Genomic DNA, 115343 nt, shown 5'->3' with positions numbered 1-115343 from the left:
TCTTAAAAGGTTAAAAAGTAATTATTAGCTTAAAAATGAGCAAGAAAATAAAAAAAGTGAATAAAAATTAATACCATTAAATGTGGTTTAAGTTGTAATAATAACAACCTTTAGCGTTCGGTTGAGGAGGATAAAGCAAATAATAGAGTCTTTATCAGATTTATCTTTTGCAGTAGTAAAAAGAAAAAATACAAATAAAATACTAAGAGATTGGGTTTTATATTTGCCTTGTAGTTTAGTAGGTATGAAGAATATAAAATGGGAAACATTAGATCGATTAAAAGATAGTTTTGAAGAATTCGAGACAAGGGATCGCTATATCTATATGCCATTTATTAATACGAACTACTATCCTGCTGAGCCTTATCGCTCTAATTATTATGGAATAGGACTATTAGAGTCAGGGGAAATTACCTTCTATATTGATCTGACGGAATACACGATTATGGGACCTGCTATTATTTTTGCAGATACTATTTCGATTAAACGCTGGGATAAGGCTGGTACGAACTATGAGATGAAGACTATACTCTTCTCAGAAGATTTTTTGCAAGACAAATTAGTGGAGAGTAATGTGTTGACTTCATTCTCTGATTTATCAAGTTTAGGGGGATGTGTGACTCAGTTAAACCCTTTAGAGTTTGATCGTTTTGAGACGATGTTTAAGGTGGTTGATCTCAATTATAATTCAACGAGTCCATTTCACGCTGAGGTAATACGTGGTGTAGTGTATAGTATGGTCAATGAGGTGGCTTACCTCTATGAGAAATATGGCAATGCTACTAAGCATCTTCACAACCTTGCTCTTCGTTTTAGAGAAGCTGTTGGCAAACAGTGTAAAGAACAGCGAAGTGTACAGTATTATGCTGATTATCTAAATATACATCCTAAATATCTAAGTCAGGTCATTTCTTCTGAGACAGGACTAACAGCAAGTGAATGGATACAGAACCAAGTTATCTTAGAGGCAAAGATATTGCTTCAAGATAAGAACTTATCTATTGGTGCCATCACAGAGATACTTCACTTCAGTGACCAAAGTACCTTTGGTAAATACTTTAAAAAATATAGTGGAATCAATCCAACTGCTTATCGCCATACCTTATAGATAACACGCTATAAGGTTCTTCTAATGTTATGTTTTTTTGTTCTAAGAAGGCAATAATGAACTATGTATTTAAATGATTATAACTTACTTATTGGCTAAATCTTAAGTATTTAGAATGATTATAGTTAAAGTTTGTGAAACCGACATATTGAACATCTATACCGAGTTATTGGGCTTGTCTGTTCTTCTTGATAAGAGGACTTTTGCAATAGAATGTTATTGGTGAAATACCTATACGTAAGTAGCGTATATATACCTAAACGATATGATTTAGAGCGAGATTATCACGCTATTAGTACTTAAGTAAGAGCCATCTTGATTTCTATAATCTTACCTTTTGACTAAAATTGCTACTTTTTAGCCCTTTCACTTCGAACCTTTAGCGAATACTTTTGCTACGTTAAAAAAAGGTATTATCACTAGTAACGCAATAGTTCAATATTTAATAAATAATTAGAGATGAAAAAAACATCTACTTTTTTAGGTCTTACTGCAATAGCCTTATTATGGGCGTGTCAAGATAAAAAACAAGAGGGAGAATGGGGAGCTGAGGGATCTGCTGAGCAGTATCCTGTCCTGTCTGTGAAAACAGAAAAAGCCAATTTATTTACAGATTACCCAGTAGTACTACAAGGAATCAAAGACGTAGAGATGCGTCCGAAGATTGACGGGTTCGTAGAAGCAATCTATGTAGACGAGGGGCAAACAGTGAAGAAAGGGCAACCCTTATTCAAAATATACGCTCCTCAATATCACGAAGAGAGTATGGTTGCGGTAGCGTCTATTAAGAATGCAGAAGCAGAATTAAACAATGCACGTATGCAGGTAGCGAAAGCGAAGCCGTTAGTGAAAGAGGGAATTATCAGTAATTATGAATTAGAGTCGGCAGAATATGCACTTAGAAGTAAGGAGGCTCAGTTAGCACAAAGCAAAGCAAACTTAAATAACGCACAGGCTAATGTGGGATACACACAAGTAGTAGCTCCTTTTGATGGTGTGATAGGGCTCATTCCTTATAAAGTTGGGGCTTTAGTAAGTAGTGCTTCTGCGGAAGCATTAACTACGGTATCCGAAATCAGTAGCATCAATGCATATTTCTCGATGAACGAGAAAGAGTTTATTGACTTTATGCAAAAGAATGCAGAGCAAACAATGCAACAACGAATAGCAAGCCTTCAGGAGGTAACATTAATCTTAGCAAATGGCAGTGAGTACAATCAAAAAGGAAAGATTAACACCGTGAGTGGACAAGTAGATCCGCAGACGGGTAGTGTGAACTTTAGAGCGATATTCACTAATCCACAAGGACTACTGCGCAGTGGGAACAGTGCTACTATTCGTGTGTATGAAGAAGTAGCAAGTGCTATCCTCGTTCCTCAGAAAGCAACATTCGAAGTACAGGGCAAACGCTTTGTATACGTGGTAGATGCTACAGATGTAGTGAAGAGCACTGAGATCAGTGTGTTAGAGAAAGTTCCAAATAGGCAATATTTCGTAGTCACTAAAGGGCTTAAGTCTGGAGATAAGATCGTAAGTGCTGATATAGGAGGACTGAGAGAAGGAACTAAGATTAAAATGTAAGGGAGAAGAGATATGCTAAGAAGATTTATAGAGAACCCTGTGTTATCTACTGTGATATCTATTATCATCGTGATACTTGGGTTATTAGGATTATATTCATTGCCGATTACACAGTATCCTGAGATAGCGCCACCGACAGTACAGGTGACTGCTAATTATCAAGGGGCAAATGCTGAGGCAGTAATGAAGAGTGTGATTATCCCATTAGAAGAACAGATTAATGGGGTAGAGAATATGGCTTATATGAACTCTAAGGCGAGTAATGATGGGTCGGCTGTAATCACTGTTACGTTTACACAAGGGGCAGATGCTGATATGGCAGCTGTGAATGTGCAGAATCGTGTGAGTCAGGCGATGAGTCAACTGCCAGAGGAGGTGATTAAGCAAGGGGTGACTACGACTAAGCGATTGAGTAGTGAGATATTCAGTTTCTTAATGTATAGTTCAGATAGTAGATATGATCAGGCGTTCTTAGAGAACTACGCTCGTATTAATCTATTGCCTAAGATTAAGCGTATTAACGGAGTAGGAGATGCGGCTATCTATGGAGGCCGTGAGTACAGTATGCGTATTTGGTTAAAACCTAATGCGATGGCATCTTATGGGCTAACACCAAGTGATGTAGTACGTGCCTTACAAGAGCAAAACGTAGAAGCAGCACCAGGTAAGGTGGGTGAGAACAGCAAACAGAGTTTTCAATATGCTCTTAAATATACAGGTCGCCTTGAGACACCTGAAGAATTTGGTGATATTATCATCCGATCTAATGGTACAGGTAAGATACTTCGCCTTAGTGATGTGGCAGAGATAGACTTAGGTGCTTACTCATATGCGATGTCAATGACTACGTTTAAACAGCACGGTACTTATATTGCTGTTAACCAAGTAGCAGGGTCTAATGCTCACGAGATTATTAAACAGTGTGAAGCGCTTTTAGCAGAAGCAGAGAAAGACTTGCCTGCAGGGGCGAAGTTTGAAGTATATGCTAACTCAAATGACTTTTTATTAGCGTCTATTGATAAGTTGATTATGACGTTGATAGAAGCGTTTATATTAGTGTTTATAGTTGTATTAGTATTCTTACAAGATTGGCGTTCTACATTGATACCCGCTATTGCAGTGCCAGTAGCGATTATAGGTACGTTCTTTTTCTTAAACTTGTTTGGATTCTCTATTAACTTGTTGACATTGTTTGCTTTGGTACTATCTATTGGTATTGTAGTGGATGATGCTATTATCGTAGTAGAGGCAGTACACGCTAAGCTTTATGAAGGAGCAGAGAGCGCTAAGAAGGCGACTATTAGTGCGATGAGTGAGTTGAGTACAGCGATTATCTCTATTACCTTAGTGATGTCGGCAGTATTCGTACCTGTGACGTTTATCAACGGATCAGTAGGAGTATTCTATAAAGAGTTTGGTATTACGTTAGCAGTAGCTATTTTGATTTCGGCTATTAATGCCTTGACTTTGAGTCCTGCCTTATGTGCGATAATGCTTAAGCCTGAATCAGGTGTACACCATGAGAAAAGAGGTTTTGTTAACAGATTTAAGACTGCCTTTAATAGTTCTTTTGACAAGATGACTAACCGCTATGTAGGGGTATTAGGCTTCTTAAATAAGAACAAATGGTTGTCATTAGGGAGTATTGTTGTTTTTGGAGCTGTGTTTGTTTTCTTGACAAAAACTACGCCAACGGGATTTGTACCTAATGAGGATAGTGCTTCTATCTATGGTAATATTATTCTTGCTCCCTCTACTTCATTAGAAGAGACAGAGCGTATCTCTAACCAGATAGATAGTATAGCGATGAGTATACCAGAAGTTAAGTTTACCTCTCGATTAGCGGGGATGGATTTCTTCAGTGGTAATGGTAGTTCGTATGCAGTGGAGTTTATTAAATTGAAACATTGGAAAGAACGCCCTAATCCAGAGCAAAATATCCATAAAGTAGTAGAACAATTATTCGCCAAGACTGCACATATTAAAGATGCAAATATCGTATTCTTTGCTGCACCTACCTTACAAGGTTTTGGTAATAGCTCAGGTTTTGAAGTGCAACTACAAGACAAGACAGGTGGGGATTATAAGAAGTTTGAAGAAGCTATCGGTGGATTCTTAGGAGCGTTAAACCAACGTCCTGAGATTATGTATGCGACTTCTTCGTTTAATACCAACTTCCCACAGTATGAAGTATCCGTAAACGTAGCGAAAGCTAAAGAAGCGGGTGTGAGTGTAACGGAGGTATTAACTACGCTACAGGGGTACTTAGGAGGTATTTATGCAACTAACTTTAACCGATTTGGTAAACAATATAAAGTAGTTATACAGGCTGCTCCTGACTTTAGAGAGAATAAAGAAGCAATTGATAGACTGTATGTGAAGAATGACAAAGGCGTAATGTCTCCTATTACAGCGTTCATTGATTTGAAGAAAGTATATAGTCCTGAGTTCTTGACACGTTTTAACTTGTTTAATTCAGCCTTCGTTAATGGAAGTCCTAATGCAGGCTATAGTTCGGGTGATGCTATCCGTGCGATAGAAGAAGTAGCTGCTCAGACCTTGCCAAAGGAATATGGGTTTGAGTATTCAGGATTGTCAAGAGAAGAGAGTGGTAGTGGTAATCAGACAGTGATTATCTTCATCTTATCTATCTTATTTGTGTACTTCTTATTAAGTGCGCAGTTTAAGAGTTACATCTTGCCATTGGCTGTATTGTTCTCCTTGCCGATAGGATTAGCAGGAGCATTCATCTTCGCTAAGATCTTCGGGATAGAAAACAATATCTTCTTACAGATTAGCTTGATTATGTTGATTGGGTTATTAGCCAAGAACGCTATTCTGATTGTAGAGTTTGCTTTACAGCGACGAGAGTCAGGACAGTCTATAGCTGGTGCGGCGATAGAGGGAGCACGTATCCGTCTAAGACCAATCTTGATGACATCCTTTGCATTCATTTTTGGTTTATTGCCTTTGATGATGGCGAGCGGAGCGGGTGCATTGAGTAATAAATCAATTGGTACTGCAGCAGTAGGAGGAATGTTAATCGGTACAATAATCGGGGTATTAGTTATTCCATCTTTATTTATCGTTTTCCAAGCTTTACAAGAGAAGATCAGTGGAGCACCTGTCATAGAAGAGGAAATAGAGTAAGTGAGAGTGTAGGTATGTGAGAGTGTACCTGCACTTTATAAAACATTACTGACTTAAAGAGTTATTAAAGCTTCGCAAGGTTAATTGGTTGAGGTTGACTATTCACTTTGAGAGTTTTAGTTTAATTGGTTTTAGGAAGAATAGAATGTTGTAAAAGCTTTTTCGCTACGCGGTTATTCTTTTACTTTTTTGGCTTGACCCAAAAAAGTAACAAAAAAGGTCAAGGCTGTAACTCCAAAGTGGTCAATTACGATACAAATTCTGAAACAAAATTAACTCGCTGGTACTCAAACAGAATTTTGTTTTGCAGAATTGGCATCTATTGATACTCTTGTCTATGCAACCCCTGGCTTCTTAGCTAAAAACATCTACTAGATGTTTTTAAAAGTTTGACCCTGTTAAGGCCGTTAGAGCTTTGCAAGATTAATTAGTTGAGATAGACTATTCTCTTTATGAGTTTTGGTTTAATTGGCTTTAGGAAGGATAGAGTGTTGTAAAAGTTTTTACTAAACCTTTAGAAGTTTAAAAGAATACGATTTAGGTCAGAATGATAAATCAGAACAATAATGAAATGGACATATAATATATATATAGGTGTATTAGCAGTAGGTATGTTGGCATCGTGTCAATCTACTACTCGTTATCACCAACAAGATACAGCTCCTCAGGAGCTATATCGAGAGGCTAAGGAAGGCGATACGTTGAGTATGGGGATGATGCCTTGGCAATCTCTGTTTAAAGATGCGCAACTACAAGGTCTAATAACAGAAGGAATTGAGAATAACTTAGACTTAAAGATGGGGATAGCGCGTCTGCAAATTGCTGAGTCTATGCTTAAGCAATCTAAGGCTGCTTTCTTACCTGATTTAAGTGTAGGTGGAGGTGTGAAAAGATCTCGTTTAGCATATCCACAGGGCTTTGGCTTTGTAGAGAATGCAACACAGTATGATGTATTTGCTAATACGTCTTGGGAGATAGATATCTGGGGTAAGTTGGCAAGTGGTAAACGTGCCTCTGCTTATCGATTACTACAGTCTGAAGCAGGACAAAAAGCTGTACAGACACAGATAGTGGCTCAGATAACGGAGTATTATTATCAGTTATTAGCGTTAGATCAGCAACAGGCTATTATTGAAAAGACAATAGCCAACCGCAAGATAGATGTACAGACAATGCAAAAGCTTAAGGAATCAAGTGTAGTAACGGGGGCTGCTGTGGTACAGAGCGAGGCGAACTACTATGATGCCGAGGCTACGCTACCAGGGGTTAAACGCAGTATAAGAGAGGTGGAGAATGCCTTAAGTGTATTGTTAGGGAAGTCAGTAGGTACAATAGATAGAGGAGTATTAGGTAATCAAGTTTTGCCTATAGAGCCAAGTATCGGAGTACCAGCAAGCTTATTAAAAAACAGACCAGATGTAATGGCAGCAGAGTATGAATTAGCAGCTTACTTTGAAGATGTGAATGTAGCAAAGAGAGCGTTCTATCCAGCACTTACCATAACAGGTGGAGCAGGATTCTCAAGTTATGAGTTTAAGGATTGGTTTAGTTCAACAGGGTTCTTTGCTAATATCGCAGGTGGATTGTTACAGCCTATATTCAACAAGAGATTAAACAAAACGAGATTAGAGGTAGCGAAAGCGAGTTATCAAGAGAAGGCACATAACTTCCAAAAGACAATGTTAGTGGCAGGGCAAGAGGTATCGGATGCCTTATACGCTTACCAGATGGCTGGAGAACAATTAGCGATGAGACAACAGCAGGTCGATAAGTTGGCTCTAGCAGTTGATTACACCAAGAAGTTATTAGTGTATCACTCGTCTACGAACTATACAGATGTACTAACATCTGAACAGGCTCATCTGTATGCTCAGTTAGCACATAGCAATGACCAGTTATTAGAATGGCAGTCTGTTATTAAGCTTTATAGAGCATTAGGAGGGGGCTGGAGAGAGTAATTTTTTTCTATTTATATAATTGCTAATCGAGTGACTCGAGCATTGAGTTTTGTTTAAGTGTTCATTTTTTCGAGCATTCGATCTAGCTAACTTTAAGTTTTAGAAGCAGCTCATTTTATAGGTAACTTATCAATATGCTAATTTGGGAGTTACTATTACATTACCCATACCAATGTATAGAATCAGATGCTGATAGACTAAAGTGTTTAGGTAAGTAATTACCTATGAATTTTTACTACTTTTTAACCCAGGGCCACATCGAGAGATGTGGCTTTTTTTTGTTTTTAAAAAGATAATTTGATGATTCTATCTAGTTTTTCTTTGTCTATATGAGGGCTAAATTCGTTGTATAACTCGTGTTTTAGTAGGGATACGATAGAGAAGAAATCAGTAGTTAGTACTAAGTAATACTTCTCCACTTTATCTATAGATTGGTTCTCTGCTATTTTGATTTGTTTACTTTCTGTCATAAGATTACCTACGTGTACCAGTATTTTATCGAAGGTCTCTGCTGAAGTATGCATCTGTAAGAACCCAAATTCAAAGATAAGATCGTGTAAGTTATTTACTTCTTTCTCTATCTTCTTTCCATTAGATAATCCAGGACTTAAAGACTCGCGTTGAAGGATAGTGTTTAGTTGAGTTAAGAACTGAAAGAAGACTTCCTGTTTCTTCTCAAATACAAGTAAGTGGCGCTCTCTTGACTCCTCACTTTTAGTTTGTCCTTGAAGTAATAATACCGTGATAATAGCTGTAATCACTACCCCTAGTAAGGTACCAAAGAATTGACCTGGTAGGGATGCAAGCTCAAATATTTCAAAAGTTATGGCTACAATAAAGAAGATAATTGTACTTGTTACTATTCCTATTCTTTGCCAATTGATTTTGTTTTTCATAATTTATTTTGATTGTGATAAATTGTAATTGTTTGATAAGTAAGTTTATATAATATAAACTGCTTACAATGATAGGTTGTTTTATTAGAAATGAAAGTACAACTATTTGTGATATAAAAAACACTAGATTTTCTTATGTGTTTTTCTAAAAGCAGACATACTCAGTGTTTCGTGCTTTTTAAAGAACTTGTTTGCGTGACTTTCATCAGTGAAAGTAAACTCAGATGCTATCTCTCCGATTCTATTATCACTAAATAATAGACGATGCTTAATCAGTTTAAGACGATAGGCAGTAATGTACTGCTGCATAGTCTCTCCACATTGATTTAAAAAGTAAACACCGATATAGGATGGCGCAAGTCCAAACTTATCTCCGATGACCTGAGCAGTGAGTAGCTTTAGATCATAGATGTTGTGTTGGATATATGCGATGATATCTAATATACGCTGATCCTTAGTTTCTAAATTTTGAGGAGTATAATGTATTAGGTTACGTGTGGCGATAATCATAATAGCATTAATATACTGTCTTTGAAGATCACAGTTATACGTCTTCGGGTTAAGAATACTTTGGATTAAACTCTGTGCTATTTGATGGATTACTTCTTTATCTTCTTCATCTGTTATGATAGATGTAGAGAGGTGTGAAGCGTAGTAAAGTACAGACTCTAGATGGTTAATAGTGACAGCGCTAGACTGCTTTAGATACTCATCATTAATACGGATTACTAAGAATTCTGACTGACTAGTAATATCAAAAGAATGTCTGTCCTCTGGCGTGATTAGATATAAGTCTCCTTTTGTAAGATTGTTCTTATTGTCATTCACTAAGTGATATCCCTCTCCTGAAATTACAAATACAAACTCAAAGAAGTTGAATAGTCTGTTTTGTAGAGGACAAGAATCAATCTTCTCGTAGAAGACTTCAAAAGGTTGATAGATATTTTCTCTTGCCATAAATGTACTGTTTTGTGATTAAAATATACCTATTTAGGTTTGTCTAGTCAGTTTATTTTTGTGTAAAAGTAATTATTATATGAAAGCAATCGTGTTAAAAGAGTTTGGAGGGGTAGAGAATCTTCAGTTGGTAGATGTAGAGATACCAGATGTAGGAGAACAAGAGGTATTGGTAAAAGTAAAAGCCATAAGTGTAAATCCTGTAGATGTACTCACTAGAGCAGGTACAGTGGGGATGTCTACTCTCTTAGAGCAGTATGATCCTATTATATTAGGGTGGGACTTTTCAGGAGTTATAGAGTCTGTTGGGGAGAATGTCAAGGAGTATCAAGTAGGAGATGCTGTTTTCGGGATGGTGAACTTCCCAGGGCACGGTAGAGCTTATGCAGAGTACATCACTGTCTCAGTAGATCAAATAGCGTTAAAGCCTAGTAATATAACGCACCAAGCGGCAGCAGCTAGTATGCTAGCAGCATTAACAGCTTGGCAAGCGTTTACGAGTTATGGCAAATTAAGATCGAATGACAGAGTGCTAATACACGCCGCATCAGGTGGTGTAGGGCATTATGCTGTACAGATGGCTAAGTATCTAGGCGCATATGTGATAGGGATTTCCTCTACTAAGAATAAGGAGTTTGTAATACAGCTAGGTGCAGATGAACATATCGATTATAGAAGTGTAAAGTTTGAAGAAGAGGTGTCAGATATAGACTTCGTTTTAGAAGCCATAGGAGGGGATAACTTCCAGAAGTCTGTTAAGGTGCTTAAAGAGTTTGGGACTATGGTCGTTCTACCCTCAGGATATACAGAAGAAGATGAGGTAGCTGCTAAGGCAAAACAGCTACACGGAAGTCACTTTATGTGTGTGTATTCTAGTGCTAGAGATATGAAAATCATAGCAGATCTGTTAGAGAAGGGAATTATAAGAGCTCATATTAGTCATGTTTTTGACTTTAAAGAGATGGATAAAGCACATTTACAGCTAGAAAATAGAAATACAGTTGGTAAGGTAGTTGTGTGTATTTCTTAGAGTATGTATAATATTCAAACAATATAAAGTATTATAATATTTGATTATAGTGTCTTTTTTGTGTTATGTGTACTAATATGTTTTGTGTTAATTAAGGTTTTTATGAGTGTATTCTTTGTTTTTTATATTTATTGTTGAATATTTCTTTATTTTTTATATTTTAGTTAGCTAAAAGAGTGTGTTTTGTAATTTAAATAATCAAATAACAATACAGTATAAAATGAAAAGAATTTCCTTACTAATAATATTTGGAGCATTATCATTTTCGTGTAGTAATGACAATGGTGATGGTAAAAAAGAAAAGCCTATAGAGAAGCCAGACTATCAGCCTAAAGTTTTAATTCCCTTTGAAGAAAGAGGGTTATGGGGATTTAGAGATCCACAGGAAAATGTAGTAGTAGTGGTACCTCAGTATGAAGCTGTAAAAGACTTTGATGAGCACAAGATTGCTAGAGTAAAGAAGAGCAAATTATGGGGGCTTATAGATATGTTAGGTAAGTCGATTATCTTGCCTACTTATAATGATATAGAGAATTTTAGTGGACAAGGATATGCTACGGTAGTGAAGCTAGAGAAAAGTGGAGTGATAAATACAAAAGGAGAAGAAAAGGTAGAGCCTGTCTATGATAAAGTCTTTGGATATTATGACAAGCAGTATGTGAGGGTTCAAGCAGATAATAAATTTGGTATCATAGATAAGGACTGGAAACTAATAATAAAACCTACTTATACGAAGATTCGCGAGTTCGGAACGGATGGTGTAAATGCAAATCATATTATTGTAGAACAAACTAAAAAGCGAGGGCTAATCAATAAGGAGTGGAAAACAATAGCAGAGGCAAAATACGATAGTATTACTAAGTTTGATACTAAAGGAATCGCTTTTTTAATTGATTCTTTAAAGGTGGGGATGGTCAATGCTGAAGGAAGACTATTAGAACCAAAATACAATATAATAAAAGAGTCTAATGATGAGAAAGAAGTTACTTATAAAGTAGTATTAGCTGAGAAATGGGGACTGCTAAATAAAGATTGGAAAGAGATCATATCACCTCGTTTTGAAGCGGATTTTAAGATATTTGAGTTTGATAAATCGGGATACGCTAGATTACACGTAGGGGATAAATGGGGATTTATAGATAGTAATCACAAGGTGTTATTAGAACCTATCTATGATGAGATAACAGAGTTCGATATACAGGGATTTGCTAGAATTAAAGTAGGAGAGAAATGGGGAGTCATAAATAGAAGTTTCAAAGTACTGTTAGAGCCTATCTATGATGATATTACAGGGTTTAATGCTGAGGGATATGCCCGTGTGATTAAGGATAAAAAACTTGGAGTGATTAATAAAGATTGGAAGATAGTATTGCCGATAGAGTATGATAATATAGGAGATGTCTTGCCTTATGGGATGACTAGACTTACGCAAAATGGCAAGTTAGGTCTTGCAGATAAGACATGGAACGTGGTCTTGCCTGTGATGTATAAAGATGTTAAGATGACAGATGATAATGGATTTGTTCAGATTAATAATGATGTGATAGCAATGGAAAATGCTGTTGGGTTATTTGATGTAAAAACACATAAAGTATTAGAGCCAGCATATAAAACTATAGGAAGCTTTGATCAAAATGGACATGTTTTGGTTCAGAGTATCGATAGTAGGTTTAATCTGTTAAATAAATCTTTAGTAGAAGGCCTTGCGGAAAGCTTTGATAATATAGAATTTTTAAAAGACGATAATACCTATAGGGTGACAAAGGGAATTTATGTGGGTGTTTACAGTAATTCGTTAATGGAATTAGTTAAAGCTGATCGTTATATGAAGATATTTAGCTTTGAGAAAGATAATAAAGCGATAGTAGAATCAGGATTAGGGAGAAGAGGATTAATAGACAGGCAATGGAAGGAAGTATTAGCAACCAGATATTATCAAGTGCAAGCTCCTGATGGTAAAATGAATAGGATATTAGATAATCGTGATAAAGTAGGTGATTCACCACTTTATAACTTCTATACAGGTGAAGGGAAAACGCTAGAATCAGATTATAAAGAAATTAAGATCGATTATAATAATGGTGTAATATTATTAAGTGGATTAAGTGGGAAGTATGGGTTTGCTACAGAGAACTTAAATGTAGTGGTAGATGCTGAGTATGGACATCCATTTGTCTTTACCAATGCGCAAGTATCTGCTTTTGAGCAAAATGGGCTATGGGGAATAATGAATAAACAAGGTGTAAAGGTTATTTCTGCTACTTATGATCGTATAACTGGATTCAGTGAAGAGGGATATGCTAATGTAATTAAAGGTGGACTTTATGGTTTTGTCAACGCTTCAGGGTTGTTAACTGTAGAAGCAAAGTACGAAATGGTAGATCAGAAACTCATCAGAGATAATTTATCTAAAGTAAGGCTAAATGGTTATGCAATGATTATTAATTATATTAATGGCACTGAGTTATTTAAACCAGGTAGTGTAAGTGATGTAGATAATCTTTTCAATGGTTATGCTTCATTTGAAATAGGCGGTAAATGGGGAATAAAAAGTAAGGGAGGGAATGAAGTCTCGAAAGTGAAATATGATAAGATAGACCGCTTTAATAGCAATGATAACACAGTGAGAATGTACGCAGGAAGATATGTAGGGGTAATGAATAGTAAAGGAGTGATTATAATAGAAGCAAATACTTATGAGTCTATAGGGTTATTTAGTGAAGGGAAAGCTACTGCTAGCAGAAATGGAATTATGGTGACTGTAGGTTTAGATGGAAAAGAAATATAGGTAAACCCCAGAATCAAAGCTAGTCAAATATTACAAAAGCACTTCTAAGGGAGTGCTTTTTTTGTGATTGTGTTGATGATTGTAGGTATAAGGAGTACTTATACGAATGAGATATATACTATATATAGAAATTGAAGTATTATGTCAATATGTTTTTTGTTAAGATGTTGGTATTTATGGTTTTAATTTAGATAAAACTACCTTGGTAATTTGTTTGGTTCAATGATTATGTTTAAATTTAGTACAGATAAAGTAGGTAATATAAAGTGACTTTATTGAATAGTTGATGTCTAACTAAAATCAGTTTGTTATGCGACAAGATGTACCAGTAGCCGAGATCATGACCAAAGAGTTAATAACTCTCACTCTAACAGATAATCTCTATGATGCAGAAAGATTGTTTAAAAAGCATAAAATCAGGCATATTCCTATTGTAAAAGAAGATAAGTTGATAGGAGTCTTAAGTTATTCTGATTTATTGAAGATAAGCTATGCTGATGTTTTAGATGATGCTGATGAATTAATGGATGTACCTTCAGTAGTTTATGATATGTACTCTATAGGTCAAGTTATGGCAAAGGTAGTGGTAAGTTCTTTTCCGACTACTACTATAAAAAAAGTGACAGAAATATTAGCTAAACAAAGCTTTCATTCAATCCCAATAGTAAATGAAAATAATGTTTTAAAAGGGATTGTGACAACTACGGATTTACTCAAGTATTTTTTAAATCAATATAATAACGAAAATATCTATTATCAATAAGATATAATCAAGATAAAAGCAGGGTTAATCGGTCGAAATTTTTTCCAAGCTCACAAATGAATTTCGTTTCAGATGTTATAAATCATATCTGTTACTGAAGTTCATTTTTTTTGTTATATACTCATTAAGTCTTTTAGTAGCTCTGTAAGCAACCTATGACAAGCATACTTCACAATTCTGATTTATCAGGTATAATTATTTGTCATTTAACTGGTTTATTGTGCATTCTTAAGGTTAATATTTTTTATAAAAAACTAAGTCTTAATGATAAAATGTTAATTACTGTGTGTATTGTTTTTTAAAACTTAAGTATTTAAGCTATTAAAAGATATTTAGTGCATAAATGTTTTAAAAATATATTAAATATGTATTTAATTTTGTGTTTTGTTGATATATGTGTTATGTTTGATAGGTGATACAATAGTACTACAGATATGAAAAAAAAGACAATGTTTGACTTTGCAAGGACTATACTAGAAAGTGTTAGTTTTGACCCAAAGTTATTTTATAAGGAATTGCAAAAAGCTATTCAGAATTTATTACCATATGACTTAGAACAGTTGACCAAGTGGGTTAATGGATATGTAAAAGAGAAGCCAGAGCTTAGTGAATCGTTAGAATTAATTAGGATTTAAAGTACAAAAGACACCTTATATAGAGGTGTTTTTTTGATTTTATACAATTTTAATATGACGATTAAAAGCGTGTCTATTTATTAAAGTAAATAAATTATTAGTCCATTTTGTTTCATAAAATACATTGATTATTGATGTTTTATGAGAATGTAACATTAATTGCTAAAATTGTATTAAAGTCTGAAGTATAAATGTGAATTACATTTATTATTAAGTATGTTTACTATGTAGTAAGATAAAAAGTTACCAATATGAAAACACGTTTAATGTTTGATTTTGCAAAAACGATATTAGAGAATGTAAGCTTTGATCCTAAACTATTTTACAAAGAACTACACAAAGCAATTAATCAATTATTGCCTTATGATGTAGAGCAATTAGGAAAGTGGGTTAGTGGTTATGTTCAAGGAAAACCAGAACTTCAAGAATCTTTAAATTTAATTAACGGTTAAATATAATCAGGAGCACTTCGAAAGAAGTGCTTTTTTTGTATAACTCTTTCATTCTCTCTTATTCAAGAGTAAATTCACTTTCTCTAATGAATATGTAAGAAAGAGATATACTTAAATTCAGAATTTTTTATTCTGTTTTAACTTACATAATAATAAAAAAGCTCCTAGTAATATTTCTTTTACAGGAGCTTTTCTATTTTGATAATTACTTTTTGTGTAAAGGTTTAAGTAACTATGTAATTTTTGTTAGGAGTGATTAGTTCAGGGAGATCCATATCAGAGACTTCACATAAAGAGTAGGCTATATTTGCACACATCTGATCTAATGCCAAGTCATTTTCTTCTTCTCCGAAAGGCTCTGCTATCTCTGCTACTACAGCATCTAAGGCAATAAATGTATACGCCACGAAGGTTACGAAAAAAGGCATTGCCCAAACAATCAAATCTATAAGACCAAATGGAAGGATAAAACAATAAACATACACTGTCCTGTGTAGAATAACAAAATAGACAAAAGGAATCTTAGTGTGAACAATGCGTTCACAAGCCCCTAGTACAATAGATAGTTCATCTATATTCTTGTCTATTCTAGCTTGTGTGATTGTATCTAATCTTCCTGCACGTTGCTGAGTAGCTATCCACTTTGTTAGTTCATTTAGTATAAATGAAGGCTTAAATTTTTTAGTTAGCATCACTTCATACACATCTTCTTTAAGATAAGGACCTATAGTATCATAGTCTATCTTAGTTCTCAGTTGTTTATTTAGTAGATAACAAAAAGCAATAATCAGATTGATTCCTTCTTCTTTATCTTTTTTAGTAAATTGATTGTTTTCTTCAATGTAGTTTTGAATTTGAAAAGCCAGGGACCTAGAATGGATGACTAAGCTACCCCATTGTTTGCGTCCTTCCCAAAAGCGATCATAAGCAGCATTATTACAGAAGCCTAAGAAAATGGCCAATGAAATACCGACTAAGGCAAAAGCACCTACATTTAGTGGAATAATCACATCTGGAAATAAATAATGTGCAAAGTATACTATCCAAGAGAATATAAAAATAGCAATTAGCGTAGGGAATATTTTTTTAAGAACTGAACCTTTCCAGATAAAAAGCATCTGTATAATATGCTTTTTGTTTCTAACGATCATAAGTATTGTTTTTTTAGAATGGCAAAGTTAAACCCAGATTAGGTATTAGCCAAATACTACAAAGTAATTCTACTTTATAGCTCTTTGATTAGCTCTATAACTATACTATGTTTTTATCAATTCAGACCTATTTTGTATAGTTACCTTAAATCAGCAACTACCATTTACTGCAAATTAATTCTACTTTACATAGCGTCAATTAACTCCAAAATCACATTACAGTGTGCTTTAAGTACTAATTTTGCTCTGTTTGGTACAATTTATTCTCGTTTAAATGTTATCTTGGGATTTAAGGTAATTACTTTTCGTTTATAAGTCTATCATATAATCTAGGTTAAAGTGAAAACAAAAAAAGCTACTTATTTATAGATAAGTAGCTTTAAATGATGTCCTCTAAAAACATCAAAACAACAATATTTTATATCTTAATGATTTACTTATCTTAAAAGATTGCGCATTAAGAATACGTATAAATTTATTTATATGTATGTAGTAAATATATAGAATAGTTTCGTTTTTAACAATTTTTTTTATCCTTTAATGGAGGAAATATCTAATTATTTTCATAATAAACTATAAATCAGTTAGGTAAAATAGAGTTTGTCTGTAATAAAAATACAATAAATGATATTTTGTAAGTAGGTTAGTTGTAAAATAGCTATTTTCGCATCAAAAAATAAATTAATATATAAATAGATGAGTAGTAATCAAGGCAAAAAGGAAAAACCAATAACATTATTTCAATCGTTAATACCTGTCATAATATTAGTGACTCTATTAGCTATTAATGTATATGTGTTCCGGGATGATGCATTGTCAGGGACGAATCAATTTATATTACTTATAGGTGGGGCTATAGCTACTGTTGTAGGAGTCTTTAATAGGGTTAGTTATGATAAGATATTGACACAAATCATAAATAATGTAAGAGATACTTCTAATGCTGTTTTTATCTTATTACTTGTAGGAGCTCTATCAGGAACTTGGTTGTTGAGTGGTATTATTCCTAGTATGATTTATTATGGATTACAGATATTACATCCAGCTATTTACTTACCAGCGTGTTTAGTAATTACTTCTATAATTTCTATTGCAACTGGAAGCTCATGGACTACTTCAGCTACAGTAGGGATAGCTTTAGTAGGTATAGGTAATGCTTTAGGTATGCCTATAGGTATGATAGGTGGGGCAGTGATATCAGGAGCTTATTTTGGGGATAAGTTGTCTCCATTATCAGATACAACTAATTTAGCACCTGTAATGGCTGGTACTGATTTGTTTACGCACATTAGATACATGTTATATACTACAGTTCCTACTTATGTAGTTACATTAATCCTTTTTATAATATTAGGATTAATTTATGGAACAGGAGGGGATGTAGATACATCAGCTACCTTAAAAGCAATATCAGAGACATTTAATGTAACACCAGTATTATTTATTGTGCCAACTTTCGTTGTATTTTTAATAGTTAAAAAAGTACAACCAATTGCAGCTTTATTAATTGGGACTTTATTAGGAGCTGTATTTGCTTTAATTTTTCAGCAAAATATTGTAGTCGAAGTTTCTGGTGGTGATGCATTTGATTTTTATAACGCATATAAAGGTGTAATGTTAGCATTGACTACTGATATTAGAATCTTATCTCCATTAGAAAGTTTAAATGGATTATTTGAAGCTGGTGGGATGGCTAGTATGCTAAATACAGTTTGGTTGATTTTGTGTGCAATGTTTTTTGGTGGTGCAATGGAAGCAATCGGAGCGTTACAAAAAATTTCGATGGCTTTATTAAATATAGCTAATAACGTATTTGGATTATTTGCAAGTACAGTAGCAAGTTGTTTGGCAATTAATATAATGACTTCGGATCAATACTTATCTATTGTAGTACCCGGAAAGATGTTTTCAGAGGCTTATAAAACTAAAGGATTAGCACCTGAGAATTTGAGTCGTACACTAGAAGATTCAGGTACGGTTACTTCTGTATTAATTCCTTGGAATACGTGTGGAGCATATCACTCAGGCGTATTAGGTATTCCTACAATGACGTACCTACCATATGCATTTTTTAATTATCTAAGTCCGTTTGTAACATTGTTATATGCGGCATTTGATATTAAAATAAGACGAATATTAAAGAAAGAATAAGATTACATATAATTGATATACTTTAAGTTTTCAACGAGCATTTTCTGCAAATCAATTCTACTGTAGATTTGACATCAATTAATTATGTTTTAAGCGTTATTTGCAGATTTGAGCAGATAAAAAAAGCAATGAACATCACTACTAGTGATGTTCATTGCTTTTTTTGTTAATTAATATATTTATAACAATAGATACTTCTTGAATTTATATAAAAACACTATCTTTAGAGATATCTAAAAAAAGGTAATTAGATTTGCTAGGTATAGATTTTACTTATGTAAGAATAAGAAACAATAATCATAATTAATAGATTTAGTGTTTAAGTCGACTTACATTTGTAAAAGAAATCAAGAGAGTATTAATAACTTTAAAAATAAATATTATGTCTTTAGTAGGTAAAAAATTTCCAAACATCACAGTTGACGCAATGTCTGAAATGGGAGATGATTTAAAAATCAACATCTTCGAAGAAGCAACAAAAAACAATAAAAAAGTATTATTATTCTGGTATCCAAAAGACTTTACATTCGTATGTCCTACAGAATTACACGCTTTCCAAGCTGCATTACCAGAATTTGAAAAAAGAAATACTATTGTAGTTGGAGCTTCATGTGATACTAACGAAGTACATTTCGCTTGGTTAAACACAGCAAAAGACAATGGAGGAATTGAAGGAGTTACTTACCCTATCATCGCAGATACTCAAAGAAACCTATCTTCAGTGTTAGGTATCTTAGATATCGAGAATGAAGTATACAATGAAGAATTAGATTCAGTTCAAATCGAAGGATCTAATGTTACATATAGAGCTACTTATTTAGTAGATGAGTCAGGAAAAATCTTCCATGAATCAGTAAATGATATGCCATTAGGAAGAAATGTAAATGAGTACTTAAGATTAATCGATGCTTACACTCACGTACAAACTCATGGTGAAGTATGTCCTGCTAACTGGGAAGAAGGAAAAGATGCAATGAATGCAAATAGAGGTGGAGTAGCTGATTACTTAAGCAAACACTAAGAATAAGTTTATAGAGTCTGTTTATAATTCAATATTCTAAACAGACTCTTATATTACTAACACAAAAAAATAAAAAAATGCTTTTAGAACTAGATAAAGATAATTTACAAGAGATTGTAAATTCAAATGAAAAAGTGGTTGTTCAATATGCTGCATCTTGGTGTGGTAATTGTAGAATTATGAAGCCTAAATTTAAAAAATTGGCTACAGAGAAAGAGAATATGACATTTGTAATTGCAGATGCTGAGAACTTTCCTGAGTCAAGAAAATTAGCAGATGTAAGTAACTTACCAACTTTCGCTACATTCGTTAATGGTAAACTAGTAAACCAAACTCAAACAAATAAGACTGAGGTTTTACACGAATTAGTAAACGAGATTGTATAATTTCATAAATATTATAAGCAATGAAATTACCAGTTATTAAACATTTGACTCAATTTGTAGAGCAAAATGATCAAGATTATATTATCGAAGCTATTGAGGTATTAGAAAACCTGACAGAAGTTCCTTCTCTTAAAGATGAGGAATTAGATGTCATCGGTGAACTTATTTCAAATATGTATGGAGCTCTTGAGGTACAAAAATTAATGAAGGATGGTGCTACTCAAAAAGAAGCATTAAATACTTTTATGCAGAGAGTTTTAGGGTCAATAGACAAATAAGATGACCTGTAATAACAAAAAAGACCACACCTTAGGTGTGGTCTTTTTTGTTGGATTTAATTAATAATTCTCCAAAAGAGATGAAGCTTTATTGGTTTGTTTTTAACTTCTATGTGAAATATTAATTAGATAGGATGATAATTATGTGGTGCTATTTAGGAAATTGCTAATATAACTATCAGTAATAATCAGTAAATTCTATTGAATTTTACCTATTTTTGTGTAACCTAAAAAAAAATAAAACAATATGGCGACTGTAACATTAAAAGGGAATCCTATACAAACGATAGGAACTTTACCAGGATTAAATACTAAAGCTCCTGAATTTACATTAGTGGGAGGAAATTTAGCTGAGAAAACATTAGGAGAATACAAAGGGAAAAAAGTTGTATTAAATATTTTTCCTAGTGTAGATACAGCTACATGTGCTACATCAGTAAGACATTTTAATCAAGATGCCTCTAAATTAGAAAATACTATTGTATTGTGTATTTCAAGAGATTTGCCTTTTGCTCAAGGTCGTTTTTGTGGAGCTGAAGGTATTTCTAATGTAGAAATGCTATCAGATTTTAGAGAAGGACAATTTGGAAAGGATTATGGAGTTTTATTTACAGATGGACCTTTAAAAGGACTGTTATCTAGATCTATAGTTGTAATCAATGAAGAGGGAACTGTAATTTATACAGAACAAGTAGTAGAAACAGCTGATGAGCCAAATTATGAAAAAGCTATTGCTGCTTTAAAATAATTGTTTAATGCATAGACTAGTGTGAGTTGTTGTCTTATATTAGTCTATGCTATTAGTTTAGGCAGAACAATATAGCCATATTGCCAATAATAAATAAAATGGAGAAAGAGAATACTACAAAAAAGAAAACCGCCCAATCAAATAATACATCAAAAAAATTCGATACTACTATTCATATTAATAGTAGATTTTTAATTACTATACTTCTAATTATTAGTGGTATTGCGTTGACATTGAGTTTTATCTCATATTTGATAACAGGAATAGAAGATCAAAGCAATTTAGAATTATTAGGAAATAGACAGGTAGAAGTATCTAACTGGCTGGGTAAACTTGGGGCGTATTTAGCTCATGTGTTTGTTTATCAGGGATTTGGTTTGGCTTCTTTTTTCTTTTCTAAGATGTTGGTACATACAGGTATATATGCTTTTTTTAGTATTCCTGCTAGAAGAATTAAAAAGGTGATTTTTTGGGATCTATTTTCCATGTTGTTATTATCAGTTTTTTTGGGGTTCTTTTGGAGTAGTAATCCATTGCTAGGAGGTGTGGTAGGTTATGATTTAAACTTGTATTTTGTTGATTATTTAGGAACTGCTGGAACTGTATTATTATTGTTTTTCTTTGCTATTGTTTTTTCATTGTTTAGATTTAAACTTTCTCCTGCATCAATACGACAAGGATTAGAGAATTTACCTTTACATTTTAAGAAGTTTAAAAAGAAGCATATAGAAGTACCTGTTGATTTTGATCAACAAAAAGAGGCTTCACATCCGATAGATAAGGATGTTTGTGATACTAATAATAGTACTCAAAATATTGAAAATAAAAATACACCTATTAAAGAGGAGGATTTTAGTATCTATGAGGAACCAGAATTGATTACACCAAAATCTACTATAGTAGAACAAAAAGATATAAAACCTACAATACAAAATAGTTCTGAACTAATATTAGATCATAACTCTGTAAAGCAGTCAGAAAGCAAAATTTCCAAACCAATAGCATCATCAACAAACGATTTTGTGATTGAAGAAATAAAAGAAGAGGGGAGTTTAGAAGAGAATTTGGCTGCTAAATTGGTTCAAGATTTTGGAGAGTTTGATCCTACTTTAGAATTGTCAAATTATCAATTTCCTTCTATTGAACTTTTAAAAGAATACAGTGGTTCTGGAATTACAATTAATCAAGAGGAATTAGAAGAGAATAAAAACAGAATTGTCGATACTCTGCGCAACTATAAAATAGAGATAGCACAAATAAAGGCAACTGTTGGTCCGACAGTTACTTTGTATGAGATTGTTCCAGAAGCAGGTATTAGAATTTCGAAAATTAAAAATTTAGAAGATGATATTGCACTGTCACTTTCAGCCTTAGGTATTCGTATTATCGCTCCTATTCCTGGCAAAGGGACTATAGGTATAGAAGTACCTAATAATAGTCCATCTATGGTATCTATGAGAAGTGTTATTGCTTCTCCTAAGTTTCAAAGTGCCGAGATGGAGTTGCCAGTAGCATTAGGAAAGACTATTTCTAATGAGACATTTGTTGTTGACTTAGCAAAAATGCCTCACCTGTTAATGGCAGGAGCAACTGGACAAGGTAAATCAGTAGGTCTAAATGCATTATTGACATCATTGCTTTATAAAAAACACCCAGCAGAAGTTAAATTTGTTTTGGTTGATCCTAAGAAAGTAGAATTAACGTTATTTAATAAAATTGAAAGACATTATTTAGCTAAATTGCCTAATTCAGAGGAAGCTATTATTACTGATAATACTAAAGTTATTAATACATTGAATTCACTTTGTATTGAGATGGACAATCGCTATAGTTTGTTAAAAGATGCTATGGTGAGAAACATAAAGGAGTATAATGAGAAGTTTAAGCAGCGTAAGTTAAATCCTGAACTAGGACACCGTTTTCTACCATATATTGTGTTAGTAGTAGATGAGTTTGCGGATTTGATTATGACAGCAGGTAAAGAAGTAGAGACTCCTATCGCGCGTTTAGCACAATTAGCACGTGCTATCGGTATACATTTAATTATAGCAACGCAGAGACCATCTGTTAACGTTATTACAGGTATTATTAAAGCAAACTTTCCTGCCCGTGTAGCATTTAGAGTAACTTCTAAAATTGACTCGCGAACTATTCTAGATCAACAAGGAGCGGATCAGTTGATCGGTAGAGGGGATATGTTGTATACACAAGGAAATGAATTAGTACGTGTACAGTGTGCTTTTGTAGATACTCCAGAAGTAGAAAAACTAACAGAGTATATAGGATCGCAGAAAGCTTATCCCGAGGCATATATCTTACCAGAGTATGTAGGAGAAGAAGGAAGTACTAATTTAGATATTGATATAAGTGAAAGAGATTCATTGTTTAAAGAAGCAGCATCTATTATTGTAACTGCGCAACAAGGTTCTGCATCACTATTACAAAGAAAATTAAAGCTTGGATATAATCGCGCAGGAAGATTAATAGATCAGTTAGAGGCAGCAGGTATAGTAGGACCGTTTGAAGGAAGTAAAGCGCGTTCTGTAAATATTCCTGACTTGGTAGCCTTAGATCAGTTTTTTGATAATGAAGAAAATAACAATTAATAAAAAATGATGAAGAAGATTATTGCATTTATAGGAGTTGCTCTATTTGCTATAGCAGCGAATGCACAGAGTAGTCAACGAGCAAAAAATTACTTAACAGAAGTAACTAATAAAATTAATGGTTATGATAATATTTCTATAAACTTCTCTTTTACCCAGAAGAATGATAAGAATACCAAACAGGACTTTGAAGGTAAAGGAACGTTAGATATTAAGAAGGATTTATATAATCTGTCTTTTATGGGAATTCAAAAGATTTATGATGGAAAAAAGATTTATACGATATCAAAAGAAGATGAAGAGGTGACAGTATCAAAATTTGATTCAAAATCACCTGATGGGATATTGCCATCTCAGATGCTTACTTTTTTTAACCAAGGATATAGCTTTCAATGGGATATCTTGCAAAATGTAAATGGGCGAAAAATACAATATATTAAACTGATACCAACTGATAAAAAATCAGTTATAAAAGAAGTTTTTTTAGGGATAGACTCTAGTAGCAAAGAAATATATAATAAAATTCAGGTGAATAAAGATGGGGGTAAATCTACATTGACGGTTAATTCTTTCAAAACAAATCAGACAATGTCGAAAAATCACTTTACCTTTACACAGTCGTTGTACCCTAACTATTACATCAACAATATAGACTAGAATATTTTAAGTGAAAATACTTGACCGTTACATTTTAAAAAGCTTTATATCAACACTGTTAACAGTGTTTGCTATTTTATACTTTATATTTATCCTACAAGGAGTTTGGCTATTTATTTCAGAATTAGCAGGAAAGGATCTTGATTTGATAGTCATTGTCCAGTTTTTACTATTCTATTCTCCTAAGATGGTACCGCTAGTGTTGCCTCTTTCTGTTTTATTAGCCTCTATTATGACTTTTGGAAGTTTTGCTGAAAACTACGAGTTCGCAGCGATGAAAGCCTCAGGTATTTCTTTGAAAAGAGCTATGCGTCCACTGTCTATTTTTATATTTGGATTAGCAGGGGTATCATTTTGGTTTGCTAATGATGTTATTCCTAAGGCTGAGTATAAGTTTTTAAATCTTCGCAAGGAGATTATTCAGACTAAACCAGCGATGGCTATAGCTGCTGGGCAGTTTAATGATTTAGGTCAAGTCAATATCAAAGTTGACCAAAAAACGGGAGATAAAGGACAATATCTTGATAATGTAACGATGCATGTGAAGTCTAATTCAGGTTATGAAAATAAAACTGTTATTAGATCTATCAATGGTGAGCTGGAAACTGAGGAAAGTTCTAATATTTTGAAACTTCATTTGTTTGATGGTAATTATTATGATGATGTTACAGCAAAGAATTATGAAGAGGCAAAGAAATATCCTTTTGTAAAAACACATTTTAAAAAATACACAATGAATATTGATTTGAGTAGTTTTCAAAATGAAGGTAAAGATGATGAGAAAATCACCAATACTTATGGTATGCTTAATATAAGTGAGCTTAGCTATACTATTGATTCTCTTCAAAAAGCAATGATAACAGAGAAAGCATCAAATGCTGATAATCTTACCCAAAGATTAGGGAATGTTTTAACTGTGAATACAGTTAATGTCGATAGCCTTGGTAAAAAAGACAAAAAGATAGCTGAAATAGGTGAAAATGTTTTAAAAGGGTTTACTTATGACAATCAAAGTAGAATATTACAATCTGCTATAGATTATACTAATAATATTAGTTTCAACACTGAGAGTAATGATCTTTCTATTTTAAACCAAGTAAAGAGGATTAATGATCACTGGCTTGCATTATATGAGAAATTTGTAATTGCTTTTTCTTGTTTCCTTATGTTTTACATTGGGGCGCCGTTAGGAGCTATTATTAGAAAAGGAGGTATTGGATTACCAATTGTATTTGCAGTAGGTATTTTTATTACTTATCATTTCATTAATACTTTTGGTAAGAAAATGGCTCAAGAGGATGGTATTATTCCCTTCTTAGGTGGTTGGATAGGCTCATTGGCACTTACGCCTCTAGCTATTTATTTAACGTATAAAGCAACTAAGGATAACGGGGATGTCAGCTTTAGCTTGTCTTTAGATACAATAAAAGATTTATTTGTTTCAGCAAAAATGCGATTCAAAGCAAATAAAGAAGAGATTAAATCAACAGAGAACAACAAAAACAACTAAAATAATGTCACATAATCACATTCAATTAAACACTATCGAGGAAGCAATCGCAGATATCAAAGCGGGAAAAGTAATCATAGTGGTAGATGATGAGGATCGTGAAAACGAAGGTGATTTTATCGCCGCTGCAGAGATGGTAACTCCTGAGATGATTAACTTTATGGCTACTCATGGAAGAGGACTTATCTGTGCTCCCCTTACAAAGGAAAGATGTCAAGAATTAGACTTGCATCCAATGGTAAATAATAATACAGTACTTCATCAAACAGCATTTACTGTTTCGATTGATTTAAAAGGACATGGATGTACTACTGGTATATCAGTATACGATCGTGCCAAAACAATAGAGTCTTTAGTAAAACAAGAGACTACAGGAGATGATTTAGGACGTCCTGGTCATATATTTCCTTTAATAGCTAAGGAAGGTGGAGTGCTTAGGAGAACTGGTCATACGGAGGCTGCAGTTGACTTAGCCAGATTGGCTGGTTTTAAGCCTGCAGGAATATTAGTAGAAATATTAAATGAAGATGGTTCTATGGCTCGTTTACCTCAGTTAATGGAGGTAGCAAAGAAGTGGGATTTGAAGATTATTTCTATAGAAGCTCTTGTGGCATATCGAATGAAACACGATAGCCTTATAGAAAAGAAAGAAGATTTTGAGATAGATACTAAATATGGTAGTTTCAGATTAAGAGCTTACCAACAAAACACAAATGGCCAAGTACATATCGCTTTGACTAAAGGAGATTGGAACGGGCAAGAAGCAGTTCTTACTCGTATCAACTCTACAATAGGTAATAACGATATCCTTGATGCTTTAAGTGGAAAGTTAAGTATCCGTATGGAGAATACTTTTGCCAAGATTAATGAAGCAGATAAAGGAGCAATCTTATTTATCACCCAAGAAGATTATAGTGCTAGTCTTTTAAATAGACTTGCTATGCTAAAAAACACTGGAGCGAAGTTAGATCTTGATACTCCTAAGTTATCAGGAGATGAGAAAGACTTCGGAATTGGAGCTCAAATACTTCACGATTTGAATATTTCGAAAATTAAATTACTATCAAATTCAGCTCAAGGAAAAAGAGTAGGAATGACAGGATATGGTCTAGAGATAACAGAATATATACAGTACTAGAAATTTCATGTGGTACAGGAAAATCTAGAGGTCTTAGTAAGTTTTATACTTATTAAGACCTTTTTTAGTCAGTATAAATATTTACTATAGAGTAGGTTAGTTTTAGTAGGCAAAAAAAGTGTGTTTTTTAGTGTATATTTTTTTGCATTTCTAAATGAAGTGCCTATATTTGCACTCGCAATACACAAGTAGTGTAGACCAAAGGAGAAATGGCAGAGTGGTCGATTGCGGCAGTCTTGAAAACTGTTGACTGTAACAGGTCCGGGGGTTCGAATCCCTCTTTCTCCGCAATAAACACTGATACTTAATCAGTTAAAGCATAAACACCCAATTTTACACCCAAAAATGTAAAGTTGGGTTTTTTAATTTAGGTTACAAAAAATCTAATGGACTTGGTGTCGATTTCTTATCTACATCTGTAATATGAGTGTAAATCATGGTTGTTCTAATATCACTATGCCCTAATAATTCTTGTACAACCCGAATGTCAATTCCGCTTTTTATTAAATGTGTGGCGTATGAATGACGCAAAGTATGCACACTGCCTTTTGTTACAATATTGGCTTTTTTCATTGACTTTTTCAAAACTAACTGAACACTTCTTTCGCTGTATTGCTCATCATTAGTTCCTTCAAATAAAAATATTTTGGGTTTATATTCAATATAATATTCTCGCAACAAACTTAATAACTTATCAGGTAAAGCTACTAGCCTATCTTTATTCCCTTTGCTTTGTTGTATTAATAGTAAATTACTGTCGGATTTTACATCGGTTAGTTTAAGATTTATTAACTCACTTAAGCGTAATCCACAACTGTAAATAGTGGTAAGAATTGCTTTATGCTTTAAATTTTCTGTAGCATTTAATATTTTTCTCACTTCTTCTTGAGAAAAGAAAGTAGGCAGTTGGGTTGATTTTCGTTTAGGATATAAATAATTTAACTCTATCGATTGATTATTGACCAACTCATAAATCTTCTTAATTGCCCCAACTAAAGAGCGTTGATAAGATGCACTAATATTGTCTTGAAATACTTTTTCATTAATAAAACCCTCTATTTCAGCAATAGGTATTTCGTTGAGCGTACGATATTTATTCATATACTCTAAGAATATTTGTGCATAACCACAATACGATTTTATGGTATTATTGGCGTAGCGTTGCACTTGCAATCGGTCGTGTAAGGTTTTTAATATTGTTTCGCTATCCATACTTAAATAAATCTAATTTAACCTATTTTGTTTCGCTATCCACAAAAAATAACTTACTAAGTATCTAATTTACAAAAAAAGTAATTATATTAGCAACAGATTTTACGAAATGCGCATATAGGTGTTATTTTACGAAACTACACCGTGTTTTATTTCGTGAAATAACAATGTTATGTGCCATTTTTGAATGACAATGCGAATAGATACAGACAAACAAATGAATTTACTTAGTGATAAGAACGTTGCAATAATTGGTGGTGGACCCGTTGGACTGACTATGGCAAAATTATTACAGCAAAACGGCATAGACGTTTCAGTTTACGAAAGAGACAACGACCGAGAGGCAAGAATTTTTGGTGGAACCCTTGACCTACACAAAGGTTCAGGTCAGGAAGCAATGAAAAAAGCGGGATTGTTACAAACTTATTATGACTTAGCCTTACCAATGGGTGTAAATATTGCTGATGAAAAAGGCAATATTTTATCCACAAAAAATGTAAAGCCCGAAAATCGATTTGACAATCCTGAAATAAACAGAAATGACTTAAGGGCTATCTTGTTGAATAGTTTAGAAAACGACACGGTTATTTGGGATAGAAAACTTGTTATGCTTGAACCTGGTAAGAAGAAGTGGACACTAACTTTTGAGAATAAACCGAGTGAAACAGCAGATTTGGTTATTCTTGCCAATGGCGGGATGTCCAAGGTAAGAAAATTTGTTACCGACACGGAAGTTGAAGAAACAGGTACTTTCAATATACAAGCCGATATTCATCAACCAGAGATAAACTGTCCTGGATTTTTTCAGCTATGCAATGGAAACCGGCTAATGGCATCTCACCAAGGTAATTTATTATTTGCTAACCCCAATAATAATGGTGCATTGCATTTTGGAATAAGTTTTAAAACACCTGATGAATGGAAAAACCAAACGCAGGTAGATTTTCAAAACAGAAATAGTGTCGTTGATTTTCTTCTGAAAGAATTTTCCGATTGGGACGAACGCTACAAAGAATTGATTCATACGACGTTGTCATTTGTAGGATTGGCTACACGGATATTTCCTTTAGAAAAGCCTTGGAAAAGCAAGCGCCCATTACCCATAACAATGATTGGGGATGCCGCACATTTGATGCCGCCTTTTGCAGGGCAGGGAGTAAATAGTGGGTTGGTGGATGCCTTGATATTGTCTGATAATCTAGCCGATGGAAAATTTAATAGCATTGAAGAGGCTGTTAAAAATTATGAACAGCAAATGTTTATCTATGGCAAAGAAGCACAAGAAGAATCAACTCAAAACGAAATTGAAATGTTTAAACCCGACTTTACGTTTCAGCAATTGTTAAATGTATAAAATGGAATAAAACGGCACATAACAAACAAATTGGCAATAGAGCCGGTGAAGTACTTCTATTGAACTTTTGTGCAATGTTGAAGATTAGTAATTCTATTCAACATTTGTGCTAAAAGTCGGCTCCATCGCCAATTTGCCAAACGTTAGCGGGCATTGTGAAAGATACCAGCATAACAGTTAAACATTGATAAATGAAAAAAAAACTACTTTGGATATTAATTTTAGGACTGATAATAATCAGTTGCAAACAAAGGAAAACAGAAATGAAAGAGAAAATAATTAAAACAAACGGCATTGAACTCTGTACGGAAAGTTTTGGAAATAAGAAAAATCCAGCAATCCTTTTGGTAGCAGGTGCAACCGTATCAATGCTGTATTGGGACACTGAATTTTGCCAACAATTATCTGAAAAAGGATTTTTTGTTATTCGTTACGACAACAGAGATGTAGGAAAATCCACTAATTATGAACCAGGTTCTACTCCATACGATATTGTTGACTTAACTAATGACGCTATTTCAATATTGGATGGCTACAAGATTGACAAAGCACATTTTGTGGGGATTTCTTTGGGCGGACTAATTTCTCAAATAGCATCAATAAAGTTTGCCGACAGAGTTAACTCCTTAACTCTTATGTCATCAGGCCCTTGGGGAGACTCAGACCCAACTATACCTGAAATGGACACGAGTATTTTAGATTTCCATAGTAAAGCAGGTACAGTCAATTGGACAAATGAAGACAGTGTGGTAAACTATTTAATTCAGGGTGCAGAATTAATGAGTGGCAAGAAACAATTTGACAAACAAAGAAGTGAAAAACTGATAAGAGCTGAGTTCAATAGAGCCAACAATTATATAAGTATGTTCAATCACGCTGCATCGCAAGGTGGTGGTGGTGAAGAATATTGGAACAGATTAAACGAAATCAAACAACCCACCTTAATTATCCACGGAACAGACGACAAAATTTGGCATTATAAGAATGCAGGTTTTTTACTAGAAAAAATAAAAGGTTCAAATCTAATCACCCTTGAAGGTACAGGACACGAATTACACGTTGATGATTGGAAATCAATTATTGATGGAATAGAAAAACACATAAATGACTGATAAACAAAAACAACGCCCCGCGTGGGCCTATACGCTGCCGGCAGCACTGCTGCTGATGGCTCCTTTCGACATCCTCGCTTCACTGGCGATGGATATTTATCTCCCTGTCGTTCCAGCGATGCCCGGCATCCTGAACACGACGCCCGCTATGATCCAACTCACGTTGAGCCTCTATATGGTGATGCTCGGCGTGGGCCAGGTGATTTTTGGTCCGCTCTCAGACAGAATCGGGCGACGGCCAATTCTACTTGCGGGCGCAACGGCTTTCGTCATTGCGTCTCTGGGAGCAGCTTGGTCTTCAACTGCACCGGCCTTTGTCGCTTTCCGTCTACTTCAAGCAGTGGGCGCGTCGGCCATGCTGGTGGCGACGTTCGCGACGGTTCGCGACGTTTATGCCAACCGTCCTGAGGGTGTCGTCATCTACGGCCTTTTCAGTTCGATGCTGGCGTTCGTGCCTGCGCTCGGCCCTATCGCCGGAGTATTGATCGGCGAGTTCTTGGGATGGCAGGCGATATTCATTACTTTGGCTATACTGGCGATGCTCGCACTCCTAAATGCGGGTTTCAGGTGGCACGAAACCCGCCCTCTGGATCAAGTCAAGACGCGCCGATCTGTCTTGCCGATCTTCGCGAGTCCGGCTTTTTGGGTTTACACTGTCGGCTTTAGCGCCGGTATGGGCACCTACTTCGTCTTCTTCTCGACGGCTCCCCGTGTGCTCATAGGCCAAGCGGAATATTCCGAGATCGGATTCAGCTTTGCCTTCGCCACTGTCGCGCTTGTAATGATCGTGACAACCCGTTTCGCGAAGTCCTTTGTCGCCAGATGGGGCATCGCAGGATGCGTGGCGCGTGGGATGGCGTTGCTTGTTTGCGGAGCGGTCCTGTTGGGGATCGGCGAACTTTACGGCTCGCCGTCATTCCTCACCTTCATCCTACCGATGTGGGTTGTCGCGGTCGGTATTGTCTTCACGGTGTCCGTTACCGCGAACGGCGCTTTGGCAGAGTTCGACGACATCGCGGGATCAGCGGTCGCGTTCTACTTCTGCGTTCAAAGCCTGATAGTCAGCATTGTCGGGACATTGGCGGTGGCACTTTTAAACGGTGACACAGCGTGGCCCGTGATCTGTTACGCCACGGCGATGGCGGTACTGGTTTCGTTGGGGCTGGTGCTCCTTCGGCTCCGTGGGGCTGCCACCGAGAAGTCGCCAGTCGTCTAACCGACGACTGGTAGCAGGCCCGCTCCGATGCGGCGCACTAACCATCGAAACCTCGTGAATGTCGGTATCCTGTCTGGCAGGATACCGCTCATTTCCCTTGTTCAGTTCAACATCGCATTGGCAAAATGGCGGGTTAAGTTCAAAATTCAACTTTTGTGCTTTTTATTCCGCCGAATGTGTCCCACATTCAGCTTTTTTTTAATAATTTAGCTTCTGTGGAAACACATCGGCTACGTCACTGCTAAATTGAACTTTCGGTTCAATTTATCCGCCACTTCGCCAATGCGTTTCCCGTTATGCGGCAGCTTAAAAGACGACACCAAACCAAAAAAATCATCTTGACAACCACCCGACTTTGAACTACGAAGGATGAAATTTTTCAGGGACAACTTCCAGCATTTCCAAAAAACAGTTTACCCATTGACTTGGAGACAAACAAACAATTTGAGCATTAAGGTTTAAACCGAATTTTTCCGAAATTGACCTGACCTGACTTTTCCTGAAAATCGACTTTAAAGCTGTTTTTACAGATAAATCAGGTTTCTCTAACAGACAGGAAATAAATGCTAAGTATTTGGCTTTAAACTTAAAATCAAAAAATAAGTGTTTTCTTTTAATGTTTAACAGGGCTGATTTGACAGTTGGCGGTGGCAAGAAACTTTCAGGACCTACCTCATAGACAAGTTTCAAATCAAAAAAAGTATGATAGAAAACGGTATATGGATTGTAAAGCTTCCTCGAAAATAACTTTTGTGTAGGTTCTAACTGAAGGATAATGGAACCTCCCAGAAAATTTCCAAGACTCTCAAACATCAGGATTTTGAAAATATCGGAAGTAATGCCATAAGGAATATTTGACACCACTTTGAAAGGAAATTTCGGAACTGCAAAATTCCTAAAATCACAACCGACAACTTGAACATTTCGGGCATCAGAAAATAATTTTCGTAAATGTTCAACCAAAGCTGTGTCGTTTTCAATAGCAACAACATTGTTGGCGATTTTTAATAAATGAACAGTAAAAAACCCCTTGCCTGCCCCAATATCTAAAACCGTATCCTGATTACTTATATTTGCTTGTCTTATTGCATCTTTTATTAGCACTTTATCAATAGTAAAGTGCTGACCCGTAAAACGAACGGGCAATTTCTTTTTTGTCATTACTGCAAATTTAGTAACTTTGCTTGACAAATTAACGAGAAAGAAGAGAAAATGAAAGCCGACCGCATAACATCACCTATACGCAAGCAGGGGGTTCGTGCTTCGTAAGACAGGAAAGTGGTAAATTTGAAGTTCAGTTCTTCGTAGGAAGTTCAGTGGTTAAAATCCCTGCCTGCGTATAGCTGAGAACCGTTATGTGAAAGAATAAAACGGCACCTCCAAAAAGAAAGTGCCGTTTCGAAATTAAATTTATAAATTCTCAATCCACTACTTCTGAAACAGTTGATTTTTCTATTAGAAAAATTCCGTCAAAAGCTTCTTCTATTTCAGTTTTTAGGCACATCGAATCAAATCGAATCTTATTACAATTTTTTAATTCCGTACTTCTGTTCATTAGTAAACAGCATTCTTTTCCTCCAAATTCTTGCATAATAAATTCAACAGAATCCGACTCTGGAAAATCAAGTGGAAATTTATCAACCCTAAAGCCAAATTGATAATCATTATCAGGATACAATGCCGCAGTTTCTCCACGTAGATTAGTTATTGCAAATGCTTTATATTTTTCTCCAAAAGTCATCGAAAGTCTTTGCCCCATTGGATAACAACTAATAAATCCATCAAAATCTACCGGAGTTTTTTGAATGTGAGCATTGTGGGCAACCAAAATAATCTTTTTACCAAGTGAATTTTTCAAAAACCAATCAATGCTTTCTGCCATATACTGGTCTTTTGCTCCCATATCTCCTTCAATTCCCCTTTCAGTAATGAAACTTTCCATAGCATCAGCATTATAATTCATATAAATCAAGCCTTTAACTTGATGAACTATCGATTGAAATTCTAAACTTTCTAATTTTGGTTGAAGAGTAATCAAACGAATGTAAACTTTTAATAGCAATGCTTTTAATTCATTATGTTCAGCTTCATCAAAAAGCGATAAATTTAACGCAAGCTGAGAAGTCGAATAGAAATCAAATTTCTCAGCAAGATTTAAAATCTTCTGTAAGACATCAGAAGAAACGATTGAAAGTCTTTGCAAATAATCAGATACAATACGAAAGTTTGGAAAATAAGAACCTCCATTTTTAGGAATATCCACACCTAAAAAGGTAATTTGATTATTATTGTCTTGATTATACCGACGAAGCCATAGCAAAGTATCTTTAAACTCATTTGGATAATAAAAGTGTGACAGTAACTTATCCAAATCGTCGAATGGAATTTGTGATTTTATCCACTTATCAACTTCTAATCCTTCAGAAAAACCAAACTCAAATGCCAAGGTGTCAAAATCACATTCAGTTACTAAAAACTCAATAACTTGATGCCTGAATGTAAAAAACTCTTTTATGAAATGTGCGTTTTCGCCTAAACCAACAATTGTAGAAGAATCAAAATATTCTCGAAATCGAAAAAGACTTTGTTTTATGGATGTATTATTTTCCGAATTAAACGGAAAAGTTAAGGGTTTTATATTTTTCATTATTACCTTATTTTAAATTAAAAATTAACGTACCAAATAGCAACCGTCTCAAAAAGACGATTTAATAATTTACTTTAATTTTTAATTACCAAGGCTTGCTGAAATACATAAAATGTGAATTATTTGAATACAAAGATACTAAAAATTCCTTCACATAACATCGCATTGGCAAAATGGCAGGTTAAGTGCTAAATTGAAAGTTTCTGCATTTTATTCCGCCGAATGTGTTCCACATTCGCTTTTTATTTGTAAGTTAGCTCTGTGGAAACACATCGGCTACGTTCTCGCTAAATTGAACTTTTTGTCCAATTTATCCGCCACTTCGCCAATGCGTTTCCCGTTGTGCGTCATAGAAAAACTCACTCAAAATTAGAAAAATATAAAAATGACAAATGAAATAATAACTCACGAGAACAAAGAATTTAAAAATGTTGATTATTCTGGAAAAACATTAAGAAATAGAGAATTTTTTAAATGTAAGTTTATATCGTGCATTTTCGTAAAAAGTGACTTGAGAGGAAATAGTTTTGAAGAATGCACTTTTCAGGACTGTAACTTTTCAATGACAGAAATAGAAGGAACGGGTTTTAGAAACGCAAGCTTTATAGGAAGCAAAATTCTTGGAATTGATTTTACAAGATGCAACAATTTTGCATTTTCTTTCAGATTTGAGAATTGTATTATGGATTATTGTACATTTTTTGGGACAAAGTTAAAGAATACGCACTTTGTAAAATGTTCTCTTAAAGAAGCAGATTTTACTGAATCGGATTTATCTTCAGCAGTTTTTAATGACACAGACCTTACAGGAACGAGGTTTTTAAATACTATACTTGAAAAGGCGGACTTTAGAAATGCAAAAAACTTCGCTATTGACCCTGAATTTAACAAACTTAAAAAAGCAAAATTTTCTGCATTTCAACTAGAAGGATTGCTATATAAATATCAATTGATTATTTCTTGAACAAAAAAAAATAATTACGAACGCACAACACCGTATATAAGCTATGGCTCGTTCTGTGCCTATTTGGAAAATCCTGCGGTTTGCCAAAGTTAGTTTATATTTGGAGAGGTTCGTGCCGAGACACGCCACAGCTCATATACATAACGTTACCGGCAAGCCGAAAACAAAAACTGCACAAAATAAAAGATGATTGAAACATTGATAAAAATATTGCAAGAAAAATATCTTGTCAAAACAAACATAATTTCTAAACAGCAAGGTGGTTGGGCGTCTTTGGCTTACAAAATAGAAGACAAAAACGGACATTTTTACTTTTTGAAAGTTTATGAGAAAAGTAGAAAATCAACATCTTATTTAACGAAACACATAGATATTTATCTTCCAATTGCGGACTGGCTTGATGACCAAACTTCACTTAAAGGAAAAATAATTCGATTGATTAAAACGCAATCTGAAAATTTTAAGTGTGAGGATGAAAATTATGTGTGCATTTTGTTTGATTACATTGATGGAGAAACGGTTGGAGAACAAAATTTAACAGAAGAACAAGTAATACAATTAGCCGAAACTGTTGCTCAATTACATAATTTAGAAGATTTTCCTTTTGACATCAAGCAGATTTCTGAAACATTCCATCTTCCGTTCATTTCCACATTAAGTGAATGGATAGAGAAAAACTTTGACCACTTAAAAGTTGACATCAAAGAGGTATTGAAACCTAATATTTCAACTATCAAAAGTCAAATCAACGAATGGAACAACTTGTCTAAAGTATTAAAAGAACAGCATTTGAAATTCTGTTTATGCCATACAGACATTCATCATTGGAATATTATTACAAATAAACAGCACTTATATCTTTTAGATTGGGAAGGAATAAAATTTGCACCACCCGAAGCTGATATTTTTAGCATTTATCAACAACCTTATTTCAATTCGTTCATGAAAAAATATTGTGAACTCAATCCCGATTATCAAATAAACGATACTGTTTTACGGTATTATCAAATAAGCCGAAAACTTCAGGATATTTTTGAATTCATAGAACAATTACAATTTGACGAACTTAATCAAGAAGAATACAAAATCAATTTAAACTACCTGAAAAAAGAAGTTGATACGATAACAGGCTAAAATAGCAATATACAAACCTAAAAACACAGCCAGCAGGTAACAAGGGTTTTGCAAGAGAGCGGGTTAAGTGCTTCGTATGAAACTTTTTGCTAAATTTGTAGTTCGGTTCTTCGATTGAGCGTTTGTGCATAAAATCCGCTCCCTCGCAAAGCCCCGAACCGTTGGCGGTAATTTGAAGAAACAATTAACAACGAAAAACATTCAAGAAAATGAAGCTATAAGTAACTGTAAGATAGAATAAGAATTGAAATATCCTTTAATACGCAAAGTAGAAAGGGCGATTGTTAATATTAAAAAATTAGAAAATGACACAGTTACAAATGATTGACAAAACAAAGTCAATAGCTCAAAATGATAAAAATATTTCTGCCGTATTTATGTACGGGTCATTTACCAAAAATGAAGGGGACAAATATTCAGATATTGAATTCTACATCTTCTTGAAGGATAAAGAAAATTTTTCCGCTGAAAATTGGGTAAGCCAAATTCATCCTTTGGCATTATATTTTACCAACGAGTATGGAAGTGAAGTTGCCATTTTTGAAAATATGATAAGGGGGGAGTTTCATTTTTTGACAAACGACCAAATGGAAGTTATCAAATCGTGGGACGGTTTGGTAGAGTTTAGCGACTTTGACAAGATGATTTTAGTAGATAAAGAAGATTTATTGACTAACACGCTCAAAGAAATAAAAACTAAAGTACCTGATCGAACAACAAATGAAAATATCCTGTGGTTGAGCCAATCATTGTTGAATGTTTTACTTACAACAAGCAACTTAATTAAACGACAGGAATTTGCTCACGCTTACCAAAGCTTATCAAATGTTCAAAAATATTTACTTTGGTTAATAAGAATTGAAACATACCAAACCAAACATTGGGAAAGTCCAACAAAAAGCTTGGAAAAAGACATAGACCCAGATTGGTATTCGTTATTTCAGGAGACAACATCAGAATTAGATCCGACAGATATTAAAACAGCTTTCAAGAAGACATTAACATTGACTGAAAAACTTTTTGATAATCTTGGAGTTGAAGCAAAATTAAAGGGGGTATTAAGGAGAATTGAATAAAAAAAACTACCGCCAACATTGTATAAGCGTAATGCGGGCTGAACTGCTAAATTTGAGCATTTTTGCTCCTAAGAAACTTTGTGGTGGGCGGACAGTGAATTGCTCCGAAATCCCGCACTACGCTTATACTTGACCGTTGTACGACATAGTAAAACCGAACCAAACAAAATGAAAGTCAGAGAAGAAAAGTTAAGAACAATTATAGAATGGTCGGAGAAAAACGAAGATGTAAGAGTTCTTCTTCTGACAAGTTCACTTGTAAATCCTTTAGCACTTGTTGACGAATTTAGTGATTTAGACATTGAATTTGTTTTTGAGGATAATACAAATTACATTTCAGACAAAAGCTGGACGCTTAAATTCGGAAATCCAATTGCTATGATTGAAGAAGACGAAAGTTGTTTTAACCATAAACACGCAATGAAAATGCTACTTTATGAAGACGGTGTGAAAGTAGATTTTAAACTTTACAGCAAATCAAAATTTATAAAGGAAACGCAAGAGAAAGAATTACCAGAAGATTGGGATATTGGTTATAAAATTTTAATTGATAAAGATGGTATTACAAAGCAAATGCTGAAACCAACTTATCAAATTTCCATTATCAAAAAACCGTCTGAAAAAGAGTTTCAAAATCTAATAAACGATTTTTGGTGGGACACAACTTACGTGGCAAAGTGTCTTGTGAGAGATGAAATATTCTATGCGAAATTTATGTCGGAAACCGTTATTCGCACAGAATATTTAATTCCTTTAATTGAATGGCACATTGCAAGTGAACACAATTGGAACATAACGACCAATAAATATGGACGACTTTTCAAAAAGTATCTTAACCAGGAAATGTGGGCTAAAACAGAACAAACATTTTCAGGGAGCAATATAAAGGAAAATTGGACTGCTCTATTTTCAATGACTGATTTAGTTTCAGAAATAGGAACTGAATTGTCAAAAAAATTAGAGTACAAATACCCGGATAAATTAGAAAATGACATACGAAAATATTTAGCTGGACTAAAACCCAAAACATAACTACGTCGTACAACATCGTATTGGCAATAGGCGGGCTGAACGGCTTCGTATCAACGGAAGTGCAAAATTCAATTTCTGTTCTTCGATTAAAGTTCAGTGCTAAAAATCCCGCCCATCGCCAATACGCGGCACGTCGTTAGTAAATCTTTTAAAATATTGTGAACCTATTCCAACAAAGTTATTCCATAAAATTTTGAGCCTTCAAAGCTCTAAAAATTTTACGGAAATAACTTTGATAAACACTTTTCAATTATTGCTTTTGACTCCACTCTTTGAAAGATTTAGCTGTCCTTGGATTTTTGTTAAAAAACTGATTTACATTTTCTAATTGATTTATTAATTGCCCCTTTTCTTTTTCTAAACGCTCATACTCCGATTTCTCAATAGTATTCTTAACAGCTAAATACATTGAAAAACCTGTTGTTAAAAGTAAAAAGATGTTCAATACAATCAAGTAGAATAACCTCTTTGAGCTAACAGCCTTGTGAACCTTCAAAAGCTCCTCATTATTTTTTGTTATCTCTCGATGAAATTGATCGAAGTCATTCTGTAAGCGTTGTCTTTGTTCTTTTTCTATCTGTCGAAGTTCAGCAACATTTACTGTTACTTTGATGTTACTTAATTCTTTGATGGTATCTAAATGAGTTTTTTTACTTTGTTTTATCGTGTGTTCTAATTGTATGACTTGCTGAAGTAATAGTTCTGTCATATCAGTGAGTTTAGGTTGGTTCTTTGCCATTGTTTATCTTTTTAGTGCTCTTCGTTTACGTTTTTTTTGTTCATCATCTTCATCGTTACCACTAAGTTGAAAAGCAGATAACAAACTAAATAAAACAGACACATCTGTTTTCCAATTCTGCATTTGTGGTTCGATTGCTTCTTGCTTAGTTAATAGTTTTTCTACTTCATTCTTTGACTCTGTGCTTGCTGTATTTTTAAATAAATCATTCAACTTCATATTTCGGTCAACTTCACTTGCTTTTAGGTTTGTATTAGTTGGTAAATGAATAAAGCGATATCCTTGAATATTCCCCTGTTTATTAATAGTTGGTTTAACCTCAATATCTTTTTCAAGCATTAATCGAATGTATTGTTGTAAATCTTTTGGTTCCTGTCTTAAAACTTCCCTATGAGCTGTTTTGATAGTGTTTTTAGCTATTAAGTTTGTGTTGTTAGCTCTTTGTTTCTTATTCTCGTTTTCTTGTCTTATAGACGTCCAACCGTATTTAAGTGCTATTTCGTGAGCAACTCTTTGAGCTTCAAAACCAATGTAATTATCTTTTAGAGCTTTGCCATTTTCATCTATGCGATTGGCGATGATATGAATATGTTTATGCTCTTTTTCTGTATGAACAAAAGCAATGAATTGAGCTTTGGTAGGATCGATTTGTAAACCAAGTAAAAACTCAACGGCTAATGCTCGTAAATCTCTATCGCTCATCTTTTGACTATCTACAATAGTTGGAGATATAACAGCCGATATTGTGTTGTTTTTACATCTGCTGTTTTGATTTTGTAGTATCTGCATCGTTTGAAACATATCTTTCGGAGTATCCCCCGAAAGATTGTTTCTTAATAGCTCATATCCCTTTTTATCATCAATTACGTAATTGAATAATGCTGTGCCACCAACACAAGATTTTGCTTTAGCTATCATAATTACAGTAGTTTTTGTAAGTGAGTCCGAATTAGATTAGCTGTTTCAATAGTGTGTTCTTTAACTCCTGTTGTATCACCAAGCTTAAAAAGGTTGCTTATTCGCCTAAAATTATCAGCGTATTTGTTCAGTAATTTATAAACTTCAATTTCTTCAGGAGTTAATTTATACGCTAAAGAATATTCAAGTGCGGTGTTTCGGATGTATTCTGAAACGCTACAACCCACTTTTTCTGCTTTGTTTTTTATGATTAGAGCTTCTGTAAGGGTAACTCTAAATTCTATCTTCTTTGTTTTTTTCATCGTCTTACCCATTTTGCGACCTTCGGGAGAAAAACGAGTGGTCTTTGGCTGTCAAATCTCCAATTTGTAAGGACAAAGACACATCTCGATAATTCTCACGTCAAATCATTGCGGTTAATAGTTAGTAAATAATCATTCAAATCTTTGTGATTCTCGTACAGTTTTCGTCCATCAACAACGTTTGTATAGGTCTGAGCTACTTTTTGAAAGGCACTTTCTCCAGCTTTATCATTGTCGAAACAACAAATAATACTTTCATACTTTAATTCTTTGTACAAAGTATTATTGATACTTTTATCCATTTGTACATTGATACATTTATACAATTCCCCATTTGTACATTTGTACAAATAATTATTTGGTGTTTTAATTATTGTATTATTCAACATTGATACGGAATTAAGAATCAAATAATCATATTGCTTTTCTGCATTTGGATAAAGGGTTAAAAAGCTGATGTAATCACTCCAAGATTCAAACAAGACAATATGTTTACTTTTGTTATCAAAGTAGGTTACTGCCTTTTTTCCAAGACACATTTTTATATACACGTTTCTTAGTTCGAAACCATTTATGGTGGTATTGGGAAAACCAACAGCGTAATATGATTTGTTGTTTAGAGTATAGTGTACTTCCTTACAATAAGTTTGAGCCATTTTAAGGCTAAGATTACGCTCAGTGATATATTGTATCAAGTTTGGATGTGTTAATGGCTTAATCGCTTGAATTGTATATGTTGGTTCTTGAATAATGTTAGAACTCACAATAATTGGCTGATGAAAAGAAAAAGAATCGTTTTTGAGCAATTCTAAAGCTGATTTAATATCGCAATTATTGTACTTCATCACAAAATCAAGTGTTGTTCCACCAAAACCAGCAGAATGGTCATAAAACACGTTTTTATCAATATTCACTTTAAATGATGCTGTTTTTTCAGTTCTAAATGGACTGAGATACCACCAATCAACTCTCATTATTTTGGTTGGGGTATGACCTAACTTTTTAAGTAAGTCTGTTAGGCTAATTTGTTTAGCTGATTCACAATTCATACGTTTTGAAATAGTCGGGTTAAAAATCTGTTTTTTTTGATGCAATGATGCAGAAAGGTGTTAATCAATTGTATTTCAATAAAATACTCTGCATCACTCTTGCATCACTGCATCAAACTCATTTTGTTTCTTGCATCACTCTTGCATCAAACTTGACGTGTTTTTAGTTTGATGCAAACTTTGATGCAGTATAACTTGTTAGTAAACAATGGTTTAATCTATTCTTGCATCATTGCATCAAATATTTTATAGAATAAATCTTTTTTAATGATGTAGTAACGTCCTCTACGTTCTATTTTAACAAATTCTCCATGAGATAAAAGCTCTATTCCTTGATAAGATTTTGTGTTGTTTTGTGGTTCAAAATCCCATTTCTTTAAAATCTTTCTTATTTCACTAGCAGATATAATTAGTTTTGGGTTTGTCTTGCGTAATAACAAGAGTAAATCATTGGGAGCTACGCAAATTTCATCCTCGTCAACCTTTTCGAAGCACAGGTTTAAAAGTTCTAAAACTGAAATCTCTATTTTGTTTTTACTAATTAGCTTTAAAAGAGAAGCTGTAAGTATCTGTTTAGGTGTAAACCACATTCGGGTTTGTTGCGTGGTGTAATAAGGTCGTAGAAGTAAGTATTTGATAAAATAAGGAACTTCACTTGTTAGCTTCTTGATAAAGTGAACGTCTTCTGATTCAATAGGTTTAATCTTTCGAATCCAAAAACGTATTTCTTCTTCGTCTATTTGAATGAAATCATCCTCATTGTTAGAGCAAAGAATAAACTTGGCGAAAAACTCTATTTCCTGTCTGTCTTTTCCCTTTGCTTCAACTTTGTCTTTGTCAGTAGTAGAAAGGTACTTTAAACGCTCTGTAATCTCTTTCTTATCAAAGAATACTTCATCTATGGCAACTAATAGCATACTTGCCCAATCAGCGTTAAATTGAGAACCAAAAGAATCTCCTTTAATATAAGTCATATTAAGTCCAAAGATATTTTTAAGCCATTTGATAAAAGAGCTTTTTCCTGTTGCACGTTCTTTACTAACAAGACACAATATTGGTAAGGTTTGCGTTGGCTTCTCATACAATAGCTTTAGATAGTCTAAACCATATTCGTATTGTTCACTTCCAAATATGTGTTTTATAAAGTGTAGTGAGTTTGGAATCAATTGTTCTAATTCTTTTAAGTTAAAATCTTCTTCTATTGGTTTCATATTTAATTCATTATAGGTATTAAAAAAGTTTTCTACGATTGGTTGATAGTTAAGATGGTCTGGAATACAGCAAAAGCCATCTAATTTTAAGACGTTTTCTAAGTAGGACTTTCCGTGATCTGATACAATCGTTTCACGAGTCCAACGCACCATTACTTTAACTTTATCGCCAGATATCAAAGGTTTTTCGATGATTTTAAAGTAAGCAGTTCCTACTCGGATATAGGGTATATCTAAGCTCATATTTACTTGTGTTTTAATAATCCTTATCTTTACACGATAAGAATTCAGTTATACTTTAATTGGATATTAAGGGACGATTTGCGGAAGTTGTCCCTTTTATTTTTTAGCGAATAGTTCTAATGCCAAGTCAGCATCGACTATAATTTTTCTACCTCTTTGGATAATCGCTTTTTTAATATGACCTTCTTTCTTGATTTTATTAGCAGTGGTAATACTGCACCCAAGTAGGTCTGCTATACCACGTATTCCGTAAACATAACGCTTTGTAGATTGTTGCGTTTCTTGCGAAGTATTGAGTTCTTTAAAATCCTTTATAGATACTGTTTGTAATAACTGTAATAGTTCTTCTCCTGTCATTTGCCAAACTGGCTTTTCTTTTAATTCGCTTATATACATAGTTTTAGTTTTTAAATTATACGATTTTGTGATGTTCGAACAATTCAAAACTATCTGTAAATTTCTGTGGAAATGTGTGGAATTTGATAAAAAAACAAAATGCATATAATTAATAATGAATTAGTTATATGCGTTTGGTTATTTATTTTTGAGGAAATCAAAAATAAAAGACTTTAAAAACTCTTTAATGAACTTAAAAGGATTAAAACAATAATTAAATTTCTTCTGAAGGTTTATAAAAGCGTTTCGAAATTGTCAATGCAGACTTTAGTTTTAATTTCAACACAATGAAGTCAATCACTTTATCTCTAACATCTTTTTCTATATCCTTCATCATTTCATATAGTGGTGGTTGAGCAAATTTTGTTATGTATTTAAACGTTGAATCAAATCGAGCTTTAGGCTCTCTTAAATTAAATATTAAATAAAAATCTTCAAATGCTAAATCATCTTCCTTAAAACATTTTAATTCTAAAGCAGAGTTATAAAGTTTAAGTACATCTTTGATCTCAAATAAATCAGATTCTAAACGAAGTCTATCTTCAGGGTAATACACATAAATATCTTCTTTAACTATTAAAAGGTAATCTCGTATTTTGTGATAATAGTTTTGAATTAGATGCACATTATCCTGTGTATAGGTATCTCTTTCTGCTAAAACCCTATAAAGTTCTTTCTCCCAATACTTTTTATCTTCATCAAATTCACATTGTGATACCCAGATAGGTTTTTCTTTTTCCTTTATTTCTTTTAAATCCTGTCGCGCAATTAAGATTTTGTTCTCAAACATTTTAGGAAGTAGTACTTTATCATATAAATGAATAAAATCAAAATGAGTTATTAACTCGTCTTTATCATCAATAAGCTTATTAATAACTTCAATCTGCTTTAGTATATTCAGAAATACTTTTTTAGATAAACTCTCTGCTTGTCCTGTTATTAAAAGAGCATCAATATCAAGTTTTGTTAAATCGCTAAATGCTTTAGCATAACTCTCCTGTCGAATACATTGATATGTGTTCTGTTGTAAGGAATCAGTATCTAATAAATTTGATAGTTCTTTTAGTATTTTTAAATACTCATTTAAGTGTTTCAAAAGAGGATTATCTAAACTCATATCATATCAAATTTAGTCATTGCATTCGCTTTAATTGTATCAGCTACATCAATATAAGGTTTCATTGATTTGTAGTCTGAATGTCCTGTCCATTTCATTACAACCTGTACAGGTATCCCCAATGATAAGGCGGTACAGATAAATGTTCTTCGTCCTACGTGCGTGCTTAAATGTTCGTATTTAGGTTTTACTTCATCTACTCTTTCATTGCCTACATAATACGTTTCTCGGATTGGTTCGTCAATCTCTGCTAACTCTCCAAGTTCTTTTATGTAGTCATTCATCTTTTGGTTAGAAATAACAGGTAGAGCCTTTCCTTTTTCAAAAGGTACATCTTTGTATTTCTCTAATATTGCTCTACTGTGTTTGTTTAATTCAACTCTCAGCATATCATTTGTCTTTTTGGTAACAAACTCAATCGCATCATTTTTAATGTCGTGTCTTGTTAGGCTAAAAGCATCTGAATAGCGAAGTCCTGTGTAACAACAGAAAAGCAATACATCACGTACTCGTTCTAAGTATGATTTTGTACCTAAATCTGTTGATTTAATCTGTTCGATTTCCTCTTGGGTTAAGAAGATTATCTTTTTAGAGGTTTCTTTTAACTTTGGTTTAAACTCTTCAAAATTATAAGTAATTGTATAATTGTTGTTTTTACACCACTTCAAAAACCACTTTACAAAACTAATTTGCTTTTCAATGGTACTGTTACGCATCTGTTTTTCAATGCGTAGAAATGAAACGTAGTCTAATAAAGTCTTTTCGTTAATATCAGTAAACTGAAAATTGCTTTTGAAAGAAAAAAGATGTGAACGAACAGTATTAAACTTGGTGTAAGTAGCAGTTGTCCAATCATTGCGTTTACCACTACTTTTTACAAACTCATCAAAAGCAGTAAAGAGATTCTTTTCTATTGCTGATATGGTTTGTTTATCTGAGTAACGTTTTATTTCATCTTTTAAGAGTTCAAATGAAGGTACTTCGTTTTTCAATTCATACTCTTTAAAGATTCTATCTATTGTAGTAGATAGCTCCTGTATTGCTGTATTGATTTCGGAAGAACTTTGTTTTAGCTTATTGGTACACCCATTACGTACCTTTTCTTTTGCTTCATCCCATTTAGAAGCATCAATGCGGTAGCCTGTAAAGAGTTCTACACGACCACCATTATATACCACTCTTGCACGAATTGGAACGTTCTCTGTGATTAATACACCATCCTTTTTTCTCTTTTCAATAGCAATAGTTATCTTTCTTTTTATAGTCATAGTTATTTGTAATAGCACCCAAATATACACCCAATTTTAATACTATCATATACTATTTTATGGTATTCAACCGACTTAATAAAAACATAACTATCAATAAATCAAAATAATAGTATTTTATGATACTCTATTTATGTGTAGGTTATATTCCCTCTTTCTCCGCAAAATTATAAATAGTAACTTTTCAAAAGTTAGTAAAAAAGCACAAAACCTATGATTCACAATGAGTTATAGGTTTTTTCTTTTTTAGGGGTATCACATTATTTTTAAAAGTGCACCCAAAAAAGTTACAGATTCGGTGCACAAAAAAAATTCCTAGTGATGCGCACCTTTGAACTTAACGAACCCTTACGCCAAAAGGCGCCAGAGAGTTTTAAACTGTGATTTTGGAACGTTTTAATTCGACATTTATTAATATTTAAAAACAGTTGAATTATGTTAGAAAAACAGTTATCAATTAATTTCTTTCTCAAACCAAGTAGGAAGAAAAGTGATTTAAGAGGTGTTTACCTTCGAATCACAGTAGATGGTATTCGCAAAGAGACTTCACTTAGTCATAGATGGGATATCAAAAGATGGAACCAAAAAGCAGGTCGTGCTAATGGCACTAAAGAAGACGCTAAAACCTTAAACTACCTATTAGATACAATTGTATCTAAAATTACTAAGTACAAATTAGAGCTCTTAAGTAATGAACTACCTATTACTGCTTCAATTCTTATGGATCATATACAAGGTAAAGGGACTAGTAGGATTAAAGTTTTAGAAGAATTCCAAAAGCACAATGATGAAGTTTTTAAACTTGTACCTAAAGAATATGCTATTGGAACTCATGAAAGATACGTAACAGCTAGATCGCATGTTGGAGAATATATCCGTTATGTATATGGTAAAGAAGACATAGAGTTTAGAGAACTTAACTATGAGTTTGTAATTGGTTATGAACACTATTTAAAGACTGTTAGAGCGTGTTCTAACAATACGGCTATAAAGTATATCTCAAACTTCAAAAAGATTGTTTTACGAGCAGTTGCTAAGGGAATAATATCTTCTAATCCTTTTGTACAATACAAACCTAAAAAGACAAAGCTCAATAAGAAACCTTTAAGTAAACAAGAACTATCTATTTTAGAAAATAAAGAGTTTCAAAATGATAGAGTAAGTACTGTAAGAGATGTATTTGTATTTCAGTGTTATACTGGCCTTGCTTATATCGATGTATATCAGTTAAAGAAAAGTGATATTACAAAAGATGAAGAGGGCAATCTGTGGATAAGAACTAACAGACAAAAGACAGATGCGAATATTACTATCCCTCTACTTCCAAAAGCAATAGAGATAATGGAAAAGTATAAAAATCATCCTGACTGTATTGGTAAAGATATCGTTCTTCCCGTTCGCTCTAATCAAAAGATGAATGAGTACTTAAAAGAGATTGCCTCACTATGTGAGATAAGTGAGTTAAACACCCATAAAGCAAGAAGAACTTTTGGAAGTACCGTTACTCTTGGTAATGGTGTACCTATTCACGTAGTAAAAGAAATGTTAGGACATCACTCTGTTAAACAAACAGAGGAATACGCTTTAACTGAAGAAGAAGCTATTAAAAGTGAAATGCAGATTTTAAAAGGTAAACTTGAAGGGAAATCAAATAAGCAAACGAATAATTATACTGACTTACTTGAGAGTTTAAAAAATCTAAATCCTGATAAATTAACTCAACTAACTAATTTTATTAATCAGTTAAATGGATAATAGGAACTCCCTTAAATTCTCTACACTTTCTAACAATTCAATTGTAGTTTTGCAAACAAGAAATTTAAGGGAGTCAATTTCCAACCTTTTTAATGAGTAAAAGTAAACTTCTACTCATTAAAAAGGTTCATAATATCTTTTCTGTTGTAGTAATACGAACCAAGTATTTTGCGATACTGCAATTTACCACTAATGCGTAGTGTTTGTAGTGAAGCTGGCGAGATACTGAGTAATTGTCTTGCTACTTTAGCCTTTACCCATTCAAGAGAAGTTTCTTTGTTTTGCTTGACTAATAGATCTTTTAACTCTCCAATGATTGTTTGAGCAAACAATCTCAAATCGTCTTTTGTAATTTGACTTTCCATGATAGTTATTTTTTTGGTTAAACAACTAAACTACAATCAAAACAGATGATACTCTGTTTTTGGCAGTTTCAAGGTCTATTTTGCTATGAATTTCCTATTAAACAACTATAATATTCTCATATTGGGATATCTTACCGATTATTTTATAACTTTACAATTCAATCTTTTTAAATCATTGGCTTTATCTTTGAGCCTTCTTAACTCAGCTATTAATTATGGAACATAAAATACACCAAGGAAGAAATGTAAAGCGTTTTAGAGAAATGCTTGGAATCAAGCAAGAGGTTCTTGCTTTTGATTTAGGAGAGGATTGGAATCAAAAGAAGATATCTTTACTTGAACAAAAAGAAGTCATTGATAATTCACTGTTGCAACAGATTTCAAAGGTGCTTAAAATACCTGTAGAAGCAATTGAGAATTTTGATGAAGAGCAAGCTATTAATATAATATCAAGTACATTTCATGGCACACAAGGCTTGATAAATTATAGTCCAGTTTTTAATAACAACCCTATTGATAAAATTGTTCAACTTCACGAAGAAAAGATTGCCTTGTACGAACGTATGCTAAAAGAAAAAGATGAAATGATGGTTCGTTTAGAGAAGTTGATTCAAACGAAGTAAATAGATTATTAATAAATATATGAAAGCTTAACCTATGGTTAGGCTTTTTTTTGTGACTTATAAAGACAAATAGAACCTCATTAAGCCAATACATAATATAGGAGGTTTTCAGGAATACTTTTCTGAAAATTTTTTAATTATGTTATATAAACAAACCGTTATTAATGAGCTTTGGGAATTACTTCAAAGGCTTATGAAAGATGAAAAGTTACAAGATTTTATTCTTGTAGGAGGAACAGCATTAAGCCTGCAAATAGGTCATCGAATTAGTATTGATATAGACCTATTTTCGACCAAAGATTTTGATTATAAATCGATATCACAACATTTAAAACAAAAGCTTAATGCTAATATAAAGGAAATGTTTAATAATACTATTTTAATGGATATCAATCGAGTTAAAGTAGATATTATTGCACATAAATATCCTTTGCAAAAAGAAGTATTGAATATAGACAATGTACGATTAGCTTCTTTAGAAGATATTGGAGCAATGAAACTTCATGCTATTTTTCAAAGCGGAACACGTATCAAAGACTTTGTTGATATGTATTTTCTTTTAGAGCACAATCCTTTGCAAACCTATTTAGATGCTTATAAAAACAAGTATAATGGTAATACAGCATTAGCATCCTATGCATTAACTTTTTATGAGAATATCTATCGAGATTTTGAGGTTATCTTGATGCATGGAAAAGAAAGTAATTGGGATAGAATGAAAGAACGTTTAGAAAAAGCTGTTGCAAATCCCTCTTTTAAATTCGATTTAGAACCCGATAAAAAAATAGACCAACATGTTAGAAAAAGAGGAATACGCAGATAAACAGTTGCTTAACCTTCATGAAATCACTATATTTATAATATGAAAAAAGAACAAAAACTAACTGATATTTCAACTTTAGGAACTCAATTATTTTGGGACACTGACATTAATAAGCTTGATTATCAGAAAGCATATATTCCCATTATAGTACGTGTAATTGAACGTGGCGATCAGAGTGAAATAGATGAAATCGTTCGGTTGTATAGCAAAGAAAAAGTGCTTCTTACAATATGTAAGGAGATTAAGTTCTTACCTAATTACGCTATTGAAAGAGCCATTAGATTTTTTCCAGAACTTAGAAAAGAAGATATGCTTTGTTATCAAAACAGAAAAGATAAATCCTATCATTGGATATAAGAAAAAGCTAGAGTACATGTAATTTTGTACTCTAGCTTTTTTGCTTTATTTGGGTAATTAATACTCCTTTCTCTTTACCAATTTTGCGACCTTCGGGAGAAAAACAAGTGGTCTTTGATACTGGAAAATTTTCAATTTGTAAGGACAAAGACACATCTCGATAATTTAAACGTCATTTCGTTGTGGATAATAGCTCCTCAGAATCTTTAAGATAACCTCGTTTATGGATTAACCAACAAGCATCAAGTAGCTTATATAAATAGATAGGAGGAATTTGGTAATATACTTCAAAAATTTGCTTTTCTTTTAAAGCATCTTGTATATAATCAGCTGAAAAATAATCTAAATCTTCTAGGCTAACCATTGTAAAAATATTCTTGAAGGTCATATAAGGATTTAAGTACTCTTCTAATGTGAGAGAGCCTAAGTAGAAATCATTAAAATTATCTGTTTTAGGGACAGTTAATTTTCGTTTTTCAAATCCTTTAGGCTTTTTAAAAATAGTATAACATGCTCTAAACATAGAATGGAGTATGAAAAATCTATATACCATATCCCCAGCAGTTCCTTTATACCGTTTTTTTATTTCTAATACATAATATGAATACTCATTTAAAAATGTCTTATAGCTTTCTAAGCTGTAGGAAGAAAACATCTCTTTAATAATTTTATAAGGGCATTTGATGCCTCTTTTAGTCCACAAATGTGATTCTAAGGGGATTTTGATTGCTTTCATAATTCAAGTTTTTTAAGGTTTATATAAAAGTACCTTCTTACATATTGGTAAACTATTCTATATCAGGGATAAAATATGCATTTAATCAGCCTGAGTATTATCTTGATCAGTATTTAGTTCAACAATGCAAGTCATTAAATCGATGAATATGCGTATCATCCCAAATCAAATAATACTTTCTTTATAATTTTTTAGATTCATAAAAATGAACTTTTTGTAGAAGATATACTATTCACATCACAAACTATAATATCTTTTAATTGAATAGATTACCTTAAATCAAGGTAGGAAATTGCAGTTGTTAACCTTAAATACGGTAATTATGAAATCAATCATTAACAAGCTTGAAAGCTTAAAATTATCAAGCGAACTAAAACATGAACTTGAAGAATTAATCAAAAAAAAATTAGTGGGATTTATTTTTTATTCACAGAATAACTTGCTCAATCATCCTATTATTACCCTTTGTTTTTACGATATTGATGAACTAAATTATATTCGTAAAAGCAAATGGATTACTAAAGGGATTAATCACTACCAAGTAAATATTTATTGCTTATGTATCAAAGATTTTTATCAATCTGATTCTTTTCAGAATATAATGTATTCAATATTAAATTTCCAAAAAGAAAATCTCACTTATGGTTCTTTACTTGATGCCGAACCTTTGTTTAGTTTGCATCAATCCAAACAGAAAGAAAATGATTTTGAAAAATATATTTCTAAATGGTTTGCTAAGCATTACAAAAGAAATACTAAGTTTTTAAAGTCCTTAAAAAAGGAGTTGAAAACTAATCTTATAAATGAACAATCTGCTATGCTTGGTATAAAACAAGTAATACAAGATACAAAAGAAAGAGTTCAACCTATACTATCAGGGAGTATTCAGTATAGTAATGCTTCTTTTCTAAATTTTGTGTTTACTCATTGCTATCCTGTTCAAGATGTTTTTGAAGAAGACTTTGACTTTTATGTAGAAGATATGGTTTCATTATTTAGAGAAGAGCTAAAACCAAAGAAAATTACTGAACAGACAGAACCCAAAAAACAACTAACAATAGGATATTTCCTTAACATAGCACAGTATTTTTTAGAAGCTATGTACATAGAAATACCACATCGAATACTAAGTAAGTATAGATACATAGTAAACAAACAAAAATTACTATCATTAGATAGCCCAGAACAAATAACGGAAATACAAGAGGCTCTTGAGGAAAGAGCAAGAAAGGCTTTAGAGAAATATAAAAAGGTGAAGTCATTTTATCTAATAAAAAGAAGAGCTAATGAGCAGGTACTCTTAAGTTCTGAGCCCCCAACTCCCTATAAACTACATCTACTATTAATAGCAAGTGTTGAGACGTTGCACATCAATGAAGAGGGAAATATAAGACAATACGTTTCTTTTCATACTGAAGATTTAGTTGATGTAACCACAATCTTAATAAAAAAATCAAATTGGCATTTACATATACCTGTATACCATTCTTTCTTTAGAACAAATCTAACAGAGGATAAACTGTGGATTGGAGCACCACTAATAGCTGAGGATCCAGATTTAGAAACGTTCCCATTAAGTGAACTTAAACTAAAATTTTGGACAGAATGTAAAGCAATGGTTAAACCTATTGTAAAAAGGCTCAGTTACCAAATAGAGGACTGTCAGAGCGATGCAGATGTGATTTTATATAAGTATACCTTACAGCAACTTGCAATGGCTATACTTTTTGCTAAAATGGATTATATGCCACAAGTACACACTATAAGTTATCTATGGCGCTTAATTCAATGGTATGCCCCAGAATTAAATCTTGTTATTGACTGTGATAAGGAGATAAGAGAAATACTATTTGATAATTATACAAGTCTTAGAAATTATCCTAATATCAAATTCCCAACTGTTAAATACACAGAAGAACAGTGGAACAGAGTTTATTATTTCATTTGTAAGATTTATGAGCTTGCTAAAGAGTGTTATCTACAATATGAAAAAGGCATATTTGATTTTGAGTGTAATAAAGGATTAAACAATATAGAAGAGGTTTATACACAAAATTAATTAATAAAAAGGAACTGACTCTATTTGGCTAAATATGTCTTGCAATATTCTGAATCACATTGATTTACTTTGCCTTAAGAAATATTAAAAGAGTAGTATATCACTACTCTTTTCTTTTACGGTAATATATGGTTTTGAAAAAAGCAAGCGGGACTTGGGCAGAGCCCTAGTCGCTTGCCTTTTTACTGACGTTGCAAAGGGTTTGAGTATACTGAAGGTATACTCTGGGGCTTTCAGCCTTTATAAAGATGGGATTTGGGTATACTTAAGAGTATACTCTTTTAAGATTAATGAATTTAAAAAGGAATTTGTATGAAACAATTAGACACAAGTAGTATTCGCTTTTCAAAACCAGTCAATTAAAAGCTTGAAAAGCTCGCTTTAGGATTTAAGCGAAGCAAGAAAGAGTTATTTACTCAGATGGTGGATTACTTCTATAGAAGTAAAAAAGATCCATCGGACTTTGGAGATGAAGTTTTAAAAAGGGAATTATCCTCGGGAATCGGTCGGATAATCTCTTTTATAAAACAACAAGAGAAAGATTTTTTATTGCCAAGCTTTACAGATGTAGGACTTTTAAAAGTTGCTATGGTTCAAAGTAATGATAAGCTTAGTAAGATTGATAATCATTTAGCTAGAGAAAGTGAGATAAGTACTGCCCTAGTCAAGAATACTAAAAGCATAATAGGTGGAATAAGAGTACTAATAAATCATCAAAGGCAAAAAGATGAGCTCAAAGAGCAGTTTAGCAAGCTTTTAGAGTATTACATCCATTCACGTGAAGAAATGGGTTGGGCAACAGCTAATGCAAAGAAAGAACAGTTAATAGAGCATGTAAGACAATCCTTAAATAATATGTAATTATGTTTATAAATATTACTGATTCAGAAACTGGAAGCAATAAAGGTAGTTCTGCAAGACTTGTTGCCTACTTAGAAAAAGAAAACAAACTAAAGGCTAATGATGAAAAGAAGGAACTTTGGTTTACTAATGGTAGATATGATGTGTCACATCAAGAAGTAAGAGTTAAGCTTGATAATAACGTAGCTAAGCTTTGCAAAACGGATGATAAGTTTTTCTTAGTTAATATAAGTCCAAGTGAGAAAGAGATTCTCTTTTTAAAACAGAAGTACGGAGAAGAATTGCTACAGCAGAAACTAAAAGAATATGCTACCGCTGTTATGGATGCTTATGCACTCAACTTTAGAAAAGAGAGTATAATAAGTAGCAAAGACCTTCTTTGGTTTGGAAAACTTGAACATTTTCGGTATTACTCTAATATTGATGAAAAAGCAAAAAGCGGAGAAGTAAGCGTTGGTGAAATTAAAGAGGGTGAGCAAATGCACTTACAAATTATAGTTAGTCGCAAGGATATAACTAACAAGATAAAGCTAAGTCCTAAGAATAATTCAAGAGGTAAAAAATACTGAGCAATCCGCTAAGTTTGGACAGTTTGACAATCTTGCTTTTAAAGTAAATAGCGAAAGGCTTTTTGATGATATGTTTGATTATCAGAGAGAACTCAAAGAAAAGCTTGTGTATTCTGTTACTATGGATAAGGGAAGCATTGAAGAAAAGCAGTCTTTAAATTTATTGGAACAGGTCGAAAACAGTTTAAATAGAGAAGATTATTATAAATATATTCAAGATATTTCATTAGATAATATTATTGATTTTAAGAGATTAACAGAGTTGTTTAGTATTGAAAGCTTGAGTTTTTTCAACTTTTTATCCATACCTATTCAATATGAGGAGCAGTTGAATTTTAAGTTAGAAGCTAGCATCAAAAAAAGATTAAAAAGAAGTAGATAAGAATCAAATCGCCTTTTATACACTGATTTATAGCTGTGTTATTTATTAAAATAATAATATAATGTCTTTTATAGTGTGTGTTTGTTTTGTTGTTTGTTGTATTAAATATAAAAGTATCGTTTTTTGATATATTTTTTTACACTTGTAATCTATAGTTAATATTATATTAATTTTAACATAATTAAATTAATTCTAAACGATGAAAAAACAACTACTCTATCCTTTATTTTTCTGTTTGTCCCTAAACTGTTATTCGCAAAAGATTTTGTGGGAACAAACCTTAGGAGGTAATAACTCTGAATACTTATTAGATATGATTCCCACAGCAGATAACGGTTTTTTGTTAGCTGGTGCAACTCAATCTTTTAAAAGCGGAGATCTTACAAAAGAGCGCAGTAGTAACTATGATGCCTGGCTGTGGAAAATGAGAGCTAGTGGTAAGAAAGAGTGGGACTTGCGTATAGGAGGCAATGGAGACAATTTTCTAAACAGTGTTGCTCATACCTTAAAAGATGGAGGCTTTATTTTAGGTCTTAGCTCAAGTAGTGATAGGGATAATTACAAAACAGAAAGTTTAATAGGAAAGAGTGACGCTTGGATTATAAAGCTCGATGCAGCGCGTAATGTGCTATGGCAAAAAGCCTATGGAGGATTAGAAAAAGAAGAACTTGTTAAAGTACTTCCTTTAATAGGAGGAGATTATATTCTTTTGATCAATAGCAACTCATCTAGTGGAGGAAATAAGGCTGTACCTTATTATGGAGGACAGGATATTTGGGTGATAAGAATTAACTCTGAAGGAGTAATAAAATGGCAGAGAAGTTTCGGGGGAGAATACGACGATATCGGATCAGATATTATAGCTACAAGTGATAAGGGATTTTTAATAGGAGGTTATAGCAATTCATCAGTAAGTGGAAATAAAACAAGTGATTCTTTTGGCAACAATGATTATTGGGTAATTAAGATAAATGCTGATGGTAAGGAACTTTGGCAAAAGACGTATGGTTCAGAGGGCAATGATGAGTTAAAGCAAATACAGGAAGTCTCAAAGGATGGTTATAGACTATATGGGATATCGGATTCAGAAGTGGGGACTGCTAAAAACAGTGGATTGCAATCCGAGGTAGATTATTGGTCACTAGATATTGATAATCAGGGAGAGGTAAAACAAGAACTTTCCTATGGTTATGGCTCAAGAAACTTTTTAAGTAATGGTCTAGTTAAAGATAATGGTACAATCCTACTTGGTGGTACAACTCTAGAGAAGACAAAACAAGGAACTAAGGTAAGTTTTCTAGGCACACTACTTAACAAAGAAGGAGATGTGCTATGGGAAAAGAGTATCTCTGGCAAGGGAGAAAATGTTCTTTCTAAACTGATAGAAACTAGAGATGGAGCGTATGTATTTGCAGGAACCTCAGACTCTAAACCAGATAGAGATAAAAGTAGTCAAAAGGGGATGAATGATTTTTGGCTTGTTAAAGTAAAGGGGAAAGCATCTGATAAGAACAATCAAACCCAAGAAGAGACAGATAATGATACAAGTAAAGAAAAACTAAAAATAGAGGCTATCCCCAATCCTGTAGTTACTTATACCAATATCATTATACCTGTGGAATATAAAGCTGGCTTACTTAAGCTCTATGATATCACAGGTAGAATATTATATCAACAAGTAATCAAAAATCAAACTGAACCACTGAATCTAAGCGGATATTCTAGAGGAACCTATATTATATCAGTTAAGACAGATGTTATAGAGGCAAGTGTAAATGTTGTAAAAGAATAAGTTATGAAAAGAGAAATATCAATCTTATTTTTTATTTTAATTCAGGTTTGTCTCTATGGGCAAGCAGGAAATATTCAACAGACTAAATTTAACCGATTGGATAACCTACCTCCAGAGGTAAGAAAGTATGTTGAATATGGAGACTATTCACTAAATTATACTAGGGCTACACCTAATATATCTTTACCAATTTATACTATTTCCACTAAAACAGGGTTAGAATTACCCATCAGCCTAGATTATGTTTCAAAGGGAATTAAAGTAAACGAATTAGCCTCAAATGTTGGGCTTGGTTGGCTTTTAAATGCTTATGGCGTAATTACAGTAGATCACTCTTTAGAGTATGATCTTGGTGTAAATATGAAGACTAAATTAAAAGCCTATGACACAGGAGAAGTGCATAATACAAATAGTGCAGCTCAGGACTTATATAGTTATTTAGATGTACTTAATGGAGGTGCTATACAAGGAAAAACACCTGTTTATTCCTATAATTTTTTAGGACATAATGGCAAATTCGTTTTTGATTCTACAGGAAAGTCTTTTGGTGTTCCATATACTGATATGGAAATCTCGCTTTCTACAGATAAGAAAACAATTACAACTAAGTACACGACAAAAAACAAAATACATTGATATTTAGTTGATTAACTTTAGAATGAAATAGTCTAGCCAAGTAATCAAGGCCTAATTTTACTACACTAATACTTCTATTACTATGTTTTTTGAAGGATATAGGTTTAATGTATGTATCGATATAATCTCCAATTTTATAGCACCAAACAAGTGCAAGCATTACTAGCATAATGAGCTGTTCAAGTTTTTTAATACACTTTAAATGCGTGTCTTCAATATTAAAACCACTTGACTTCATTGCTCTAAATAATGTTTCTATTTGCCATCTTTCTTTATATTTTTCAGAAGCATTTTCGGGTTTATTAAAACTTACAATTATACAATAATCAGTTTTGCCATCTGTCATTATCTTTGTGGCTGACAGATAACATAGTTGTCCATGTAGATACACAATTTTTTCATAAGCTCTAAACTCTCCAACTTTTAAATTGTAAAACAGATGATATGCATATTTATCTTCTTGCTTATGAGGTAGATAAACTTTAAAATTGTTTCGAATACGTATATAATACCTAATTCTTTCGTTATTCAAATATTCTATCCAACGTTCTCCAATAAACTCTCTGTCAGCTAATAAGCACTCTATACAATCTTTTCCAAACCATTCTATAAAATCATTAATGAGTTCTTTTCTCTCATTGGTATTTGAGTTTCCTTTTTTATCTAACATCTTAAATATTAAAGGGAAAGCAACATTTTTGTAACAAACACCAAGCATCAGTATGTTGATGTTTTGATTTCCAAACTTCCAGTTTGTACGATCTATAACAAGGGTATATTTATCTTGTTTAGGAAGAATAGCAAAGATGAACTTAGCTACAAGTTCAGATGTTAACTTAGCATCATAAACAAAACGTTGAATACGCCTACAGTTACTTTCTGCTTTAACTGAGTTGTCAAATGCTATAGATATATTTGTAAAATTGACTGACTTTACTTTGCATAGAGCCACGATAAATAAGGAAATAAAACTGATCCTAGCTAAATTGAGTTTATCCTTAAAACCTCCTTTTAATATCGTTAAAAGTTCTGTACTTTTGTAATCTAGGCTGTTGTTCGTTTCTAAAGGCATTACGTGAGAATTTTTCCTTTAAGATACTGAATATCAGCCTTTTTTACAAATATATGTCTCGCCTATTTTGTTGTAAATCAGATATTTAACATTTTTGTCGGGTACTAAGCAATTACAATTAAAGATATGAAGGCCAATATCTATTATTTCACAAAACACTCTTATAGCATTACTAGTGACTATTATCCTCAAGATTTTACAAGTTATAATGTTTTCTATGTTTTAAGTAAGATAAAACTATCCAATAGTGAAGAGATAGATTTTAGTTATTACAATGAAGACACAGGTTTAGCCTTCTTATACCACTATCAAATACAATATGATTTTGATAATGATTTTGATTTAGAACAATCTGCCATGAAAGGGGAACTTGGTGGGGTAGATCACAGTTTAAGGTGTAATAGAAATCTTTGGCCTGTTAATAAAAAAGTTAAAATAAGTGGAGCTAGTCCTAATTTGAATATTAAAGAGATAAAATATGGCAATACTAAAGTAAGTTTTAAATATTCCTCTCAAGAGGGACTACTTATAGATAATACGATGTACCGAAAAGATGTAGGTACAACAGCAAAGGCGCTTAAGAAAATAGAAATAAGTTATAACAATCAATTGGTTAATCAATTTATGTTTAATTATGAATATTTTGTAAGTGACGACAATAGTCCTAATAGATCTGAAAAGTACAGATTAAAACTATTGTCTTTGACCAATAACCAAAATGAAGTACATTATTTTGAATACAATGAAGATGTAAAGTTACCTCCTAGAGATTCTTTTGCCTTAGATCGTTGGGGCAACTATAATGGCAAAGTATGGAATCAAGATTTACTTCCTAGTCTTAGTTTTAGTCTTAATGGTTCTGCAGGAAAAACTGATAATAAATATTTTAATGGATCAAATAGAGACGACGCACATTATTCAGAATTACAAGCTTATCTATTAAAAAAGATTACCTATCCAAGCAAAGGATACACAGAATTTATTTATAGTCAACCAACAAGTATTGTTAAGACAGTTAAAACAAAGACAATTTCTTTTGGAAAAAGTGTAGAACTTAAAAGAGATAATACTGAGGGATTTAAAAATGAAACATTTAGTTTAAGAGAAATAGGTTATATACCTAATAGTGGAGATAGATTGTTTTTTCATATAGTAAATAGTTGTGATAATGCATATCTTTCAGGAGGTGATCAGTTTGTTGCTCATGGGTCTAATGGGTCTGTATCTTTTAATGTTCCTGATGGATTTACAAGGAATCCTTATCTTACTGTTCTCTATAATTTCTCAAGTACTAAAAATATAACACTAGGTCCTTTATACCCAAAAGGAGATAAAATAAATATAGATTTAACAAAAGATGGAGACTGCCTTGTACGAGGGAGAATTCGTGTCGAAAGGGAAGTTCCTGATACAATAACAAGTTATCAAACAGCTCCATTAATATATTTATATGGTTATAGAAGTTATAATCACAATAATGTAGTGGAAAAAGAGGTAACATATGACTATAAGCAAGATATACAAAGTCAACATGCTCAAATAGCTTATAATTTACCAATATTGCATGGAGTGTCTGAGAAAACAATGGGAGCTGTTTCCTCTGCCAATTCTAGAACATGTAGAGCGATTGTTCGAACCTCTAGTGCTATGAATTATGTGGAGGAACCTTATTTTCCTTATGTACATGAGACTATAAAAGAAGTTGGTAGAACCTATTATGAATTTAGTGGAGGGGCAAGTAATGCTGTTAGTGGAGTTTTAATTGATACTTATCCTAGTTACAACTATGACTTTAATTACTCAATAAAAAATGATTTTAAACAAGGAATTTTACTTCACAAAAGTGTTTATGGATTAGATAATAAGCTAAAGTATAGTTTGATAAACACTTATGAATATGATAAAAACTTTACTACTCTTTCTAGCAATAGCATAGGTACTGGTAGTGTGAGTTATAATATTCTTTTAAAAGGGAAGTTCTCAACAAATCTAAATAATATTACTGGTAGTAATAATTATTTTACATATCAGTTATTACCAATAGAGAGCGCTTGGGTTAGAAAAACAAGTGAAACAGAAAGGAACTATTTTGAAAATGATTTTATAGAGACTAAAAAAACATATCTCTATGGCAATGCTATAGAATCGCCAGTTCAGATAAATACAGTTTTAAAAAACAAAAATAGAATTGAGAAGTTTACCTATCCATCAAGTGGAGATCTTTTGTATCTAAACAATAAAAAAGCAGAGGTTATTAAATATGAGCTTTCTGAGAATTCAGAAAAATTACAAACTATTGAAAACACGTATAAGAATTGGGGAAATAGTATAATTGATAAACAAGAGATAAAGATCAGTAAAGGCACTGCTGCATTAGAAAGTAATCAAAAAATACTTCACAGAGATAGTAGAAATGGAAATATAATTGAATTAGAGACAGGTGGTGTTAAAGAAACTTATCTCTATGGATACAATAGTGATTTATTAATAGCAAAGATAGAGAATGCATCTAAAGAGCAGGTAGCAAGTGCACTAGGCGTATCTGTAGCTAATCTTTATACAATGGATGAGAGTAAACTAGCTCAGATCAATAATCTTAGAACTAATGCTAGTTTAAAAGAGGCACTGATTACCACTTATGAACACAAACCACTTGTGGGAGTGACTAAGCTCACAGACCCTAAAGGTGTATATATAACTTATGAGTATGATGGGGCTAATCGTCTAAAGGCGATAAAAGATAAAGACGGTAATATTCTAAATGAATATGAGTACAACTATAAGAACAACTAAAAAACTAAGCAGAGATGAAAACATATCTATATATACTACTATTTAGTATTTGTTGTTTACATGCAATAGTAGCTCAAACGAAGTCTCAAAATTATATTAAGACTACTCAATATACACAGCCTGTCAAACAAGCAAGTACTACTTTAGCTCAGAAAACACAGGTAGTGTATTACGATGGTTTGGGACGACCTATACAAGAAGTGGCAGTAGGTGCTAGCCCAACTAAAAAAAGTGTTGTAAAGTACACGGAATATGATTTAAATATAGGTCAAACCAAAGATTTTTTAAGTTATCCAGTTGCTAATGGAAGTTCTGAGTATGTAGCTAACGCTAAAACTGGTACACTTAATTATTACAATACGGATAAGTACCAAAAAACTACTAATCCTTATAGTGAGACATTGTATGAAAAATCACCTCTTAAAAGAGTATTAAAGACAGGTTCTCCTGGAGAGGATTGGAAAATTAGTGGTAACAATACAATCGATTTTTCGTATCGATTCAATACAGCAAATGAGGTTAAGTATAGACAGGCAAAAGCAACTTTAGCTTCAGCTACAGGAATTTATAATGTAACTATTGTAGAGAAAGGAACATATCCTGTAAATTCACTTTATGTAACTTCTGTATCAGATGAAAATGGTAATGTGACACAAGAGTTTAAAGATCAAGAAGGAAAAGTAGTATTAAAAAGAGTCTATAACAATCTTCAAGGGGTGCCTACTTTATTTAGTACAGTTTCTAATGCACCTATGTCAAGCCCTATGCCTAGTGCAAGTAATATAATTGGTGATGAACTTAAAGGAAAGTCAGTACAGGATGTCATTGATAATTTTGACAAGATCGTAGAAAATCTAGAAAAAAATGTAGACAACCAGATAGATAATACCACAAAAGAAGTAGAGCAGTTGCCTAATAACCCTTTAAGAAGCTCTGGAGTGATTACAGGTACTGGAGAAACATTAGATACTTATTATATCTATGATCAATATGGAAATCTATCTATAGTAACTTCTCCACTATTAAATGGTGATGTTACCTTGGCTAATGTAGACAAGCTAGGTTATCAATATAAATACGATACCAAAAACCGACTAGTTGCTAAAAAGCTACCAGGTAAGACTTGGGAATATATGGTCTATGATAAATCAGATAGACTAGTAGCTATAGGACCTGTATATAATCCTTTTGGCACTGAGGCTAAAGGATGGATGGTAACTAAGTACGATGCTCATTCTAGAGTGATTTACAGTGGGTTTTACAGTGGATTAACAGTTAGTGAGACTACGCGTAAGACTTTTCAGGATAATGTAAATGCTAATGCTATATCTTTTGAGAAAAGAGCCTTATCAACAAACATCGGAGGAGCACCTGTAACTTACACTAATACTGTTTTTCCAAAAGATAACCTTACTGTACTAAGTGTTAACTATTATGACGACTATACCTATCCTGGAGCAGCAACTAACTTTACAGCAATAGAAGGTCAAACAGTTATACAAAATGCAAAAGGATTACTCACAGGAAATTGGACAAGAGTATTAACTACTTCTAGTGAGAATAAAGCAAATATTACTTTTATGTTGTATGATTATAACAGTCGTGTTCTTAGAAGTTATACTAAGAATTATTTACAAGGATATACACAAGTAGATACAAAGTATACTTTTACAGGACTTCCATTAAAAGTAACCACTAAACACAAAAGAGATAACGTTGCAGTGCAAAGTATTGTTGAAGAAAACTTTGTTTATGATCACGCAGAAAGATTGTTACATCAAACTCATAAGGTTAATAATTTAGCAGAAGTTGTGCTTTTTGAAAACGTATATGATGAACTAGGGGCTTTAGAGAAAAAACGCGTTGGTGGAAAGCGCTCAGGTAGTGCGACAACTACTAATACATTCTTACAAGAATTACAGTATAAATATAATGTCAGAGGATGGCTTACAGAGATTAACAATACAAATAACATAGGACAATTAAACAATGGCAAGCGCTCATTATTTGCCCTTAAATTAAACTACAATAAGCCTGAACAAAGTATTAGTGGTATAAATGCCCTTTACAACGGTAATATCTCAGAACAAATTTGGGTTAGTGGTATAGATAATAAAAAGCGCAGTTATGGTTATGTGTACGATGGAGCTAATAGATTAGTATTAGGTTCTTTTAAATCTCCTGATTTAAATTCAGCTTCAACAGCTAATCTATATGATGAAAAACTAGCCTATGACAAAAATGGAAATATTTTAAAACTTGATAGAAATGGAGCTTCTGTAGGGGGAGTAACAACAGTAATTGATAAGCTTACTTATGGTTATGAATCAGGAAGTAATAGGTTATCTACTGTAAGAGATGCCACAGGAAATCAAGAAGGTTTTAAACAAGTAAATACTGCAGGTGCTGATTACATCTATGATGAGTTTGGTAATCTCACTAGTGATAAACACAAAAAAATAACTAAGATTAAGCATAATCACTTAAATTTACCTGTAGAGATTAACTTCGGAACTGATAAAATAGAGTATCTTTATACAGCTAGTGGAGAGAAGATACAGAAGAAAGTCACAGAGAAAGGCGTAGTTACGCTAACGGATTATCTAGGAGGGTTTCAGTATGTAAAGGGTAAGCTTAGTTTCTTACCTACAGCAGAAGGCTTTTTTAATGCTGAAACAAATTCTTATGTATATCAATTTAAAGATCATCTAGGCAATGTAAGACTGTCTTATAGTGATAAGAGTAAAAACAACATAATTGAAGCAAATGAGGTTATAGAAGAAACAAACTATTACCCTTTTGGGTTAGCACATAAGGGCTATAATCAGAAGAATGATGCTTTAATGAAAGATTATAAGTATCAATACAATGGCAAAGAGAAACAGGAGGAATTAGGGCTTAACTATTACGATTATGGTGCTCGTAACTATGATGCAGCTATTGGCAGATGGATGAATGTGGATCCATTGGCGGAGAAGTATCCCTCTTGGACACCATACCATTATGTACACAATAATCCGATTAATTTGATTGATCCTACGGGGATGAGTGCTATCCCACCTGAAAAAGGTAATTTTCAAAATGGAGATGTTCATACAGATAGTGATGGTAGTTGGACTTATAACAATGGGATATGGAATGATAACTCAGGAGGAGAAAATAATTTTATTCCTGAAATAAATATTATAGCGCAAAAGAAAGAATCAAATAGTTTCTGGAATTTTTTAGCTGATTTTACAGGAGGAAGCCAAGCTGTTCAAATAGATGCTGATGCGCAAAAATTATCTGCAAATTCTGATGGAAGTACAGATTGGAGAGGATATTCAGGATATTCACTGATGATGGAGAAGGCTACTAATCCAGGAAATTTGGAGATTGGAAGAAATTTATTTGGTAGATCTTTAGAAGTAGGAAAAGTAGAAACTACTACTACAAAAATGAGTGGTAGATTAGGAAATATGGCAACAAGGAATCAAATAAATGAGATATCTTCACACCTGGAAAGTAGAGGTTATACTATAACAGGTGGTGGTGGTAGAACAGCAGAGGAATATTTGAGACCGTTGGGAGGTGGAAGAAAAGGTGGTTCATATCTTGATATAACAGCTACTCATCCAAGTTATCCAACTTTGAGAATAAACACTGTTGATGTTCTCAAAGATGGTATTACACCAACTACTAGAGAACTAAGAAATGCCGCGAGAATTAGAACTCAAATTGGAAAAGGAGAACATTTAATCTTAATACCTAAACAATAAAATGAAAAGTAAACAAATAATGTTTTTTGCAATTTTGGAGGATATTAAACCATTATTTCAGGAAATAGAACATTCAATAAATATTTCGTATTATTTAGCTGGATTACATGATCAATCAAAAGTATTTGTTACTAATACTATTTTGGAGATACCTAATTTAGGTTTTGTTTCATTTGGTGATTGGAATAAAATAGATAGGTATTTAATTTTAACAGAAGAAGAAAATTTAAACTTTAGAGAGGTTGTGCAAAGAGAAGGTACGACGAAGTTTGCAATTGATCAAATGAATAATCCTAAATCGATTGAGCTAAAAGTAGGAGGTATTTATTTAAATAAAGAAAATGTTATTGTTGCAGGGAGAATTTCGACTATTTCAAATGATAATGATTCTGAAAAGTTATTTAAATTGTTTTCATCTAAAATTAAAAGATATTTTAAAAAAGTAGATACATTTTATGTAGGACCAATGGCTGAATTAAAATTAAAAGAAGGTTGGCGATTGGTTACAAATGAAAGTTCTCCTAGGGATTATGATTTGGTACTGAAATGAGTAATATTAAAAGTTAAATACGGAGTTTTCTTAGTTACCTTTACATAAAATAAAAGTAAAAATCCCAGCCGTTAGGTTGGGATTTATGTTTTATAAAATAGAGTGAATTTTTCTTTTTGCTATAAAGGCATCAATGACGGAGAAGATGTGATTGCGATCTGTTTCTTCAAATTCAGATACTTACAGAATGCAAATGCTGGTGTCTTTATCAATTAGAACTTCTTCTTTCACTGTGAGGTAGTCTAAAAATACTTCTAATTTTACATAAAATAGTGTTATAGCTACCGCAGGAGCTATAACACTATTTTATGTAAAAGATTTTTAATGGAACTATTTTTATTTCAATTGAAAAAGAAAGATGAGAGAAAAAAAGTATATTTGATAAAAGGAAGAGTATAAGTTACCTGTAAGATTGAATGACGTGCGAGCGGAAAATTGAGTAGATATGGCTAAGTGTGGATCCGTTGGCGGAGAAGTATATGAGTTTTACTCCTTATGCCTATGTGGGGAATAGACCTTTAATAGCTGTTGATCCAGATGGAAAAAGAATATACTTTGTAGCAGGAGCAAATAATGATTCAGATGGGTGGAATTATGTTAATAGGTTTGCTAATATTTTTAATAGAAATAGAATTCGTGATTTTTATAGAGTTAATGCTTCTGGAGGAAAAACAAAAGATATAGCCTTTACTTCTTCGTATAGAAGTTATTCTAATGTAGGAAAGGGAATAAATGGAAAAATAAAGAGAAGAGATCATAAACAAATCGAAAAAGCTGTAGATGGTATTAAGAAAACTCTTAAAGAAAAACCTTTAAAGGAAGGTGAACAGTTAAATTTAGCAGGCTATAGTTATGGTAGTGTTTTACAAGCACATGTTGCTTTACGTCTTGCTGATGAAGGAATTAAGGTTGATAACTTGGTTTTAATAGGGAGCCCTATTTCAGATAAGTCAGAATTATATAATGCATTACTTGATAATGAAAATATTGGTAAAGTAATTAGAGAAGATATAGTTAATGATAAACTAAGTAACCCTCAATCATTAGAAGAGTTTATTGAAGGAGGAAAACAAAATAGTTCTGATAAAGGGCCACACTTTAATTTGGCTAGACCAGGTGATGAAGAGGATAAAAATATTGATAAACTTGCTAAAAAATTAGTTAATGAAGGAGTTAAATAAATATTGTTTTTTAGAAATACTAATAGTGTTTTTAATTATTTATCTATTGTTGATATTAGTTCTATTTTGGTCTACGCCTTTTATGGTTAGTTTTGGAGAAAAACACTCTTTATTAATGCAACTAGTAATTTTTTTGCAAGATAATCCAATAACATTAACAGATTTTAAAGGTAATATAAATAATAAAGTCATTTATTTTAATGCTTTTGTATGGAGTTTGTTTTTTTGTTTAATATATAGTATTGTTAAAAGATTTTTAAAAAGTAATAGATAGATAGGTTTTATTTGAATTAACCACTATGAATTAGAATTTTATAGTGGTTTTACTTTGTTAGTATTCAATAAAATATGTCAATGGCGAATAGTCACAGTTCTTATAACTATATGTTTAATAATCCGATTCGGTTTGTTGGGCCGGATGGGATGAGTACGGATAGTTGGTATGAAGATTGTAGCTACGATTTTGCGTTTACCTAGCCAAAGCATTGATTGTTTTGACAAATAACTAGAGATACAAATAAACAATAGATAAAAAGGTATTTAGGTGGTGTATTTGGCGTTAACTAATATGCTTATGACTAGCTTTTACATTACAAAAAACATATTCTAAATAAGTTACTGCAAAAGTAACAGCAAGTTATGTTTTGAGGCACTCGAAATTAAGATTCGAGCTTTCAAAACGACTTGCTCTTGCAGAGGGCTGGAAAACTACTCCGAAGTCGCTATGTTTGTCAAATGTTGATGATAAAAGACGTAAGTAATTATATGGTTTTATAAATTTGAAATAAAATATTAACTACCAGGCAAACAGCAACTTATGAAGTACAAAATAGCTAAAACTATTGAAAGTAAACAAAAACTTTTTGTTGGAATAGATGTACATCTAATAAGTTGGACAGTGACAATCTTGATAGAAAATATTGTTCATAAGACTTTTACCCAGCCTGCTGTAGCTTCTGTTTTAGCAGACTATCTAATTAAAAATTTTCCTGATTGTGAATATCATTCTGCATATGAAGCGGGATTCAGTGGATTTAGATCCCATTACGAATTGCTTGATTTAGGAATAAACAATATCGTGATTAATGCATCGGACATTCCCACTACACAAAAAGAGATGTTCCAAAAGAATGATCCTGTGGACAGTCGAAAAATTGCAAGGGCCCTAAGGGCAGGACAGCTTCAACCTATCCACGTTCTGAAAATACAAACTTTAGAAGATCGTTCTCTTGTCAGAACACGTGACATGTTGGTGAAAGACTTGGTTAGGCTGAAGTGCAGGGTTAAGGCTTTTCTTCACTTTTATGGGATAGACATACCAATACAATTCAATTCAAGAGTCCTTATGCACACTGGATTAAACGCTTTATAAAATGGTTAAGGAAAGATTTTCAGTTAAGTTCTTCTTTTGCGTTATTATCTTCGTTTGAAACTTTTTATCTAATACTCAAAAAACAAAAAAATGTTTTTGCTGAATTTTGGTTACTTTTATTTTGCGAATGTTAAAGTGTTCATTATATTTGAATGTTCATTGTCATTGAACGGTTATAAATATTGAACACATGTATAGAGATAATGATTACATCTACGATGCCATCACAGCATTACAAGAAACATCTAAATTAGTTATAGAAATCTATAGTAATAGAGGTGAATATGATGGTATAGTAGATATTGAGGGAGAGCAATTTTATATGTTTGCAAAAAAAGATGCAAGATTAATTCATGCAAATCTTATTGTAAATGAAATAGTAAATCATCAATCTTTTAAGAAAGAAAAAAATTACATAGTAATTGCAGATTATATAGCAAACGAATCAAAAGAAGTATTTAAAAATAATAACGTAAATTATTTAGATACCTCAGGTAATGCCTATATATATACTAAAAAATTAAGGATATATATTGATGGTAGAAAGAAGAGTAAAAATGAAACGAATAGTTCAGGCTCTAAAATATTTCAAGATGCTGGAATTAAACTTCTTTATGTATTATTAAGTAATAAAGATGCTATTAATTATTCTTTAAGAGAATTATCAGCTAATGCGGCTATTGCATTAGGCTCTGTAAGTAATATAATGAAAGAATTACAAGAAGAAAACTTCATTATTAAATCATCTAAAGGCCGTCATTTAAAAAACAGAGAAGTACTACTTCAAAAGTGGGTAGCAGCCTATAATGAAGTATTAAAACCAAAATTATTTCGTAAATCATACCTAATTAAAGATGGTTTTGAATTATCTAATAACAATGATGTTTTATCTTACCAAATTGGCGGAGAATTAGCTGCCTCAAAACTGACGAATTACTTAATTCCAAAAGATTATGAAATTTATTATTCAGAAGATTTAATTGATATAGCTAAACAATTTAAATTAATTCCTGACAATAATGGAAATTTAAAAATTTACAATAAATTTTGGATTGACAATAACGAATCTTATAATCAGACATTAGCTTCAAATCTAATAATTTATGCAGATTTAATAGGAACTAATAATGATCGTAACCGCGAAACTGCGCAAATTATTTTAGAAAATGGATTATAAAATTGAAAGTAAGAGAATAAACCATCCTCTAATAAAACCTATACTTGAATATTTAATTCCTTTTTTCCAAAAAAAAGAAATTAAGTTTTATATCATCGGTGCTACAGCTCGAGATATTATTTTGGAATTACATAATGAACAATCTGGTAGAGCTACACGTGATTTGGATATTGCTATTGCAATAGAAGATTGGGATAAATATGCCGAAATTGAAAACGACTTAGTTCAATTACCAAACTTTAAAAAAGATACACATCAAAAACAACGATTCATTTACCTTGATAGTTACGAAATTGATTTAGTTCCCTATGGAGAAATAATGCAACAAGACGATAAAATCTATTGGCCCCCAGATGAGGAAACAGCAATGAATGTTCTAGGATTTAAAGAGGCAGAAAAGCATCTCGTTAATGTCAGTATAGATAATCAGATTGAAGTAAGCATTGTTAATCTTGCTTCTATTTTTTTATTAAAATCAGTCGCTTGGAGTGACCGAAACATTACCAGCTCAAAAGATGCAGATGATATAGGATTTATTCTAACCAATTACCTATCCATTAATCAGCAAAGAGCAATTGATGAATTTTATGATGATATATATACAATCGATCCTTTTGATACTATTGTAGCTGCAGGAACCTTAATGGGAATTGATCTAAACAATATGATTAAAGAAAATTCTGCAACGCAAGAATTTTTGTCTAATGTAATCGATCAAGAAATCAAACTAGGTGTCGAAAGCCGATTATTCAATCAAATCATAGAAACCAACAAAACGATAAGCTTTGATCAAATTTATCAAGCTTTCATTCAAATTAAAAAAAATATAACACAATAATTATCCAATGCAAACGCAAGATATCATATTAGAAGACAACCAATTGATTTGTATTCTAACAGAAAATATTAAGAAGGCTTCTTCTCAAGAAAAAAATATTCAATCCATCATTCGTATGCTTAACGAAGAATATGGATTCGATATGGCAGATTTGGCTCGTGATTTTAATATCACATTTGTAGATCCAGATACCGGAAAAAATAAAAAACAAAAATTAGAAGTAGTCGTATTCGAAAAAGAGACCGATCATACCCAAGACAATATCATTCGTATTGCCGTAGTTCAAGACGAAAAAATTAAAGAAAACGATAAGAAAAAAGGAGTTACTCCTACACTAGAAAATGCAGTAGCAGCAGTAGAAAATTGTGAATTTGGTTTGTGGACAAATGGACAAGACATCAAATATTTGCAACGCGAATACGATGTATTTGATAATGAAAACTTTATCGACTTAGCCGATTTCCCTGGACAAGGAGAAACAATAGAAGACATAGATCGTGCCGATCGTTCACACGCACGTAAACCTGCCAACGATTCTTTAATCAAAGTATTCAAACGTTCACACGATTACATCTATGGTAACGAAGGCCGCAAAAAAGATGCGTTCTGGCAATTGCTGTACCTTATTTTCTGTAAATTATACGACGAAAAACGTCGTTTCTTAGCATACGAATCGGGTGAATCTTACCGTCGTAAATTCTGGGTTGGTGTCAAGGAACAAAATACAGAAGATGGCCGTAAACAAGTTGCAGAAAGAATTAAAAAGATTTTTGAAGAATTAAAAAAATCCCAAACATTCTCAGATGTATTTGATGGAAATGAGGCAATTGATTTAACAGATAAAGGTGTCGCTTTTATTGCGGGTGAATTAGCCAAGTACAACTTCTTAGATGCCACAGTCGATGTAAAAGGAATGGCGTACGAAACCATTGTAAGTAACACCTTAAAACAAGAAGCCGGACAATTCTTTACACCTCGTAATATTGTAAAAGCAATGGTAGAAATGCTTGATCCTAACGAAAATACACGTGTATTAGACCCTGCGTGTGGTTCTGGTGGATTCTTAGTAATGGTATTAGACCACGTTCGAAAAAAAATTGCTAAAGACTTATATCCGGAGTTAGATGGCGTATTATTGGCAGATAAATTTAATACTTACGAAGTCAACGAACGAGTAAGAGAATACGCAGAGACAAATATTTTCGGATTCGATTTTGATCCTGATCTTAAGAAAGCGGCGCGTATGAATATGGTGATGGCAGGTGACGGTCACGCGAATATTTTCCACGTCAACTCATTAGCGTATCCACAATGGGAGCATCCAGAAGAAATTGCTAAAATTAAATCAGCGATCGATACCAGTGTCGAACGTATGCAAGACATCATCGAGAATTACACGTCAGATGCGCGTGGCAAGTTCGATATGATTTTTACCAATCCTCCATTCGGAGCCAAAGTAAAAGTAGATACAGAGATTGCTGAAAAATACTTCTTATCCAAATATTCAGATGCACCAGAGGTATTATTTATCGAAGCCTGCTACAACCTATTAAAACCAGGCGGTAAAATGGCAATTGTATTGCCTGATGGTATTTTAGGGAATCCTAATACGTTGCCTGTACGCGAGTGGATTTTAGAAAACTTTAAAATCTTAGCCTCTGTCGATTTAGCCGTAGAAGCCTTCTTACCACAAGTTGGGGTACAAGCGTCTTTATTATTTTTAGAAAAGAAAACCGATTTACAACGCAACATTGCCAACGAAGGTAGCGAAGACTACGACGTATTTATGGCAATTGCCGAAAAATTAGGAAAAGACCGCCGTGGAAACCCAATTTATGTGCGCGACGAAGATGGAGCCGAAATCTTATTTCCAACCACGACCGAATATGTGGTGAAGGACAAAGAAGAAAACGCTATCGTAAAAGCACGTACCGAAAAATTAAGAAAGTTAGATGACAATTTACCGATGATTGTGGAAGCCTATTATGAATTTTTAAATAAGTAGAAATGAAATTTACAGAAATAAAATCTAATTCTATTTTATCAAATAATTTCATTTTGAAACCAAATTATCATATGAATTATGGTAAAAAAAGAATTGAAAGTTCAGCTTATAAAGGTTTGCAATTTGATACATTAAATAATGTAACTGCATCTATATTTACTGGAGGTATTTTTAAAAGAGTATTTGTAGAGGATAAAGAATATGGATATCCATATATTTCTGCAACTCATATGATGAATACAAATCCACTTGATGTAGCAAAGTTAATTTCAAAAAAATATACACCAAGATTAGAAGAAATGACTTTAAAAACTAATCAAATTTTGGTTAGTTGTGCAGGTACAATTGGAAATGTTAGACTAATTACGAGTGATTTATCACATGTAGTAGGGTCTCAAGATATAATTAGAGTTGATTCAGATAATACTAAAATGCCATATGGTTATATTTATGCATATTTAGCATCTAAGACAGCTTATAATTTTATGCAGTCTTATATCTATGGATCAGTAGTTCCAAGGATAGAGCCGAAAACTTTAGGTAATTTACCAGTCCCAATCCTATCCGAAGAAAAACAACAACAAATCCATCAATTAATTGTGGACAGTGCCAACCTTCGTGTAGAGGCTAATAAGTTGTTGAAAGAGGCGGTGGAGGTTTTTAAGTTTTTAGATACTACTTATAAAGCAGGAACATATAATGTTAAAAATATTTCATCTAATACGATAAATAATTTTAAAAAGAGATTTGACGCTAATTATAACATAATTAATAATTATGTAGATAATATAAAATCTAATCAAAAAATAGAATTTATTAAAATAAATGAGTTAACGGAAAATATTTTTATTGGACCACGAAGTAAACGTAATTATATATCAAATGGGATTCCATTCCTATCAACATCAGAAATGCAGAAAGCTAATCCTACAAAAACTGAAAAATTTGTTAATCAAAATGTAGGAAAGGATTTTCAAGTTAAAGAAGGATGGTTGCTAACAACTCGTAGTGGTACTTTAGGAGATACTATTTACACTCTTCCTTGTATTAATGATTTTGCAGTATCAGAAGATGCAATTAGAATTCAGTTTAAACAACATTCGATACTTTCTAATAAATATGTTTATGCATTTCTAAAATCTAATTTAGGTAGAAATTCATTATTAGCTGGGTCTTATGGCTCTGTAATATTACATTTAAATGAAGATTATGTAGGGAATGTTGAAGTACCTATTTTAGAAAAAAATATCATCAAGGAAATTGAAGAAAAAATTGATCTCCATTTATTTAATTTAAATGAGGCAATTTTAAAAGAAAACCAAGCAATTAATCTAATTGAAAACGAAATTGATGCATGGCAATAACTAAACAACCAACATACTTCAACCAGCAAGTAAATGCAGGGGAAGAAAAACTACTAAAATTCTTAGAAATCAATTTACCAGATGATTTTTATCTAATTCCAAACATCGAATTGGTCTCTACCAATCCGCATAACAACCAAACACAGTATTGGGAGTACGACTTAGTAGTCGTGGCTCCTCATGCCGTGTTCAATATAGAAAATAAAGATTGGCGTGGCCGCATCGAAGGCGACGAAACCAACTGGTATCTAAACGATCATCCACGTAAAAATCCTTTACGTACCAATCGTCAGAAAACTGCAATTCTACACAGTAAATTTAAAGAAATAGATCCGTATTGGGGGCAAGTAAGAGTAATCAATATGCTTACATTGTCTTACGACAATGTATTAGACCGTTACTTAACCCCAGAAGACGAAAAATTAACATTCGATTTAGATAAAAGACTAATTAATTTTCTTACGGATGCATCAGAAGTCAACAAAGCAGAAGATGCTATTGCAGATATTCAGCACAAAATTGTTGACTACTTAACGGGGCAACAAAATAAAAAGCGTGTAGAAGAAAAAACACAAATATTTGAATACGAAATTGTAAAGATTTTAGATCAAACCAATTTCTATACAGAGTATTTAATCAAATATCCTGGGGCTTCTTCTACCTTTCGTGTAGCCAAAGAATTTGCATTACAAGTAGCTGGTCTATCACCTATGGATTTAAAAAATCGCGAAGATAAAATCCGTAACCAATACAATGCATTAAAGAATTTGAATGGTAAACCATTTATTTTAAATGTAGATTTCCGTTTCGATCCAGAAAACCATTTGTTCTACGAAATCTCCGATTTCTTAGCCGATCGTTCCTTACGTGCAGAAGCAAGAATCAAAACCTTTACCTTCAACGAAAAGGTACAGTTTCTTAAAAACATTATGGTAGCTTTACGTTCAGCGCACGAACAGAACATCTATCACCGCGACATTAGCCCAGATAACATTTATTTAAATTCTGGTTTTGCTTATTTAGCCAACTTTGGAAAATCCTATTTCTTTGAGCACGAAGAAGAAGGTTATACCGTAATGCCAAGTATTACCGAGCAAAATGTTACGCCTTACCAACCTCTTGAATTAACAGTGGGCGATGTATCGGCAGTTACAGACATTTATGCTTTAGGGGTATTAGCGTACTGGATGTTTTTAGAAAAAGAACCATTCAAATCACCATACGAGTTAAATCAATTAGGAGGTCATCTACCAAAGCATTTAATGCCTACAACGATCAATCCGCATTTACCACAATGGATTGATGAGTTCATTAATAAAACCATTCAGACCAATGAAATGGATCGTGAAGCACAAATCGAAAAATTATATGAATTTATCGAAGAAGCCACGAATCTACATACCAAAGGATTTAACGGGCATCAAGAACCTGCAACGATGCCAATGGCTGTTCCTTTCGACGAGCTAAAAGAAGGGGACGACATAGGCGATTATACCATTTACAAAACTTTAGGTAAAGGCGGATATTCGCGTGTATTTAAAGTGAAACACAAATTACAAGGCGAGTATTATACCTTAAAGATGTTTAACGAAAGTGTAAATGTCAATTCGGTAATCGATGAATTTAAAGCCTTAGAACAAGTTTATCATCCAAATATTGTAAAGTTCAAGTGGAATGGAACGACTTTTTCTGGTCAATTCTATACCTTAATGGAATATTTGGAAGGAGATAATTTAGGCGTGTATTCACGTACAGAAGCCAAATTACCAATCCATCAAGTATTTAATGTAGCCAAAGATATCTTGTCGGCTTTAGTGGAAATGCAAAAAGTAAATCCACCAATTATTCACCGTGACATCAAACCACAAAACATCATTTGGGACAAAGGAGAACGTTTTGTATTAATCGATTTTAATGTGGCTACTGCCATCGATAACAACCAAGATTATGTAGGTACTAACCCATATTTAGCACAGGATTTAATTTACGATGGATACAAAGTAAAGTGGGACTTAACAGCCGATTTATTTTCGTTAGGGGTAACATTATACGAGCTATTGACGAAAAAATACCCATGGACACCAAGTAAGTTACCATTGATTCATGCGCAACCAAAAGATCCAAAAGAATTTGAACCAAATGTTTCAAGAGCTTTTGCAGATTTTATCTTAAAAGCAATTAAAACAAATAAAGAAACACGTTTCCATAATGCAGAGGAAATGTTAGAAGAGTTATTGCGTATCGAAAATGATATTTTAGAATTATCGGAAGATACAGGTGAAATGAGCAATCGTGCGCATTTATACCACATACAAATTTCGATTCGTCAAGAAATAAATGGTTTTGATGTCAAACTTTATAACAGAAATAATACATATGTAGATTTACATGAATCTATTCATAATGTATTAAGTCGTTTCAAAGAAAACTTAACCAAATATAAATCGTCACTTGATTTAGGGAAACCAATCAAGTTGGTCGTAAAAGTAGACGATGAATATATTATAAACGAAGTATTTTGGCAAGGGGGTGCTAAATCATTTACTGATGGAAATGTAGAGCGTATTTACCAAGATTTAACAGAACTTTTTGATAAAAACAAAGAGGAGCTAAAAGTTAAGAAGATAAATACAGAAGGAGTAAATATGGTCGATTACCTAAACTCCTTATACTCGCAATCCAAATACGGAAATTTCGGTACGCGTGTCAATCTTAATGGAAATACATTAGATAACGATACCTATACGTCTACAAAATTAGATCGTAAATTAATTCCAGCCATTGTAGATGGAAAATACAAATTAGTCATCATCACAGGGAATGCTGGAGATGGAAAAACTGCATTTGTCAAAAAGATTGAACAAAACGCCAATGTCAAAGAGTTAACTCATTTCGAGCACAACAACGGCGCACAGTTTAAAATCAATGGCGTAAAATACGAAAGTAATTATGATGGTTCTCAAGATGAAAAAGGGTTTGAAAACAATGATGTATTAGATAAGTTCTTTAGTCCTTTCGAAAATTTACAGAACTATAACAAAGCTTCGGAAGGAAGGATTATAGCCATCAACGAAGGGCGTTTAGTGGAGTTCTTAACTACTTCAGAAAAGCACAAAGGTTTGGCCTATGCGATCGAGAATTATTTCTACGAAGAAGGCTATTCGCAATTACCAGAGGGGGTATTAGTCATCAATCTAAACTTGCGTTCGGTGGTAGCACAAGACGAAAACGAAGAATCCTTATTCAAAAAACAAATTCGTGCCTTAACCCACAAACAATTATGGACGAAGTGTGAAGGTTGTGAATTTGCTCATCACTGTTTTATCAAGTACAATGTAGATTCATTCAATGATTCTGCCGCTGGTCCAGAGATTATCAATCGTTTAGAATGGTTAATCAGAACAGTTAGTCTAAAAAGAGAGTTGCACATCACCATGCGTGATTTAAGATCTTTCATTGCATTCATCATCACCCGTGATTATGCTTGCGAAGACTTAAAATCAATTCCTCGTCTAACAGAAGAAGATATTGTAAATTATTGGAATTTATATTATTTCAATATTTCGAATCCTAAAATTCAAGACTCTGGAAATAGCGATCGTTTAATCAAAATAATTCGTGAAACAGATATTGGTGAAGTGGCTATTCCTAAATTAGACCGTCAATTATTTTTTAGTCCACATAGGCCAAAAGATTATCTAATCTTTGGAGAAAGAGAGAACAATCTATTGGATGAATTTAATGAACAAAAAGCATTAAGCCCAGTGCATCAACAAAATGCAGAAACAATTGCTTTAACTAAAGAGAAACATAAAACATTTGTACGCCATCAGTATTTTGAAGGAAACATCAATTTTGATGAAATAAAACAGAAGGAACAAATTCAGCTAAAACCAACATTTCTAAATAGAATTCCATATCAATCTATTTTTGAATTTGTACAAAGCATTAAGGCTTCCGATAATTTAGAGGAATTGAAAGTTTCGCTTTCTAAAGCCATTTCTATAAACGAAGGTGCGAACAATAACAAGATTGCTGAAAAGTATTTGATTTTATCATCCAATGATATAAAAGATCCATACGGTAAAGCATTTAAATTATTGCCATTAGAAGATTTTGAGTTAATAGTATACGATACAAGTCATTTAACAAAATACCTAGAATACGAAACAGATGCATTGATATTTAGACATAAGAAAATGCCGAATATTGCTCTAACCATTTCATTAGATTTATATGAAATGTTATACTTTATTCACAAAGGTTTTAGTCCTTCATTAAATGATATGAAAGGGAAATTCATTGAATTGATCGTATTTAAAAACTTATTAGAAAATCTGAATTACAATGAAGTGGTAGTTACCGCTAATAATAAAGATTTTTTCAAAATAAGTAAATCAGTTGAGAATAAAATTGAAATCAATCCTTTAGTAGTATAGATATGGCAATTAAATTAAGTAAAAACGAAGGTGTTTTCAGAAATGAATTGATTTTAACATCTGATGCAAAAGGAAATAATATCGACAGTACTTTGGTGAATCTTTTTATGCTATTAAAACATAACGGGATTCGTCCGAAGCAAAGAGCTTCTAAAGGTCAATCATTAGAAGTCGATATAGAAAAGATAATTCATTATTTTAAAGCTTTAGAGGAACAAGGCCATTTTCATGGGATTACTGAAAATAAACAAGCGGTAGAAATTTGGATTAGGCAAAACTTAGCAAATTTTGTAAATAGAGGAAATTTAGAAAAAGAAAAAATAACTTCCTTAAAACCTATTCATTTAGAAAGTTACAGAATTAGAAATGCTAAAGTTTTGAGAGATTACTTTAGTGCAGACCAGGTGTATTTAATGCTTGGACAAAAGCCTGCGATCAAAGAAGAATTAAAAAAATATTTAGTGCAAGGATGGGATCCGCAAACCAACGAGTTTCTTCAAGGGAATAGTTTAGATGTGGATAGTTTAGGGATACTTCATATAATCAAAAATATAAAACCTGGATTTATTGATAGTAATAGTGCTTTGAACCAAATAAATCCTTTACTACCAAAACAAGCCGAATTATTTTGTGATGATATTCATCGTCTGTTGGTGTACAAAGAAATCATTCCACGTTCGGTATTAATTGAATACATCAAAACCATAACATCATTTCATTTAGCACTATATAGTTTTAAAGTAATTAATTATTTACCTAAAATGATAGAAAACAATTCAATTGAGGTTAATGATGATTGGAAAGTAGTGGTTGATGTGACGGATAATTTTGAAAGCAAAATTTCGCAATTTGCAATAAAAGATGCAGAAATTAATTACAATGCAATTTATAATTATTTAAAAGCTGGTTTCCAAATTAATGCTATATTAACTGTTTTTGATTTAGATAAAAACAATTCAAATAATTTAATTACTGCTATTAATAAATTAAATAGTGATAGTAATGAATTGGATTTTACTTTTAATGCATATTGGATTCATTTTAGAAATGATCAATCAGACGAAGAAAAAGAATTGATTGATGAAATGGTAAAATATGAAAACACTTCATTTGATAAATATGTAGAGATGTTAATGAAGGTAAAAGGAGGATATCAACTTAAGTATTATCCTACTTTTTTAGATAGTATTTCTCAAAAGAACAATGACCGCGGTTTTTTAGCACAAGGGCGAAGCAAGAAACATCCAAGACGTTTTGTGTTAGGTACACGTTTGTTAGAAGCTTTAGTACAAATTCAGGTACTTCATTTAGAGGAAGGTAAATTTATTACCAAAAATGTATCGATTGAAGATTTAATGGAAAATCTAAAAAATCGTTACGGTTTAGTAATTAACGGATTAAATGAAGAGGAATACCGCAATGCAGATGTAAACACAAACTTAGCATTCAAAGAAAATGTAGACGCCTTTAAATCTAAATTGAGACAAATAGGATTTTACAACGACATGAGTGATGCCTACATTTTACAAAAGGTTAGACCTAGATACGAACTAAAATAACCAACAACAATGACAACGACTCAAAACTATACATATTATGATTTCATTGTAGACATTATTCTACAACAGTTTCAACATGAATTTGCCGAAGCGAAACCTGGACATTGTATGAAAATTACAGGCTTGGCAGATGAGCAATTATTTATTTTGCTAGATAAAATAAGAACCCACTATCCTAAGATGGATAGCTTTATTATTAATGATGCCGAAGTGGGGGATAAATACATTTCTGCAACTAAATTAATTGAGTTAAGAAACAATCAATCCAAGCCAATTTTAATTTTAATTCCTTCAAATTCAAGAACAGCTGCGGAAGATTCTTATGGTAATGCAACCTTCAAAGATTTACAATTAGAAAATATAGATCGTATTCTAGTAGATCAATTATTCAAAAAAATACCAGAAGAAAAGAAGAGAAGCATACAAACCATTGTTGAAATATTCAATATCAATAAAAATAATAATCCTGCTTTAGCCAAATATTTAATCTTACTTGAAGAGAATAATTATGATGATAAAGCAATTGGAGAGTATTTATTTTTAATTGGTGGATTACCAGACCATAAATTATTAGAAGATCCTTCAGTTGCGCGTGCAAGATTGATTTTAAACCAAAAGAGTCTTAATATTTTAGCTTCTTTTAATAAATCAATATACGAACGTGTGGATAGTTTAGAAATCGAAAAAGATTCCATTCAAAAAGAGTTAATCCAATTCTTTAGAGAAGAAAAAAATATTGCTAATAAGTCAGATATTGTTGAAACCATTTTCAATAAATATCAAAATTTATGCTTTGGAAATTGGAAAATTCCTAATCTAAATTTTGACAATCTTAATCTAGAAGTAACAAATATCTCATCTCCTAATTTTGTAATGGAAGATGGCGTAAAGGTTTTAAAAGCCAATGAAGGGACAAATGTCAAAGTAAAAGTACAATTTACAACTACGCCTCCTCCAAACCAAGTGGAAAGTTTACATGGTTTTAGAATCGTGTTAATGGAAGCAGATGGTGGGGCTGGTCAAGAAATTACAACGTTAAGAAAATTAAAAAACTCGAAAGCAGCATCTATTTTTCGTTCGGCAGACATCGAAATTAATTCCAATACAACAGAAGAAATGACATATTTCTTCAAAGTATATGCGGAAGATGAACACGGAAATATTCTAAATGCTAACGACGATTTTGCAAGTGATGCCATACAAAAAGCTTGGGAAGAACAAGGGAAAACCCCAGAGGCAAAAGCTGATCTAAACTTTAAATTAAAGTCTGATTCAGAAGATTTTTATTTTGCAATTGACGAAGCTGAAGAGGATTTAAAAAATATCCGTAAGGATAAATTAAATAACGTTACGCAAGCGCATTTTAAATTCAATTTAGATAATTTAAAAAATGGAATTGAAGCCGATTTTCCTATTCCTGCAGAAAGTGCTAATAGCTGGTTAAACGATGAAAAACCAAAATTAAATTCAACTTTTTATATCAATTATGGTGTAAAGTTCAATTACCAAATCATTATATCTTCTAAGTTAAGATATTTAGAAAATGAATTGTTAAAACAAGAAGGTAATTTTGGACATTTATACGCAAAATTGAATCCTAATTTCAGTGCGCTTAATTTCGATGGATGTGAGTTTAGATTATCGCCTTTAAATGAAGTCGTGCCTAAAAAAGTTAAAGAGGCACGTAGTAAGTTGTTTAAAGCGATAAAAGAATCAAACGAAACAGAAAATGGTATTGTTGAAACAGTAAATTTAGTCGAATTAAAAGAAGAGATCAAAACATACTTAGAGGCTTACAATAAATGGATCAAAGATTTAAATCACAAAATTAATAAATCGGTTGAACATGAAGATAAGGAACAATTAAAGTCCTTATATGCGGATATTCAATTTTTAGATTTAATAAAAGTAAAAACGCTATTACCAACAAAAGAATCTATTGAAATTCTTTTATTATCGCCATTACATCCGTTAAGATTAAGTTGGATGTTAGAGTTAATCGAGCGCTTTGAATTTTGGTACAAAGAAACACTGATCTATAAAGATCATGACAAAGAATGGTCTGCGTTGCAAAATTTGTTCTTAGGCGATTTAATCCCTTCGAATAATCCCTTCGTTTTTGCTGATCCTAAATCATTTGACAATTACGAATATCTAGGTGAAATTGCTTTTGGATGGGGAATTTATGTCAACGAAGCAAATAAAGGAAAAAACGATTCATTAGCGCCTAAAACATACCAAATCAAACAGTATGTAGCGAATTTGTTGAACATTCCAAATGGGAATGAAGTAGATACAAACGTAAGTAAAAGTTTAATCATTAAACACCTTAAAAATTACTTACAACAGCATCCTTATGTTGATAAATTAGTGTTAAACTTATTTAATGTGGGGGATGCAAATAAGTTTGCAGAAGCGTTTATTGATATTATCAAGATTAAAGAATACGTTGATATAAAATTTGAGGTCAGATTATTCGTAGCGAAAAATAATATCATTGAACCTGGTGATGCGTTAAAGGATTTGATTAACCCTGAAAGAAACGTATCTGAAGAGGCTGAAGCTTTCTCACAAGCATCAATCAATCGTTTGTTTCCTAAACTTAGATTTTCAATCAATAACATTGAAGATTTCTTAGCCAATCCAAGTGTCTTTAATGCACATGTAAGTTTTATTGTAAATCCTTTTTCTCCTAAAATTACGCTTACTAAACCTGTATTTAAAACTAAAAATGAGTTTTTAAATGGGTTGATTTTTCAATCGAATACCGATGGTAGTTTCGATGAAATAACGAATGGGTTCAAATGGGTAAACTATCAAAACATAGCCAAAGAAAAAGAGAAAGTAATCAATACTACATTTGCGAATATTCAAGAGAATATTGCAGCTACTTTAGCAGCGCATCAAACCGATGCCATTCCTGCTATTGAATTAAATCTTTCCAATAGAGACAATGTGCTTTTAAGCAATTTGCATGAATTTTCGGATTGGGTTATTACATTTGATAAGTTCTTAGGTCCTCAAATTTTTGATCAACCGTCAGAAGATAACAAGATCCCTTTCTTACTTGATTATATTCCTGGGGAAGAAATTTCGGGTATTTCGTCTTATCTGACAACAAAACCGAATGAAGAAATTTATAGTTTAATCGCACCTCATTTTGAAAAATTTAATGTAGATATTGAAAGGGAAGAAGATAAAATTTCTATACAAAATATCCTTGAAGATGTTCGTGCGTTAAGCAGCTCTTTAATTTTACAATTGAATTCGTCTAAGAATAGAGCATTTGAAGTAATCGGGTCTGCATTCTCTAAACGTGTCTTAGATAAAAAGCATTTGTTGAAAAACGCATTTATTATTCCTATTGATTTACACCAAAACCTATTCAATGAATTAGAGACTAATTCTAAAAGTAGAGCGGATAATTTATTCATTAGAATAGATCCAAAATCAAGAGAAATTAATTGTTCGGTTTTAGAAATCAAGTGCCGTACTTATTTAAATGTACAAGAAAGAGAGGATTTAAAACTGAAAATGTTGGAGCAAATTGACAATACAATTTTTGCTTTAAAATCACATTTTGACCCAAATAATTTTAAAACAAAAGATCGTTTAGATCGTGAGATAAAAAACAAAGAATTTAAAAATCTTCTAGAGTTTTACATCCAAAGAGCTTTTCGATACAATTCCTTAGAAGAAAATTCATACAGGGCTTATTTAGATTTTATTCAAACGCTTGATAATGGATTTACAATTAAATTCAATAGGCTTGGGTTTATTTTCGATTTTTCTTTTGATCAAAAGCATTTAAAACAAGTTTTTGATGATAATACTACCATTTTTACCTTTGGTGAAGGGTTAATTAAAGATATTTTAGATCCTAATTCTGATTTGAATACATTAAGATTAGAAGACTCTAAATTAAAAGAAGAATTAATTAAATCGTTAGATTATAACGATAAATTAAAACAATTTGTTGGGAAATACAAGGCGAAACTTAAGGCGAAAGAAAACGATACGCAAGAAGAGGTAGAGGTTGAGCAGGAAGGTAAAGATGACAAAGAAATAGATATTCCTACAACTACAGAAACTCCTACTAGCTCAAATCCTGAACCAATTGTTCAGATAGAAACTACTGAGAAAGAATTGGTTGACGAGGGAGCTGCTACAGCAGCACAAAATGTAGCTGAGGAACAAGTTGAATATGCTATTCCTAAATACGATATTTTAATTGGAAAATCATCAGATTCTTCTCAATATGGTATGTTAGGGACTTCTATTCATAATAAAAAAATTGCTATTGATTTATCTGAAACTAATACCATCAGTTTATTTGGAGTGCAAGGTGGTGGTAAAAGTTATACCATCGGAACATTATCTGAAATGATATTAAAACAAGTAAATAATATCAATAAATTAAGTCATCCATTAGCTGGAGTAATTTTCCATTACAGTGAAAGCATGGATTATGAGCCTGAGTTTACTTCAATGATTTATCCTAATGATGTAGAACGTGAAACAGCGATTTTAAAAGAAAGATATGGAGCTGAACCTAATAATATTGAAGATGTTATTCTTTTAACGCCATTTGATAAAGTGGAAGAACGTAGAACTCAATTTCCTTCAATAGAAGTAAGACCAATTGGATTTAATTCGAAAGAACTAAATGTACAAGATTGGATGTTTTTATTAGGGGCAATAGGAAATGAATCTTCTTACATCAAGCAGTTAAAAGCGATTATGAAAGAAATGCGTCGTAACATTACGCTTGAAGGACTAAAGCAAAGTGTTGAGGATTCGTTATTATTATCAAACGCTCAGAAAGCTTTAGCAAGACAACGTCTATCTTTTGCACAAGAATACATTAACGATGAGTTTTTCTTAAAAGATGCGATTAAACCAGGTCGTTTGGTAATTGTAGATCTTAGAGATGAATTTATTGAAAAGGATGAAGCTTTAGGTTTATTCGTCATCATGTTAAATATTTTCTCTGGTGTAAAAGAAATTGATGGGCATTCATTTAATAAGTTCATTGTTTTTGATGAAGCGCATAAGTACATGGACAATAAAGATTTAACGAATAACATTGTAACTGCTATTCGTGAAATGCGTCATAAAGGAGTAAGTATTATGATTGCGAGTCAGGATCCACCAAGTTTACCTAATGAAATTATTGAGTTAAGTTCGGTTGTCTTAGTACATAAATTCAATTCACCGCAGTGGTTAAAACATATTCAAAAATCGATTACACAATTAAGTGCATTGACGCCTAATGATATGAGTATGCTAAAACCTGGGGAAGGTTTCTTATGGGCTTCAAAAGCTACAGAAAATGCAATAACAAATCAGCCTCAAAAAATTAGTACGCGACCAAGGTTTTCTAAACACGGTGGGGCTACATTAAAAGCAGATAGATAAATGGAACATATCACCTATTCACACATAGGAAAAAGAAAAAGTAATGAAGATGCAGTTTTTGTAAAAGAGCTGCATCCAAATTCCTTATTCGCTATAATTGCGGATGGCATGGGTGGTTATGAATATGGAGAACAAGCGGCAGAACTGATAATTGAAAACTTACTCACATATTTTAGTTCATTAAATAATAATTCGTATTCTAAAAATGATATTGAGAATGCAATTAAAAAAGCAAATTTAGCAGTAAAACATTTCAATGATAAAATGGCTGTTAAATCTGGTGCAACAATGGCAGGTGCAATCATAAACAATGAAATAACACAAATATTTTGGATAGGAGATGTTCAAGTTGATTTATTTAAAGGGAATGATTTAGTTTATAAGACAGATCCTCATACTTTAATACAAGATTTGAAAAAACAATTAGAAGTAGTCCCTATTGAAATGATTCAAAAATATAATCATATCGTAACGAGAAGTATTTCAGGTAAACGTGAGATTATTGATTACGGATATCAAGAATTTAAAAATACTGATTTTGATACGTTAATTATTTCAAGTGATGGGGTACATAATTGCATCAACACTTCTCAATTATTAGAATTTGAACTGGCAAGCATAAATAATTACTTATCATTAAATGCGTCGGATAATAATTCATATATCAGAATAAATTTATAATTTTGATATAGAATCAAACGATTCCAATCATAGCTTTAAAACGTTCGTAATAAGGTGCACACATCAATTAAAAAAAGTGAATACCCCCTATTTATAAAGCATACGAAGTAAAAGAGGCTAACCCTCTTTCTCCGCTGATTTATAAAAGATAACTTTTCAAAAGTCATCAAAAAAGTACAAAAACCTATGATTCATAATGAGTTATAGGTTTTTTCTTTTTTAGGGGTATCGCATTCTTTCTAAAAGTGCACCTAAAAATATTGGATCATAGTCAAAAGTTGGGGACTAGGCAAAAAGTCTAGTTAATCTAAAGAGGAAAAACTTCTTATCCCTAACGCCTCTATACATCATACGGAAGTATTTGATTTTCGCATTAAAAGATTCTGCAGATGCATTAGTACTTCTGTTATTAAAGTAATTGATGATTTCGTTGTAGTGTACGTTAAAAGTCTTTAATACAGTATTAAAGTGTTTAAGTGAAGCTTTTTGAATATCATTAAACCAATGAGCCAGCTTAGTTGTAGGCTTCCCTAAAAATCGGACTGTTGTTAATTCGAAATTATTAACTTTAAACAAAACTGTCAAGTATGAAAACAAGTAATAATTTTAGTGAGAGCCAAATCATTAAAGCTCTCAAAGAAAATGAACAGGGAAGATCCGTAAGTGAAATCTCTCGAGAATTAGGTATTGATAAGAGCACGTTTTACTATTGGAGAAAGAAGTATGGTGGAATGGAAAAACAAGAGTTGAAACGTTTAAAAGAACTTGAAGAAGAAAATCGCAAGCTTAAACAGATGTATGCAGATGTTAGTTTAGACAATAAAATGCTCAAAGATATTCTGTCAAAAAAGTTCTAAGCTCAGCAGATAAAATAGAAAGAGCAAAGTATCTGTTAGAGCAATATAAGTTATCCATTGTTCATATTTGTTCATTAGTTGGACTATGCCGATCAATGTGGTATTATCAAACTAAAAAAGATGATACAGAGGTCATTGATAAACTAAGTGAATTAGCAGAACAGTACCCTACTCGCGGCTTTGATGAGTGCTACCATAAGATACGCAGAGAAGGACTTATATGGAACAGAAAAAGAGTTCTACGCGTTTATCGCTTAATGAAACTCAGTCTAAGAAGAAAACATAAGAAACGTTTAATAACAAGAGTTAAACAGCCTTTAGAAACGCCAAAAGTACTCAACGAGTGTTGGAGTATGGACTTTATGAGTGACTTACTTACAGATGGCAGAAAAGTAAGAGTTTTTAATGTATTAGACGACTGTAATAGAGAAGCAATAGCTATCGAAGCTGGATTAAGTTATCCTGCAAGGGCGGTAATAGAAACATTAGAAAACCTAAAACAAGAAGTAGGTACTCCAAAGTACATTAGATGTGATAACGGTCCTGAATTTATCTCTAAAACCTTTGTAAACTGGTGTGAGAAGAATTTCATAGAAATTAAATATACTCAGCCTGGCAAACCAATGCAAAATGGATATATAGAACGTTTTAATCGATTTTTTAGAGAAGATATATTAGATGCTTTTTACTTCAATGATATCTACCAGTTACAAAGATTGGCTGATAAATGGAGAGAGGATTACAATTTTAACCATCCTCACAAAGCATTAGGGAATAAATCGCCCAAAGAATATAAGCCCAGATTTGATGAAGAATTTTATGTATGTCCGTTATTTGTCATAATCTGTAATATTGGCAATAATAAGCCTATCAAAGAGCTTTTCACCAAAGTATCTTCTATTAAGTTTATAAACGAATTCATCTAAGTAAGCTTGAAGGTATTTTCGTTTAATTTTATGGTAATTTCCCAGTAGATTTCTTTTAGCATTACTGATAGCTATATGTACCCATTTTAGAGTCTCTTTTGTTGTTTGTTCTGATGATTTTTCAGTAATATGTATCTGAACAAAATCTGAAATATCTACATAAGAAGTACTCTTATCAGTTAAGACAATGCTACTTTCTTCAATATTTTTCCTGATCATTTCATTAACACTTTCAGCTTTATGATCTTCTAAAACAACAGCTTTAAAAAAGCGTACATGATTTTGTTTTTCACCTGTTTCTATGTTCTCTAAAACTGTACTTTCAGCCATACTAGCAACATTTTGAACACCTGTAGATCCTCGACCACTTTTAGTTTTAGATTTCTCTATTTCAGATGTTTCTACTTTAAAATATCCCTCATCCATCTCTAACATTCCCTCTAAAGTATACTTGCTATCTCTATTACCCATTGCCTTGCGAAGCTTATGTACCATTGCCCATACTGGCTCATATCTTTTTAGTCCTAATTGCTTTTGAATTTCTAAAGTTGAAAAGCCTTTTTTAGTCGCTGTCATTAAGAACATTGTCTTATACCATATCAAAAAAGATAGTTTTGAATGCTCCATAATTGTACCACTTTTTAAAGTTATACGAGAACGACATTTTTTACATTCATAACTCCATCTACTTTGAATCCAATAGTGGGCATCATGACCACATCTTTGACAAGTAACTCCTAACTTATCACGTTGCTCTTTAAAATGTAAACGGCAAGCTTCTTCACTTGTAAATTCAGCCGAAAAGGTAAAAAGGTTTAGCATGACTTTCTTATGTTTTAGACTACAAATATAGCATTATGTCGTTAAACGGAGATACATAAAGAATCATTAGTGTCCGATGAAACTTATTATCAAGAGATTATTTTATCATAATCTCTTGATAGTGAGTTTTATATTGTTTTTATTTCATAGTTATCCTAAAAATAGGCTGTCAAAATAAAGAGAGTTGTTTTATCTCTTGATCTTCAATAATCCAATCTTGCTCTGGGTTTTCTAAGAAATGTAATAGTTTAATGTAGTTAAATAGGTGAATCTTACAAAAACTCACCAAGTTTGAGAAAGCCCAACTTCGTGTAAGCTTTTTCTTAATCACAGATATGAGTAAATTCACTATTAAAACACAGTATATCTGTATTTTAATAGCATTTTCATTATCACCTAAAAAGTACTTTAAAGGGAAATTCTGTTTAAGTTGTTTAAAGACAAGTTCTATTTGCCATCTCAGTTTATATAAAGCAGTTATCATATCTGCTCTCAATTCGAAGAGGTTAGTAATAAACTCAAAAACTCTCTTATTTTCTCTATCATAAAACTTCACTTTGCGCAGTTTAAGTTTGGCTAAAATATTATTTTCTTTAATATTAACTTCAATGATTTGGTCTTGTAATACACCACTATGTAGGTGTTCAGGGATTTGATTAGTTTCTATTATATCATAACTTGCATTGTCTTTTATCCTTGTTACAAAGCCAGTTTGGTGCTCTGAAAAATGTTTAAATGCCTTGTAATCATTGTATCCTTTATCAAAAACATAAATAGTATTATCATCACATTTAAGTTTCTTTAAAAAATTATGATCATGTGTTGCTGCTGAACTAAACCATACCATATTGGGAACCTTTTCATCAGCATTAATTACTGAGTGAACTTTTATACCTCCTTTAGATTTTCCATCTTTGGATTTACGACCTACACAACTTAATATATCCTTAAATAGGCTTATAGTACTACTATCAACAAGCTTTACTTGCTTTTTGATAACATCTTTTTGAGTTATTGGTTTAGTTTCCGTTAATCATATTTAAGGTAGTTGGTTTCGCTTTAACCATCTTTACAATTGTGTTATGAAAAATAGTTCCCTTAAATAAGGATCTATTTAATCTATATACGAATTCATTAAAGTAAGCTTGGATGTATTTCTTATTGATATGTGAAGGTACAGTCCTAATCCAGGATTTAAGTTGGTGAATTACTACGTGTAATTCTTTAAAATTAGCCCCTTTATCACTTTCTTTTTGAGTGATGTTATACTTTTTTTTCAAAGGATTATACCCTCTCCATTTATCCGTAATTACATTAGCATCTTCTGAAATATGTTGTTCAAATATAGTAGTTAATGATTTAGCAGAATAATCGTCAATACACTTAACATATGCTCTTTTTACTTTGCTATCAGTAGTTAACTCAACAGCTATCACTGCTTTAGTTTTTTTGGTATCATAACTTCTCCCTGGTTTTCCTTGTTCATATCCCCCCACAACGAACTCATCTACATGGACTGTCTCAGTCATAGGATATTGTTCACTACTTTGCATAGCTAGGCGAACCTTGTGCATAAAGCCCCATGCTGTTGGCTGGCTTATACCATAACGTTTACCCATTTGAATGCTAGAGATGCTTTTGGTAGAAGTTGTCATCTCAAACACAATCATAAATGCTTTATGTAAACCAAACTTAACTTTATGAAATAAAGTATTAGCAGTTGAACTCTCAACATGTTCACAGTTATAACAATAGTAAGAATGATTAGTTTTTAAGCAACCTTTTTTATGACCACATTTTACACAAGTAAAACCGTTTGACCACTTAATTTTACTTAAATAAGCTTTACATGCTTCGTCATCTGGTAGTTCTTTTACTAAGTTCAGAATGTTTTGACCCTTAAATATTTCCATACTATTGATTTTAAGATACTAATATACGGATGTTAAATTAATAACTCAAACATCTTTAATTCGGCTGTCCGATAACTTATTCGTGTATTTACTAAGAAGTTGATTATAGACATCTTCAAAAAATTTCACTTCTCTATTTTTATTAGCATCTGACAAGGTACTGCGTTTTGGGATATGATCTAATTGGAAGCCTTTAGTTTTTCCTGATAAGCCAAGCATTGCACCAGATACTTCACGAAGTGAATTACATTTGGCAAAACAACAAAAAAGCATACTTATCAGATGATCTTTGGATTTGAATTTCTTTACATAATAATCAGAGTTAGCTTTTACTACTGCTGATTTAATAAGTTCGTCATCTATTAAAGAAATCAGCTGTCCGAATACGGATTTACTTGAAAAATATGTACTTTTACTCATCGTGTTTATGGTTTTGCAAGACTAAACTACGATAACTTTTTAGAAGCCAGCATGCTGGCTTCTTTTTTTATGCAATATTTTTATCGGACAACAATGATAAAGAATTTAAATTCTTCATCAAATCTGAACATAATAAGAATTATTTATCGAATTTAGAGGTGTCCTAAAATGGGGAAGTCTACAGGAGAATATAATTGTTTAAAAACTTTTATCTAAAAAACAGAATCTAAAAATCAACTAGAAAGGTTTAGGTACAACTTGAAAAATAGTGTATTTAGACCTTTTGTTTTTATATTTGTAAACTATGACTTCATTAAATCAATTAGGCAATCGAATTTGTATTATTGGCAATAGTTCCGCAGGTAAATCTACATTAGCAGAGACACTTGCGAAAAGATTAAATATTCAGATACTTCATTTGGATCAAATAGCACATATTCCTAATACAAATTGGACTCCACGTGATAGAGATTTATTAGCAGTAGACCATCAACAGTTCTTAGATTTATATACAGATTGGGTAATAGAAGGTAACTATAGTTTCCTTATGCCTTCCCGATTTAAGAAAGCAACTTGTATTATATGGTTAGATTTTTCTGCAATTGGTTCGGTATGTCGATATATTAAACGAAGTCTTACTCATAAGGATAGTAGAGCTGGTAACCTAGATGGTGCAACAAGTCAATTTAATATGAAGATGGTAAAATATATATTACTCGAAGCGCCAAAAAAGAAGTATAAATATGTTGAACTCATACAGAATAGCAATGCTTTTTTTATACACATTAGAAGTTTTAAAGAGCTCATGAAGTGGTATAAGGTGTGGAATATTTGATCAAAATCATCTTAATTTCTGATACTTAAAATACAATTTCGTAATCCTTTGTATGAAATAATCATTATCTATTTTAGTCTATTATAGCTTTATAGAAATAAGTTCTCTTTTTAAGTAAGGCAGTAGTTTCGTAATAACATCTTCCATATTTAGTTTTAAATAGTTGGTTGTTGTGCCATCACTACATCCATAGAATTGCATTTCTAAAACTTGCTGATCAAAGATTAATTGTATGTCATTAGCAGAATCCTCTAGTAATCCAAAGATAGTAGCTGCTCCAATTTTTGTTTTCATTTTCTCATAAAGAGATTCAGGTGGAGCAAATGAAACTCTTGAAATATTGAGCATATCACTAAATACTTTACTATTAAATGCTTTATTACCCAAGGTGATGTACAAGTAAAATGTTGTTTTTTGTCTATTACATAAGAATAAAGTTTTAACCATCTTCATCTGTAGTTTCTCATCTATGTGAAGACAATCTTCCATAGTTATCACTTCACTAGTTTGAACCCTTTGCCATAGTATAGCGAGTGTTTCTAATACAGTGTAGGTTTGTTCTTGTAAAGAGGATAAGTAATGAGTTGGTCTTTTTGTTGATATTTCACTTATTTGTATCATATTAGATTGTCTTTGAAAATTGATTTGAACTTTATTTACAAAAGTCAAGACAACTTCAGTAATAAAAAAGAGAATAAAATTAAAAAATATTTTGGTCAAGATACTGAAATTAAGTTACGCTTTAATTTGGGGTTATAAAAGACACACAGAGCATTATTTAGGGTGACTATACCAATTAATTTAAAAAAAGACATTTATACTCAGTAATTAAAATTCTTGTTTTTTGTTAAAAAAACATAGAACATTGCATTTTGTGTAAATGATTAGCATTGTTTTTTGTGTATTTATTGTTAAATTATATTTATTTAGATATAATAGTTATTAATTGTTTTAGCTAGTATTATTTAACTTAATTTTAAGTTAAATAATACTAGCTTCTTTTTTATGAAAAAACAACTACTTTACTATCTATTGTTTTGTCTATCAATAAATTGTTATTCTCAAAAGATTCTATGGGAACAGACCTTAGGGGGCAATAACTCAGAATATCTCCTTGATATGATTCCCACGGCCGATAATGGTTTTCTTTTAGCCGGAGCCACGCAGTCTTATAAAGGAGCAGATCTAACCACAGAGCGAAGCAGCAACTACGACGCTTGGCTATGGAAGATGAAAGCCAGTGGGAAAAAAGAATGGGATATGCGCATTGGAGGCAATGGTGATAATTTTCTAAACAGTATTGCTCATACTTTAAAAGATGGCGGTTTTATACTAGGACTTACCTCTAGTAGTGATAAGGATCACTACAAAACAGAAGAATTAATCGGAAAGAGCGATGCTTGGATTATAAAACTTGACGCAGCTCGTAATGTGCTATGGCAAAAGAGTTTTGGAGGGTTAGAAAAAGAGGACCTTGTCAAGATACTTCCCATAACTGGGGGTGATTATCTAGTTTTAATAAATTCCAATTCATCAACGGCGGCAAATAAGACCGTTTCTTATTATGGAGGCGAGGATATCTGGGTTATAAGAATTAATTCACAAGGGATTATAAAATGGCAAAAAAGCTTCGGGGGAGAGTATGATGATATCGGATCAGATGTAATAGCGACAAGTGATAAGGGATTCTTAATAGGGGGGTATAGCAATTCAGGGGTAAGTGGAAACAAGACAAGTGAGTCTTATGGCAATAATGATTATTGGGTTATAAAGATTAACGCACAAGGGGATACTGAATGGCAGAGATCATATGGAGCAGAAAAAAATGATCAGCTCAAACAAATACAAGAAGTCTCAAAGGATAGCTATAGACTCTATGGTATATCGGATTCAGATACAGGGATGGCTAAAAACAGCGTATTGCAATCAGAGGTAGATTACTGGTCACTTGATATTGATAATCTGGGACAGGTCAAACAAGAGCTTGCCTATGGTTATGGTACTCGAAACTTTTTAAGCAATGGTCTTGTAAAAGACAACGGAACAATCCTACTTGGAGGCACAACTCTAGAGAAAACAAAACAAGGAAGTAAGGTAAACTTTTTAGGAACACTGCTTAACAAACAAGGAGATGTGCTATGGCAGAAGAGTATCTCTGGCAAAGGTGAGAATGTACTTTCTAAATTAATAGAAACAAGAGATGGAGCTTATGTATTTGCAGAGACCTCAGACTCTAAACCCAATAGAGACAAAAGTAGTCAAAAGGGGATGAATGATTTTTGGCTTGTTAAGGTAAAGGGGTACACTTTTGATGAAAATCAAGATTCACAAACAACAGAAGAAGATACAAACCAAGAAAAGCTAAAAATAGAAGCTATTCCCAATCCTGTGGTTACTTATACCAATATCATTATACCTGTGGAATATAAAGCAGGTGTTTTAAAGCTATATGATATAACAGGCAGGTTACTATTTCATAAAACAATCAAAAATCAAACAGAGCCGCTTAATTTAAGTGGTTATCCAAGGGGAACCTATATCATCTCTGTCAAGACAGATGTAATAGAGGGTAGTGTTAATGTTGTAAAAGAGTAAGATATGAAAAGAGAACTAACAATATTGTTTTTCATTTTAATCAAGGTTTGTCTATATGGGCAAACAGAAAGTGTTCAACAAACAAAGTTTAACTCCTTGGAGAATTTACCTCCCGAGGTTAGAAAGTATGTTGAGTATGGAGATTACTCTTTAAATTATACAAGAGCAGTACCTAATATATCTTTACCTATTTATACCATTTCTACAAAGACAGGATTGGAAATACCCATCAGTTTAGATTATGTTTCAAAGGGAATAAAGGTAAATGAGTTAGCTTCTAATGTTGGGCTTGGTTGGCTTTTAAATGCTTATGGAGTAATAACTGTGGATCACTCTTTAGAGTATGACCTAGGCGTAAATATGAAGACTAAATTAAAAGCCTATGACACAGGAAAAGTATATAATACCGATAGCGCTGTTCAGGATTTATATAGTTATTTGGATGTGCTTAATTCAGGGGTTGTACAAGGAAAGTCACCAGTGTATTCCTACAACTTTTTAGGGCGTAATGGTCAGTTTATTTTTGACTCTACAGGTAAGTATTTTGGTATACCGTACTCAGACATGGAAATATCTCTATCGCTAGATAAAAACACAATCACTATAAAGGATACTCAAGCTAATATTTATTACTTTTCAAAACATTCATATAGAATTACCAGTGATCAATACCCTCAAGAATTTACAAGTAACAATATTTTTTATGTTTTAAGTAAGATAAAACTATCCAATAGCGAAGAGATCGAGTTTAGTTATTACAATGAAAACACCGGTTTAGCCTTTTTATATCATTATCAGATACAATATGATTTTGACAACGACTTTGATTTAGAACAATCAGCTATGAAAGGAGAACTTGGTGGAGTAGATCACAATTTAAGATGTAATAGAACTCTTTGGCCTGAAAATAGGAAGGTTAAAATAAGTGGGGCTAGTCCTAATTTGAATATCAAAGAGATAAAGTATGGAAATACTAAAATAAGTTTTAAATATTCCTCTCAAGAAGGTTTGTTAATAGACAATACTATGTATCGAAAAGATGTAGGCACAACTGCAAAGGCGCTTAAGAAAATAGAAATAAGCTATAACAATCAATTGGTTAATCAGTTTATGTTTAATTACGGATATTTTGTAAGTGATGACAACAGTACTAATAGACCTGAAAAATACAGATTAAAGTTGTTATCAGTAACTAATAATCAAAATGAAGTACATCGTTTTGAATACAATGAAGATGTAAAGTTACCACCTAGAGATTCTTTTGCCTTAGATCGTTGGGGCAATTATAATGCTAGAATTGGAAATCAAGATTTACTTCCTAGTCTTAGTTTTAAGCTTCAAGGTTCTGCAGGAAAAACAGATAATAAATATTTTAATGGATCAAATAGAAATGACGCATATTTTTCAGAATTACAAGCTTATCTATTAAAAAAGATTACTTATCCAACCAAAGGATACACGGAATTTTTTTACAGTCAACCAACAAGTGTTATTAAAACAGTTAAAGAAAAGACGATTTCTTTTGGTGATGGAATAACATTAAATATTTATGATACAGGTTCGCGTAAAACGGCTACTTATAGCTTGCGAGATATGGGATACTCTGAAAGTAATAAAGATGTCTTATATCTTAATTATACCAATAGTTGTGATAATGCTTATCCATCTGATAATTCTGGATTAGATCAATTTGTAGGAGAAGGTACTAATGGTACAATTAGTATTAATTTGCCAAGTGGTTATACGCTTCCTCCTTATCATAGATCTATTCTTTATAGAGCAGGAGGTACTAAGAATGGCGTTATAGGTCCTATAAAATCGTTAGGAGATAAAATAGACATTACTTTAATAAGGCAAGGTAGTTGTTTTTTATCAGGAGGAATTCGTATAGAAAGAACAGTTCCCGATACAATAACAAGTTATCAAACGGCTCCAATAATACATTTAAGTAGCTATAGAAGTTATAATCACAATAACGTATTGGAAAAGGAGGTAAGATATGACTATAAGCAAGATATAAAAAGCCCACATACTCAAGCAGCTTATAACTTACCAGTACTACATGGTGTGTCAGAGAGAACAATGGGAGCTGTTTCCTCTGCTAATTCTAGAACATGTAGAGCTATTGTGAGAGCATCCAGTGCTATGAATCACGTCAAGGAAGCTTATTTCCCTTATGTACACGAGACAATAATAGATGTTGGTAGAACGTATTATGAATTTAGCGCAGGAGCCAATAATGCTGTTAGTGGGGTATTAATAGAGCCTTATCCTAGTTATGAATATGATTTTAATTATTCTGTAAAAGATGATTTTAAACAAGGGATTCTACTTCACAAAAGTGTCTTTGGATTAGATAGCAAGCTAAAGCATAGTTTGACAAATACTTATGAATTTAATGAAAGCTTCACTACTCTATCTAATAATAGCATAGGAACTGGTAGTGTGAGTTATAATGTTCTTTTAAAAGGGAAGTTCTCAACAAATTTAAATAGTATTACAGGAGCTACAGGTAGTAATAATTATTTCTCCTATCAATTACTTCCAATAAAGAGTGCTTGGATTAGAAAGACAAGTGAAACAGAGAGAAGCTATTTTGAAAATGACTTTATAGAGACAAAAAAAACATATCTCTATGGCAACACTATAGAATCGCCAGTTCAGATAAATACCGTTTTAAAAAACAAAAATAGAATTGAGAAGTTTACCTATCCATCAAGTGGAGATCTTTTGTATGCAAATAATAAAAAAGCAGAGGTTATTAAATATGAGCTTTCTGAGAATTCAGAAAAACTACAAACCATAGAAAACACCTATAAGAATTGGGGAAATAATATAATAGATAAACAAGAGATAAAGATTAGTAAAGGAACTTCTGCTTTAGAGAGTAATCAAAAAATACTTCACAGAGATAGTCGAAATGGAAATATAATTGAATTAGAGACAGATGGAGTTAAACAGACTTATATCTATGGTTACAGCAGTGGTCTATTAATCGCTAAGATTGAAAATGCGTCAAAAGAAGAGGTAGCAAGTGCCTTAGGTGTGAGCCTAGCAAATCTTCACACCATAGATGAGAGTAAATTTACTCAGATAAACAACTTAAGAGGTAATGCTTCATTAAAAGAAGCATTAATAACAACCTATGAACACAAGCCTTTAGTTGGAGTAACTAAAATCACAGACGCCAAGGGAGAAGTTCTATTGTATGAGTATGATGGTTTTAATAGACTAACGTTAATAAAAGATTCCAAAGGAAATAAATTAAAAGAGTATCAGTACAACTATAAAAACAACTAAATAGCACCTATTATGAAGATAATTAAGTATATCGCTTTATTTAGTATTTGTGGTTTAAATGCTATTGTAGCTCAGAGTGGGTCACAAAACTATATAAAAAGCACTCAATACACCCAGCCTACTACCTCTAGTGGCACTGCTGCTAGTCAAATAGTACAGGTTGTTTATTACGATGGATTGGGACGTCCTATACAAGAAGTGGCAGTAGGAGTTAGTCCAAATAAGAAAAGTGTAGTAAAACATACGGAGTATGATTTAAATATTGGTCAAACTAAAAATTTCTTAAGTTACCCCACAGCTAATGGAAGTTCTGAGTATGTAAGTGAAGCTAAAGTTGGTACGCTTACGCATTACAACACGGATAAATACCAAAATACAACTAATCCCTATAGTGAAACGCTATATGAGAAATCACCACTAAAACGAGTTATAAAAACAGGATCTGCAGGAGAGGATTGGAAAATAAGTGGTAACAACACAGTAGATTTTAAGTATCGATTCAATACAGTTAACGAAGTAAAATATCGACAAGCTAACGCAGCTCTAACGCCAGCCACTGGAATTTATAATGTAACTGTTGTAGATAAAGGAAATTATCCTGTAAATTCTCTTTATGTGAGCTCTGTGTCAGACGAGAATGGAAACGTCACTGAAGAGTTTAAAGATCAAGAAGGTAAAGTAGTATTAAAAAGAGTATACAATAATACCCAGGGAGTACCTCAATTATTTAGCGGCTCTTCTAATGCTCCAACATCTAGTTCTATGCCAAGTGCAAGTAATATACTAGGTGAAGAACTTAAAGGAAAGTCAGTACAAGATGTTATAGACAATTTTGGAACTATAGTAGATAATTTAGAGAAAAATGCAAATAAAGAGATAGACAAAACCACAAATACTGTAGAAAATCTACCAAATAACACCCTTAGAGCATCTGGTGTAACCACAGGCACTGGAGAAACTCTAGATACCTACTATATCTACGATCAGTTTGGAAATCTATCTATAATTACTTCACCTCTTTTAAATGGCGATGTTACCTTAGCTAATGTAGACAAGCTAGGCTATCAGTATAAATATGATACTAAAAACCGACTGGTTGCTAAAAAGCTACCAGGTAAATCTTGGGAATACATGGTGTATGATAAAGGAGATAGGCTAGTGGCTGTAGGTCCTGTATACGACCCATTTGGAACAGAAGCTAAAGGATGGATGGTAACTAAGTATGATGCTCTATCTAGAGTAATCTATAGCGCTTTTTACTCAGCTACATCAGTAACGGAAGTAGATAGGAAAACATTTCAAGATAATGTAAATGCTAGGGCTGTATCTTTTGAGAAAAGAGCTTCAGCCGTAAGCGGTTCACCACTAACTTATACCAATACTGTTTTCCCTAAAGACAATCTTACAATACTAAGTGTTAATTATTATGATGATTATACCTACCCAGGAGCAGCAACTAACTTTACAGCCATAGAAGGTCAAGCAGTTATACAAAATGTAAAAGGGCTACTTACTGGGAATTGGACAAGAGTACTTACTACAAGTAATGAGAGTAAAGCAAATATCTCTTTTATGTTATATGATTATAACAGTCGTATACTTAGAAGTTATACAAAGAATTATCTAGAGGGATATACCCAGGTGGATACAAAGTATACTTTTACAGGTCTTCCCTTAAAAGTAACCACTAAACACAAAAGAGATAATCTTGTTACAGATGTACAACAAATAGAAGAAAACTTTGTTTATGATCACGCAGAAAGACTGTTACACCAAACCCATAAGGTTAATAGTTTAGCCGAGGTTGTTCTTTTTGAAAATGTGTATGATGAGCTGGGAGCTTTAGAGAAAAAACGCGTTGGGGGCAAAAGGCCAAATACAACTCCTATAGCAAATACATTCCTACAAGAATTACAGTATAAATACAATATAAGAGGATGGTTAACAGATATTAATAATACAAGTAACATAAGTCAGTTAAACAATGGAAAGAGTACTTTGTTTGCCCTTAAATTAAACTACAATAAACCTGAACAAAAAAGTGCAGGAGTTAAAGGACTTTATAACGGTAATATCACTGAACAAATATGGAAAAGCGCCTTAGATAATAAAAGGCGTAGTTATGGCTATGTATATGATGGAGCAAATAGATTAGTGTTAGGTTCTTTTAATGCTCCTGATTTAAACTCAGCCTCAACGGCTAATCTGTATGACGAGAAATTAGGGTATGACAAAAATGGAAACATCACTAGACTTGATAGAAATGGAGCATCACTCGCTGGAGTAGTAACTACTATCGATAAGCTAACATACGGTTATGAACCAGGAAGCAATAGATTATCTACAGTTAGAGACGCCTCTGGTAATCAAGAAGGGTTTAAACAAGTTAATACCAGTGGAGCAGACTACAGCTATGATGAGTTCGGTAATCTAACTAATGATAAACACAAGAAAATCAGTAAGATTAAGTATAATCACTTAAACTTACCTGTTGAGATAAACTTTGGAACTGATAAAATAGAGTATATTTATACCTCTTCTGGAGAGAAAGTACAGAAGAAAGTAACAGATAAAGGTATTGTTACTCTAACGGATTATCTAGGAGGATTTCAGTATGTGAAAGGCAAACTTAGTTTTTTCCCTACAGCGGAAGGATTCTTTAACGCAGAGACAAATGTTTATGTTTACCAGTTTAAAGATCATCTAGGTAATGTAAGATTATCTTATAGTGACAAGAGTAATAATAACACGATTGAGGCTAGTGAGATCATAGAAGAATCGAATTATTATCCTTTTGGATTAGCTCATAAGGGCTATAACCAAAAGAATGATGCTCTGATGAAAGATTACAAGTATCAATATAATGGAAAAGAGAAGCAAGAAGAGTTAGGACTTAATTTATATGATTATGGAGCGCGTAACTATGATGCTGCGATTGGTAGATGGATGAATGTGGATCCGTTGGCAGAACAGATGCGTCGTCACAGCCCTTATAACTATGCGTTTAATAATCCTATTAGGTTTATTGATCCGGATGGGATGATTCCATATCCGATAACAATTCGGTCATTTCACCCAAGCCCTTCTTTTGGTAAAGGAAATTGGTTAACGGGACTAACTACTCTTTACAAGGATTATGGAGGGGATAATAGGCCTTTTAGTTTAGCAGAAGGAGCATCTTCACGCATTCATCATAGAGTTGTAGCTGATCCACAAGAAGGTACTGTTACCTATGCAGGTAGAGGAAAAGATGGCACATATTCTGATGTGTCTCATCATCCGATATGGGGAACATCTACTGATACACCAAATGGATATGTAGGAAGAATTAGGTCAGGAGAAAATAATGTTTCTTTTGAAACAGGATATTATGGAACAAATCCATTAGCTCCAGGCCCTACTCCAGATATTGATATAGATGCAAAGGTTAATTTAACTCAAACAGGAGATGTATTAAATATTAGAGCACAGATTGCAGGGGATAATTTTCCTAATACAGAAGCGTTTATTACAGATCCAAGCGGAAATAAATTATTTATTGGTGTTGATGTGAGAGCATCAGGACAGGATAAAAACCCAACTATTTTATTTGGCCCAGCAACCGAGATAATAATGGACGTTAATATGAATATCCGTACAGATGCTAATGGTAACTTTATGCAGGTGCAAAATGGCCATAAATGGATAAATAGAAATGAATGGAATAAACCATATTTAGATAAAAACCCAAATCCATAAAGTATGAAAAAAATATTTAAAGTTATTGGTTATATTATTTTGGGGATTCTAGTGTTTTTGGCCTGTGTGTTTATCTTTTGGAAATGGAAAAACACATCTGAAAACGAAGTTTTTATTTTACCTGATGATTTTGAAGGAGCTGTTATTGTTTTGTACAATAAACAAAATGGAGAGCCTAAAAAATATGACAAAGAAGGAAACCGGATTTATACCATTCCTGAAAGTGGAATATTAAAGACAAAATTTAAATTCCAAAAAGGTTGGCGTGATATTAGATACACTCGTAAAAATGGTACAGAGTTAAGATATTTACTTCCTTCAGACAATATTTGGAACGATACAATAACAAAAAAAAGGAACGATAATATTTATGTATTTAATGCTTCGTACTCTGATGATTTTTGGTTTCTTGTTGGTAAAATAAGAGATATTAACTCTTTAGGAAAGAAAATGGATGAAAAATGGGAACAATTTTCAAATCCTGTTATTTTAAAAGATGGAGACAGTATTGGAAACGTAAGACACAATAAAATTTTTGATAAATAACAAAATTATGTCTATTAGAGACAGTAAAATACCAAAATAATTCGATATTTTGTTGTTTTATGGCACAGCTATATTTTTATTAAGAGAATTTATTATAAGTAATGACTCCACAGTCATCCGAAAGTTAAAAAAAAGAAATGCCTGAGAATCCCGTATTTTTGATTTTGCGAAACAAATAATACATAATGGGACTATTCAGGCGAAACAAAAATATACAAAAACCAGTAATCCGTCAAATAATTGATTTGGTACCTAACTGGTTATTTAGATCATGTGTTCAAAAACACAGCTCAGACAAGGGTTGTAGTAGATACAAGACTTATGATCAATTTGTTGCATTAACTTACGGACAGCTAAATAAGTGTTATTCGTTGAATGATATTTCAACAGGTATTGGTGTTAGCGAGGTGTTTGTTAAAGATTTGGGATTAACCCAAAGTCCTGCACGCACAACAATGAGCGATGACAATAAGCAACGTACATGGAAAGTGTTTGAAACCTTATATTATGAACTCCTTAAACACTACAAAACTGTTTTAGGAGATAGGTCACAAGGTCATATTATAAAAGAAATTAAAGACCGAAATATAAAACTAGTCGATAGCACTACTATTAGCTTGTGTTTAAACATGTTTGACTGGGCAAAGTTTCGGACAGCAAAAGGAGGTGTAAAAATACACACTTGTTGGGATGATAATTTACAGATCCCAGATTTAGTTAATATAACAGAAGCCAAGACACATGATCGTTATGGCTTAGGACAAATGATTTTTCCTAAAGGAACGATTAAAGTAGAAGACAGAGCTTATTTTGATTTTTCGTTGATAGCACAGCGTATCGAAGCTCAAAACGTATTCGTTACAAGGATTAAAACTAATACTCTATATAAATCAATTCAAGAGATTGAATTATCCGAAACCGAAGATCAAGATATATTAAAGGATGAGATAATTCTTCTAAATGGTCCTAAAGCATTAGAGAAAGGTATTGATCAACAGAAATTTAGATTAGTCCATGTATATAAACCAGATGAAAATAAAGTTATTGAAATTATTACCAACAACTTAGATTGGTCTGCGAGAACCATAGCTGATTTATATAAGAAAAGATGGGATATTGAGTTGTTTTTTAAAGCAATGAAACAAAATCTACAAATTAAAACGTTTTTAGGAACGAGTGAAAATGCTGTTAAGTCACAGATATATGTGGCTTTAATTAGCTACTTACTAATTGAACTAATAAAAAGAACAATATCTAAAAAGACCAAGTCATTTACGTCTCTTGTAGAAAAGATAAGAATATGTTTAGTATTCTATCTAAGTTTAGACTATATCTGTAATCAAGTAGGTAATGGTGCCAAGAAAATAAGAGAAGAGTCTAAACTAGATCTTAAAAATGACTTATTTTCAGGCTAAGGAATTAAGTCACAATGTATTCATTGGCTTCACAGATCATTTATTAGGTTTTTTCAAAACTTTCGGACAGCTGTGTAATGACTCTTTAATCTAAAGAATTCCCCGAGACTTGCCTTGGGGTTTAGAGGAAAAGTTTGAAAAACGGATGGTTTTACAATACACTTTGAAAAAGTGTATTGTAAAGAATACTACATCGTACTCCGAAATACCTCGTGGGCTTGCCCCGAGGTGTTTTACTTCCTTTATAAATATTAGGTTTTTAAAGAGGAATAGCTATTAAAATGAAGGTACGGAAGATTGTTACGGATAAAGGGGTAGTAACCAAGACAGACTACCTAGGAGAATTTCAGTATGTAAAGGGTAAACTTAGTTTTTTTCCTACATCAGAGGGATTCTTTAACGCAGAGACAAATGTTTATGTTTACCAGTTTAAAGATCATTTAGGTAATGTAAGACTGTCTTATAGTGATAAGAGTAAAAACAACACAATTGAAGCAAGTGAGATCATAGAAGAAACAAACTATTATCCTTTTGGACTAGCTCATAAGGGCTATAATCAGAAGAATGATGCTTTAATGAAAGATTATAAGTATCAGTATAATGGAAAAGAGAAGCAAGAAGAGTTAGGACTTAACTATTATGACTATGGAGCACGTAACTATGATGCAGCTATAGGTAGATGGATGAATGTTGACCCGTTGGCGGAGAAGTATATGAGTTTTACTCCTTATGCTTATGTAGGTAATAATCCTTTAAATGCCATTGATCCTGATGGAATGAGGATTAATCCTATTTATGGAGAGGAAGGTGAATTTTTAGGAACAGACGACAAAGGTTTACAGGGAGCGGCCATAATAATGAATACAAATAATTTTAAACAAGGAATGTCCAATGAAGAGGCTTTAAGTAATAGTTTAGGTTCAGAAGGTTTAAAAGATGAAAAAGCAGTGGAAAGAATGAACAATCATTATAAAGGACTTAAAAACAGACCAGATTATGATGGTGTTTTAACATTGAGTGAAGCTAATGATTGGTATCGAAATGGAGAAGGAAAACCTTTGTATGTAGATTCTGCTAAAATAAGCTTATTGCCTCAGGTTAAAGAAAATTTTAAAGTAGGTGAATCTAAATATGTGAATTTCGCATCTCCTAGTAACGCAAATTTAGAAACAGGATTAGTTTATGGTACAATAAAATTAACATTGTTAGATAGTAATGGTACAACTAAATTGGGGGGGAATGGAAATAAATTAGATACCTATGATTTTGACTATAAAAAAGGGCGAACAGGTCGAAATATAGCTACTTTTCTTGGAGAAGCAGTAGCTGGAAAAGGGAAAGGATTTGATATTTATACTTATGGTAAAGCTAGATTACAGAGTAAACCAATTAAAGCACCTGCCAAAAATAAGTTTGAGAGAGGACCAAAATTTTAGATTTATGAAGTATAATTATATTTTTTTAAGTTTTTTATTACTTTGCTGTATATCGTGTGATAGTAAAGTGTATGAAAAGGATATTAATAGAATTTTTAACTTAAAAAAAAATGAGTTAAGATTTATTAGCAACTATCTTAGTACCCGACAAAAATGTTAAATATCTGATTTACAACAAAATAGGCGAGACATATATTTGTAAAAAAGGCTGATATTCAGTATCTTAAAGGAAAAATTCTCACGTAATGCCTTTAGAAACGAACAACAGCCTAGATTACAAAAGTACAGAACTTTTAACGATATTAAAAGGAGGTTTTAAGGATAAACTCAATTTAGCTAGGGTCAGTTTTATTTCCTTATTTATCGTGGCTCTATGCAAAGTAAAGTCAGTCAATTTTACAAATATATCTATAGCATTTGACAACTCAGTTAAAGCAGAAAGTAACTGTAGGCGTATTCAACGTTTTGTTTATGATGCTAAGTTAACATCTGAACTTGTAGCTAAGTTCATCTTTGCTATTCTTCCTAAACAAGATAAATATACCCTTGTTATAGATCGTACAAACTGGAAGTTTGGAAATCAAAACATCAACATACTGATGCTTGGTGTTTGTTACAAAAATGTTGCTTTCCCTTTAATATTTAAGATGTTAGATAAAAAAGGAAACTCAAATACCAATGAGAGAAAAGAACTCATTAATGATTTTATAGAATGGTTTGGAAAAGATTGTATAGAGTGCTTATTAGCTGATAGAGAGTTTATTGGAGAACGTTGGATAGAATATTTGAATAACGAAAGAATTAGGTATTATATACGTATTCGAAACAATTTTAAAGTTTATCTACCTCATAAGCAAGAAGATAAATATGCATGTCATCTGTTTTACAATTTAAAAGTTGGAGAGTTTAGAGCTTATGAAAAAATTGTGTATCTACATGGACAACTATGTTATCTGTCAGCCACAAAGATAATGACAGATGGCAAAACTGATTATTGTATAATTGTAAGTTTTAATAAACCCGAAAATGCTTCTGAAAAATATAAAGAAAGATGGCAAATAGAAACATTATTTAGAGCAATGAAGTCAAGTGGTTTTAATATTGAAGACACGCATTTAAAGTGTATTAAAAAACTTGAACAGCTCATTATGCTAGTAATGCTTGCACTTGTTTGGTGCTATAAAATTGGAGATTATATCGATACATACATTAAACCTATATCCTTCAAAAAACATAGTAATAGAAGTATTAGTGTAGTAAAATTAGGCCTTGATTACTTGGCTAGACTATTTCATTCTAAAGTTAATCAACTAAATATCAATGTATTTTGTTTTTTGTCGTGTACTTAGAGCAACTATAGTCAATTCGGAGGGTTTAATGAAGGTTTCATATTAGAGGAGTATGAGATTTCTAAAGAATCAATTACTTCCTTTTTAGAAGAAAAGACCAAGAGCCTCCCTCAAATAAGTATATCTAATCAGGAATGGAATAAAATTGATTGGAACTCTGTTTCGTTAGAAGATGAGTCAATTAAAGAACTTATAATAATGAGTCTAAACTATTCTGATGGTAATGATAAATTAGAAAATAAATTAAAGGATTTAAAAAAAATATTACATAGTCAATATATATATATTATGCGTTTTATTATAGACCATCTATTGAAGATTTGAAGGATGTGATTATGTTGATCTTAGATGTAGAAAAAAACAGGATTTATATTATTGAAAATAATACATAATTTGGTAGAATTTTTAATCAAAAGAATTCCTCAAGGCTCTGCCTCGTAGTTCATTATTTTACCAGTGACATCCTAGAGTATATTTTTCCATTTTACTAGGTTGAGTAGTATTATTAAATAAACGTGAAAAGAATCTTCTGATAGTGTTTGGGAAGTGTTGCTTTACCGATTGTAAAGTATTACTTAACCATAATTCGGATAGAGATTAACTTTGGAACTGATAAAATAGAGTATCTTTATACTGCTTCAGGAGAGAAAGTACAGAAGAAAGTAACAGATAAAGGAGTTGTTACTTTAACGGATTACTTAGGAGAATTTCAGTATGTGAAAGGCAAACTTAGTTTTTTCCCTACAGCGGAAGGGTTTTTTAACGCAGAGACAAATGTTTATGTTTACCAGTTTAAAGATCATTTAGGTAATGTAAGACTGTCTTATAGTGATAAGAGTAAAAACAACACAATTGAAGCAAGTGAGATCATAGAAGAAACAAACTATTATCCTTTTGGACTAGCTCATAAGGGCTATAATCAGAAGAATGATGCTTTAATGAAAGATTATAAGTATCAGTATAATGGAAAAGAGAAGCAAGAAGAATTAGGGCTTAATTTCTATGATTATGGAGCGCGTAACTATGATGCTGCTATTGGTAGATGGATGAATGTGGATCCGTTGGCGGAGTCTATGACTAGACAGAGTCCTTATAATTATGCGTTTAATAATCCTGTTAGATTTATTGATCCTGATGGGATGGCAGGAGAAGATATAGTTTATATTAATAGATTCGGTACTGAAATACACAGGGTTTTGAGTAATAAAGAGTTTAAAACTTATATACAGAACACTAATTCTGCATCAAGTAATCCTGCTATTAATACTTCTGGATGGTCAGAAGTTCCGATGCCAAATATAATTCAAGAAAGAACACAGTCAAGTGAAACTACTTCAGGACCAAAATATCAAGAAAATGATTATCTAATTGCAGCACGTACAGGTTATTTTAACCAATCAAGTAAAGTAGGAGAAATTAACCTGTTTACAGATGGTGGAGTATCAATTCCTCAAGAAGCTATAGTATCGATTCCTAATTTAGACCCCACACTTATCAAAGCAATAACTATTCAGGAATCTAATGCTGGAACAACTGGAGTTAGTGATGTAATGCAATCAAACGTTAAAGGAGATTGGTCAGATGTAAAGTCTAATTATGGTATTAAAAAAGGAGAAAGTACAGGTGTTTCTAATTCTCTTTATGCAGGAATCAGAATTCTTGCCTCAAAAGGTTTTAAAGGAGGTGTAACATATGATAAAAAAACAGGAGAATCAACATTTACTTTTAAAGGATGGGAAAGTGCTGTTAAAGCTTATAATGGAGGTGGAACAAAAGATTATGATAAGAATGTACGTACCATGATTAATAATTCAAAAAAGCCAACAAAAAATGATTATTAAAAGAATTTTATTAATAGTACCTTTTTTATTCATAAGTTGCTTAAATAAAAAAGAAGAAAAAAGAAAAAACATATCTACATTTGATGAAAAATGTAGATTATTGGTTTTAAATCAGAATGAAAAAAAGAAAGAGTTTGTATTTGAAATTAAAGACAGTATAACAACTAAATTAAATATTGAATATTTAGGAAACATTATTACTTCAAAAGGAGATACAATAAAAGTAATCAACTCGACTTCATTTTCAGGAGAGTTAAAAGATTCAAATAAAGCCAATGCAAATGTTTTTTTGTACTCTAATATGAATAAAAACGTAGGTTATTACTATGTTGGAAGTATAAATAGCTTACCCAATGAAGTCGAAAATAATTTTTTGGTATTTAAATATAATGATGAGATTTGTGATAAAAAAACATTAATATCTCTGAAAGATAGTATTCCTGCTAAGATTTTTGTATTATGTAAAGAAGATCAAGGAGATATTTATTTATTTAAAAATTGTGATGAAAAGTGAGTATATTTGTTTTTGAATCAAACGATTCCTATCATAGTTTTACGACTCTGCTAATTAGGTGCACACAATAATTTAAAAATGTGTAACCCTCTAATTATAAAGCATACGAAGCATAGGTGACGAACCTCTTTCTCTGCTGAAAGCCCAATAACACTAGTTTTTGTTTTTTTTAAAATATGTATCTAATATGCATCCCATTATATGAATTAATATCAAAAAATACTGCTAATAGTTGTACTGATCTAAAGTATAAATACTACCCTTGTTCTTGTTATAAAAATTATAAGAACAAGTGAAAGTAACATTATTAAAACTACCTTTGCAGTATGAATAAAGCAGAAATACTTCAAAACTTAAACATAGAAGCGTTAAACCAAATGCAAACAAAAGCATTAAACGCTGCTCAGAAGAACCCTAATATCATTCTTTTATCTCCTACAGGATCGGGAAAGACTCTTGCATTTTTAATGCCATTGATAGAGCGTCTAGATCCTAATGTAAGGGGAGTACAGGCTGTTATTCTAGTTCCTACTAGAGAGCTTGCCCTACAGATAGAGACTGTGTTTAAGAAGATGGGGACAGCATTTAAGATTAATGCTTGTTATGGAGGACATGCAACTAAGACAGAATTAAAGAATTTTAGTTCGCCACCTGCTATATTAGTAGGAACACCTGGTAGAGTTGCATTCCACGTAGAAGAATTCTCTTTTAATGCAGAGACAGTAACTAGCTATGTTATTGATGAGTTTGATAAAGCATTAGAGATGGGCTTTCAAAGTGATATGGATTATATAATTAATTCGTTTGATAATATCTCATTTAGAATGCTTACTTCAGCTACTGCTTTAAAGAAGATTCCTGAATTTACAGGTATAGTAGATCCTGAGCGTATACATTTTTTGAATAAACAAGAGGTTATGCCTGACCTTACTTTTAGCCAAGTTGTTTCTACCTCAGAAGAGAAATTAGAAACAGTAATTAAGTTGATAGGTAAGATTGGCAAGGATACTATTCTTATTTTTTGTAACCACCGTGATGCAGTATCTCGTATTAGTGAGACATTGACAAAGAAAGGAGTTGCAAATAGTGCTTTCCACGGAGGGTTATTGCAAGAAGACCGTGAGCGTGCTATTATGAAGTTTAGAAATAAAAGTGCACATATTCTTATTGCAACTGACCTAGCAGCGAGAGGACTTGATATTCCTGAGATAGGACACGTGATTCATTATCAGATTCCTGAGAAGGAAGATGCTTTTATCCATCGTAATGGGCGTACAGCACGTATGAAAGCTTCAGGTAAAGCTTATGTGATGATTACAAATGATGAACTTGTTGAGTTTATTAATCCTGATATGCCGGTAGAAGATTTAAGCGGAGTGTATAATATTGACAACAAAACGGACTTTAAGACTATCTACATCAGCGCAGGTAAGAAGGATAAAGTTAATAAAGGTGATATCGTTGGTTATTTGATTAAAACAGGTAAGTTGACCAAGGAAGATATCGGAGTGATTGATGTTAGAGATACACAAGCATTCGTAGCAGTGAATACAAAAAAAGTAAAAGCACTATTAACTGAGCTTGTTGATACTCGGCTGAAAAATAAGAAAGTAAAAATAGAGATAGCGAAAGATTAGTTTTCTTTATTTAACTAACACTTATTCTGTGTTTAAGATATATTAAAAAGCCCTGGTACATCTCTTGTATCAAGGCTTTTCTTTTGTAAATTTCATTCGATGTCTTGGTAGATTAATCTCAGCAGCCATAGGGTACGGTTTGCGATGAGTGAGACTGAGATCTTCCTTGATTCTGTTTTGTGTTGTTTGACTATCTTTATCATCATAGTGATATCGGGGATCTGTCATAAACGGCAATCGAGCCATTTTAATGACTTGTATATTAGGGAAGTGATATTCTAGCTCTACTGTTCCCAATAGTAGATAACACCCTCCACCAGCAAATGGATATTCTTCTAACGTATTTGGGAAGTGGATTGTGTCAAAATATTGCCCATTAGCATCTATCCAAGTACCAAAATACATTGTCCCTTTAGAAGTAGGCACATGCTTACGAGCGATGAGATATCCTATCATTCTAATGGTCTTTTTGTGATGATGTTGTAAATCTTTAACCATCACATCTCCTCTAAATTGAGTCTTAAGTAGGTCAAATGGCATACACGAAATCGCATAGCCAAGTAGTTCTATTTCATCAAATGCATCTTCATATACAGAGCGTTTTAGAGTAGGGAAGCTATACTCCTGTATAGGTTCTTGTAACAAGGTTAGTGTAGGAGCAGTTTGTTTTTTACTTAATAATAACTTTGCCTGTATTAGTAGCTCGTTTTTTTGTTTGTTTAGTGATTCAAAAGCACCAATGAATATTAACTTTTGCAAAGTCTCCATAGCAATAGGGATGCGTTGGGTGAAATCAAACAGTGATTCATATTTGCCATTTCTTTCTCTTTCTTTTAAAATAGCATTTAGTAAATCAATGTTTATACCCTCGATTAGCTTTAATCCTAAGAATAGGTCTTTATCAATTAGTGTTGTTTTTAAATTGCTATAATTTATACAGGGCGGGAGTACATTGGCACCAGACATAGCCGCTTCGTGTATATATACTTCCGTGCGATAAAACCCTCCCTCGTTGTTAATCACAGCGGTGATAAACTCTAAAGGATAATACGTCTTGAGATACAAGCTTTGATAGCTCTCTATGGCGTAAGAAGCAGAATGAGCTTTACAGAATGAATAACCAGCAAATGACTCTATTTGTCTGTAGATTTCTTCACTTAATAGTCTAGGATGCCCTTTAGCATCACAGTGTTCGAAAAAGCGATTTTTAACAGCTAATAAACCCTCTTTAGAACGACTCTTACCACTCATTGCCCTGCGTAGAATATCTCCATCAGTAGCAGGCAATCCTCCATAGTGTAACGCTATTTTTATCACATCTTCTTGATAGACCATAATACCGTATGTTTCGCCTAACTGTTCTTCAAATACAGGATGAAAGTACTCAAACTTTGAGGGGTTATTATGCCTAAAGATATACTCTTGCATCATACCACTTTGTGCCACACCAGGACGGATAATAGAAGATGCAGCAACAAGTATTTTGTAATTATCGCAGTTTAGTCTTCTTAATAGACCTCTCATAGCGGGGCTTTCAATGTAAAAACAACCTATTGTATTGCCAATTGCCAATTGTTTATTACAATTTTCTTCATCTTTTGACAAAGCAATATTTCGAATATCAACAACAATATTTTGGTTTTGTAAGATGAGTTCCACAGCTTCATCAATGTGGCCAATACCTCGTTGACTTAGAATATCAAATTTATCAAAGCCAATATCTTCTGCAGTATGCATATCAAACTGCACCACAGCAAACCCCTTTGGAGGATAGTCTAACGCAGTGTAATTAGTAATGGGCTCTTCTGAAATAAGTATTCCACAGGCATGCATAGTACGTTGATTTGGAAACCCCTCTAGTAACTGTCCATATCTATGGATAAGAAGTATAATACTGTTGTTTTCGTGTTGTTCTGTTGGGTTGCGAGTAAGAGTATCCAGCTCATTTTTAGACAAACCAAATACCTTACCTATTTCTCGTATGATAGAGCGATACTTAAACGTAGATACAGCTCCACAGAAAGCCACGTGATCTTGGCCATATCTTGAGAAAATATAGTCAAGTATATCATCCCTTTGATTCCAAGACCAGTCAATGTCAAAGTCAGGTGGGGACTTTCTATTCTCATTTAAAAAACGCTCGAAGTACAAGTCTAATTCTAACGGGCAGACATTTGTAATCCCTAGGCAATATCCTACAATGCTATTGGCTCCACTACCTCGTCCAATATGCATAAAACCTTTACTATTACTATATTTAATGATGTCCCAAGTAATCAAGAAATACCCTGCAAAGTTCAGATCATCGATTACTTTTAACTCTTTAGCTAATCTCTCTTTGGCTTGTAAATTATCATTGCCATAAATCTGTTGCATCCCTTGTTGAGCGAGTGTAGTTAATAAATTGAAGTCAGTTTCTTTACTTTTAGTATAATGGCGTTTATTTTTGGGAGTTTTCAATGAAAAAGAATACTCACACTGATTGATTAAAGCATAAGTATTTTCTATGATTGTAGGATAAGCTGCAAACTGTTCTGCTAATTGCTTTTCGCTTATAAAGAATTCTGCATATTCAGCACAGTCTTTAGCTGTTAGTTTAGACAATATGGTGTTTTTGTCTATTGCACGTAATATGCGATGTAACTCATATTGATCAGCGGATAAATGATTCACTGTATGTAGCATTAGCATCTTGGGAATGTAAGCTTTCCATTTCTCTTGATAGAGTTGATTCAGTTGCCCACTTTTTATGCCAATATATTCCCACTCTTTTAATTCAGTAGGATGAGAAGAAAAGGGGTATATTACGGCACATTGTTTAAAATCAGGAGCAGAAAAAGACAGAACAGAGTTGTGTTTATTAATGTGAGTTAATAAACGCCCTAGTTCAGCGAATCCTTCTTGGTTCTTAGCAATCACGATATATCTCAACTCATTGTCCTCTCTAAACTCAATACCAATTATTGGTTTTATTTCTGCCTTGCTACAAGCAGTAATAAATTCATAAACCCCACTAAGGTTATTAATATCAGTTAACGCCATAGTGGATAGCCCCCACTGCTGAGCTAAGTGAACTAACTGCTCTACAGGAATTGTTCCGTATCGCAAACTATAATATGAATGACAATTTAATAACATTTTTTTATTTTTTTGTGATGTAGTGGGGTGTATATATATTCTCTAATAGTAAGGATACTTGCATTTTTTCAAACCTGTAGTGCGTGATGTGTATTTGCACAAAACACGTCCACCTGGTAACCACGGTGTCTTGTCTGAGTAAAACCTTCTGACTTTTATTAACTTAATGGTAACGAGATTATTAATATAATATCTATCATATATCCACATAGAATAATATCCTTAGTTTTTTCACAAGGACATAGTATGTGGATAAACTAACTGTAAAGATCCTACTGACAAAGGAAGCATTGTATTTTGTGTTTCCACACTGTAGCCACAATACACATCTGCTAATGGAAAGGGGAGTGATTCTTAATTTATGATTTTTAATTTAACAAATTGCTTTCACCCCAATGGACACAAAATAACACCATTATAAAACTGAGGGTTTAAAAGTGTTTTGTGAACAGTTTTAGTGATCGAACCAGCAGATGTGGGTGAGCAAACAACACCATCACACAAAAAAAACTATTCCCTTATTTTCAAAACAGCTCCTGAGCACCTAGCTACGGCATCTACCCCGTACCTTTTTTTCATTCTATCCATAGCCTGATAGAGTGCCATCATTTCTTCTGTATCTTCGAATAAATTCATTTGATAAGTACCTCGTACTAATCCACTTAGTTGCACGCCTATTAGGCGCAATCTCATTCTGCGTTGAAACAACTTATCAAATAACTCGTGTACTAATTTGATAAGGGTATGATCAGCAGAAGTATAGCTTATTCTATTCTGTTTGGTTTCAGTATCAAAATTGGTATAGCGTATTTTGACTGTAACTACAGAGGTTAACCATTCTTCTGATCGCAATTGATAAGCGAGTTTTTCGACCATACCAGTGAAGATTGCCTTTAACATTGGAATATCTATCGTATCTTGATCAAAGGTATGTTCAGAAGAGATAGACTTTCGCTCTTTGTAAGGTTCTACTGGAGTCAGATCTATACCATTGGCTTTTCTCCATAAGTCAGTTCCATTTTTACCTAATAGCTTTTGGAGTATCTGATAAGGCATTTCAGATAGCGTCTGTATATTTCGAATACCTATACGCGAGAGTAGTGTATAGCTAACCTCTCCGAGCATTGGTATTTTTCGAATAGATAGTGGGTTGAGAAAAGGTTGTACCTGAGAAGCTGTGATATTTAAAGCCCCAAGTGGCTTAGCCTCTCCAGTACCGATTTTAGAAACAGTTTTATTGATAGATAAAGCATAACTTAGCGGTAATCCTGACTCTTTTTGTATAGTTTGGGCTAACTCTTTTATCCATAGTGAAGAGCCAAAGAACTTATCCATACCTGTTAAGTCAAGGTAGAACTCATCTATACTTGCCTTTTCTAGAACTGGAGCTTTCTCTATTATAATATCCGTCACAAGGTGAGACATCTTAGAATAAAAATGCATATCTCCTCTTCTAACAATAGCTTGTGGGCATAGACGAGTAGCCATACGGATAGGCATAGCAGCCCTTACCCCAAATTGTCTAGCTTCATAAGAGCAGCTCGAGACCACTCCGCGATCACCACCTCCTATAATAAGAGGTTTCTCATTTAGAGAAGAATCTATTAAGCGCTCACAGGATACAAAAAAAGTATCTAAATCTAAGTGTGCGATGGCTCTTTCCATTATAGAAGTAATTATAAATTCTTGAACAAAATTACTATTTATGTTAGCAATTATATGTATATTTGGTGCTATAAATAATAGCAAATGTCATTTCTATCAGATAATATTAGGTATTTACGTGCTCAGAAGATTATGTCTCAGCAAAAGGTAGCAGACGAGTTAATGATAACTCGTGCACGATATTCGAAATATGAGGAGGGAGCTTCAGAACCACCATTAGAGGTATTATTGCGTATCTCTCGTTTCTTTCATGTCAGTGTTGACTTGATGATTTCGGTTGACCTGCGCAAAGTCCCAATGCAAGATTTGTTAAAGCTTGAGGATAACCGTATCCTATTGCCCATTATGGTTGATCCACATGGCAATAACTTTATTGAAATTATTCCTCATAAAGCAAGAGCAGGATATTTGACAGGGTATGCCGATCCGGAGTTTATTCAAAATCTAGATCAAATCTCATTGCCATTTTTAAAAGAAGGAAAATATAGAGCATTTCCTATAGAAGGGGATTCTATGCCTCCACATCAAGAAGGATCTTTTATCATCGGTAGCTATATTGAGAAGTTAGATTATGTACGTAATGGGCATACCTATATCATTATTACATCTACAGAGGGAGTTGTATATAAACGTGTATATCGCATAGATGACAAGACGTTAGAATTACACTCAGACAATACGTTTTATGAACCTTATCGCATCAAAGCATATGATATATTAGAGATATGGGAATATGCAAGTAGTATAGCTACAGAAGAGTTTAAGCCTGAGGATTTAGGCGAACCAGATACTAAAGCTATGTTCCAAGAGATTAGACATATGCTAGGAGAGGTGATTAAGAAAGTTAAATAGAAAAAAATAAACAACGGTAAAATCGTTAATTCAATATAAAAAAGCCATTACTCTAAACAAGTAATGGCTTTTGTTATTAGAAAGAATACCTTAAGCTTGTTAAGGTAAATCATGCTTAATTAAAGTTAGGCTCTATTGATTTCAATAAGAACTTTAACTTGTTCAGGATTGTTAACTAAAGCTTCAAAGCCATCTGTTACAATCTGGTCTAAGCTAATTTTATTAGTAACTAATTTTTCCACATCCATACGACCAGAATCAATCAAGTTAATCACCTCAGGGAAGATATTTCTATAAGCAATCACTCCTTTGATAGTAATTTCTCTTAATACTTGATCTAATGCATCATGTTGAACAGGCTTGCCAAATAAAGCTACTAATACAGCAGTTCCTCCGTTACGAGTAGAGGCAATACCAGTATTATA

The 115343-nt window shown here is 32.7% G+C and carries 87 protein-coding genes, 1 tRNA gene and 1 pseudogene (1 of these 89 only partly in view); 63 read left to right on the top strand and 26 right to left on the bottom strand.

Annotated features, from left to right (window positions below):
- Window positions 1-244 precede the first annotated feature (244 nt).
- From LNQ81_RS00630 to LNQ81_RS00615, 4 genes are all read left to right on the top strand, one after another.
- Window positions 245-1108 (top strand): helix-turn-helix domain-containing protein, encoded by an 864-nt coding sequence (locus tag LNQ81_RS00630; RefSeq protein WP_229944231.1) that lies wholly within the window; start codon window positions 245-247, stop codon window positions 1106-1108.
- A 459-nt stretch (window positions 1109-1567) separates the two neighbouring features.
- Window positions 1568-2689 carry an efflux RND transporter periplasmic adaptor subunit gene (locus LNQ81_RS00625; RefSeq protein ID WP_229944230.1) on the top strand — a complete coding sequence of 374 codons (1122 nt, stop codon included), beginning with the start codon at window positions 1568-1570 and terminating at the stop codon, window positions 2687-2689.
- A gap of 12 nt (window positions 2690-2701) precedes the next feature.
- Window positions 2702-5839 (top strand): efflux RND transporter permease subunit, encoded by a 3138-nt coding sequence (locus LNQ81_RS00620; protein WP_229944229.1) that lies wholly within the window; start codon window positions 2702-2704, stop codon window positions 5837-5839.
- 566 nt (window positions 5840-6405) lie between these two features.
- Window positions 6406-7797 carry an efflux transporter outer membrane subunit gene (locus LNQ81_RS00615; protein WP_229944228.1) on the top strand — a complete coding sequence of 464 codons (1392 nt, stop codon included), beginning with the start codon at window positions 6406-6408 and terminating at the stop codon, window positions 7795-7797.
- 284 nt (window positions 7798-8081) lie between these two features.
- Here the strand turns inward: LNQ81_RS00615 and LNQ81_RS00610 are convergent, their stop codons facing one another.
- The gene (locus LNQ81_RS00610; protein WP_229944227.1) at window positions 8082-8693 is read right to left on the bottom strand and encodes a hypothetical protein; all 612 of its coding nucleotides are present in this window, start codon (window positions 8691-8693) and stop codon (window positions 8082-8084) included.
- 123 nt (window positions 8694-8816) lie between these two features.
- On the bottom strand, window positions 8817-9650 hold the full coding sequence (locus LNQ81_RS00605; RefSeq protein ID WP_229944226.1) for an AraC family transcriptional regulator: 834 nt from the start codon (window positions 9648-9650) through the stop codon (window positions 8817-8819).
- Between the two features lie 79 nt (window positions 9651-9729).
- Between LNQ81_RS00605 and LNQ81_RS00600 the strand changes: the two genes are divergently transcribed.
- The 5 genes from LNQ81_RS00600 (at window position 9730) to LNQ81_RS00580 (ending at window position 15318) form a co-directional block, all read left to right on the top strand.
- A complete protein-coding gene (locus tag LNQ81_RS00600; RefSeq protein WP_229944225.1) occupies window positions 9730-10680 on the top strand; it encodes an NADP-dependent oxidoreductase in 951 nt (316 codons plus the stop codon).
- A 220-nt stretch (window positions 10681-10900) separates the two neighbouring features.
- The gene (locus LNQ81_RS00595) at window positions 10901-13468 is read left to right on the top strand and encodes a WG repeat-containing protein (RefSeq protein WP_229944224.1); all 2568 of its coding nucleotides are present in this window, start codon (window positions 10901-10903) and stop codon (window positions 13466-13468) included.
- 310 nt (window positions 13469-13778) lie between these two features.
- Complete coding sequence (locus LNQ81_RS00590) at window positions 13779-14231, top strand: CBS domain-containing protein (protein ID WP_229944223.1); 453 nt, start codon at window positions 13779-13781, stop codon at window positions 14229-14231.
- Window positions 14232-14665: 434 nt separating this feature from the next.
- Window positions 14666-14866: a hypothetical protein gene (locus tag LNQ81_RS00585; protein WP_229944222.1), complete on the top strand. Its 201-nt coding sequence runs from the start codon at window positions 14666-14668 to the stop codon at window positions 14864-14866.
- Window positions 14867-15117: 251 nt separating this feature from the next.
- Window positions 15118-15318: a hypothetical protein gene (locus LNQ81_RS00580; RefSeq protein WP_229944221.1), complete on the top strand. Its 201-nt coding sequence runs from the start codon at window positions 15118-15120 to the stop codon at window positions 15316-15318.
- 224 nt (window positions 15319-15542) lie between these two features.
- On the opposite strand, the gene LNQ81_RS00575 is transcribed toward LNQ81_RS00580, so the two are convergent.
- Window positions 15543-16469 (bottom strand): bestrophin family protein, encoded by a 927-nt coding sequence (locus LNQ81_RS00575; protein ID WP_229944220.1) that lies wholly within the window; start codon window positions 16467-16469, stop codon window positions 15543-15545.
- Between the two features lie 696 nt (window positions 16470-17165).
- On the opposite strand from LNQ81_RS00575, the gene nhaC reads away from it, so the two are divergent.
- From nhaC to LNQ81_RS00525, 10 genes are all read left to right on the top strand, one after another.
- On the top strand, window positions 17166-18620 hold the full coding sequence (gene nhaC / locus LNQ81_RS00570; RefSeq protein WP_229944219.1) for a Na+/H+ antiporter NhaC: 1455 nt from the start codon (window positions 17166-17168) through the stop codon (window positions 18618-18620).
- A 382-nt stretch (window positions 18621-19002) separates the two neighbouring features.
- On the top strand, window positions 19003-19641 hold the full coding sequence (locus LNQ81_RS00565) for a peroxiredoxin (protein ID WP_229944218.1): 639 nt from the start codon (window positions 19003-19005) through the stop codon (window positions 19639-19641).
- 77 nt (window positions 19642-19718) lie between these two features.
- The gene (locus LNQ81_RS00560) at window positions 19719-20027 is read left to right on the top strand and encodes a thioredoxin family protein (protein ID WP_006258627.1); all 309 of its coding nucleotides are present in this window, start codon (window positions 19719-19721) and stop codon (window positions 20025-20027) included.
- 20 nt (window positions 20028-20047) lie between these two features.
- The gene (locus LNQ81_RS00555) at window positions 20048-20305 is read left to right on the top strand and encodes a DUF6952 family protein (protein ID WP_229944217.1); all 258 of its coding nucleotides are present in this window, start codon (window positions 20048-20050) and stop codon (window positions 20303-20305) included.
- Window positions 20306-20552: 247 nt separating this feature from the next.
- Window positions 20553-21053, top strand: coding sequence for a thiol peroxidase (gene tpx / locus LNQ81_RS00550; protein WP_229944216.1), 501 nt, complete (start codon window positions 20553-20555; stop codon window positions 21051-21053).
- A 98-nt stretch (window positions 21054-21151) separates the two neighbouring features.
- Window positions 21152-23659 (top strand): DNA translocase FtsK, encoded by a 2508-nt coding sequence (locus LNQ81_RS00545; protein ID WP_229944215.1) that lies wholly within the window; start codon window positions 21152-21154, stop codon window positions 23657-23659.
- A 9-nt stretch (window positions 23660-23668) separates the two neighbouring features.
- On the top strand, window positions 23669-24316 hold the full coding sequence (gene lolA1, locus LNQ81_RS00540) for an outer membrane lipoprotein periplasmic chaperone LolA1 (RefSeq protein WP_229949216.1): 648 nt from the start codon (window positions 23669-23671) through the stop codon (window positions 24314-24316).
- A gap of 10 nt (window positions 24317-24326) precedes the next feature.
- Window positions 24327-25826, top strand: coding sequence for an LptF/LptG family permease (locus tag LNQ81_RS00535; RefSeq protein ID WP_229944214.1), 1500 nt, complete (start codon window positions 24327-24329; stop codon window positions 25824-25826).
- Between the two features lie 4 nt (window positions 25827-25830).
- On the top strand, window positions 25831-26964 hold the full coding sequence (gene ribB, locus LNQ81_RS00530; RefSeq protein WP_229944213.1) for a 3,4-dihydroxy-2-butanone-4-phosphate synthase: 1134 nt from the start codon (window positions 25831-25833) through the stop codon (window positions 26962-26964).
- 203 nt (window positions 26965-27167) lie between these two features.
- Window positions 27168-27252: transfer RNA gene (locus tag LNQ81_RS00525), tRNA-Ser, on the top strand.
- An 84-nt stretch (window positions 27253-27336) separates the two neighbouring features.
- Here the strand turns inward: LNQ81_RS00525 and LNQ81_RS00520 are convergent.
- Window positions 27337-28176, bottom strand: a complete 840-nt coding sequence (locus LNQ81_RS00520) for a tyrosine-type recombinase/integrase (RefSeq protein ID WP_006260881.1) — start codon at window positions 28174-28176, stop codon at window positions 27337-27339.
- Between the two features lie 187 nt (window positions 28177-28363).
- On the opposite strand from LNQ81_RS00520, the gene LNQ81_RS00515 reads away from it, so the two are divergent.
- The 3 genes from LNQ81_RS00515 to floR all read left to right on the top strand — a co-directional run bounded on the left by LNQ81_RS00515 (window position 28364) and on the right by floR (window position 31858).
- The gene (locus tag LNQ81_RS00515) at window positions 28364-29530 is read left to right on the top strand and encodes a tetracycline-inactivating monooxygenase Tet(X2) (protein WP_008651082.1); all 1167 of its coding nucleotides are present in this window, start codon (window positions 28364-28366) and stop codon (window positions 29528-29530) included.
- Window positions 29531-29721: 191 nt separating this feature from the next.
- Entirely contained in the window at window positions 29722-30642 is a 921-nt protein-coding gene (gene estT, locus LNQ81_RS00510; protein ID WP_046701559.1) for a macrolide hydrolase EstT, read from the top strand.
- On the top strand, window positions 30635-31858 hold the full coding sequence (floR, locus tag LNQ81_RS00505) for a chloramphenicol/florfenicol efflux MFS transporter FloR (RefSeq protein WP_014053560.1): 1224 nt from the start codon (window positions 30635-30637) through the stop codon (window positions 31856-31858). Before estT ends, floR begins: the two co-directional genes overlap by 8 nt.
- A 360-nt stretch (window positions 31859-32218) precedes the next feature.
- Here the strand turns inward: floR and erm(F) are convergent, their stop codons facing one another.
- Window positions 32219-33019, bottom strand: a complete 801-nt coding sequence (gene erm(F) / locus LNQ81_RS00495) for a 23S rRNA (adenine(2058)-N(6))-methyltransferase Erm(F) (protein WP_182650836.1) — start codon at window positions 33017-33019, stop codon at window positions 32219-32221.
- Between the two features lie 259 nt (window positions 33020-33278).
- Window positions 33279-34505 carry an EreD family erythromycin esterase gene (gene ere(D) / locus LNQ81_RS00490; protein ID WP_009040233.1) on the bottom strand — a complete coding sequence of 409 codons (1227 nt, stop codon included), beginning with the start codon at window positions 34503-34505 and terminating at the stop codon, window positions 33279-33281.
- 385 nt (window positions 34506-34890) lie between these two features.
- Here ere(D) and LNQ81_RS00485 point away from each other — a divergent pair, with 385 nt between their 5' ends.
- The 4 genes from LNQ81_RS00485 to LNQ81_RS00470 all read left to right on the top strand — a co-directional run bounded on the left by LNQ81_RS00485 (window position 34891) and on the right by LNQ81_RS00470 (window position 38711).
- Window positions 34891-35469, top strand: coding sequence for a pentapeptide repeat-containing protein (locus LNQ81_RS00485; protein ID WP_182628772.1), 579 nt, complete (start codon window positions 34891-34893; stop codon window positions 35467-35469).
- A 186-nt stretch (window positions 35470-35655) separates the two neighbouring features.
- Window positions 35656-36603 carry an aminoglycoside phosphotransferase family protein gene (locus LNQ81_RS00480; protein WP_182628773.1) on the top strand — a complete coding sequence of 316 codons (948 nt, stop codon included), beginning with the start codon at window positions 35656-35658 and terminating at the stop codon, window positions 36601-36603.
- A gap of 305 nt (window positions 36604-36908) precedes the next feature.
- The gene (gene lnu(I), locus LNQ81_RS00475; RefSeq protein ID WP_008992950.1) at window positions 36909-37679 is read left to right on the top strand and encodes a lincosamide nucleotidyltransferase Lnu(I); all 771 of its coding nucleotides are present in this window, start codon (window positions 36909-36911) and stop codon (window positions 37677-37679) included.
- Between the two features lie 168 nt (window positions 37680-37847).
- Window positions 37848-38711: an AadS family aminoglycoside 6-adenylyltransferase gene (locus LNQ81_RS00470; protein ID WP_010257826.1), complete on the top strand. Its 864-nt coding sequence runs from the start codon at window positions 37848-37850 to the stop codon at window positions 38709-38711.
- A gap of 250 nt (window positions 38712-38961) precedes the next feature.
- Here LNQ81_RS00470 and LNQ81_RS00465 read toward each other — a convergent pair whose 3' ends face one another.
- From LNQ81_RS00465 to LNQ81_RS00430, 8 genes are all read right to left on the bottom strand, one after another.
- A complete protein-coding gene (locus LNQ81_RS00465) occupies window positions 38962-39450 on the bottom strand; it encodes a hypothetical protein (protein WP_006260877.1) in 489 nt (162 codons plus the stop codon).
- A gap of 3 nt (window positions 39451-39453) precedes the next feature.
- Window positions 39454-40368 carry a relaxase/mobilization nuclease domain-containing protein gene (locus tag LNQ81_RS00460; RefSeq protein ID WP_006260876.1) on the bottom strand — a complete coding sequence of 305 codons (915 nt, stop codon included), beginning with the start codon at window positions 40366-40368 and terminating at the stop codon, window positions 39454-39456.
- Window positions 40369-40370: 2 nt separating this feature from the next.
- Window positions 40371-40670 carry a plasmid mobilization protein gene (locus LNQ81_RS00455; RefSeq protein WP_229944212.1) on the bottom strand — a complete coding sequence of 100 codons (300 nt, stop codon included), beginning with the start codon at window positions 40668-40670 and terminating at the stop codon, window positions 40371-40373.
- 95 nt (window positions 40671-40765) lie between these two features.
- On the bottom strand, window positions 40766-41719 hold the full coding sequence (locus LNQ81_RS00450) for a toprim domain-containing protein (RefSeq protein WP_036496816.1): 954 nt from the start codon (window positions 41717-41719) through the stop codon (window positions 40766-40768).
- 218 nt (window positions 41720-41937) lie between these two features.
- On the bottom strand, window positions 41938-43173 hold the full coding sequence (locus tag LNQ81_RS00445; protein WP_058699651.1) for a primase-helicase family protein: 1236 nt from the start codon (window positions 43171-43173) through the stop codon (window positions 41938-41940).
- A 96-nt stretch (window positions 43174-43269) separates the two neighbouring features.
- A complete protein-coding gene (locus LNQ81_RS00440) occupies window positions 43270-43569 on the bottom strand; it encodes a DUF3853 family protein (protein ID WP_006260872.1) in 300 nt (99 codons plus the stop codon).
- A gap of 214 nt (window positions 43570-43783) precedes the next feature.
- Window positions 43784-44686: a hypothetical protein gene (locus LNQ81_RS00435; protein ID WP_058699650.1), complete on the bottom strand. Its 903-nt coding sequence runs from the start codon at window positions 44684-44686 to the stop codon at window positions 43784-43786.
- The gene (locus LNQ81_RS00430; RefSeq protein WP_229944211.1) at window positions 44683-45954 is read right to left on the bottom strand and encodes a site-specific integrase; all 1272 of its coding nucleotides are present in this window, start codon (window positions 45952-45954) and stop codon (window positions 44683-44685) included. The genes LNQ81_RS00435 and LNQ81_RS00430 overlap by 4 nt, the downstream gene beginning before the upstream one ends.
- Window positions 45955-46389: 435 nt before the next feature.
- Here LNQ81_RS00430 and LNQ81_RS00425 point away from each other — a divergent pair, with 435 nt between their 5' ends.
- On the top strand, window positions 46390-47709 hold the full coding sequence (locus LNQ81_RS00425) for a site-specific integrase (protein ID WP_229944210.1): 1320 nt from the start codon (window positions 46390-46392) through the stop codon (window positions 47707-47709).
- A 110-nt stretch (window positions 47710-47819) separates the two neighbouring features.
- Here LNQ81_RS00425 and LNQ81_RS00420 read toward each other — a convergent pair whose 3' ends face one another.
- Entirely contained in the window at window positions 47820-48074 is a 255-nt protein-coding gene (locus tag LNQ81_RS00420; RefSeq protein ID WP_071307422.1) for a MerR family transcriptional regulator, read from the bottom strand.
- A 215-nt stretch (window positions 48075-48289) separates the two neighbouring features.
- Here LNQ81_RS00420 and LNQ81_RS00415 point away from each other — a divergent pair, with 215 nt between their 5' ends.
- The 3 genes from LNQ81_RS00415 to LNQ81_RS00405 all read left to right on the top strand — a co-directional run bounded on the left by LNQ81_RS00415 (window position 48290) and on the right by LNQ81_RS00405 (window position 49877).
- Window positions 48290-48697, top strand: coding sequence for an XRE family transcriptional regulator (locus LNQ81_RS00415; RefSeq protein ID WP_229944209.1), 408 nt, complete (start codon window positions 48290-48292; stop codon window positions 48695-48697).
- Window positions 48698-48836: 139 nt separating this feature from the next.
- Entirely contained in the window at window positions 48837-49520 is a 684-nt protein-coding gene (locus LNQ81_RS00410) for a nucleotidyl transferase AbiEii/AbiGii toxin family protein (protein WP_229944208.1), read from the top strand.
- A 39-nt stretch (window positions 49521-49559) separates the two neighbouring features.
- Complete coding sequence (locus LNQ81_RS00405) at window positions 49560-49877, top strand: DUF6922 domain-containing protein (protein ID WP_006260078.1); 318 nt, start codon at window positions 49560-49562, stop codon at window positions 49875-49877.
- Between the two features lie 172 nt (window positions 49878-50049).
- Here the strand turns inward: LNQ81_RS00405 and LNQ81_RS00400 are convergent, their stop codons facing one another.
- Window positions 50050-50613 (bottom strand): hypothetical protein, encoded by a 564-nt coding sequence (locus LNQ81_RS00400; protein ID WP_229944207.1) that lies wholly within the window; start codon window positions 50611-50613, stop codon window positions 50050-50052.
- 322 nt (window positions 50614-50935) lie between these two features.
- Between LNQ81_RS00400 and LNQ81_RS00395 the strand changes: the two genes are divergently transcribed.
- The 6 genes and pseudogenes from LNQ81_RS00395 to LNQ81_RS00370 all read left to right on the top strand — a co-directional run bounded on the left by LNQ81_RS00395 (window position 50936) and on the right by LNQ81_RS00370 (window position 56912).
- The gene (locus LNQ81_RS00395) at window positions 50936-52672 is read left to right on the top strand and encodes a hypothetical protein (RefSeq protein WP_229944206.1); all 1737 of its coding nucleotides are present in this window, start codon (window positions 50936-50938) and stop codon (window positions 52670-52672) included.
- 375 nt (window positions 52673-53047) lie between these two features.
- Window positions 53048-53533: pseudogene (locus LNQ81_RS00390) on the top strand (BfmA/BtgA family mobilization protein); the annotation flags it as partial.
- Window positions 53534-53535: 2 nt separating this feature from the next.
- Window positions 53536-54102 (top strand): DUF5712 family protein, encoded by a 567-nt coding sequence (locus LNQ81_RS00385; RefSeq protein ID WP_229944204.1) that lies wholly within the window; start codon window positions 53536-53538, stop codon window positions 54100-54102.
- On the top strand, window positions 54077-54484 hold the full coding sequence (locus LNQ81_RS00380; RefSeq protein WP_336245908.1) for a DUF5712 family protein: 408 nt from the start codon (window positions 54077-54079) through the stop codon (window positions 54482-54484). Before LNQ81_RS00385 ends, LNQ81_RS00380 begins: the two co-directional genes overlap by 26 nt.
- A 265-nt stretch (window positions 54485-54749) precedes the next feature.
- A complete protein-coding gene (locus tag LNQ81_RS00375) occupies window positions 54750-56276 on the top strand; it encodes a T9SS type A sorting domain-containing protein (protein WP_229944203.1) in 1527 nt (508 codons plus the stop codon).
- A gap of 3 nt (window positions 56277-56279) precedes the next feature.
- Window positions 56280-56912, top strand: a complete 633-nt coding sequence (locus LNQ81_RS00370; protein WP_229944202.1) for a hypothetical protein — start codon at window positions 56280-56282, stop codon at window positions 56910-56912.
- Here the strand turns inward: LNQ81_RS00370 and LNQ81_RS00365 are convergent.
- Window positions 56881-57984: an IS4 family transposase gene (locus LNQ81_RS00365; protein WP_229944201.1), complete on the bottom strand. Its 1104-nt coding sequence runs from the start codon at window positions 57982-57984 to the stop codon at window positions 56881-56883. The genes LNQ81_RS00370 and LNQ81_RS00365 overlap by 32 nt on opposite strands.
- 126 nt (window positions 57985-58110) lie before the next feature.
- On the opposite strand from LNQ81_RS00365, the gene LNQ81_RS00360 reads away from it, so the two are divergent.
- From LNQ81_RS00360 to LNQ81_RS00300, 13 genes are all read left to right on the top strand, one after another.
- Window positions 58111-60777, top strand: coding sequence for an RHS repeat domain-containing protein (locus tag LNQ81_RS00360; RefSeq protein WP_229944200.1), 2667 nt, complete (start codon window positions 58111-58113; stop codon window positions 60775-60777).
- Window positions 60778-60791: 14 nt separating this feature from the next.
- Complete coding sequence (locus LNQ81_RS00355) at window positions 60792-64535, top strand: DUF6443 domain-containing protein (protein WP_229944199.1); 3744 nt, start codon at window positions 60792-60794, stop codon at window positions 64533-64535.
- A gap of 1 nt (window position 64536) precedes the next feature.
- The gene (locus tag LNQ81_RS00350) at window positions 64537-65085 is read left to right on the top strand and encodes a hypothetical protein (RefSeq protein ID WP_229944198.1); all 549 of its coding nucleotides are present in this window, start codon (window positions 64537-64539) and stop codon (window positions 65083-65085) included.
- A 455-nt stretch (window positions 65086-65540) separates the two neighbouring features.
- Complete coding sequence (locus LNQ81_RS00345; protein ID WP_229944197.1) at window positions 65541-66266, top strand: thioesterase domain-containing protein; 726 nt, start codon at window positions 65541-65543, stop codon at window positions 66264-66266.
- Window positions 66267-67083: 817 nt separating this feature from the next.
- Window positions 67084-67638 carry an IS110 family transposase gene (locus tag LNQ81_RS00340; RefSeq protein ID WP_058699636.1) on the top strand — a complete coding sequence of 185 codons (555 nt, stop codon included), beginning with the start codon at window positions 67084-67086 and terminating at the stop codon, window positions 67636-67638.
- A 190-nt stretch (window positions 67639-67828) separates the two neighbouring features.
- A complete protein-coding gene (locus LNQ81_RS00335; protein WP_058699635.1) occupies window positions 67829-68815 on the top strand; it encodes a type IV toxin-antitoxin system AbiEi family antitoxin in 987 nt (328 codons plus the stop codon).
- Window positions 68805-69653 carry a nucleotidyl transferase AbiEii/AbiGii toxin family protein gene (locus tag LNQ81_RS00330; RefSeq protein ID WP_229944196.1) on the top strand — a complete coding sequence of 283 codons (849 nt, stop codon included), beginning with the start codon at window positions 68805-68807 and terminating at the stop codon, window positions 69651-69653. Before LNQ81_RS00335 ends, LNQ81_RS00330 begins: the two co-directional genes overlap by 11 nt.
- Window positions 69654-69660: 7 nt before the next feature.
- Window positions 69661-71658 (top strand): methylation-associated defense system DNA methyltransferase MAD2, encoded by a 1998-nt coding sequence (gene mads2, locus LNQ81_RS00325; protein ID WP_058699623.1) that lies wholly within the window; start codon window positions 69661-69663, stop codon window positions 71656-71658.
- A gap of 2 nt (window positions 71659-71660) precedes the next feature.
- Window positions 71661-73022 carry a methylation-associated defense system restriction endonuclease subunit S MAD5 gene (gene mads5, locus LNQ81_RS00320; protein ID WP_058699624.1) on the top strand — a complete coding sequence of 454 codons (1362 nt, stop codon included), beginning with the start codon at window positions 71661-71663 and terminating at the stop codon, window positions 73020-73022.
- Window positions 73013-77461 (top strand): methylation-associated defense system protein kinase MAD6, encoded by a 4449-nt coding sequence (mads6, locus tag LNQ81_RS00315; protein ID WP_058699625.1) that lies wholly within the window; start codon window positions 73013-73015, stop codon window positions 77459-77461. Before mads5 ends, mads6 begins: the two co-directional genes overlap by 10 nt.
- Before the next feature lie 2 nt (window positions 77462-77463).
- Window positions 77464-79020 carry a methylation-associated defense system protein MAD7 gene (gene mads7, locus LNQ81_RS00310; protein ID WP_229944195.1) on the top strand — a complete coding sequence of 519 codons (1557 nt, stop codon included), beginning with the start codon at window positions 77464-77466 and terminating at the stop codon, window positions 79018-79020.
- Between the two features lie 9 nt (window positions 79021-79029).
- The gene (mads8, locus tag LNQ81_RS00305) at window positions 79030-84438 is read left to right on the top strand and encodes a methylation-associated defense system ATP-binding protein MAD8 (protein ID WP_058699621.1); all 5409 of its coding nucleotides are present in this window, start codon (window positions 79030-79032) and stop codon (window positions 84436-84438) included.
- The gene (locus LNQ81_RS00300; RefSeq protein ID WP_058699620.1) at window positions 84439-85119 is read left to right on the top strand and encodes a PP2C family protein-serine/threonine phosphatase; all 681 of its coding nucleotides are present in this window, start codon (window positions 84439-84441) and stop codon (window positions 85117-85119) included. It abuts the gene before it with no gap.
- A 285-nt stretch (window positions 85120-85404) separates the two neighbouring features.
- Here LNQ81_RS00300 and LNQ81_RS00295 read toward each other — a convergent pair whose 3' ends face one another.
- Window positions 85405-85695 (bottom strand): transposase, encoded by a 291-nt coding sequence (locus LNQ81_RS00295; protein WP_229944194.1) that lies wholly within the window; start codon window positions 85693-85695, stop codon window positions 85405-85407.
- A gap of 11 nt (window positions 85696-85706) precedes the next feature.
- On the opposite strand from LNQ81_RS00295, the gene LNQ81_RS00290 reads away from it, so the two are divergent.
- Together LNQ81_RS00290 and LNQ81_RS00285 are read left to right on the top strand one after the other, a co-directional pair.
- On the top strand, window positions 85707-85976 hold the full coding sequence (locus tag LNQ81_RS00290; protein ID WP_229944193.1) for a transposase: 270 nt from the start codon (window positions 85707-85709) through the stop codon (window positions 85974-85976).
- 14 nt (window positions 85977-85990) lie between these two features.
- Window positions 85991-86902: an IS3 family transposase gene (locus LNQ81_RS00285; protein WP_336245907.1), complete on the top strand. Its 912-nt coding sequence runs from the start codon at window positions 85991-85993 to the stop codon at window positions 86900-86902.
- On the opposite strand, the gene LNQ81_RS00280 is transcribed toward LNQ81_RS00285, so the two are convergent.
- From LNQ81_RS00280 to LNQ81_RS00265, 4 genes are all read right to left on the bottom strand, one after another.
- The gene (locus tag LNQ81_RS00280) at window positions 86807-87724 is read right to left on the bottom strand and encodes an IS1595 family transposase (RefSeq protein ID WP_229944192.1); all 918 of its coding nucleotides are present in this window, start codon (window positions 87722-87724) and stop codon (window positions 86807-86809) included. The two genes, LNQ81_RS00285 and LNQ81_RS00280, sit on opposite strands and share 96 nt — an antisense overlap.
- Window positions 87725-87893: 169 nt before the next feature.
- Window positions 87894-88721: an IS4 family transposase gene (locus LNQ81_RS00275; RefSeq protein ID WP_336245906.1), complete on the bottom strand. Its 828-nt coding sequence runs from the start codon at window positions 88719-88721 to the stop codon at window positions 87894-87896.
- A 22-nt stretch (window positions 88722-88743) separates the two neighbouring features.
- On the bottom strand, window positions 88744-89637 hold the full coding sequence (locus tag LNQ81_RS00270; RefSeq protein WP_229944191.1) for an IS1595 family transposase: 894 nt from the start codon (window positions 89635-89637) through the stop codon (window positions 88744-88746).
- A 45-nt stretch (window positions 89638-89682) separates the two neighbouring features.
- Window positions 89683-90057 (bottom strand): DUF4372 domain-containing protein, encoded by a 375-nt coding sequence (locus tag LNQ81_RS00265; protein WP_229944190.1) that lies wholly within the window; start codon window positions 90055-90057, stop codon window positions 89683-89685.
- Between the two features lie 304 nt (window positions 90058-90361).
- Here LNQ81_RS00265 and LNQ81_RS00260 point away from each other — a divergent pair, with 304 nt between their 5' ends.
- On the top strand, window positions 90362-90892 hold the full coding sequence (locus tag LNQ81_RS00260; protein WP_229944189.1) for a P-loop NTPase family protein: 531 nt from the start codon (window positions 90362-90364) through the stop codon (window positions 90890-90892).
- A gap of 81 nt (window positions 90893-90973) precedes the next feature.
- Here the strand turns inward: LNQ81_RS00260 and LNQ81_RS00255 are convergent, their stop codons facing one another.
- A complete protein-coding gene (locus tag LNQ81_RS00255) occupies window positions 90974-91513 on the bottom strand; it encodes a YbaK/EbsC family protein (protein ID WP_229944188.1) in 540 nt (179 codons plus the stop codon).
- 384 nt (window positions 91514-91897) lie between these two features.
- Here LNQ81_RS00255 and LNQ81_RS00250 point away from each other — a divergent pair, with 384 nt between their 5' ends.
- The 10 genes from LNQ81_RS00250 (at window position 91898) to LNQ81_RS00205 (ending at window position 109263) form a co-directional block, all read left to right on the top strand.
- Window positions 91898-93487 (top strand): T9SS type A sorting domain-containing protein, encoded by a 1590-nt coding sequence (locus LNQ81_RS00250; protein ID WP_229944187.1) that lies wholly within the window; start codon window positions 91898-91900, stop codon window positions 93485-93487.
- A 3-nt stretch (window positions 93488-93490) separates the two neighbouring features.
- A complete protein-coding gene (locus LNQ81_RS00245; protein WP_229944186.1) occupies window positions 93491-96787 on the top strand; it encodes an RHS repeat domain-containing protein in 3297 nt (1098 codons plus the stop codon).
- 12 nt (window positions 96788-96799) lie between these two features.
- On the top strand, window positions 96800-100525 hold the full coding sequence (locus LNQ81_RS00240; protein WP_229944185.1) for a DUF6443 domain-containing protein: 3726 nt from the start codon (window positions 96800-96802) through the stop codon (window positions 100523-100525).
- 3 nt (window positions 100526-100528) lie between these two features.
- Entirely contained in the window at window positions 100529-101071 is a 543-nt protein-coding gene (locus LNQ81_RS00235) for a DUF6843 domain-containing protein (protein ID WP_229944184.1), read from the top strand.
- Window positions 101072-101256: 185 nt separating this feature from the next.
- Window positions 101257-102486, top strand: coding sequence for an IS4 family transposase (locus tag LNQ81_RS00230; protein WP_229944183.1), 1230 nt, complete (start codon window positions 101257-101259; stop codon window positions 102484-102486).
- A 281-nt stretch (window positions 102487-102767) separates the two neighbouring features.
- Window positions 102768-103922: an RHS repeat domain-containing protein gene (locus tag LNQ81_RS00225; RefSeq protein ID WP_229944182.1), complete on the top strand. Its 1155-nt coding sequence runs from the start codon at window positions 102768-102770 to the stop codon at window positions 103920-103922.
- Between the two features lie 245 nt (window positions 103923-104167).
- Entirely contained in the window at window positions 104168-105271 is a 1104-nt protein-coding gene (locus LNQ81_RS00220) for an IS4 family transposase (protein ID WP_229944181.1), read from the top strand.
- Between the two features lie 539 nt (window positions 105272-105810).
- Window positions 105811-107112, top strand: a complete 1302-nt coding sequence (locus LNQ81_RS00215) for an RHS repeat domain-containing protein (protein ID WP_229944180.1) — start codon at window positions 105811-105813, stop codon at window positions 107110-107112.
- Window positions 107102-107626, top strand: coding sequence for a hypothetical protein (locus LNQ81_RS00210; protein WP_229944179.1), 525 nt, complete (start codon window positions 107102-107104; stop codon window positions 107624-107626). The genes LNQ81_RS00215 and LNQ81_RS00210 overlap by 11 nt, the downstream gene beginning before the upstream one ends.
- 326 nt (window positions 107627-107952) lie before the next feature.
- Window positions 107953-109263, top strand: a complete 1311-nt coding sequence (locus LNQ81_RS00205) for a DEAD/DEAH box helicase (RefSeq protein ID WP_229944178.1) — start codon at window positions 107953-107955, stop codon at window positions 109261-109263.
- A gap of 69 nt (window positions 109264-109332) precedes the next feature.
- Here the strand turns inward: LNQ81_RS00205 and LNQ81_RS00200 are convergent, their stop codons facing one another.
- Both LNQ81_RS00200 and dinB read right to left on the bottom strand, forming a co-directional pair.
- Window positions 109333-112401, bottom strand: a complete 3069-nt coding sequence (locus tag LNQ81_RS00200) for a DNA polymerase III subunit alpha (protein WP_229944177.1) — start codon at window positions 112399-112401, stop codon at window positions 109333-109335.
- Window positions 112402-112911: 510 nt separating this feature from the next.
- Window positions 112912-114066 (bottom strand): DNA polymerase IV, encoded by a 1155-nt coding sequence (dinB, locus tag LNQ81_RS00195; protein WP_472850259.1) that lies wholly within the window; start codon window positions 114064-114066, stop codon window positions 112912-112914.
- Between the two features lie 84 nt (window positions 114067-114150).
- Between dinB and LNQ81_RS00190 the strand changes: the two genes are divergently transcribed.
- Complete coding sequence (locus tag LNQ81_RS00190) at window positions 114151-114918, top strand: XRE family transcriptional regulator (protein ID WP_229944175.1); 768 nt, start codon at window positions 114151-114153, stop codon at window positions 114916-114918.
- 125 nt (window positions 114919-115043) lie between these two features.
- On the opposite strand, the gene LNQ81_RS00185 is transcribed toward LNQ81_RS00190, so the two are convergent.
- Window positions 115044-115343, bottom strand: the end of a protein-coding gene (locus LNQ81_RS00185; protein WP_229944174.1) for a 2,3-butanediol dehydrogenase. The gene runs 768 nt beyond the window's last position; the window shows 300 of its 1068 coding nt (coding positions 769-1068); its start codon lies off the right edge, out of view; its stop codon occupies window positions 115044-115046.

Origin of the sequence: Myroides oncorhynchi (genome assembly GCF_020905415.1) — a bacterium.
GTDB lineage: Bacteria > Bacteroidota > Bacteroidia > Flavobacteriales > Flavobacteriaceae > Flavobacterium > Flavobacterium oncorhynchi_A.
This window is presented reverse-complemented; position numbering and strand designations above follow the sequence as displayed.

Excerpts from the sequence above, each read along its gene's own strand:
- LNQ81_RS00630 (WP_229944231.1), top strand. The coding sequence starts at position 245 with ATGAAGAATATAAAATGGGAAACATTAGATCGATTAAAAGATAGTTTT.
- LNQ81_RS00625 (WP_229944230.1), top strand. The coding sequence starts at position 1,568 with ATGAAAAAAACATCTACTTTTTTAGGTCTTACTGCAATAGCCTTATTA.
- LNQ81_RS00620 (WP_229944229.1), top strand. The coding sequence starts at position 2,702 with ATGCTAAGAAGATTTATAGAGAACCCTGTGTTATCTACTGTGATATCT.
- LNQ81_RS00615 (WP_229944228.1), top strand. The coding sequence starts at position 6,406 with ATGAAATGGACATATAATATATATATAGGTGTATTAGCAGTAGGTATG.
- LNQ81_RS00610 (WP_229944227.1), bottom strand. The coding sequence starts at position 8,693 with ATGAAAAACAAAATCAATTGGCAAAGAATAGGAATAGTAACAAGTACA.
- LNQ81_RS00605 (WP_229944226.1), bottom strand. The coding sequence starts at position 9,650 with ATGGCAAGAGAAAATATCTATCAACCTTTTGAAGTCTTCTACGAGAAG.
- LNQ81_RS00600 (WP_229944225.1), top strand. The coding sequence starts at position 9,730 with ATGAAAGCAATCGTGTTAAAAGAGTTTGGAGGGGTAGAGAATCTTCAG.
- LNQ81_RS00595 (WP_229944224.1), top strand. The coding sequence starts at position 10,901 with ATGAAAAGAATTTCCTTACTAATAATATTTGGAGCATTATCATTTTCG.
- LNQ81_RS00590 (WP_229944223.1), top strand. The coding sequence starts at position 13,779 with ATGCGACAAGATGTACCAGTAGCCGAGATCATGACCAAAGAGTTAATA.
- LNQ81_RS00585 (WP_229944222.1), top strand. The coding sequence starts at position 14,666 with ATGAAAAAAAAGACAATGTTTGACTTTGCAAGGACTATACTAGAAAGT.
- LNQ81_RS00580 (WP_229944221.1), top strand. The coding sequence starts at position 15,118 with ATGAAAACACGTTTAATGTTTGATTTTGCAAAAACGATATTAGAGAAT.
- LNQ81_RS00575 (WP_229944220.1), bottom strand. The coding sequence starts at position 16,469 with ATGATCGTTAGAAACAAAAAGCATATTATACAGATGCTTTTTATCTGG.
- nhaC (WP_229944219.1), top strand. The coding sequence starts at position 17,166 with ATGAGTAGTAATCAAGGCAAAAAGGAAAAACCAATAACATTATTTCAA.
- LNQ81_RS00565 (WP_229944218.1), top strand. The coding sequence starts at position 19,003 with ATGTCTTTAGTAGGTAAAAAATTTCCAAACATCACAGTTGACGCAATG.
- LNQ81_RS00560 (WP_006258627.1), top strand. The coding sequence starts at position 19,719 with ATGCTTTTAGAACTAGATAAAGATAATTTACAAGAGATTGTAAATTCA.
- LNQ81_RS00555 (WP_229944217.1), top strand. The coding sequence starts at position 20,048 with ATGAAATTACCAGTTATTAAACATTTGACTCAATTTGTAGAGCAAAAT.
- tpx (WP_229944216.1), top strand. The coding sequence starts at position 20,553 with ATGGCGACTGTAACATTAAAAGGGAATCCTATACAAACGATAGGAACT.
- LNQ81_RS00545 (WP_229944215.1), top strand. The coding sequence starts at position 21,152 with ATGGAGAAAGAGAATACTACAAAAAAGAAAACCGCCCAATCAAATAAT.
- lolA1 (WP_229949216.1), top strand. The coding sequence starts at position 23,669 with ATGAAGAAGATTATTGCATTTATAGGAGTTGCTCTATTTGCTATAGCA.
- ribB (WP_229944213.1), top strand. The coding sequence starts at position 25,831 with ATGTCACATAATCACATTCAATTAAACACTATCGAGGAAGCAATCGCA.
- LNQ81_RS00520 (WP_006260881.1), bottom strand. The coding sequence starts at position 28,176 with ATGGATAGCGAAACAATATTAAAAACCTTACACGACCGATTGCAAGTG.
- LNQ81_RS00515 (WP_008651082.1), top strand. The coding sequence starts at position 28,364 with ATGACAATGCGAATAGATACAGACAAACAAATGAATTTACTTAGTGAT.
- estT (WP_046701559.1), top strand. The coding sequence starts at position 29,722 with ATGAAAAAAAAACTACTTTGGATATTAATTTTAGGACTGATAATAATC.
- floR (WP_014053560.1), top strand. The coding sequence starts at position 30,635 with ATGACTGATAAACAAAAACAACGCCCCGCGTGGGCCTATACGCTGCCG.
- LNQ81_RS00485 (WP_182628772.1), top strand. The coding sequence starts at position 34,891 with ATGACAAATGAAATAATAACTCACGAGAACAAAGAATTTAAAAATGTT.
- LNQ81_RS00480 (WP_182628773.1), top strand. The coding sequence starts at position 35,656 with ATGATTGAAACATTGATAAAAATATTGCAAGAAAAATATCTTGTCAAA.
- LNQ81_RS00470 (WP_010257826.1), top strand. The coding sequence starts at position 37,848 with ATGAAAGTCAGAGAAGAAAAGTTAAGAACAATTATAGAATGGTCGGAG.
- LNQ81_RS00465 (WP_006260877.1), bottom strand. The coding sequence starts at position 39,450 with ATGGCAAAGAACCAACCTAAACTCACTGATATGACAGAACTATTACTT.
- LNQ81_RS00460 (WP_006260876.1), bottom strand. The coding sequence starts at position 40,368 with ATGATAGCTAAAGCAAAATCTTGTGTTGGTGGCACAGCATTATTCAAT.
- LNQ81_RS00455 (WP_229944212.1), bottom strand. The coding sequence starts at position 40,670 with ATGAAAAAAACAAAGAAGATAGAATTTAGAGTTACCCTTACAGAAGCT.
- LNQ81_RS00450 (WP_036496816.1), bottom strand. The coding sequence starts at position 41,719 with ATGAATTGTGAATCAGCTAAACAAATTAGCCTAACAGACTTACTTAAA.
- LNQ81_RS00445 (WP_058699651.1), bottom strand. The coding sequence starts at position 43,173 with ATGAGCTTAGATATACCCTATATCCGAGTAGGAACTGCTTACTTTAAA.
- LNQ81_RS00440 (WP_006260872.1), bottom strand. The coding sequence starts at position 43,569 with ATGTATATAAGCGAATTAAAAGAAAAGCCAGTTTGGCAAATGACAGGA.
- LNQ81_RS00435 (WP_058699650.1), bottom strand. The coding sequence starts at position 44,686 with ATGAGTTTAGATAATCCTCTTTTGAAACACTTAAATGAGTATTTAAAA.
- LNQ81_RS00430 (WP_229944211.1), bottom strand. The coding sequence starts at position 45,954 with ATGACTATAAAAAGAAAGATAACTATTGCTATTGAAAAGAGAAAAAAG.
- LNQ81_RS00425 (WP_229944210.1), top strand. The coding sequence starts at position 46,390 with ATGTTAGAAAAACAGTTATCAATTAATTTCTTTCTCAAACCAAGTAGG.
- LNQ81_RS00420 (WP_071307422.1), bottom strand. The coding sequence starts at position 48,074 with ATGGAAAGTCAAATTACAAAAGACGATTTGAGATTGTTTGCTCAAACA.
- LNQ81_RS00415 (WP_229944209.1), top strand. The coding sequence starts at position 48,290 with ATGGAACATAAAATACACCAAGGAAGAAATGTAAAGCGTTTTAGAGAA.
- LNQ81_RS00410 (WP_229944208.1), top strand. The coding sequence starts at position 48,837 with ATGTTATATAAACAAACCGTTATTAATGAGCTTTGGGAATTACTTCAA.
- LNQ81_RS00405 (WP_006260078.1), top strand. The coding sequence starts at position 49,560 with ATGAAAAAAGAACAAAAACTAACTGATATTTCAACTTTAGGAACTCAA.
- LNQ81_RS00400 (WP_229944207.1), bottom strand. The coding sequence starts at position 50,613 with ATGAAAGCAATCAAAATCCCCTTAGAATCACATTTGTGGACTAAAAGA.
- LNQ81_RS00395 (WP_229944206.1), top strand. The coding sequence starts at position 50,936 with ATGAAATCAATCATTAACAAGCTTGAAAGCTTAAAATTATCAAGCGAA.
- LNQ81_RS00385 (WP_229944204.1), top strand. The coding sequence starts at position 53,536 with ATGTTTATAAATATTACTGATTCAGAAACTGGAAGCAATAAAGGTAGT.
- LNQ81_RS00370 (WP_229944202.1), top strand. The coding sequence starts at position 56,280 with ATGAAAAGAGAAATATCAATCTTATTTTTTATTTTAATTCAGGTTTGT.
- LNQ81_RS00365 (WP_229944201.1), bottom strand. The coding sequence starts at position 57,984 with ATGCCTTTAGAAACGAACAACAGCCTAGATTACAAAAGTACAGAACTT.
- LNQ81_RS00360 (WP_229944200.1), top strand. The coding sequence starts at position 58,111 with ATGAAGGCCAATATCTATTATTTCACAAAACACTCTTATAGCATTACT.
- LNQ81_RS00355 (WP_229944199.1), top strand. The coding sequence starts at position 60,792 with ATGAAAACATATCTATATATACTACTATTTAGTATTTGTTGTTTACAT.
- LNQ81_RS00350 (WP_229944198.1), top strand. The coding sequence starts at position 64,537 with ATGAAAAGTAAACAAATAATGTTTTTTGCAATTTTGGAGGATATTAAA.
- LNQ81_RS00340 (WP_058699636.1), top strand. The coding sequence starts at position 67,084 with ATGAAGTACAAAATAGCTAAAACTATTGAAAGTAAACAAAAACTTTTT.
- LNQ81_RS00335 (WP_058699635.1), top strand. The coding sequence starts at position 67,829 with ATGTATAGAGATAATGATTACATCTACGATGCCATCACAGCATTACAA.
- LNQ81_RS00330 (WP_229944196.1), top strand. The coding sequence starts at position 68,805 with ATGGATTATAAAATTGAAAGTAAGAGAATAAACCATCCTCTAATAAAA.
- mads2 (WP_058699623.1), top strand. The coding sequence starts at position 69,661 with ATGCAAACGCAAGATATCATATTAGAAGACAACCAATTGATTTGTATT.
- mads5 (WP_058699624.1), top strand. The coding sequence starts at position 71,661 with ATGAAATTTACAGAAATAAAATCTAATTCTATTTTATCAAATAATTTC.
- mads6 (WP_058699625.1), top strand. The coding sequence starts at position 73,013 with ATGGCAATAACTAAACAACCAACATACTTCAACCAGCAAGTAAATGCA.
- mads7 (WP_229944195.1), top strand. The coding sequence starts at position 77,464 with ATGGCAATTAAATTAAGTAAAAACGAAGGTGTTTTCAGAAATGAATTG.
- mads8 (WP_058699621.1), top strand. The coding sequence starts at position 79,030 with ATGACAACGACTCAAAACTATACATATTATGATTTCATTGTAGACATT.
- LNQ81_RS00300 (WP_058699620.1), top strand. The coding sequence starts at position 84,439 with ATGGAACATATCACCTATTCACACATAGGAAAAAGAAAAAGTAATGAA.
- LNQ81_RS00290 (WP_229944193.1), top strand. The coding sequence starts at position 85,707 with ATGAAAACAAGTAATAATTTTAGTGAGAGCCAAATCATTAAAGCTCTC.
- LNQ81_RS00280 (WP_229944192.1), bottom strand. The coding sequence starts at position 87,724 with ATGCTAAACCTTTTTACCTTTTCGGCTGAATTTACAAGTGAAGAAGCT.
- LNQ81_RS00270 (WP_229944191.1), bottom strand. The coding sequence starts at position 89,637 with ATGGAAATATTTAAGGGTCAAAACATTCTGAACTTAGTAAAAGAACTA.
- LNQ81_RS00265 (WP_229944190.1), bottom strand. The coding sequence starts at position 90,057 with ATGAGTAAAAGTACATATTTTTCAAGTAAATCCGTATTCGGACAGCTG.
- LNQ81_RS00260 (WP_229944189.1), top strand. The coding sequence starts at position 90,362 with ATGACTTCATTAAATCAATTAGGCAATCGAATTTGTATTATTGGCAAT.
- LNQ81_RS00255 (WP_229944188.1), bottom strand. The coding sequence starts at position 91,513 with ATGATACAAATAAGTGAAATATCAACAAAAAGACCAACTCATTACTTA.
- LNQ81_RS00250 (WP_229944187.1), top strand. The coding sequence starts at position 91,898 with ATGAAAAAACAACTACTTTACTATCTATTGTTTTGTCTATCAATAAAT.
- LNQ81_RS00245 (WP_229944186.1), top strand. The coding sequence starts at position 93,491 with ATGAAAAGAGAACTAACAATATTGTTTTTCATTTTAATCAAGGTTTGT.
- LNQ81_RS00240 (WP_229944185.1), top strand. The coding sequence starts at position 96,800 with ATGAAGATAATTAAGTATATCGCTTTATTTAGTATTTGTGGTTTAAAT.
- LNQ81_RS00235 (WP_229944184.1), top strand. The coding sequence starts at position 100,529 with ATGAAAAAAATATTTAAAGTTATTGGTTATATTATTTTGGGGATTCTA.
- LNQ81_RS00230 (WP_229944183.1), top strand. The coding sequence starts at position 101,257 with ATGGGACTATTCAGGCGAAACAAAAATATACAAAAACCAGTAATCCGT.
- LNQ81_RS00225 (WP_229944182.1), top strand. The coding sequence starts at position 102,768 with ATGAAGGTACGGAAGATTGTTACGGATAAAGGGGTAGTAACCAAGACA.
- LNQ81_RS00220 (WP_229944181.1), top strand. The coding sequence starts at position 104,168 with ATGCCTTTAGAAACGAACAACAGCCTAGATTACAAAAGTACAGAACTT.
- LNQ81_RS00210 (WP_229944179.1), top strand. The coding sequence starts at position 107,102 with ATGATTATTAAAAGAATTTTATTAATAGTACCTTTTTTATTCATAAGT.
- LNQ81_RS00205 (WP_229944178.1), top strand. The coding sequence starts at position 107,953 with ATGAATAAAGCAGAAATACTTCAAAACTTAAACATAGAAGCGTTAAAC.
- LNQ81_RS00200 (WP_229944177.1), bottom strand. The coding sequence starts at position 112,401 with ATGTTATTAAATTGTCATTCATATTATAGTTTGCGATACGGAACAATT.
- dinB (WP_472850259.1), bottom strand. The coding sequence starts at position 114,066 with ATGGAAAGAGCCATCGCACACTTAGATTTAGATACTTTTTTTGTATCC.
- LNQ81_RS00190 (WP_229944175.1), top strand. The coding sequence starts at position 114,151 with ATGTCATTTCTATCAGATAATATTAGGTATTTACGTGCTCAGAAGATT.